At 35.9% G+C, this 115,343-nt stretch carries 98 protein-coding genes and 1 other RNA gene (1 of these 99 only partly in view); 39 read left to right on the top strand and 60 right to left on the bottom strand.

The genetic code is table 11. From position 1 onward, the window contains the following. Nucleotides 1-3,301, top strand: partial view of a chromosome segregation protein SMC gene (smc, locus tag LZQ00_RS05015; protein WP_234512468.1) — the 3' portion only. Its footprint begins 242 nt before the window's first position; 3,301 of the gene's 3,543 nt are visible here — the last part of the coding sequence; its start codon lies off the left edge, out of view; it ends in the stop codon at nucleotides 3,299-3,301. A 78-nt stretch (nucleotides 3,302-3,379) separates the two neighbouring features. On the opposite strand, the gene LZQ00_RS05010 is transcribed toward smc, so the two are convergent. The 7 genes from LZQ00_RS05010 to LZQ00_RS04980 all read right to left on the bottom strand — a co-directional run bounded on the left by LZQ00_RS05010 (nucleotide 3,380) and on the right by LZQ00_RS04980 (nucleotide 12,071). Next, nucleotides 3,380-4,015: a YceI family protein gene (locus LZQ00_RS05010; protein ID WP_234512466.1), complete on the bottom strand. Its 636-nt coding sequence runs from the start codon at nucleotides 4,013-4,015 to the stop codon at nucleotides 3,380-3,382. A gap of 115 nt (nucleotides 4,016-4,130) precedes the next feature. Then, a complete protein-coding gene (gene murA, locus LZQ00_RS05005; RefSeq protein ID WP_234512464.1) occupies nucleotides 4,131-5,456 on the bottom strand; it encodes a UDP-N-acetylglucosamine 1-carboxyvinyltransferase in 1,326 nt (441 codons plus the stop codon). A 110-nt stretch (nucleotides 5,457-5,566) separates the two neighbouring features. After that, a complete protein-coding gene (locus LZQ00_RS05000; RefSeq protein ID WP_234512463.1) occupies nucleotides 5,567-6,361 on the bottom strand; it encodes a DUF4290 domain-containing protein in 795 nt (264 codons plus the stop codon). A 52-nt stretch (nucleotides 6,362-6,413) separates the two neighbouring features. Then, a complete protein-coding gene (locus tag LZQ00_RS04995) occupies nucleotides 6,414-8,690 on the bottom strand; it encodes an ATP-dependent helicase (protein WP_234512461.1) in 2,277 nt (758 codons plus the stop codon). 409 nt (nucleotides 8,691-9,099) lie between these two features. Beyond that, nucleotides 9,100-9,837 (bottom strand): SDR family oxidoreductase, encoded by a 738-nt coding sequence (locus tag LZQ00_RS04990; protein WP_234512459.1) that lies wholly within the window; start codon nucleotides 9,835-9,837, stop codon nucleotides 9,100-9,102. A gap of 67 nt (nucleotides 9,838-9,904) precedes the next feature. Further along, nucleotides 9,905-10,786, bottom strand: a complete 882-nt coding sequence (locus LZQ00_RS04985) for an AraC family transcriptional regulator (RefSeq protein WP_234512457.1) — start codon at nucleotides 10,784-10,786, stop codon at nucleotides 9,905-9,907. A gap of 571 nt (nucleotides 10,787-11,357) precedes the next feature. Further along, entirely contained in the window at nucleotides 11,358-12,071 is a 714-nt protein-coding gene (locus LZQ00_RS04980) for a class I SAM-dependent methyltransferase (RefSeq protein WP_234512455.1), read from the bottom strand. Nucleotides 12,072-12,162: 91 nt separating this feature from the next. On the opposite strand from LZQ00_RS04980, the gene LZQ00_RS04975 reads away from it, so the two are divergent. Next, a complete protein-coding gene (locus LZQ00_RS04975; RefSeq protein ID WP_234512453.1) occupies nucleotides 12,163-13,044 on the top strand; it encodes a LysR family transcriptional regulator in 882 nt (293 codons plus the stop codon). Between the two features lie 50 nt (nucleotides 13,045-13,094). Here the strand turns inward: LZQ00_RS04975 and LZQ00_RS04970 are convergent, their stop codons facing one another. The 4 genes from LZQ00_RS04970 to proS form a co-directional block, all read right to left on the bottom strand. After that, nucleotides 13,095-13,871, bottom strand: coding sequence for a TIGR02757 family protein (locus tag LZQ00_RS04970; protein WP_234512452.1), 777 nt, complete (start codon nucleotides 13,869-13,871; stop codon nucleotides 13,095-13,097). Between the two features lie 74 nt (nucleotides 13,872-13,945). After that, nucleotides 13,946-15,091 carry a cystathionine gamma-synthase gene (locus LZQ00_RS04965; RefSeq protein WP_234512450.1) on the bottom strand — a complete coding sequence of 382 codons (1,146 nt, stop codon included), beginning with the start codon at nucleotides 15,089-15,091 and terminating at the stop codon, nucleotides 13,946-13,948. A gap of 39 nt (nucleotides 15,092-15,130) precedes the next feature. Further along, nucleotides 15,131-15,916 (bottom strand): GDP-L-fucose synthase, encoded by a 786-nt coding sequence (locus tag LZQ00_RS04960; RefSeq protein ID WP_234512448.1) that lies wholly within the window; start codon nucleotides 15,914-15,916, stop codon nucleotides 15,131-15,133. A 20-nt stretch (nucleotides 15,917-15,936) separates the two neighbouring features. Beyond that, a complete protein-coding gene (gene proS, locus LZQ00_RS04955; RefSeq protein WP_234512447.1) occupies nucleotides 15,937-17,409 on the bottom strand; it encodes a proline--tRNA ligase in 1,473 nt (490 codons plus the stop codon). 178 nt (nucleotides 17,410-17,587) lie between these two features. On the opposite strand from proS, the gene LZQ00_RS04950 reads away from it, so the two are divergent. Continuing rightward, nucleotides 17,588-18,658, top strand: coding sequence for a hypothetical protein (locus tag LZQ00_RS04950; protein WP_234512445.1), 1,071 nt, complete (start codon nucleotides 17,588-17,590; stop codon nucleotides 18,656-18,658). Nucleotides 18,659-18,733: 75 nt separating this feature from the next. Then, nucleotides 18,734-20,299, top strand: coding sequence for a hypothetical protein (locus LZQ00_RS04945; RefSeq protein WP_234512444.1), 1,566 nt, complete (start codon nucleotides 18,734-18,736; stop codon nucleotides 20,297-20,299). 70 nt (nucleotides 20,300-20,369) lie between these two features. Here LZQ00_RS04945 and LZQ00_RS04940 read toward each other — a convergent pair whose 3' ends face one another. Then, nucleotides 20,370-21,719 (bottom strand): NfeD family protein, encoded by a 1,350-nt coding sequence (locus LZQ00_RS04940; RefSeq protein ID WP_234512442.1) that lies wholly within the window; start codon nucleotides 21,717-21,719, stop codon nucleotides 20,370-20,372. A 42-nt stretch (nucleotides 21,720-21,761) separates the two neighbouring features. Here LZQ00_RS04940 and LZQ00_RS04935 point away from each other — a divergent pair, with 42 nt between their 5' ends. From LZQ00_RS04935 to LZQ00_RS04915, 5 genes are all read left to right on the top strand, one after another. Further along, on the top strand, nucleotides 21,762-22,514 hold the full coding sequence (locus LZQ00_RS04935) for a hypothetical protein (RefSeq protein WP_234512440.1): 753 nt from the start codon (nucleotides 21,762-21,764) through the stop codon (nucleotides 22,512-22,514). 11 nt (nucleotides 22,515-22,525) lie between these two features. Continuing rightward, entirely contained in the window at nucleotides 22,526-23,431 is a 906-nt protein-coding gene (locus tag LZQ00_RS04930; RefSeq protein ID WP_234512439.1) for a LysM peptidoglycan-binding domain-containing protein, read from the top strand. Between the two features lie 32 nt (nucleotides 23,432-23,463). Next, nucleotides 23,464-24,099 (top strand): uridine kinase, encoded by a 636-nt coding sequence (locus tag LZQ00_RS04925; protein WP_234512437.1) that lies wholly within the window; start codon nucleotides 23,464-23,466, stop codon nucleotides 24,097-24,099. A gap of 104 nt (nucleotides 24,100-24,203) precedes the next feature. Continuing rightward, on the top strand, nucleotides 24,204-25,730 hold the full coding sequence (gene purH / locus LZQ00_RS04920) for a bifunctional phosphoribosylaminoimidazolecarboxamide formyltransferase/IMP cyclohydrolase (protein ID WP_234512435.1): 1,527 nt from the start codon (nucleotides 24,204-24,206) through the stop codon (nucleotides 25,728-25,730). A 179-nt stretch (nucleotides 25,731-25,909) separates the two neighbouring features. After that, complete coding sequence (locus LZQ00_RS04915) at nucleotides 25,910-26,455, top strand: DUF1697 domain-containing protein (protein ID WP_234512433.1); 546 nt, start codon at nucleotides 25,910-25,912, stop codon at nucleotides 26,453-26,455. A 57-nt stretch (nucleotides 26,456-26,512) separates the two neighbouring features. On the opposite strand, the gene fabV is transcribed toward LZQ00_RS04915, so the two are convergent. Beyond that, a complete protein-coding gene (gene fabV, locus LZQ00_RS04910; protein WP_234512431.1) occupies nucleotides 26,513-27,709 on the bottom strand; it encodes an enoyl-ACP reductase FabV in 1,197 nt (398 codons plus the stop codon). 174 nt (nucleotides 27,710-27,883) lie between these two features. On the opposite strand from fabV, the gene LZQ00_RS04905 reads away from it, so the two are divergent. Continuing rightward, nucleotides 27,884-28,807, top strand: a complete 924-nt coding sequence (locus LZQ00_RS04905; RefSeq protein WP_234512429.1) for a multidrug resistance efflux transporter family protein — start codon at nucleotides 27,884-27,886, stop codon at nucleotides 28,805-28,807. Here LZQ00_RS04905 and LZQ00_RS04900 read toward each other — a convergent pair. The 3 genes from LZQ00_RS04900 to LZQ00_RS04890 form a co-directional block, all read right to left on the bottom strand. After that, on the bottom strand, nucleotides 28,804-30,585 hold the full coding sequence (locus LZQ00_RS04900; protein ID WP_234512427.1) for an ABC transporter ATP-binding protein: 1,782 nt from the start codon (nucleotides 30,583-30,585) through the stop codon (nucleotides 28,804-28,806). The two genes, LZQ00_RS04905 and LZQ00_RS04900, sit on opposite strands and share 4 nt — an antisense overlap. Before the next feature lie 137 nt (nucleotides 30,586-30,722). Next, a complete protein-coding gene (locus LZQ00_RS04895) occupies nucleotides 30,723-31,517 on the bottom strand; it encodes a S1/P1 nuclease (RefSeq protein WP_234512425.1) in 795 nt (264 codons plus the stop codon). A 68-nt stretch (nucleotides 31,518-31,585) separates the two neighbouring features. After that, the gene (locus tag LZQ00_RS04890; protein ID WP_234512423.1) at nucleotides 31,586-32,050 is read right to left on the bottom strand and encodes a DUF4268 domain-containing protein; all 465 of its coding nucleotides are present in this window, start codon (nucleotides 32,048-32,050) and stop codon (nucleotides 31,586-31,588) included. 110 nt (nucleotides 32,051-32,160) lie between these two features. On the opposite strand from LZQ00_RS04890, the gene LZQ00_RS04885 reads away from it, so the two are divergent. Further along, the gene (locus LZQ00_RS04885; RefSeq protein WP_234512422.1) at nucleotides 32,161-32,694 is read left to right on the top strand and encodes a lipocalin family protein; all 534 of its coding nucleotides are present in this window, start codon (nucleotides 32,161-32,163) and stop codon (nucleotides 32,692-32,694) included. On the opposite strand, the gene LZQ00_RS04880 is transcribed toward LZQ00_RS04885, so the two are convergent. From LZQ00_RS04880 to LZQ00_RS04855, 6 genes are all read right to left on the bottom strand, one after another. Beyond that, nucleotides 32,691-32,993: a hypothetical protein gene (locus LZQ00_RS04880; protein ID WP_234512420.1), complete on the bottom strand. Its 303-nt coding sequence runs from the start codon at nucleotides 32,991-32,993 to the stop codon at nucleotides 32,691-32,693. The two genes, LZQ00_RS04885 and LZQ00_RS04880, sit on opposite strands and share 4 nt — an antisense overlap. 96 nt (nucleotides 32,994-33,089) lie before the next feature. Continuing rightward, a complete protein-coding gene (locus LZQ00_RS04875) occupies nucleotides 33,090-34,484 on the bottom strand; it encodes an OmpA family protein (RefSeq protein ID WP_234512418.1) in 1,395 nt (464 codons plus the stop codon). Between the two features lie 325 nt (nucleotides 34,485-34,809). Beyond that, on the bottom strand, nucleotides 34,810-35,340 hold the full coding sequence (locus LZQ00_RS04870) for an adenine phosphoribosyltransferase (protein WP_234512416.1): 531 nt from the start codon (nucleotides 35,338-35,340) through the stop codon (nucleotides 34,810-34,812). A gap of 3 nt (nucleotides 35,341-35,343) precedes the next feature. Further along, nucleotides 35,344-36,273: a helix-hairpin-helix domain-containing protein gene (locus LZQ00_RS04865; protein WP_234512414.1), complete on the bottom strand. Its 930-nt coding sequence runs from the start codon at nucleotides 36,271-36,273 to the stop codon at nucleotides 35,344-35,346. A gap of 101 nt (nucleotides 36,274-36,374) precedes the next feature. Next, a complete protein-coding gene (locus LZQ00_RS04860; protein ID WP_234512412.1) occupies nucleotides 36,375-37,676 on the bottom strand; it encodes an efflux RND transporter periplasmic adaptor subunit in 1,302 nt (433 codons plus the stop codon). A gap of 19 nt (nucleotides 37,677-37,695) precedes the next feature. Then, nucleotides 37,696-39,063 carry a TolC family protein gene (locus LZQ00_RS04855; RefSeq protein WP_234512410.1) on the bottom strand — a complete coding sequence of 456 codons (1,368 nt, stop codon included), beginning with the start codon at nucleotides 39,061-39,063 and terminating at the stop codon, nucleotides 37,696-37,698. A gap of 43 nt (nucleotides 39,064-39,106) precedes the next feature. Between LZQ00_RS04855 and LZQ00_RS04850 the strand changes: the two genes are divergently transcribed. Continuing rightward, entirely contained in the window at nucleotides 39,107-39,715 is a 609-nt protein-coding gene (locus tag LZQ00_RS04850) for a polysaccharide deacetylase family protein (RefSeq protein WP_234512409.1), read from the top strand. A gap of 7 nt (nucleotides 39,716-39,722) precedes the next feature. On the opposite strand, the gene LZQ00_RS04845 is transcribed toward LZQ00_RS04850, so the two are convergent. The 4 genes from LZQ00_RS04845 to LZQ00_RS04830 form a co-directional block, all read right to left on the bottom strand. Continuing rightward, nucleotides 39,723-40,565 (bottom strand): DUF4249 domain-containing protein, encoded by an 843-nt coding sequence (locus tag LZQ00_RS04845; RefSeq protein WP_234512407.1) that lies wholly within the window; start codon nucleotides 40,563-40,565, stop codon nucleotides 39,723-39,725. Between the two features lie 39 nt (nucleotides 40,566-40,604). Continuing rightward, on the bottom strand, nucleotides 40,605-42,941 hold the full coding sequence (locus tag LZQ00_RS04840; protein WP_234512405.1) for a TonB-dependent receptor: 2,337 nt from the start codon (nucleotides 42,939-42,941) through the stop codon (nucleotides 40,605-40,607). A 152-nt stretch (nucleotides 42,942-43,093) separates the two neighbouring features. After that, nucleotides 43,094-43,921, bottom strand: coding sequence for an alpha/beta hydrolase (locus LZQ00_RS04835; protein WP_234512403.1), 828 nt, complete (start codon nucleotides 43,919-43,921; stop codon nucleotides 43,094-43,096). Nucleotides 43,922-43,929: 8 nt separating this feature from the next. Continuing rightward, nucleotides 43,930-44,814 carry a hypothetical protein gene (locus LZQ00_RS04830; protein WP_234512401.1) on the bottom strand — a complete coding sequence of 295 codons (885 nt, stop codon included), beginning with the start codon at nucleotides 44,812-44,814 and terminating at the stop codon, nucleotides 43,930-43,932. 59 nt (nucleotides 44,815-44,873) lie between these two features. On the opposite strand from LZQ00_RS04830, the gene LZQ00_RS04825 reads away from it, so the two are divergent. The 5 genes from LZQ00_RS04825 (at nucleotide 44,874) to LZQ00_RS04805 (ending at nucleotide 49,584) form a co-directional block, all read left to right on the top strand. Next, a complete protein-coding gene (locus LZQ00_RS04825) occupies nucleotides 44,874-45,791 on the top strand; it encodes a DUF4377 domain-containing protein (RefSeq protein ID WP_234512399.1) in 918 nt (305 codons plus the stop codon). 329 nt (nucleotides 45,792-46,120) lie between these two features. Then, nucleotides 46,121-46,579: a MaoC family dehydratase gene (locus LZQ00_RS04820; protein ID WP_234512397.1), complete on the top strand. Its 459-nt coding sequence runs from the start codon at nucleotides 46,121-46,123 to the stop codon at nucleotides 46,577-46,579. A 148-nt stretch (nucleotides 46,580-46,727) separates the two neighbouring features. After that, a complete protein-coding gene (locus LZQ00_RS04815; protein ID WP_234512395.1) occupies nucleotides 46,728-47,027 on the top strand; it encodes a hypothetical protein in 300 nt (99 codons plus the stop codon). Nucleotides 47,028-47,215: 188 nt separating this feature from the next. Then, nucleotides 47,216-47,785, top strand: a complete 570-nt coding sequence (locus LZQ00_RS04810) for a TPM domain-containing protein (RefSeq protein WP_234512393.1) — start codon at nucleotides 47,216-47,218, stop codon at nucleotides 47,783-47,785. Between the two features lie 173 nt (nucleotides 47,786-47,958). Then, entirely contained in the window at nucleotides 47,959-49,584 is a 1,626-nt protein-coding gene (locus LZQ00_RS04805) for an ABC-F family ATP-binding cassette domain-containing protein (RefSeq protein ID WP_234512391.1), read from the top strand. Between the two features lie 74 nt (nucleotides 49,585-49,658). Here LZQ00_RS04805 and LZQ00_RS04800 read toward each other — a convergent pair whose 3' ends face one another. Beyond that, nucleotides 49,659-51,254, bottom strand: coding sequence for a discoidin domain-containing protein (locus LZQ00_RS04800; protein WP_234512389.1), 1,596 nt, complete (start codon nucleotides 51,252-51,254; stop codon nucleotides 49,659-49,661). 651 nt (nucleotides 51,255-51,905) lie between these two features. Between LZQ00_RS04800 and LZQ00_RS04795 the strand changes: the two genes are divergently transcribed. Further along, nucleotides 51,906-54,794 (top strand): TonB-dependent receptor, encoded by a 2,889-nt coding sequence (locus LZQ00_RS04795; protein WP_234512388.1) that lies wholly within the window; start codon nucleotides 51,906-51,908, stop codon nucleotides 54,792-54,794. A gap of 75 nt (nucleotides 54,795-54,869) precedes the next feature. On the opposite strand, the gene LZQ00_RS04790 is transcribed toward LZQ00_RS04795, so the two are convergent. The 6 genes from LZQ00_RS04790 to holA all read right to left on the bottom strand — a co-directional run bounded on the left by LZQ00_RS04790 (nucleotide 54,870) and on the right by holA (nucleotide 61,406). Further along, a complete protein-coding gene (locus tag LZQ00_RS04790) occupies nucleotides 54,870-55,328 on the bottom strand; it encodes a hypothetical protein (RefSeq protein WP_234512386.1) in 459 nt (152 codons plus the stop codon). Nucleotides 55,329-55,565: 237 nt separating this feature from the next. Next, nucleotides 55,566-57,149: a DHA2 family efflux MFS transporter permease subunit gene (locus LZQ00_RS04785; RefSeq protein ID WP_234512384.1), complete on the bottom strand. Its 1,584-nt coding sequence runs from the start codon at nucleotides 57,147-57,149 to the stop codon at nucleotides 55,566-55,568. Between the two features lie 4 nt (nucleotides 57,150-57,153). Further along, entirely contained in the window at nucleotides 57,154-58,245 is a 1,092-nt protein-coding gene (locus LZQ00_RS04780) for an HlyD family secretion protein (RefSeq protein ID WP_234512382.1), read from the bottom strand. Nucleotides 58,246-58,257: 12 nt separating this feature from the next. Beyond that, complete coding sequence (locus LZQ00_RS04775) at nucleotides 58,258-59,565, bottom strand: TolC family protein (protein WP_234512381.1); 1,308 nt, start codon at nucleotides 59,563-59,565, stop codon at nucleotides 58,258-58,260. Then, nucleotides 59,555-60,172, bottom strand: coding sequence for a TetR/AcrR family transcriptional regulator (locus LZQ00_RS04770; RefSeq protein ID WP_234512379.1), 618 nt, complete (start codon nucleotides 60,170-60,172; stop codon nucleotides 59,555-59,557). Before LZQ00_RS04770 ends, LZQ00_RS04775 begins: the two co-directional genes overlap by 11 nt. A gap of 232 nt (nucleotides 60,173-60,404) precedes the next feature. Continuing rightward, nucleotides 60,405-61,406 carry a DNA polymerase III subunit delta gene (gene holA, locus LZQ00_RS04765; protein ID WP_234512377.1) on the bottom strand — a complete coding sequence of 334 codons (1,002 nt, stop codon included), beginning with the start codon at nucleotides 61,404-61,406 and terminating at the stop codon, nucleotides 60,405-60,407. Nucleotides 61,407-62,050: 644 nt separating this feature from the next. On the opposite strand from holA, the gene LZQ00_RS04760 reads away from it, so the two are divergent. The 5 genes from LZQ00_RS04760 (at nucleotide 62,051) to LZQ00_RS04740 (ending at nucleotide 66,892) form a co-directional block, all read left to right on the top strand. Then, nucleotides 62,051-62,509 carry a type I restriction enzyme HsdR N-terminal domain-containing protein gene (locus tag LZQ00_RS04760; RefSeq protein WP_234512376.1) on the top strand — a complete coding sequence of 153 codons (459 nt, stop codon included), beginning with the start codon at nucleotides 62,051-62,053 and terminating at the stop codon, nucleotides 62,507-62,509. Between the two features lie 97 nt (nucleotides 62,510-62,606). Next, nucleotides 62,607-63,308 carry an ATP-dependent Clp endopeptidase proteolytic subunit ClpP gene (gene clpP, locus LZQ00_RS04755; protein WP_234512374.1) on the top strand — a complete coding sequence of 234 codons (702 nt, stop codon included), beginning with the start codon at nucleotides 62,607-62,609 and terminating at the stop codon, nucleotides 63,306-63,308. Nucleotides 63,309-63,310: 2 nt separating this feature from the next. Further along, on the top strand, nucleotides 63,311-64,561 hold the full coding sequence (clpX, locus tag LZQ00_RS04750; protein WP_234512372.1) for an ATP-dependent Clp protease ATP-binding subunit ClpX: 1,251 nt from the start codon (nucleotides 63,311-63,313) through the stop codon (nucleotides 64,559-64,561). 99 nt (nucleotides 64,562-64,660) lie between these two features. Beyond that, complete coding sequence (locus tag LZQ00_RS04745) at nucleotides 64,661-65,479, top strand: AMP nucleosidase (protein WP_234512370.1); 819 nt, start codon at nucleotides 64,661-64,663, stop codon at nucleotides 65,477-65,479. Between the two features lie 48 nt (nucleotides 65,480-65,527). Continuing rightward, on the top strand, nucleotides 65,528-66,892 hold the full coding sequence (locus LZQ00_RS04740) for a pyridoxal-phosphate dependent enzyme (RefSeq protein ID WP_234512368.1): 1,365 nt from the start codon (nucleotides 65,528-65,530) through the stop codon (nucleotides 66,890-66,892). 71 nt (nucleotides 66,893-66,963) lie between these two features. Here LZQ00_RS04740 and LZQ00_RS04735 read toward each other — a convergent pair whose 3' ends face one another. The 5 genes from LZQ00_RS04735 to LZQ00_RS04715 all read right to left on the bottom strand — a co-directional run bounded on the left by LZQ00_RS04735 (nucleotide 66,964) and on the right by LZQ00_RS04715 (nucleotide 71,881). Further along, nucleotides 66,964-67,407, bottom strand: coding sequence for a KTSC domain-containing protein (locus LZQ00_RS04735; RefSeq protein WP_234512366.1), 444 nt, complete (start codon nucleotides 67,405-67,407; stop codon nucleotides 66,964-66,966). A 228-nt stretch (nucleotides 67,408-67,635) separates the two neighbouring features. Continuing rightward, a complete protein-coding gene (locus tag LZQ00_RS04730) occupies nucleotides 67,636-68,874 on the bottom strand; it encodes an amidohydrolase (protein WP_234512364.1) in 1,239 nt (412 codons plus the stop codon). A gap of 78 nt (nucleotides 68,875-68,952) precedes the next feature. After that, nucleotides 68,953-69,804: a helix-turn-helix domain-containing protein gene (locus LZQ00_RS04725; RefSeq protein ID WP_234512363.1), complete on the bottom strand. Its 852-nt coding sequence runs from the start codon at nucleotides 69,802-69,804 to the stop codon at nucleotides 68,953-68,955. A 114-nt stretch (nucleotides 69,805-69,918) separates the two neighbouring features. Continuing rightward, entirely contained in the window at nucleotides 69,919-71,286 is a 1,368-nt protein-coding gene (locus tag LZQ00_RS04720) for an amidohydrolase (RefSeq protein WP_234512362.1), read from the bottom strand. Between the two features lie 55 nt (nucleotides 71,287-71,341). Then, nucleotides 71,342-71,881, bottom strand: a complete 540-nt coding sequence (locus LZQ00_RS04715) for a DUF1543 domain-containing protein (protein WP_234512360.1) — start codon at nucleotides 71,879-71,881, stop codon at nucleotides 71,342-71,344. Nucleotides 71,882-71,949: 68 nt separating this feature from the next. On the opposite strand from LZQ00_RS04715, the gene LZQ00_RS04710 reads away from it, so the two are divergent. Both LZQ00_RS04710 and LZQ00_RS04705 read left to right on the top strand, forming a co-directional pair. Further along, complete coding sequence (locus LZQ00_RS04710; RefSeq protein WP_234512358.1) at nucleotides 71,950-72,840, top strand: serine hydrolase; 891 nt, start codon at nucleotides 71,950-71,952, stop codon at nucleotides 72,838-72,840. 113 nt (nucleotides 72,841-72,953) lie between these two features. Continuing rightward, nucleotides 72,954-74,984: a M3 family metallopeptidase gene (locus tag LZQ00_RS04705; protein ID WP_234512356.1), complete on the top strand. Its 2,031-nt coding sequence runs from the start codon at nucleotides 72,954-72,956 to the stop codon at nucleotides 74,982-74,984. 166 nt (nucleotides 74,985-75,150) lie between these two features. On the opposite strand, the gene LZQ00_RS04700 is transcribed toward LZQ00_RS04705, so the two are convergent. Together LZQ00_RS04700 and LZQ00_RS04695 are read right to left on the bottom strand one after the other, a co-directional pair. Continuing rightward, nucleotides 75,151-75,765 carry a hypothetical protein gene (locus tag LZQ00_RS04700; RefSeq protein ID WP_234512355.1) on the bottom strand — a complete coding sequence of 205 codons (615 nt, stop codon included), beginning with the start codon at nucleotides 75,763-75,765 and terminating at the stop codon, nucleotides 75,151-75,153. A gap of 354 nt (nucleotides 75,766-76,119) precedes the next feature. Beyond that, complete coding sequence (locus LZQ00_RS04695) at nucleotides 76,120-76,998, bottom strand: hypothetical protein (protein ID WP_234512353.1); 879 nt, start codon at nucleotides 76,996-76,998, stop codon at nucleotides 76,120-76,122. A 163-nt stretch (nucleotides 76,999-77,161) separates the two neighbouring features. On the opposite strand from LZQ00_RS04695, the gene ssrA reads away from it, so the two are divergent. From ssrA to LZQ00_RS04680, 3 genes are all read left to right on the top strand, one after another. After that, nucleotides 77,162-77,529, top strand: a transfer-messenger RNA (tmRNA) gene (gene ssrA / locus LZQ00_RS04690). A gap of 267 nt (nucleotides 77,530-77,796) precedes the next feature. After that, nucleotides 77,797-78,390, top strand: coding sequence for a hypothetical protein (locus tag LZQ00_RS04685; protein ID WP_234512351.1), 594 nt, complete (start codon nucleotides 77,797-77,799; stop codon nucleotides 78,388-78,390). Nucleotides 78,391-78,546: 156 nt separating this feature from the next. Then, nucleotides 78,547-79,200 (top strand): DKNYY domain-containing protein, encoded by a 654-nt coding sequence (locus LZQ00_RS04680; protein WP_234512349.1) that lies wholly within the window; start codon nucleotides 78,547-78,549, stop codon nucleotides 79,198-79,200. A gap of 441 nt (nucleotides 79,201-79,641) precedes the next feature. Here LZQ00_RS04680 and LZQ00_RS04675 read toward each other — a convergent pair whose 3' ends face one another. From LZQ00_RS04675 to LZQ00_RS04665, 3 genes are all read right to left on the bottom strand, one after another. Beyond that, complete coding sequence (locus tag LZQ00_RS04675) at nucleotides 79,642-80,142, bottom strand: hypothetical protein (RefSeq protein ID WP_234512348.1); 501 nt, start codon at nucleotides 80,140-80,142, stop codon at nucleotides 79,642-79,644. Continuing rightward, the gene (locus LZQ00_RS04670) at nucleotides 80,123-84,736 is read right to left on the bottom strand and encodes a DUF6443 domain-containing protein (protein WP_234512346.1); all 4,614 of its coding nucleotides are present in this window, start codon (nucleotides 84,734-84,736) and stop codon (nucleotides 80,123-80,125) included. Before LZQ00_RS04670 ends, LZQ00_RS04675 begins: the two co-directional genes overlap by 20 nt. Before the next feature lie 198 nt (nucleotides 84,737-84,934). Next, nucleotides 84,935-88,234, bottom strand: coding sequence for a hypothetical protein (locus tag LZQ00_RS04665; RefSeq protein ID WP_234512345.1), 3,300 nt, complete (start codon nucleotides 88,232-88,234; stop codon nucleotides 84,935-84,937). Nucleotides 88,235-88,792: 558 nt separating this feature from the next. On the opposite strand from LZQ00_RS04665, the gene LZQ00_RS18445 reads away from it, so the two are divergent. Next, nucleotides 88,793-88,921, top strand: coding sequence for a hypothetical protein (locus tag LZQ00_RS18445; protein WP_262910922.1), 129 nt, complete (start codon nucleotides 88,793-88,795; stop codon nucleotides 88,919-88,921). Nucleotides 88,922-89,510: 589 nt separating this feature from the next. Here the strand turns inward: LZQ00_RS18445 and LZQ00_RS04660 are convergent. Further along, nucleotides 89,511-90,335, bottom strand: a complete 825-nt coding sequence (locus LZQ00_RS04660; protein ID WP_234512343.1) for a HEPN domain-containing protein — start codon at nucleotides 90,333-90,335, stop codon at nucleotides 89,511-89,513. 199 nt (nucleotides 90,336-90,534) lie between these two features. Between LZQ00_RS04660 and LZQ00_RS04655 the strand changes: the two genes are divergently transcribed. The 7 genes from LZQ00_RS04655 to LZQ00_RS04625 all read left to right on the top strand — a co-directional run bounded on the left by LZQ00_RS04655 (nucleotide 90,535) and on the right by LZQ00_RS04625 (nucleotide 96,054). Beyond that, complete coding sequence (locus LZQ00_RS04655) at nucleotides 90,535-90,942, top strand: helix-turn-helix domain-containing protein (protein WP_234512341.1); 408 nt, start codon at nucleotides 90,535-90,537, stop codon at nucleotides 90,940-90,942. A gap of 241 nt (nucleotides 90,943-91,183) precedes the next feature. Next, nucleotides 91,184-91,786, top strand: coding sequence for a hypothetical protein (locus tag LZQ00_RS04650; protein ID WP_234512339.1), 603 nt, complete (start codon nucleotides 91,184-91,186; stop codon nucleotides 91,784-91,786). Nucleotides 91,787-92,022: 236 nt separating this feature from the next. Next, the gene (locus LZQ00_RS04645; protein WP_234512337.1) at nucleotides 92,023-92,991 is read left to right on the top strand and encodes an AAA family ATPase; all 969 of its coding nucleotides are present in this window, start codon (nucleotides 92,023-92,025) and stop codon (nucleotides 92,989-92,991) included. Next, entirely contained in the window at nucleotides 92,978-93,865 is an 888-nt protein-coding gene (locus tag LZQ00_RS04640; RefSeq protein WP_234512335.1) for a hypothetical protein, read from the top strand. The genes LZQ00_RS04645 and LZQ00_RS04640 overlap by 14 nt, the downstream gene beginning before the upstream one ends. After that, a complete protein-coding gene (locus tag LZQ00_RS04635) occupies nucleotides 93,855-94,379 on the top strand; it encodes a hypothetical protein (RefSeq protein WP_234512334.1) in 525 nt (174 codons plus the stop codon). Before LZQ00_RS04640 ends, LZQ00_RS04635 begins: the two co-directional genes overlap by 11 nt. A 78-nt stretch (nucleotides 94,380-94,457) precedes the next feature. After that, nucleotides 94,458-95,213 (top strand): hypothetical protein, encoded by a 756-nt coding sequence (locus tag LZQ00_RS04630; RefSeq protein ID WP_234512332.1) that lies wholly within the window; start codon nucleotides 94,458-94,460, stop codon nucleotides 95,211-95,213. Between the two features lie 148 nt (nucleotides 95,214-95,361). After that, nucleotides 95,362-96,054 (top strand): CPBP family intramembrane glutamic endopeptidase, encoded by a 693-nt coding sequence (locus LZQ00_RS04625; protein WP_234512331.1) that lies wholly within the window; start codon nucleotides 95,362-95,364, stop codon nucleotides 96,052-96,054. Between the two features lie 320 nt (nucleotides 96,055-96,374). Here the strand turns inward: LZQ00_RS04625 and LZQ00_RS04620 are convergent, their stop codons facing one another. Beyond that, nucleotides 96,375-96,923: a GNAT family N-acetyltransferase gene (locus tag LZQ00_RS04620; protein WP_234512329.1), complete on the bottom strand. Its 549-nt coding sequence runs from the start codon at nucleotides 96,921-96,923 to the stop codon at nucleotides 96,375-96,377. A 344-nt stretch (nucleotides 96,924-97,267) separates the two neighbouring features. Between LZQ00_RS04620 and LZQ00_RS04615 the strand changes: the two genes are divergently transcribed. Further along, on the top strand, nucleotides 97,268-97,717 hold the full coding sequence (locus LZQ00_RS04615) for a hypothetical protein (protein WP_234512327.1): 450 nt from the start codon (nucleotides 97,268-97,270) through the stop codon (nucleotides 97,715-97,717). Nucleotides 97,718-97,802: 85 nt separating this feature from the next. Here the strand turns inward: LZQ00_RS04615 and LZQ00_RS04610 are convergent, their stop codons facing one another. The 3 genes from LZQ00_RS04610 to LZQ00_RS04600 form a co-directional block, all read right to left on the bottom strand. Then, nucleotides 97,803-98,183 (bottom strand): DoxX family membrane protein, encoded by a 381-nt coding sequence (locus LZQ00_RS04610; protein ID WP_234512325.1) that lies wholly within the window; start codon nucleotides 98,181-98,183, stop codon nucleotides 97,803-97,805. Between the two features lie 136 nt (nucleotides 98,184-98,319). Further along, complete coding sequence (locus LZQ00_RS04605; protein ID WP_234512323.1) at nucleotides 98,320-98,766, bottom strand: hypothetical protein; 447 nt, start codon at nucleotides 98,764-98,766, stop codon at nucleotides 98,320-98,322. A 307-nt stretch (nucleotides 98,767-99,073) separates the two neighbouring features. Further along, a complete protein-coding gene (locus tag LZQ00_RS04600) occupies nucleotides 99,074-99,946 on the bottom strand; it encodes a DUF808 domain-containing protein (protein ID WP_234514788.1) in 873 nt (290 codons plus the stop codon). 425 nt (nucleotides 99,947-100,371) lie between these two features. Between LZQ00_RS04600 and LZQ00_RS04595 the strand changes: the two genes are divergently transcribed. Beyond that, the gene (locus LZQ00_RS04595) at nucleotides 100,372-101,118 is read left to right on the top strand and encodes a metallophosphoesterase family protein (protein ID WP_234512321.1); all 747 of its coding nucleotides are present in this window, start codon (nucleotides 100,372-100,374) and stop codon (nucleotides 101,116-101,118) included. 79 nt (nucleotides 101,119-101,197) lie between these two features. Here LZQ00_RS04595 and LZQ00_RS04590 read toward each other — a convergent pair whose 3' ends face one another. The 12 genes from LZQ00_RS04590 to LZQ00_RS04535 form a co-directional block, all read right to left on the bottom strand. After that, complete coding sequence (locus tag LZQ00_RS04590) at nucleotides 101,198-102,322, bottom strand: serine hydrolase domain-containing protein (protein WP_234512320.1); 1,125 nt, start codon at nucleotides 102,320-102,322, stop codon at nucleotides 101,198-101,200. After that, nucleotides 102,312-102,962: a peptidylprolyl isomerase gene (locus LZQ00_RS04585; RefSeq protein WP_234512318.1), complete on the bottom strand. Its 651-nt coding sequence runs from the start codon at nucleotides 102,960-102,962 to the stop codon at nucleotides 102,312-102,314. Before LZQ00_RS04585 ends, LZQ00_RS04590 begins: the two co-directional genes overlap by 11 nt. 241 nt (nucleotides 102,963-103,203) lie before the next feature. After that, a complete protein-coding gene (locus LZQ00_RS04580; protein WP_234512316.1) occupies nucleotides 103,204-104,961 on the bottom strand; it encodes an ATP-binding protein in 1,758 nt (585 codons plus the stop codon). Further along, nucleotides 104,961-106,082, bottom strand: coding sequence for a sensor protein KdpD (locus LZQ00_RS04575; RefSeq protein ID WP_234512314.1), 1,122 nt, complete (start codon nucleotides 106,080-106,082; stop codon nucleotides 104,961-104,963). The genes LZQ00_RS04580 and LZQ00_RS04575 overlap by 1 nt, the downstream gene beginning before the upstream one ends. A gap of 73 nt (nucleotides 106,083-106,155) precedes the next feature. Beyond that, nucleotides 106,156-107,244 carry a porin gene (locus LZQ00_RS04570; RefSeq protein ID WP_234512313.1) on the bottom strand — a complete coding sequence of 363 codons (1,089 nt, stop codon included), beginning with the start codon at nucleotides 107,242-107,244 and terminating at the stop codon, nucleotides 106,156-106,158. An 11-nt stretch (nucleotides 107,245-107,255) separates the two neighbouring features. Then, entirely contained in the window at nucleotides 107,256-107,822 is a 567-nt protein-coding gene (locus LZQ00_RS04565; RefSeq protein WP_234512311.1) for a K(+)-transporting ATPase subunit C, read from the bottom strand. A 10-nt stretch (nucleotides 107,823-107,832) separates the two neighbouring features. Then, the gene (kdpB, locus tag LZQ00_RS04560) at nucleotides 107,833-109,842 is read right to left on the bottom strand and encodes a potassium-transporting ATPase subunit KdpB (RefSeq protein WP_234512309.1); all 2,010 of its coding nucleotides are present in this window, start codon (nucleotides 109,840-109,842) and stop codon (nucleotides 107,833-107,835) included. Nucleotides 109,843-109,925: 83 nt separating this feature from the next. Beyond that, nucleotides 109,926-111,614, bottom strand: a complete 1,689-nt coding sequence (gene kdpA / locus LZQ00_RS04555; protein WP_234512307.1) for a potassium-transporting ATPase subunit KdpA — start codon at nucleotides 111,612-111,614, stop codon at nucleotides 109,926-109,928. A gap of 38 nt (nucleotides 111,615-111,652) precedes the next feature. Continuing rightward, nucleotides 111,653-111,730: a potassium-transporting ATPase subunit F gene (locus LZQ00_RS04550; protein WP_234514787.1), complete on the bottom strand. Its 78-nt coding sequence runs from the start codon at nucleotides 111,728-111,730 to the stop codon at nucleotides 111,653-111,655. Between the two features lie 11 nt (nucleotides 111,731-111,741). Beyond that, nucleotides 111,742-112,101, bottom strand: a complete 360-nt coding sequence (locus LZQ00_RS04545; protein ID WP_234512305.1) for a hypothetical protein — start codon at nucleotides 112,099-112,101, stop codon at nucleotides 111,742-111,744. A gap of 94 nt (nucleotides 112,102-112,195) precedes the next feature. Next, on the bottom strand, nucleotides 112,196-112,345 hold the full coding sequence (locus tag LZQ00_RS04540) for a hypothetical protein (protein WP_234512303.1): 150 nt from the start codon (nucleotides 112,343-112,345) through the stop codon (nucleotides 112,196-112,198). A gap of 156 nt (nucleotides 112,346-112,501) precedes the next feature. Continuing rightward, a complete protein-coding gene (locus tag LZQ00_RS04535; protein WP_234512301.1) occupies nucleotides 112,502-113,839 on the bottom strand; it encodes a sigma-54-dependent transcriptional regulator in 1,338 nt (445 codons plus the stop codon). A 964-nt stretch (nucleotides 113,840-114,803) separates the two neighbouring features. Here LZQ00_RS04535 and LZQ00_RS04530 point away from each other — a divergent pair. Beyond that, nucleotides 114,804-115,217 carry a DUF1801 domain-containing protein gene (locus tag LZQ00_RS04530; RefSeq protein WP_234512299.1) on the top strand — a complete coding sequence of 138 codons (414 nt, stop codon included), beginning with the start codon at nucleotides 114,804-114,806 and terminating at the stop codon, nucleotides 115,215-115,217. Nucleotides 115,218-115,343 lie beyond the last annotated feature (126 nt).

Genomic DNA, 115,343 nt, shown 5'->3' with positions numbered 1-115,343 from the left:
CCTGACTTTTGATAACAATAAAAATGTACTTCCGACAGCATTTACGACCGTTACTGTAACCCGTAAATTATTTAGGAATGGCGATAGCGAATACCGTTTGAATGATGTAAAATGTCGTCTCAAAGATATCACTGATCTTTTTTTAGATACAGGTGTAGGTGCCGATTCTTATTCCATTATTGAACTGAGAATGATTGATGAGATCATCAACAATAAAGAGAATTCACGTCGAAATTTGTTTGAGGAAGCATCAGGGATTTCTAAATATAAAGTTCGTAAGAAACAAACTCTAAATAAACTTAGAGATACAGAAGCAGACTTAAGTCGCGTGGATGATTTGTTATTTGAGATTACAAAAAACCTTAAATCATTAGAAAGCCAAGCTAAAAAAGCAGAAAAGTATACGCAATTGAAAGACGAATACCGTCAAAGCAGCGTCAACCTAGCGTATTATCGTATCGGCGATTTCAGTACTGAACTGGAAGCTCTACAAACGCAAGAATCTACCTTACAAAAACAAACGACAGCGGCTCAAGCCAGTATTAATCAAGCTGAAATTGAATTAAAGCAAATTCGAGAAGATAATCTGGAGCAAGAGAAAAACGTATCTATACAGCAAAAGGCGACGCAAGAGTTTGTCAATAAAATCCGAAATTACGAGTCTGAAAAAAAAGTCAAGAACGAGCAGCTTAAAAATCTTCAGGATAAGGAAACCCGATTAAGTTTTGAAATCAACAATGATAATCAACAGCTGAATCATGTGCTGTATACGATCAAAAGGTTACACGAAGAGCTGTATCATGAGCAACAACAACTGGATAATCTTCAGGCTAACTTAGAAAAAGATAAAGCAGAAGTTGAAGAATTAAGAGGTCAACAACAATCGGCAAAAGGTAAGCTGGATACTTTTAGTAAAAAAAGCACCGAGTTGCAAGATAAAATACACAAACTGGAAAAAGAAATTGCTGTATTGCATATCCAAAAAGAGGCATTGCAACAAGAGGCTGTTCGAGCAGATACAGATACCGAATCAAAGGAAATAGAATTGAATCAATTCAATATCTCGGTTGCAGAATTAGAAGGTCGTGTTGAAACACAGCAACAACAGTATGAGACTGCTCTGCAAATGGAAGATGAATTGCAACTACAAATTCAAACTTCTGCAACAAATATCACTACCTATAAAGATGAATTAAGTAAAGAGTCTCGCTTAGTGGATGCTAAGCAAAATGAATATAACTTAACAAAATCTTTAATTGATAATTTGGAAGGCTTTCCAGAATCTATACGATTCTTAAAGAAAAATGCAGGATGGAAAAAACAACCACCCCTATTTTCTGATGTGCTATTCTGTCAAGAAGACTATCGGGTAGCGATTGAGAATTACTTGGAGTCGATCATGAATCACTATGTTGTCGATACACAGCAAGATGCTGTTCAGGCAATCAACTTATTAAGCGATGCGGCGCGTGGTCGTGCCAACTTCTTTATATTAGATGCGATCCAACTGATCGCGCAACTTCCCTCTCCTGCTGATGAATTTTTGATGCCTGCCTTAGATGTCATTACTGTCGATGAAAAATTCAAAGTACTGTGTCAGCTTTTGTTGCAAAACGTCTATATATTAAAGAAGGAACGTGAACAGGAGCTTCATTTAGCTTTACCTCAGGGAGATTTAATTATCCTGCAAAAAAATGGTAAGTTTTCAAAAAGTAAACTCGGTCTTTCTGGGGGTTCTGTAGGTTTGTTTGAAGGTAAAAGAATTGGTCGTGCAAAAAACATAGAAGTGTTGGCAAAAGAGATCAAGGCACTTAATCAAGACATCAGCAAGTTACAAGATAAAATAACAACAGAATCTGGGCGTCTACAAGCATTGCAATCCAATTCTCAAAAGCAGATGATCGATGAACTTCGGTTTCAACTAAACCGACTGAATAATGAATTGATCTCTGTTAAAACAAAACAAGAGCAATATCAAACGTTTATCCTCAATACGCAAAATCGTAAAAGAGATATTCAAGATAAAATAATAACGATTGAAAATGACTTGTTAACTTTCGAACCTCAAATTCAAGATTTCAAAAATGAACGTAGGCAATACATCGATGATTTACAACAGCAACAAGATCGCTTTAATGAAATTTCTGAAATTTTAACCGATAAATCTGCAACGTATAATCAAGAGAATATCAGTTACCACCAGCAACAAAATAAGGTTTCTAATATTCATAAAGATCTAGAATTCAGAGAAACGCAAAAAGAGGATTTTGAAGCTCGTGTAGAACGAAATACCAAAGATCTCGAAGAGGTTCAACTTTCATTAAAAAATACCGCGCAATTCGTTGATGTAGAAGATGAAGACTTGGTGGAGATGTATACACAAAAGGATGCCTTGGAGAAGGGTTTAGAAGACTTAGAAAAGAACTACTATGGTGTCCGTAAACAAATCAATGAGTTAGAGGAACAAATCACCCAGCATCGTCGCTCGAAAGAACAAGATGACGTGTTGATTTCAGCAATAAAAGATAAAAAGACAGCACTTCAACTCGATCTTAATTCTTTAAAAGAACGTTTATCTGTTGAATTTAATATTGAACTGAAGGACTTATTGGAACAAGAAGAAATCCCTGTTATAGCGGAAGATCAAGATACGCTAACGGCGAAATGCAATAGACTTAAGAAACAGTTAAATGAATATGGATCCATCAATTTAATGGCTAAAGAAGCATTTGACGAAATGAATGAGCGCTATAATTTCATTACCAGTGAAAAAGCAGATCTATTGGAAGCAAAAGGCTCCTTGTTGGCTACCATCAAGGAAATAGATGATACTGCAGAGGTGCAGTTTATGTTTACATTCAATAGTGTACGTGATAACTTCATCAAAGTATTCCGTTCCCTATTTAACGAAGAAGATAGCTGTGATTTAATTTTGACAGATCCTTCAAAACCATTGGATTCTGATATTGATATTGTTGCACGTCCAAAAGGAAAGCGTCCATTATCTATCAATCAGTTATCTGGTGGTGAAAAAACCTTAACTTCTACTGCTTTATTATTCTCTCTGTACCTATCAAAACCAGCTCCGTTCTGTATTTTTGATGAGGTAGATGCACCTTTGGATGATACGAATATTGATAAGTTCAATAATATCATTCGCGATTTTTCTAAAAACTCACAATTTATAGTTGTGTCCCACAATAAGAAAACCATTGCTAGTACCGATATTATCTACGGAGTAACCATGGTCGAACAAGGTGTATCACGTGTAGTTGCCGTTGATTTAAGAGATGTTGCGTAGGCTAAGCACGGAGATCTTATAACAAAAAAAGAGCGATAAATTAATTATCGCTCTTTTTTATGAATAGCTAGTTGGTCCTTATTTTGTAGCAACTAAAGAAACTTTAAAGTTAATTTCAGCTGAAATTAAATCATCTTGTTTACCAGCATAACTTACACCCCAATCAGCACGAGCGATATTGAAATCTGCATTCGTTTTGATTGTTGTCGAAGTAGATTCTGTAACTTTAGCATCGAAAGAAATATTTTTTGTGATCCCTTTAATGGTTAAGTTACCTGCTATTTTCAAATCTTGTGCTGTTGCACCAGGTTCTACTTTCGTAATGACAAAAGTTGCTTCAGGAAACTTTGCTACATCAAAGAAATCAGCTGCTTTTAAGTGACTGTTCAATTTCTCTTTGTACTCTCCTTCTAAATCAGTAGAAGTGATGGTGTTAAGATCCAACGCAAATGTACCACCCGTCAAAACTCCCTTATCAGCAGTTAATGATCCTGATTTAATGGCAATAGTACCTGTATGTTTGCCTGTTACTTTTGTACCCGTCCACACCACTTTTGATTGCGCTGCATCTACTTGAAACGCATCTCCTACAGGGGTAGTAACTTGTTCTGTTGAAACTGAATCTTGTGTTGTCGCTTTTTTACCTTCTGGATTTCCAGCACATGAAGACATGATAACAGCTGCAATAGCAGGCAATAAAAATAATTTTTTCATAATCTAACCTTATTTATTTTATATGTTTAAACATTTGTTTTTCAAAGATATTATAATTAAGAATAAAATCTACCAGTACTATATACAAAATTGGAATTATGACAATCTCATGTTTTTAATGTCCTTTAGGACTTGCATCAATACGACGGATATCTGCACCCAGTTTTTTCAAACGAGCTTCGATATTTTGGTATCCTCTTTCAATTTGTTCAATATTATGGATAACAGAGGTTCCTTTTGCTGATAAAGCTGCAATTAACAACGATACTCCTGCACGGATATCTGGTGATGTCATCTCGATACCACGTAACGGATACATTTTGTTCAACCCAATTACAGTAGCACGGTGAGGATCACAAAGAATGATTTGAGCCCCCATATCGATCAATTTGTCCACAAAGAAAAGACGACTTTCAAACATCTTCTGATGGATCAAGACATTACCTTTAGCTTGTGTAGCAATAACGAGTACAATACTTAATAAATCGGGCGTAAATCCAGGCCAAGGGGCATCAGATATGGTTAAAATAGATCCATCAATAAAGGTATCAATTTCATAAGAATCTTGAGCAGGAATAAAGATATCATCTCCTCTTAATTCAAGCTTAATTCCTAATCGTTGGAATACTGTTGGAATAATTCCTAACTCTTTATAGCAAACATCTTTAATCGTAATTTCGGAACCTGTCATGGCTGCTAACCCGATGAATGAGCCAATCTCAATCATATCTGGCAACATACGATGCGATGTCCCTCCAAGACGCTTACCCCCTTCTATCGTCAATAAGTTTGAACCGATTCCAGAGATATTAGCTCCCATACGATTCAACATTTTACATAGTTGTTGCAGATAAGGTTCGCATGCAGCATTATATATCTCTGTTTTGCCTTCAGCTAAAACTGCCGCCATAACGATATTTGCAGTACCCGTTACGGAAGCTTCATCCAATAAGATATAAGTACCTTTTAATTGTGAAGCATCTACATTGAAGAAGTGATTTTCAGGATCGTAAATAAATTTTGCTCCTAATTTTTCAAATCCTAAAAAGTGTGTATCCAAACGACGACGACCAATTTTATCTCCTCCTGGTTTCGGTATAGCTGCCTTTCCGAATCTAGCCAACAAAGGCCCAACAATCATAATGGAACCTCTTAATCCTCCACCCTTTTCTTTGAATTCTTCCGATTGAAAATAATCGATATCGATATCTTTAGCTTCGAAAACATACGTATCTTCATCTACACGATTGACACTTACTCCCATCGCTTTTAAAAGATCTATTAATTTATTGACGTCCTTTATGTCAGGTACATTACTGATGGTCATCGGCTCCTCCGTCAACAATACTGCCGACAAGATCTGTAATGCTTCGTTTTTTGCTCCTTGAGGAATAATCTCTCCTTTTAATGGCTTCCCGCCGTTAATTTCAAATGCATTCATTTGTACACTTATGTCTTTTATTTATCCTTTGCCCTATTATAAGAAAAAAGCAATTGAAAAGAAATATAAATCGCTTCACAATTGCCTTATATTGTATTAGAAGAGAATAACTAGCCTCTTTTGTAACTACTGCTGTTCGTATTATTTTGATAAGGACGTCTATTGTTATTATTACTACTTCCGCCGCTTGTATTGCTACGTTTTTGAAACGTATTTGTTCCAGCTGGTCTTCTATTATTTGAATTATTGTTATTGTTCGTTCGACTATGGTTATTATTAGAATGACCTGAATTCGTATTGCTATTCGATTGCGTTGGTGCATTTCCTTTCACTCTATTTCCTGGAGGCGCGCTCTTAAAATCTAGTTTTGTTAAAACTGTACCTTCTGGTAATTGCAAAACTTGACTTGACAATTCCGCTAGATCTTGAATGATAAACTCATCTGCTACCGCATCTTTATTCCAAGTCGTATAAGCCATCTTCATAAAATTGGCAATAGAAAGAGCCATTTTTTGACGTGCTGCTTCATCAGGAATAGAGATGGCCTTATTAATCATCTTTTCCACCGTAAAACCGTAATGCTTGTACTTGATATTATGCTGTGGATAGCTTAACAATTCTGGCTCGTGTTTAACCAGTTCTGGAGTCGCTGTGGGATAAGGAGAATCTACATCGATTTGGAAATCAGAAATAATTTGTAAGTGATCCCATAATTTATGCTTAAAATCAGCCACGTCACGTAAGTGAGGGTTCAACACACCCATCATATCTATGACAACTTGAGCATACTTATTTCTTTCTTCTTTTGTAGGTAAATCACAAATATAGTTTACCATATTTTGCACATTTCTACCGTATTCGGCTAGGATTAGCTTAGGTCTTGTGCTGTTGTAGTCAAAGTTCATATAGTGAATTTCAGTACTTATACAACGTTGTATTTTGTACTTTGGTATTAAATTATAGAATAATTCTCAGTTTTGCAAATTTAAGCAATAATTGTTTCTGCCCCAAGTCTTTAAAGAAAATAGTTGCTTTTAATTCTCCTTTTGATCCTTCTAGGTTAACAACCTTTCCAAATCCAAATCTTTCATGTTCTACTTCCATTCCAACTTGTAAATTATTGGTGTCAGATGGAGCGAATCCTGCAGAAGGTGTATGTGCTTTGGGTAATATTGACGTGGTTTTAAAAGGCTTCGGTTTAGGTTTTGAAAAACTATCCGATTCTTTTTGCTGCCAAGCAATACGCTCACCTTGAAACCCGCCAGATGCTGCAGAAGAACTTTGTCTTGGTTTGAAATCCAAATCCAAACAGGAAGGATTCAATTCATCCAAGAATCTGCTTGGTTCACAATTATTCAATGTTCCCCAACGATATCTAGAAGTTGCGTACGAAAGTAATAATTTTTTCTCAGCTCTGGTAACGGCAACATAAAATAATCTACGTTCTTCTTCAAGTTCTGACCTCGAATTCAAGGCTAATTGTGACGGAAATAAATTTTCTTCTAAGCCAACGATGAATACAACTGGAAATTCAAGTCCTTTGGAAGAGTGTATCGTCATCATAGAGACGGTATCTGCATTGGGATCCTTATCGTTATCATCATTGGTCAACAAAGCGATATCTTGCATATAGACATCCAACCCTCGATCTTCAATATCTTCACGTTCTGAAAATTCTTTGATACCGTTCAACAATTCCTGAATATGCTCATAACGAGTCAATCCTTCTACAGACTTATCTTCGTATAATTCTTTTAGTATACTTGAATGTTGTGCAATATGCATAGCCATATCAAAGGCATTATGAGTTTTTGACATCGCCTGAAAACTCAATATCATCTGTCCAAAACCACCTACAGAAGCAGCACTACGTCCGTCCATAAACATTTGCGCATTCACCACGACATCCCAAAGACGGTATTGATGTTGATCTGCAGCGATGACAATTTTTTCGATCGTCGTATCACCAATCCCACGACGTGGGTAATTAATCACCCGCTTTAAAGCCTCTTCATCATTTGGATTGAAGGTCAATCGAAAATAAGCGATTAAATCTTTAATTTCCTTCCGTTGATAGAATGAAGTACCTCCGTATATTTTATAAGGGATATTAATTTTTCGCAATGCTTCCTCCATGGCTCTGGATTGTGCATTGGTTCGATATAAAATAGCAAAATCTTTATAATTTAATGATTTGAGCGATTTTTCTTGTACAATTAAATCCGCGACGATCTTACCTTCTTCGTTATCTGAAAATGCACGGGAAACTTTGATCTTCTCTCCTTCTTCATTATCTGAGAATACATTTTTTTCCAATTGATTTTGATTATTCGCAATAACCGAATTGGCAGCATTCACAATCATCTGTGTCGAGCGATAGTTTTGCTCTAACTTGAAAACTTTGACTGTAGGATAATCTTTTTGGAAGTTTAGAATATTCTGAATATTGGCGCCACGAAAAGCATAAATACTTTGCGCATCATCCCCCACAATACATATATTTTCATTGACGGCAGCAAGGCGTTTAACGATCAAATATTGGGAGAAGTTCGTATCCTGATACTCATCGACCATTAAATATTTAAATTGATGTTGATATTTATGTAAAACTTCGGGGTGTTTATTGAGTAATACATTTGTTTTGAAGAGCAAGTCATCAAAATCCATCGCCCCTGCACGATAACAACGTTGCGCATAGGTCATATAGATTTCTCCTAACTGTCCTCTGCCATTGGAAATATCTTCTGCCTTTAATCCCTCATTCTTATTATACTCTTGTGGGGAGATCAAATTATTCTTAGCCTGAGAAATACGTCCGTAAACATGATTGACATTGTATAATTTGTCATCCAAATTCATCTCTTTCAAGATCGAACGTAATAAACTTTTTGTATCGTCGGTATCGTAAATGGTAAAATTACGGGGGTAGCCAATCAGTTCTGCTTCGACACGCAATATCTTGGCAAACACCGAGTGAAAGGTACCCATCCAAATATTCTTAGCCTCTGCTCCGACAACAGACATAATACGATTCCGCATTTCTTTTGCCGCCTTATTGGTAAAGGTCAATACCAGTATATTAAAAGGGTCTACTCCTTTTTGTATTAAATGTGCTACGCGATAAGTAATGACGCGTGTCTTACCTGATCCTGCACCAGCAACAATCATTACTGGTCCATCCATTTGTTCTACAGCTCCTCTTTGGGAAGGGTTCAATCCTGCTAAAAAATCCAAAGCTTTCTCCTAATATTATATGTTATTTAAAATAGCTCGTAAAAGTACGAAAATCATTTGGCGGATAGGCAGTCATCGCTACAATTATTAATTTTTCTTCCATAAAAGTGACAATAATCATCAATAATACCTGAGTTTTCAAGTTCCAGGATTTTGATCTTCCATTTCACTCGTTAGACTGCCACCATCCCAAACAGAATATCCTGTTCAATAGTTTTAGGTATCCATATAAATTGCTTTATAAAAGATTTGAGATTAATCAGTTCTTTTGAATAGCCAAAAGTATTTAGCATTTCGACATCCATTAAGAAATAACATGATATCGTTAATTGAAATACCTTTTGTGTTTCGGTTTCTTTGTGTAACGTGACCAATTTCAATGTAGTAAAGATTTCTGTTTTATCAGTTTTTACCAAGGTATTTCACCTGTTTCAGGATTATTTTCTTCACTAAAGAATTTACCTGTGGCTCCGTCTTTGTCAATCAAAGCATATTTTACAATTCGTTTTCCGGCATCTTCGATGCTACCTGGTCCACGATGACCATTGAAATCTGTTTTGGTAAATCCGGGGCAAACAGCATTTATTTTGAAAGCGGTATCTTTTAGTTCATAAGCCAAAACAACGGTAAACATATTCATGGCTGATTTTGAAGAAAGATATACAACGCCTTTGTAGTCGTAGTATTTATATGCTGGGTCGCTGTGCAGGGTAATTGAACCTTGGCTTGAACTTACATTTACAATACGAGGTTCTGACGACTTTTTCAGTAAATCAATAAATGCCTGTGTCACTCTTACTACGCCATAAACATTTGCATCATAAGTTGCTTTAAACTGGTCAATAGTTGCGTCGAGTGCAGTTTGTGTGTAACCACCATAAATGCCCGCATTATTAATAAGTATGTCCAGTACTTTTGTTTTTCTGCCTATTTCTAAACGGGCATTTTTTACTGACTCGTCATCCGTAATGTCAAGCTGAATAGCTTCTACATTATTTAGTCCCTCTGCTTTCAGTTTATCAACAGCTTCCATACCGTTTTCTAAGTTACGACTGCCGAGGTAAACATAAATTCCTTTTTGAGCAAGTTGCTTGACAACTTCAAAGCCAATGCTTTTGTTAGCTCCTGTTACTAATGCTGATTTCATTTCTTTTTTTTAAAATTAATGAAGCAAATGTATAGTGCTAAAAAAGAAGGGGGATGGACGAATCACTTTATTTACCCGACAAATCTTGATTCTTTCCTAAAAACTCCGTTACGCTTTTCCCTGTACATTTTTTGAAAAGCTTAGAAAAATAATCAGCATCATTAAATCCTAATTCGTAAGCCAATTCTTTTACAGAAAGATTTGAATAATGCAGTTTTCGTTGGGCTTCTACCATCAAACGGCTGGTAAAGAAATTCTTGGGTGAAACGCCTGAATATTCTTTTACAATGCGGTATAAACTGTTGGTAGACAGGGCTAATTTTTCAGCAATCGTATGGATAGAAGGTTGCTCAATGAGATGTGTTTCTACGACTAATTTAAACGCAATAAATTTTGACAAATTGGTATTTAAAACATTTACGGGCTCTTTATTTTTGAAATAGGCGCTATTTAATTCTGCCAATAATGCGTTCAAATAAACTAATATTATTTCTGTGTCTGGTTGGTTTTTATCTGTTTGAAGTAACTGATTTAAAATTTCAAAAACTTTTTGTACGCGTTGCCTCGTGGTATCGCTAAGAATTATTTTTTGCGTATTTAAAGGATTAACTAAAAAAGAAAATTGTTGTGGAAGCAATGCCAAAGTGTTTTCATCAAACAGTACCTTAAAATATTTAAGATTATCGGCCTTATTTGCTGGCATAAAAATCTGCTGATTAGGCATTGCAAAAAGCAATTGTCCATCTGTGAGGGTAATGTCCTGCAAATCCAATGTATAGTTGATAGAGCCACTTTCAATGAGTACAATAAAATAGGAAGACAACTTACGAGGTTGAAGCAATTTTTGTTGAATATCAGCAGACAGATAAGGGTTTTCAGTTGAGTTGAATTTTATGCCCAACTTATCGTGTCGTTGTACGCTGTCATGTATTTCGTTTATTTTTTGCATATACTACTTGTGTTTGTTGGATGGAAGAATGGTCAAGTAATTTTACTTACTCAATCTGCATCCTGTTGCTCAAGGCATTGGTAGCAATCTAAAGTACTAAATATTTTTATTTTCTCGATTTCCTTTTTGGTCAGAGTTGCAATTTTTCCGTTCACAAAAAGATAATAAACAATGTCCGAAATTTAAAAAATGTCTTACGATTTTCAGTTGTCCGTGCAATGGCAGACAATTGTCAACCCCAATAACGGTACATCGATTTTTGTCATATTAGCTACTAAGGGGTGGATTTTCAAAGGTAGCTGAATACTAAAAAGGATATAGATTCTTAATTAAGATAGGTATCAGATAGATTTAAGTAGGTTTTAATAGGGTATTAGTAGGGATATATCCCTATTAAACCCCTACTAACCCCCTATAAAACCCCTATTATTACCCTATTAATTGTTGTTTTGGTTTCAAGTTAATAGCAAACAATTTCAAACTTAAATTGCAACAAACTAGGGTTCAATTAATAAGTTGAGCTTGTAATCGCCACATCTTATTTATTATTTATCGCTAGATGAATAAAACATTATTTAAACGCTACAAAAGAAGCAAAGTTTAATTTTTTATGCAAAACATCGACAGATTTAAATCCTACTTTTTTCAACAAATCCAACTGATAGGTCAAGCTACGTGGCGTATCTTCTTTTTCGATATAAGCGAATACATGATCACGATATTGTTCATCTTTTAAGCTTGTTAGATAATCACCATAGCGGTTGTGATAAATCAAATTTTGAATGGCATGATCTTCTTGCGTGACCAAATCGAAAATCCATATGCTTCCTCCATCTTTCAGCAAATCAAATAATTTTCTAAAAGCGGTTTCCCAATCTGCTGTGTCGCGAAGGTGATGCAATACCGCTGTGGCAATAATCACATCATAATTATTGTTTGGTAAAGCTGCAGTTCTAAAGTCACCTTTTAAAATCTCAACTTGACCATTGGTGACAGCGGATACACGCTTTTTTGCTTGGTCTAACATCGGTTGGCTTAGATCAACCAATGTGCAATCAAAGTTTGAAACCTTAGTACCTAATTTTACCGGATAATTACCCGCACCACAACCAATATCCAATACAGCACCTAAATTGGGGTATACGGCTGCTATCCCATCCGTCATTAGCTCCATATTATACAGTGCATCCAAAGTCGTTTGCTGTCCCGTATCCAGATTAGAAAATCGCTCGACATCCTGATCGAACCGTTCTTCAATTTCTTTTAAGGTTGATTTTTGTTCCATGTGTTCGTTTTTTAAGATTTTCAAATCTAAAGCATAGATTAATACTTTAAAAATACTATTTTTAGCAATTATTAATACCTTGCAAGTATCGATGGAATTAAGACATTTACATTATTTCAAAGCAGTGGCGGAGGAGTTGCATTTCGGACGTGCAGCAGACAGGCTTCATATATCACAACCACCCCTCACCCGTCAAATCAAAGATCTGGAAAAAGAGTTGGGGATCATTCTGTTTTACCGAAATAACAAACGGGTAGAATTAACAAATGCGGGTCGTTATTTCTTAAAGGAATGTGATCAATTGATGCAACAGCTGGAGAAAGCAAAATTGATGGCTAAACAATTGCATCATGCTATTTCGGGAGATTTTAGATTAGGTTATATCAGCTCTACACCAAAGAAAATGTTAGCCGATATTTTGAAACAGATTAAAAATGAGTTTCCTTATTTACATGTCTACTTATTTGAAACGTCTTCTCAAAAACAAAAACATGCATTAGAAAATGGCAAATTAGATTTGGGCATACTCCGCGCTCCTATCTTCACGACAGATCTGAAAGTGGATTCTCTGTTTAAAGATTCTTTTTGTCTTGCTACTCCAAAAGGTTGGAAGGGAAATATGGATGCTGTAACATTGATGCAGGAAGATTTTATTTCGTACAATTCAAATTATGCAACAGATTACCATCATCAAATCATCGCTTGTGCAAACCGCATCGGTTTTCATCCGCAGATTGTGCACGAATGTAATACCATGCATTCGATATTGGAATTGGTCGCCAATGGATTAGGTATTGCTTTTGTTCCTGCTTCTGTCGCGCAACAAGAAACAGATTTATTATTGGATTTTCATGAATTAAAAGAGAATGAGATTCAAACGGAAATCATCATGGCTTATGATCATAAAAGTCAGCATCCTGTTTTGCATACCTTCATCACGTTGATAAAGGAGTATTACGCTGTTAATTATTAAAAAAAGGATCACATACAACAGATCAGGTTTATGAAAAAAATCTGATCTGCTTACAATTCTCTTTCCACTCCTAGCCCAAACAAAGCAAAATCATATTTTACAGGATCAAGTGGATCTAACAATCGTAGATTTTCAGTTAGTTCTATTGCTGTTTTCCAATTCACTTTGTCTAAAGTAATCAAGCCAAATTTTCGAGCTACCCTTTCGACGTGAACGTCACAAGGGCAGATCAAATCTTTTTGATTTAGTCGTTTCCAAATACCAAAATCAACTCCTTTATCATCATCACGCACCATCCAACGCAAGAACATATTGATGCGTTTGACAGTAGATTTTTGAACAGGTGAACTGATATGTTTTCGTGTTCTTAGCGGATAATCCGGAAGCGAGAAAAAATAATTTTTAAATGCATCTAATGCTTGCTCCAATAGGATTGTATCCGCATCTTCCTGACCAATGAGAAAAGCGTCTTCTAAAGATGAAAAATGGTTATAATGGTATCGGAAAAATTGAACAAAATATAACAAATCTGTATCATTAAATGTCCGGTGTTTAAATCCCAATAATTGTTTCAGATCAGTTTCCTGATGATTCATAATAAAATCATACGGACTACCATCCATCCGCTCAATCAGTTCGGTACATTTATTAATGATCGTTTTCCGTTGTCCCCAAGCTAGAATAGCTGCTATAAATCCCATGATTTCAACATCCTCTTTCTTCTGAAAACGATGTGGGATACAGATAGGATCATTCGGAATAAAATTAGGTTGATTGTATTCCGCTACTTTTTGGTCAAGAAAATCCTTGATGTTAAAATCTGCCATTGCTATCAAATAAAAACCATCATCACGATCTTAACATAAAAGATAGTGATGATGGTTAAATTTTATTTCTTTATTTATACTAAAGCTTGTTCTAGATCTGCGATCAAGTCATCCGCATCTTCTATCCCCACCGAGATACGGATCAGATTATCGACTACACCCACTTTTTCACGTGTTTCTTTTGGGATTGATCCATGCGTCATCGTCGCTGGATGATTGATTAATGATTCTACCCCTCCTAAAGATTCCGCCAATGTAAATACTTTAAATTGGGAAGCGATACGAAAGGTTTCTTTCAAATCAGCATCTTTCAGGACAATAGAAATCATACCTCCAAAATCACGCATTTGCTTTTTAGCAATTTCATGTCCTGGGTGATCTTCAAATCCTGGCCAGTATATTGTTTCAACTTTAGGATGATTTTTTAGATAGGTAGCAACTTTACGTCCATTCGCACAATGTGCTTCCATCCGTAGGTGTAGGGTCTTGATACCGCGAAGTGCCAAAAAAGCATCTTGAGGGCCTGGCGTACCTCCTACTGCATTATAAAAAAAGAATAATTGTTTATATAATTCTTCTGAATTCATAATTAAAGCACCCATCACCACATCGGAGTGACCGTTGATATATTTAGTCGCGGAATGCATGACAATATCTGCTCCTAAATCCAATGGATTTTGTAAATAAGGGGATGCAAAAGTATTATCTACTGCATACAGCACTTTCTTCTCTTTGGCAACCTCTCCAATAGCAGCAATGTCTGCTAATTTTAAGGTTGGATTAGTCGGTGTTTCGATCCAGATTAGTTTTGTTTTATCCGTTATTGCAGCACGCACAGCCGCTACATCTGAAGTATTGACAAATTTGAATACAATGCCGTAGGGTTCGTAAACTTTAGTGAAGATCCGATATGATCCCCCATATAAATCATCTCCTGTCACGACTTCATCTCCTGGTTTCAGTAAACGAAGCACACAATCAGTTGCTGCCATGCCACTTGAAAAAGCTAGGCCATGTTGACCATTTTCTAAGGCGGCCAAACAGTCTTCCAATGCTTTACGTGTCGGGTTTGTTCCTCTAGAATATTCATATCCTTTGTGGTCGCCTGGAGACGCCTGTTGGTATGTCGATGTCTGATATATAGGAGTCATCACCGCACCCGTGGTCGGATCGGATTGCTGACCAGCATGAATCGCTTTCGTTGCAAACTTGTATGCCATGTTTTTAAATATTTATGTTAATTCGAAAAGGTAAATTTATTAAAAATCTAACGGAGATTTATAGTTAAAAGTATAATTCAAGTCATTTTGCAAACGTTCTCCTGTAACAACTTTTTGAAAAGAATCCTGATCGTCGAATGAACTGGGAAGCTCAAATCCATACTTGAGTGCAGATGCTAAAATCACCTCTTTCTTTAAAGGATGTTCAGGTGCTACGACATTGTATATCTCTTGTGTTAACTGTCCATCAAAACCTTGGGTTATTAAATTAGCGACATCTTCGATATGAATAAAATTTGCCAGTTGTCCCCCTGTAGTACATACTTTATTTTGAAAATATTTGGCAAATATGCGGCTTTGCCCAAACAGTCCTCCCAAGCGATAAATATGTCTGTTCGGAAACTGACTCATTACTTTTTCTGCCAGTAAAAGTTTTTCTTGCAGTTCCTCTTCCGGAAATGTATACTCATCAATTTCTTTAGAAACATCAGGATAGATGCCTATAGAACTTAAAAATATTACTTTCCGATACGTTAACCCCTGCAAAAACAGACTCACATGAAGAAATCGATGTCGCAGTTCTTCTAATGTAAATTTATGGGTTGCGGGTATGCTGACCAAGATAAAATCAAAAGCTTTTGGCAAATCGGTAGGAATAGTAGCTTGTCTGTCAAAATTCTGTTCAAATACAAAAATACCATCGGCAACTAACCGATGGTATTTTTCTTTTGTTGTTGTTGAAGCCCAGACTTCATGTCCTTCTTTCAACCATAACTTTGCCACGTACTCTCCTACCCATCCACATCCTAATATAAGATAACGCATGAGCTAGCGATTAGTATGATTTAATAAGCTTTCGCAAATAAAACACGCTTTGTTGATGCTTTACCTGTGAAAATACAAATACCTTCTTCTTCCTTCGCATCTAAAGGAATACAACGGATGGTCGCTTTTGTTTCTTCTTTGATACGTTTCTCTGTTTCGACAGTTCCATCCCAATGACAAGAAATGAAACCTGCTTTTGTTTCTAACACTTCTTTGAACTCTTCATAAGAGTTAACTTCTGTAATATGTGAATCTCTATAGTTTAACGCTTTTTGGAAAATGTTTTCCTGGATCTCCGTCAATAATCCTTCGATTCTATTTCCAAGACCAACTTGTTCAACTGTTTCTTTCGTTTGTGTATCACGTCTGGCCAATTCCACTGTTCCATTTTGCATATCACGTGCACCAATTGCGACACGTAAAGGCACCCCTTTCAATTCCCATTCTGCAAATTTGTATCCAGGTCTTTGCGTGTCACGATCATCATATTTCACTGAAATATTTTTACCTTTTAATTCGGTAGATAATGCATCAATAAACGTATCAATTGCTTGCTTCTCTTCCTCCGTTTTGAAAATAGGAACAATGACAACTTGAATCGGAGCCAACATTGGAGGCAATACCAATCCTTGATCATCGGAATGCGCCATCACTAAAGCGCCCATCAAACGGGTAGAAACACCCCAAGAGGTTGCCCATACGTGCTCCAGCTTACCTTCTCTAGAGGTAAATTTAACATCAAAAGCTTTTGCAAAGTTCTGCCCTAGAAAATGTGAAGTTCCCGCTTGTAATGCTTTTCCGTCCTGCATCAAAGCTTCAATACAATAGGTATCAATGGCTCCGGCAAAACGTTCATTTTCTGTCTTACGACCACGGATAACAGGCACTCCTAGATAATTCTCTACGAAGTCACCATATACGTGTAGCATTTTTTCTGTTTCTTCGATGGCTTCTTCCTGCGTAGCATGAGCCGTATGACCTTCTTGCCACAAGAATTCTGTAGTACGTAAAAACAAGCGTGTACGCATTTCCCAACGTACAACATTCGCCCATTGGTTAACTAAAATAGGAAGATCGCGGTAGGATTCAATCCATCCCCGGTAGGTATTCCAAATAATCGTTTCAGAGGTTGGACGAACGATGAGTTCTTCCTCTAACTTCGCATCTTCATCGACAATAATATTTCCATGACCATCATTTTTCAGACGATAATGGGTTACCACTGCACATTCCGTTGCAAAACCCTCTACGTGAGAAGCTTCCTTAGAGAAAAAAGATTTGGGGATGAACAAAGGAAAATAGGCATTACTGTGACCAGTATCTTTAAATTTCTTATCTAACACGGCTTGCATACGCTCCCAAATAGCATATCCATATGGTTTAATTACCATACACCCTCTTACTGCAGCATATTCTGCCAAGTCAGCCTTGATTACCAGATCATTATACCATTGTGAATAGTCTTCTGCACGACTTGTTATACCTTTACCCATATTATTATTTCAAAAATTTATTGTAACATTATGATTAAGAATTCCGTCTTATTAAGGAATATAAAATTCTAAAAAGAAATATTTATTATTTTTGAGAACAGGATTAAACCCTTATTCGGAATTTGGGTCTAAGATAGTAAATTAGACTGTATTGTCGAACATAACGACTTAGGATATTATGAAAAAAAATAGTTTTTTACTCGGCGCTATTGCAATATCAGGAGCTTTAACGCTAGGCTCTTGTACCACTAGCAGGCAAGTCACTTATGGTGATGATGTCTACAATAATAATGCGCAAGCAAGGCAAGCTTACCAAAATCCAGATTATTATTATACGGATGAAAGTGAGGTGGATCAAACTCAGGGACAAGATAATGGCTATTATAGCGATGATTATTCTGATGAAGAATATCAAGATGGAGGATATGAAGATTTAGAATATGCCAATCGTATCAATAGATTTTATTATTCATCTCCAGGGATGACATACTTTGATCCATTCTTTGACCCATGGTATGGTTATGGTATGGGTTACGGAGGCTGGTATGGCTCATCATTTGGTTTTGGCTTTGGTTATGGTGGCTGGAGACCAGGATGGTCTATCGGTTTCGGCTTTGGTTATAACCCATGGTATTCAGGCTGGGGATATGGCGGATACTATGGTGGCTGGGGTGGCAATTACTGGGGCGGTGGCTATGGCAACTATTGGGGAAATTATAGATCTCGTCAGTTAGCGAGTCGTTCGGTTTACCGTGATCGTTACAATAGTCGTCCTCGATCAGGAAATTCAAGATATTCAGGAAACTCAAGATCAAATACAACGGTTTCAAGAGATGCGAATGGTAGAATCAACGGTGTTGGTAGAACACGTTCTGCTTCTAGCAACAATCCAAGTAATCGAGTGGGTAGAACCAGAATTGGATCGAACAACAACGGTATAAATTATGAGAATGGTGTTGGTAGAACAAGAAATACCTCATCAGATTCCTATAACCGTGGTGTAGGTAGAACTCGCCCATCAAGCTCAGAAAGAGTTCAACAATCGCCAAATAGAAGTATTGGAAGAGGTGAAAGTTCACGAACACGTAGTAGTGAACCTATTCGTTCAACACAACCAAGAATGGACTCACCTAGTCGATCACAATCGAGTGGTAGTTACAATGGTGGTGGCGGTTCAAGTCGTTCATCTGGTGGTGGATTCGGTGGTGGTGGATCATCACGCGGTGGCGGTGGTGGCCGTACAAGATAATACAAGTAATAATATATTAAGGAATGATTGCATATAACAATCATTCCTTTTCTCATATCCTATTAACTAAACTCAATGACTATAAAAAAAATATTTTTTGGAAGTGTACTTGCTCTAGGTATGGTAGGTACTGCAAAAGCACAATATACAGCAGATGTACTTTTATTCTCTCAAGGAGATAATGGAGGAACAGCTCGTTTTAAAGGCTTAGGTGGTGCTTCTACAGCTTTAGGTGGCGATATTAGTTCAATAACAGGTAACCCTGCTGGTTTGGGATTTTATAACCAATCTGATATATCTGGAACGCTACGTTATCAATATAATAAAAATAAGTCCAACTATTTTGGCACAAAGAAGGATAATAACACGGATAATTTCAACTTGGATAATGGTGGGGTTGTCTTTCATTTACCAACAACCAAATATGGTGGAGATTTAACAAAAGGATGGTTAAACTTTAATGTGGGTATTGCCTATAATAGAACGAATTTATTTGATAATAAATTAGATTATCAAGGTGTTAACACGGACAATTCCATCACACATGCTTATGCAGATCGCATGATCGATACCGATGGTTCTGCCTGGTCTGATGATTTTTTCAGCTCTTACATGTTTGAAGAAGCCTTTGATAAGGCTGGTAAATTTTATTTCCCTTTGGCTGAAGATAAAGGAAGCGAACAGTTCAATTCCGTTTGGAGTAAAGGAGGAAAATCTGAAACAGCTTTATCTTTCGGTTCAAATTATAGTAATAGGTTTTACATTGGAGCAACCTTTAGTCTCACTGATTTTCAATATGAAAAATCTGCTGTATTTACAGAATATGGCATGACTAAAACTGCTGCTGGTATCCGAGCATTAAACCCGAGTTCTCCTTATTTAGATCCTACAAAACCTGAAGCCGCTTACGTCGATGTTGACTATGAATTATTTGACCATTATGGACAGGTAACACAAGGATCAGGCTTTGACTTTAAGTTAGGTATGATTTATAAAGTAACGCCTGCTTTTAGTTTAGGATTTACAGCGAAGACGCCTACCTTCATGTCTATCACAGATGAATCTACAGCTTATACCGATATCAATTATTTCAAACCAGGTCAGGACAATTCATTTTCAAACTTTGAATCAAAATACTACGATAGTTCGTATGATTATAATCTACAAACACCTTATAAATTATCTTTAGGTGCTACACAATATTTCTCTGCCGGTTTATTAACGGCAGAAGTAGAATTTGTAGATTATGCAAGTATGCGTTTTAGAGATGCTAGTAATGCCAATAAATTGACCGAACAACAAATGAATGATAACATTAAAGCGACTTACCAATCTGCATTAAATGTACGTGTTGGTGGTGAAGTATTATTAGACAAAACATTCAGTGGTAGAGCTGGTTTCAATTATAATGGCAATCCATATAAAGATGCAGACTATCAGACTTATGGCATCTCTGCAGGTCTTGGAGCTAAATTAGGTGGTGGTTTCTATGCCGATTTAACTGGAATGTACAGTGCAAACAATTATAAGGAAAGTCCTTATTCCATCACTTATGAAGGTGATTGGAATACCACTAGTCCACGTGCCGATATTAAAAACAGTAGAACAAATGTTGTTTTAACAATAGGAACAAAGTTCTAACGACATAGTTACTACATCACAAAAAAGCCTCTATTTCTTTTGAAATAGAGGCTTTTTTGTGATGTAAATTTTATCCTTTTTCTGATTTCCGTCTTACAAACAGGTTATAGTTCTCATGTTTATCAACATACACCTCTTCTCCCTCTTCAATGAAACCATCTAACGCAACGGCATCATACCACACACCCTCTATTTCAATTTTTCCCGATGGTCGCAGAACCGTCCTTGCCACTCCTTCTTTATTCAATAGATTAGACTTCAAAATAGAAGAAGTATACCCTTCTTCAGATTTTTGTTCATCTTGTAAAACAAGTCGTCTAAAAACTGGAGTTTTTAATAAGCTCTTTCCAAATATCACCATTAATATTACGGATAGTATCATGGCTCCCATAACTAACAAAAACGAATTAAATAACATACCTGGATAAGCGAGTTTAAAATCTAAAAAATCATTTGCGACCAGACTAAACGTCAATCCGCAAATAACGAAAATTATTCCTAAAATACCGACAATTCCAAAACCCGGGATGACAAAGACTTCTAAGATGATCAGGATCAATCCGACTACAAAAATGGCTATCTCCCAATTTGCCGCCAGACCTTGAATATAAAGTGGTGCAAAAAATAATAGAGCTGCTATTATAGCGACTGCAATTGCAAAACCTAATCCTGGAGCCTGCATCTCAGCATAAATACCTCCAATGATCAATAAAATTAGAATTCCGCTAACCGCTGGATTAATGAGAAAACTGATGATATGATCAATTGCTCCTTTACGATAGATGGTCTCTTGAACATTCACTAGGTTTAAATCTTTATAGATCGCTTCCCGATTAGCGACTTCAGCTTTTGCTAAACCAAATTTGACAGCCTCTCCACTTGTTAAAGTAACCAATTGACCGTCTTTTTTTATGGAAGGTATGGAAATATTGGGATCAACAAATGCTTCTGCCAGTTGCGGATCTCGTTTTCGAGCTTCAGCTGTGGTTCGCATTAATCCTCTCATATAGGATTGATATTTTTCAGGAAGGACCTCTCCTTCGGCATTGACGACACTCGCTGCTCCTATACTACTTCCTGGATGAACATAAATGTAATCACTTGCCAAAGAAATCAACGCACCTGCGGAAGCCGCATTGTTATTGATATAAACGATCGACTTTATGTTGGAGTCCAATAGCTTCGTTCGTATCGAATCAGCAAAATTTAACGCCCCTCCATACGTATTCAACTCCATTAAAATATAATCTGATTTATTATTTTGAGCACTATCGAAAGCCTGTTTAACTGTTTTCCAAGCACTTGGACCTATTTCTTCTTTCAATTCAAACACATATACCTTTTGCGCTAAACTAGAAAAGAATAATCCGAAGCTAAAAAAGAGTGTTATTAAAAATGATTTACTAATTTTGCCTTCCATAATTTACTATATAAAGAAACGAGCGATTAATTTCATTAGCTAATGTCTAAATATACTATTTCTAAAGCATTTTCTCAAACCTTCAGATTTCCAATCTGGAGAATAGAAGTAGATGGACAAAGTAAATTAATCGCCTTGGAGTGTCGAGATCCAGAAACAACAGTCGCTTATATTACTGTTATCCGTTTTAATGGATCGATTCTTTTAAACCACTTTGAGCTTCCTCAAAAAGAATGGACTTTAGCAGCAATTCAGAAAAAGTACGTGATTTTGAGAAAGATTTCGGAGAATAGTCCGGTTAGTCCAGGTGTCTGGATCTTAAATTATGAAGAACCAAATGAAACATATCTGTTTCATCAATACCAATATTTAACAGTATTAAAAGATTATATACAAATCAGACCTCAACATATTACTGCTGGTTTTCAACAATATTTCTCTCTCCTTACATATGATATTTTAACAACTGTACCATCGGAAATTAAACCTTTTGAAAATGACATAGTCTTTCCCCTGGAGTTTAAGGGACAAAAACCAATTTTTTTAGAACATTATAAGAACAATGAAGACCTATGGATTAGTAAATGCCAAGATCATTTTTTATGGTGTTTTCATGAAAAACATGGGGAGAATTACGATATTAGACTGCTTATTTCAGATAAAAATGAGATTTGGGATGAAGCAATAATTATTAAACATTTGGGACTAAAACTGGTACAGATCTATTTTCAAATTGGCTGTCAGATTTTTCTTTTGACACACAATAAACGAGAATTTGTATCGTATTTAGTATAATTGTAAACATCATGAAAATTTTATTAAAATCGAATACATATAAAACGCTTGCATTCTTATCATTAACAATGTTAGCCATCAATCATAACAAAGTTTCTGCACATATCTTTTCACCTACAGCTCCTCCAGATTCCATTGGCATGGAGGTCGTTAATGGGCAACAATATGTTCTTTTTAAAATTGGAAAAGGAGATAATTATTATCAACTAAGCAAAAGGTATAAAACTAGTGTTGGGAAACTAACGGAAATAAATGGTAATACCACCTTAGCTCTTGGTCAAGTTGTCAAAATTCCAACTGGAAGAATGTATCATTCAGATACAAATAACACCAAAAAAGGTGCAAATAAAGGCTCTCAGCAAGAATTAACTGATTATAAGGTTGGTAATCAGGAAACATTATATGCGATTTCACGAAAATTCAATGTCACTGTTGAAGAAATTAAAAGAGCTAATAATCTCGTTTCCAATAGTATTAGTGGAGGTCAGATTTTAAAAATTCCATCCCAAAGTGGAATTAGTGGCATAAATACCAATGTATTTGATGGCCCACTGAAACCTGATACGATATTAATCTCTCCAGATACCTCTGCTGTAGAAGAACCTCATATTACCGCAAATAAATACGGAATTCGTGAAAAAACAGAACGTGGAATTGGCGTTTGGATAGAGGGGTTGAATTCTAGCGAAACAAGTAATTTAGCTTTGCATAAAACTGCTGCAATCGGTACTATATTAAAGATTACAAACCCTATGACACGAAGTGTAACCTATGCAAAGGTCGTTGGAAAATTCAATGAAAATGCGGATACTCATAATGCTATAGTTGTTTTATCTAAATCTGCAGCTGCCTATATTGGTGCTCTAGATAAACGTTTTCAAATCGAAATCACTTATGGAGTCCCATTAGAGGAGTAGTATCCATCGATTTATCGAATATAATATATTAAATGAATAAAAAGCCATATGTCATTGGAATCGCAGGTAGTAGCGGCTCTGGTAAAACATTTTTTCTAAATTGTTTTTTAAAGCACTTTAGTCCTGAAGAAGTTACACTCATTTCACAAGATGATTATTACATTCCTGCCAATACAAAGACACAAGAGGAAAACAGATTGTATAATTTTGACCTCCCAACATCCATAGACAGGGATGCCTTTTATAAAGATATCAATAATCTTTTTGAAGGAAATACAATTTATAAAGAAGAGTATACTTTTAATAACCCTGCAATAAAACCAAAAATGTTGGAAATCAAGCCAGCACCAATTTTAATTATTGAAGGTTTATTTATTTATCATTACACTGAAGTCAACCATTTAATCGATCATCGTATCTTTTTAGACGCAGAAGAGCAGATAGCTCTGGAAAGAAGATTACGTCGTGATTTGATTGAACGTGGATATTTCGAAGATGATGTTATGTATAAATGGGTCAATCATGTTGTCCCTTCTTACAATGAATATCTATTACCATTTAAAGATACTTGCGATCAGGTGATCATTAATAATACGGACGATCCTGAACCTATTTGGACAATAACGGATCAGATCTGCAAAGATTTAAAGGAAAAAATTTATAATTAATCAAAAGACTGCTTCCTGCAGTCTTTTTTATATCCAATACAGGCTAAAGGGTTGCTGTATAGTTATTATTTACCTATCTTTGCCGCAGCAAACAAATTATACTAATGAGCCATTCTGTCAAGATTAAAAATGCTTTAGTGTCGGTATATTACAAAGACAACTTAGCACCATTAATTCAATTGTTAAATAAATACGGTGTTACCTTCTATTCTACAGGTGGCACAGAAACTTTCATCAAAGAATTAGGTATTGATGTTGTTCCTGTAGAAGATTTAACAAGCTATCCATCTATTTTAGGTGGTCGTGTAAAAACATTACACCCAAAAGTATTTGGTGGTATCTTAGCAAGAAGACCCTTAGATAGTGATCAACAACAATTAGCACAATATGAAATCCCTGAGATTGACTTGGTGATTGTTGATTTATATCCTTTTGAAGAAACGGTTGCATCTGGAGCTTCTGAGCAAGATATTATTGAAAAAATAGATATCGGTGGTATTTCTTTAATTCGCGCTGCAGCAAAAAACTTTAATGATGTGGTTATCTTATCTTCAAAAAATGACTACAAAGCATTAGAAGAAATGTTAGCTTCACAAGAAGGAACAACAACTTTGGAGCAACGTAAAGAATTTGCTAAGCTTGCTTTCAATACATCATCTCATTATGATACCGCTATTTTCAACTACTTCAATCAAGAAAATACGTTAGATGTATTCAAAGAATCTGTACAAAAAGCTCAAGTATTACGTTACGGAGAAAACCCACATCAAAAAGGGGTATTCTACGGTGATTTAGATGCGATGTTTACCAAGTTAAATGGTAAAGAATTATCGTATAATAATTTGGTTGATGTGGATGCAGCTGTATCCATTATCGATGAATTTAAAGAACCAACATTTGCTATTTTAAAACATACAAATGCTTGTGGTGTTGCTTCTCGCACAACTATAAAACAAGCTTGGGTTGATGCTTTAGCTTGTGATCCTGTTTCTGCGTTTGGTGGCGTGTTAATTACCAACGGTGAAGTAGATGTGGAAACGGCTACTGAAATCAACAATTTATTTTTCGAAGTTTTAATAGCCCCTTCTTATACTGAAGAAGCCATTGCAATCCTTACGGCAAAGAAAAATCGTATTATTCTTGTTCGTAAAGATGTTCAATTACCGAAGCAACAATTCAAAACCTTGTTAAATGGTGTCATTCAACAAGATAAAGACAATACGGTTGAAGGACCTGAGCAAATGACTGCAGTAACAAATGTTGTACCTACCGCAGCTCAGTTAGAAGATTTATTTTTCGCCAATAAAATTGTTAAACACACCAAATCAAATACCATTGTATTTGCTAAAAATGGTACATTGATTACTTCAGGTGTTGGTCAAACATCACGTGTTGACTCTTTGAAACAAGCGATTGAAAAAGCGAATGCATTTGGATTTGACTTAAAAGGATGTTCTATGGCTTCTGATGCTTTCTTCCCATTCCCTGATTGTGTAGAAATTGCAGCCGAAGCAGGTATAGCAGCAGTTTTACAACCAGGAGGTTCGATTAAAGATCAATTATCTATTGATATGTGTAACCAAAAAGGATTAGCGATGGTGACTACTGGAGTACGTCACTTCAAGCATTAATCTATTCTATATAGAATTGATAAAAAGGCTCATATGTAAATTATGAGCCTTTTTACTTTAATTCTATTTGTAAAGAACCTAATCTAAGGTGCGGATTACTCCTATCATCATCAAACCTGAATGCTTATATTCGTATTCATTTTGTTTTCATATTATTGAATCATTAATTACGAAGGACTATGTACATAGCGATATTGAGAGGCATCAATGTAAGTGGACATCATATCATCAAGATGGAAGCTTTGAGAAACTCTTTACAGGCATTAGATTTTCAGCATGTCAAGACCTATATCCAAAGTGGAAATATTATATTTCAATCTGACATAAGAGATGTGTTAGCATTGGAGCAAAAGATCAAGCATATGATCCTGCAAGATTTTGGCTATGAAATCCCCTGTCTTGTTATTCGTAGTAACGATTTGAAAACAATTTTAAATCAAAATCCTTTATTGACAGATAAGAATAAAGATCAATCTTACTTTCATGTAACGTTATTATCAAAAGTTCCAGAAATACAGGATCTGAGTCTTATCGTGGACAAAAAACAACCTGATGAAGAAATCTTCTTAATAGATCGAGCGGTCTATCTCTACTGTCCAAATGGATATGGAAAAACTAAATTGACCAATAACTTCATCGAATCAAAATTAAAGGTTTCTGCCACAACTAGAAATTGGAAAACACTCCATGAGCTGCTGAAAATAGCATCGGAGAATAAGGATTAAAATAATAAAGGCAACCTTATTGGGTTGCCTTTATTATTTTAATATGTGCGTTAACTCCTAGATACTAGGTACATTTACGACTTCATTGGTATCAGCTTCGTAATCGATACCGTAAAAATTAAAACCAAATAAGTTGAAGAAATCATCGCGGTAACCTTGAATATCTGAAATCTCAGACAAGTTCTCCGTAGTTGCTTTTTCCCAAAGCTGAGCAACTTCTTCTTGAACATCTGCTCTCATTTCCAAATCGTCTACACGAATACGACCTTTATCATCCAGTTTAACATGACCGTCAGCCGTATATAATCTTTCTGCAAATAAACGTTGCATTTGCTCGATTGTACCTTCGTGTATACCTTTTTCTTTCATCACTTTATATAACAATGAAATGTATAAAGGTACAACAGGAATCGCTGAGCTTGATTGTGTCACTAACGCTTTATTAACAGAAACATATGAGATACCGTTAAGATCTTTTAAGAGTGCATTAATTGCTGGTACTGTTCCTTCTAAATCATCTTTAGCACGACCAATTGTACCGTTACGGTAAATAGGATAAGTCAATTCTGGACCAATATAAGAATAAGCGACAGTCTTAACACCTTCTGCTAAAACTCCAGCTTCTTTTAAATCTTCTATCCAAAATTTCCAATCTTCCCCTCCCATTACTGCTACGGTGTTTGCAATTTCCTCGTCATTCTCAACAGGGTTAATCGTGATATCCGATACCACTCCTGTGTGAAAATCTACTGTTTTATTTGTAAAAGGAACCTCAATTGGTTTTAGCACCGAAGCGTAAGCCACACCTGTTTTAGGATGTGTACGTCTTGGAGAAGCTAAACTATAGACGATTAAATCAACTTGTCCTAAATCTTTTTTAATTAATGCTATTGTTTGTTTTTTGATATCATCAGAGAAAGCATCACCATTGATACTTTTTGCATAAAGACCAGCTTTTTGTGCTTCTTGCTCAAAAGCCGCAGTGTTATACCAACCTGCAGTTCCTGGTTTACCTTCTGCTGCTGGTTTTTCAAAAAACACACCAATTGTTGCTGCTCCAGAACCAAATGCTGCCGAAATACGAGATGCAATACCGAATCCCGTAGATGCACCAATGACCAATACTTTTTTAGGACCATTAGCAATTTCGCCTTTGGATTTTACGTATTCAATCTGGTTTTTGATGTTTTGCGCAGTTCCTTCTGGATGCGAGGTTAAACAAATAAAACCTCTAGTTCTTGGTTGTATAATCATATTGATTAATTTTCTATGCTCTTGTTTTATTAAGTATGCAAAATAAACAAATTTTAGTAACAATTGATGCATAAATTAGAATAACTTTTCAAAAATCATGACAATTATACCTATTGACATTATCGAAGACATTGATTACTTTGGCGTCATTTTAATGACAACAGTCCCTACAGCATGCCCATAACAGTTAAATCAAAAGCACTTTCCTTAGGTATATTCGCTTCCGTATTTTTTGCCACTACCTTTGTCCTCAACCGTATGATGGCTGTATCTGGAGGAGGTTGGCAATGGTCTGCTGCTTTACGATTTGTCTGGATGCTCCCCATCTTGTTACTCATTGTCCTGGCAAGAGGAAATCTCAAACAGTTATTGGTTGAAATGAGCAAAAATATAGGTCAATGGTTGCTTTGGAGTACGATAGGGTTCGGTTTATTTTATGCCCTATTGACATTCGGAGCCAGTTATGGGCCTTCCTGGTTAGTTGCAGGAACATTTGAGTTTACAATTATTGCAGGAATGTTTATTGGCCCGTTATTACAACGTAGAAAAGAACGTCAACCGATCTCAAAAGCTGTCTTGTTTTTTTCTAGTATTATTTTCTTAGGGATCATGGTCATGCAAATGGCGGAAGCTAAATCCACTTCTTGGTCAGTCTTATTGTTGGGTACTATCCCTGTTTTAATAGCAGCGATTGCCTATCCGCTTGGAAATCGTAAAATGATGATCTTAACACAAGGATCACTCGACACCTATCAACGAACATTAGGAATGACAATCGCCAGTATGCCCTTTTGGATAATCCTCATGCTATTTGGTTATCATGAATATGGCCTTCCAGGTCAAGATCAACTTTTACAGACGTTGCTTGTCGCGATTTTTGCAGGTGTTATCGCAACCCTTCTTTTCTTTAAAGGAACAGAACTTATACAACATGATCACAAAGCTTTAGCTGCAGTAGAAGCAACACAAGCGATGGAAGTCATCTTCACTTTAATAGGAGAAATTATCATTCTACATAGCCCCTTCCCTAGCTATCTGGCGCTAACTGGAATTTTTCTTGTGGTCATCGGGATGTATTTACATGGTAAAAACAATTAATGATGTAACGTTTTACTAATTTTATCCAAATTAAGACTGCTAGCCATCGCTGAAAATATTTTATAATAAGTTCCTCGATGATCATAGAGCTCCTCATGAATCCCTTTTTCTACCACCTGCCCTTTTTCCATCACGACGATTTCATTTGAATCGATAATCTGCGAAATACTGTGCGATATAATAATCACCGTACGATCCTTTTTAATGGCATCTAAGCTATTTTTAATCTGTTCCGTAGCAATGGCATCCAGATTTGCTGTGGGTTCATCCAAGAAGATAATCGGTGGATTCTTTAAAAATAGTCTAGCTATGGCAATACGCTGTTGTTGCCCACCTGATAATAGATGTGCTCCAGAATCATAGCCATGAGGAAGTTCCATAATCTGTTCATGTATATACGCTTCTTTAGCCGCTTTTATAACTTCTTCCTGACTACTTCCTATTTTTCCATATTCAATATTTTCAAAAATAGATCCTTTAAAAATATGATTTCGCTGTAAAACCATCCCAATATTTTTCCTTAAAAAGTTGGTATCATAATCTCTCAGATCGACACCATCTAACAGGATACGTCCAGAAGTAGGTTCATAAAATTTATCCAAAAGATTGATAACCGTGCTTTTACCAGCGCCACTTAAACCAACAAGTGCTGTAATTTGGTTCGGTTTAATGTCAAAAGAGACATTTTTAAGTGCTGTTGTACCATTCGGATAGTCGAAGTAAACCTGTTGGATACTGATGTGACCTTTGACTTTATCTGGTTTAAAATTGCCATTTCCTTCTACCAGATAATCCGATTCTAAAATATCGAAAAATGATTCGGAATAAATTAGCGCGTCGTTGACTTCATCATAGATCCGATGCAATTGCCGGATTGGCGCAGAAACGTTAGAAAACAACATAATATGAAACATGATAGCCCCTATCGTGATTTGATTATCCAATACTAAATAAGCTGTCAAGACAATAATGGCCACGACGGCTATTTGCTCTACAAAGTTTTTTAAGCTATCAAAGAAAAAACTCGTCTTTCGAGTTTGCATTTGATTTTCCGTCATTTCATACTGAATCTTTTCATGTCGAGCCGCCTCTTCAGGTTCTCGCACAAAAGATTTAATAACCAATATGGAATCGATCAAATTGATAATTCTATTATTTTTAGATTCTCGATAGTTCCTCATCTGGCGTCTGAAACCACTTAACTTACCTGCTTGCGATTGACTGATATAAAAATAAATAGGGATTACAGCTAGACCTACAAGCCCCACGTAGACGTTCGCCATAAACATACATACTAACGCAACAAGAGCATTCGCAAATAGCGGTAGAATATCGATAAAGAAATTCTGCACTAACCTGGTTAATGAACTGATGCCCGAATCGATACGCGTTTGAAGCTTGCCACTTTCATTTTCTTCAGAAGTATAAAAAGCCATTTTATAAGTCAATATCTTCTCCACAATACGTTGGGAGAAATCTCGGGCGATAAAAATTCGTAATTTTTCACCATAAAACTTCTGTCCAAATTGCACTAAGGAATAGATTATTTCTTTAATCAAAAGAATCGCGGAAATCATTCCGATTAAGTGCATACCTTTTGACAATGGTTCTTTTGCAACCATCAGGTTACTGATAGAATCAACCGTATACTTCAATATAAATGCATTGATCTGTGCAGCAAAAGACCCAACCAATGTTAAGATTAAGGTATAAAATATGAGATTTTTATAGGGTTTTGCAAAAGGGATTATTTTTTTAAATAATAAAGATATAGTCATATATAAGCTGCTGAAAAGGATATTATCGTGTGTTCAACTCTATCAACAACAATAATACCGAAAAACCAAAAGTGTTGACAATAAAAAAGGGAAATGAAGCTATTCATTTCCCTTTATACCAATAAATATATTAAAAATTATCCAAAAATATCATTTAAGACTTTTGCTAAACGTAAACCACCTTTCAACATGCAGTTTTCTACTGTATAGATATTATCATAAATGTAATTGTAGGAAAGATTAGCGTTATGTTCTACATCAGCATAAATTTTATCAGACAATTGGTTGGACTCAAATAACCAATTTGCTAAGTTTCCTGTTTGCAACTGTGTGATTTCAGATTTATTTAAAATATCCAAAACACCAGCATATTCTGTATAACTATACTTTTCATTATCGATTAAATCGGAGTCCCACACACGGTGAATATTAGATTTTTTACCAAACCAAGTCACTTCGATCTTATTTCCTCCCTGGTCTTCTGCCCGACTCACATGCATGGGTTGGTGTGCATCACCAATGAGATGAATAAGCATATATAAATTTTGTTTCTTTTTGTCAAGTGTTAAATTCTTATCAGAAAATGAGTTTTCAAGACGCAATATTGTTTTATATAAATTTTCTTCACTGGAGTTTTCCATTGCTACCTGAAAGTCAGCCCAAGGCAAATGTGGATTGGTATTGATAAAATGAGAATTTCCCATTTTTTTAAATTCTTCATGTGGATCAGATTTAATAAAATCACCCCAATTAGACCAATACGCCAGCTTTTGGTTTCCAATTATTTTTTTAATATTCTTTTTTGCTTTTCTTGTCAAATGATGTTCTGCTATTTCGGCCACCACACGATGTCCAATAGTTCCCCATGCAAATACAGATGATAGCTGCAATGTCAAGAGCAAAATGATTAGACCTTTAAATATATTTTTCATAAACAATAAAATTATGGAGCAAAGGTAAAAATTACATGTTCAAATAAAACCCTATCTGAGTAACAATTTTAGCTTTTAAAAATTTCAAAACCATACTGTGCATCGCACCAAAATTCATCCAAAGCGATTAATCTGGGCTTGAAAAATGAGATAAGGTCTGGCCAATCTTCTGGTTTGAAAATACTCTTACCTTCCAGGGTCATGTAAATCATACTCACTGATTTTCCGTACTCATCGAGCATCTCTAAATCCCAAATCCACTCTTCTCCGAGTATTTGTTCTAAAATCGTTCGATATTGTTCAAATTGTTCCCACATCAAGGAACGCATGGTTACATCTGGATGATTCCATTCTATGGCTATCAAAGCAACACGCTTATCAGCTTCCATTTTAAAACGAAGATTCTTAATACCTGTTCTATAGTTTACCCAATTAATTTTTTCACCATCAGCTGATGCATGCAGTGCCATATATTGGCCAAACCGAGTCCAAAAGGTCTCTTTTAGTTGCTTCACTTCTTCTCTTGAATACACGTTAATCTATTTAGAACGCACAAAAATACAGTTTTTATTTACATTGGGTCTAAAACATTTGTATTGACTTTGACGTTCTTATAGATGATCACAGATAACATTAAAATAAGATGGACAAGAAAAAATCATTATGGATACTTGCTGCTTCTGCAGCAGTTACGCTAGCTTACAATGCACTGAAACCCGTCAAATCGAACGTTAAAGTTGTCGAACCATTTGATGTAGACCGCTATCTGGGCAAATGGTATGAAATCGCTCGACTAGATTTTAAATGGGAAAAAGGACTTTCACTTGTTACCGCAGAGTACAATAAAAATATGGATGGCAGTATTGCCGTCAATAACCAAGGGTTTCACAAGGAGAAGGATAAATGGAAACAGTCCGTTGGTAAAGCAAAATTTATCGAATCACCCACTAAAGGAGCTCTAAAAGTTTCGTTTTTTGGACCGTTTTATAGCGGGTACAATGTTGTCAAAATTGACGCAAACTATCAACATGCGCTTATATTTGGAGAGAACTTGGATTATATGTGGTTATTATCCCGAGAGAAAAGTATACCTGAAGATGTAAAACTAGACTTTCTTGATTATGCTAAGGAATCAGGCTATACGATTGACAATTTAGTTTGGACCAAACAAGCTTAATCAAAAATAGGTTTAATAATACTGTAATCGAGAGTTGGATCATGCGCAAAAACTTGAGCCAACTCTTTCATATCATCATTTGACATTACTCCTCCAAGTCCGACATTATAGAGTTCGACGAGATATATAGCACCTTCAAGCTTATTGGAAAATGTTAAAATATTACTTCCAATATAAAAGTTTAACACAGATACCGCATATTCTCCGAAAACATCAAAACCAAATCTAGTTGATGTTAATGCAAAACGCATGTATTTTTCAAAATCAGATTTGATCATTTCTTTTAGCTTCTGTTCCATAGCTGCAAAAATGCAATATTATTATGAAATAAAACCTTATTAAACAAAAAAAGCGGATTGAATGTAAGTTCAATCCGCTTTTTAAAATTTATAAATTTATCTTACACTTACAGCAACTTTACGATCTAATACACGTGCTGATTCTGGAGCATCGGCTGCAGCTTGAGCGAACTCAGAACCATATCCTTCGGCATCTATTACTTGACCACTCAATCCATTTTCTGATAAATATGATTTGACTACAGTAGCGCGTTCCATGGATAATTTCTTATTATAGCTCTCATCTCCTGTTTTGTCTGTATAACCACCGATCTTGATTTTAGCCGCTGGAAACGCTTTCAAAATCGCAGCTAAATTTTCTAATTGAACTTGACTTTCTGGCAACACTTTAGCTGTATTTGTTTCGAAATTCAAATTATCAAAATTAAACCATTTATCTTTCAATGCATCTTCACCCAGTGCTTTATAATCTGTTTTTAAGAACTGAACCAGTTGATCTTCGATTCCTCCTTTAAAAGCATTTAATTTTACACCATTAGGCAATTCAACTTCTAAACTTTCTCTTACTGATGGCGTACTTGATACCACTTGTGAAGTTGTATCTGTAACATTATTTGACACCGTATCCATTGGAGCAACTTTATCCTTATCACCTTTACATCCTTTTCCAAACAAGAACCATAAAACAGCAATAATTACAATAGGAATTAAAATTTTCCAAATTCCTCCACCTCCAGATTTCGGCTCTTCAGTCGGTAATGGTTCTAAACGTGCAGGAGGGATAATAGGTTCCACTCTTTTCACTGGCTCTGCAGGAGGAGGTATAACTGGAGGTACAACTGCAGCAACGGGTTCTTCTTCTTTCGAAAGTGGTACTGGAACTAAAACAGCTTCAATAGGTTTAGTCGCCTCTGTCGTTGAAGAAACGATATTATCTACATTTGCAAATGAAGTACCAAAAGCTGCTAACCCTAAACCCGATGGTAAGGCCGCTGCAAAATTACTCTTATTATCATCTAATAATTTCGTGATGGAACTTGCATTCCAATTGGTTCCATTTTGTGTTAAACTCGAAAATACAGCAGGTAAAGAAAGGCCTAATAATTTTTGGATGGTACCGCCACCGCTACCCAAAAATCCACCTAAAGTTGTAACAATCGTACTGAGGTTATTACCAAAGATAGTATGCAACAAATCTTTATGTTGAGGTTCATTGTGATCAGTATCAACCAATTCATTAATCTCCCCTGTTTCAGCATTTGGTTTTAAAAAATTTGTAAAATTAAAGTCGCCAAAATATTGTTTAGCTTGTTCTAAAATAGCACTTAGCCCTGTTCCTGATTCTTTCTGTAAGCCTAAGAAAATTGCAGGTATAATAGCTGCTAATCCTGATTTTACTTTTTCTTTATCTTCTCCGACTGTATTGCCCAATTTGGATAAGACATCATCGTTAAAGAATTCTTTAGCAGAATTTAAAAGATTAATTTCCATAATGTTCTAATTTTAGTTTATCTGTTATAATTAAGTTATATTGTAGTATAAAATGCTATAGTACAATTTTCCACTTTGTTGTAACAATTATCTTGCAAGAATTGTTTTTTATATTGAATAAAAATCCTTACTTCAAATATATAGACAATTAATTAGGACATAACGCTTCATCTGATCCCCATTTAAGCAATATCACGTTATATATCTGTTAATTTTGGAAACTTTAACATGGAGTAAATAGGAGATGATTATATTCGTCTATTAATTAGTACAATTATTTAATTCTACATCAATATTTACCAAACGTATACTTGTTAAAAGTAAATTATTGATAATGCGCTAATGAAAAAATAGCAGGGCTAAATCTGGTTAACCTCCCCTGGCTATGTAAAAAATCTAAACTGATGACAAAACAGTAACCAGCGACTTGCCCCCCTAATTTTTCGATCAATTTACTTGCCGCAACGACAGTACCACCTGTAGCCAATAAATCATCGTGAATCAAAATTTTGCTGCCTTTTATAAAGGCATCTTCATGCATTTCTATCGTGGCTTGTCCGTATTCCAAAGCATAGGATTCTGAAATGGTATGAAAAGGCAGTTTTCCTTGCTTACGGATTGGAATAAAAGGTATCTGTAAGCGATTGGCCAACATCATTCCAAATAAGAAACCTCTGCTTTCAATTCCTGCTATTGCGTCCAAGTCCCAATCTTTTACGGCTTCTACGAATGCATCGACCATTTCCGTACAAAGCGTTGCATCTTGTAATAAGGGGGTAATATCTTTAAAGACAATTCCAGGTTTTGGAAAATCGTGTACATCACGAATAACACGTTTTAATTTTTCTTCGAGCATCTTTTAAAATGTTAAATATGCAGCAAGTTTGCGCAATAGGTCATCATCCACCAAGGCAACTTTACTTAAATCGTCTAAATTACGATAATTTCCGTGTTGAAGACGATAATTTACGATAGCTATCGCTTGTTTATCACTAATATATGGATGTTTAGCTAAGGATTTACTATCTATTTCATTGATCTGGAGCTTAGAAATTGGAGGATTAGCACTGATTTTTAAATATGGAAGGATACTTTCAAATGTTTCCGGAGGCAGTCCATAAATTTCCTTTATTTGTTCTACACGTATGTAACCTCCTAAAGATTCCCGATACTTAACGATTCGTCTTGCATAAGAAGAACCTATACCTTTTAACTTGATAAAGGCTGTTGTATCGCCGGTATTAATATCAACAATCGTTTGTACAAATTTATTGTTTTGAAATTTCGTGTTTTGATTCGGCAAACCACCCTCCTGCTTGTTATCTGATGGATCACTACTTTCAATCTCAATAAAGCTTTCTAAACGTTTATATTGTATTGTCGAAATCGAATAAATTTTGGATAGATCTTCCTTTTTATAAAACCGTCCACCTTTGTTTCTATAATTATTGATTACCTTAATTTGCTTTTCCGTAAATCCTAAACCTAGCCATCCTGCATCATCTAAGGTATTGGGATCAAATCGAAATGTAGGACTTATTGGCTCCAGATGATGAGCAGGTGCTTGACTTCGATCTGAAGTAAACCCTTGTTTTTTAGTTTTTTCAAAAGTGATTGTATCGCTGTCTTTTTGTTCAAAAGCTTGAATTTTGTATGCATCGAAATCAGTAGGATTAAATATATTTAAAATATAAGGAAAACTGAATAGCAACAAAATCAGAATAAACAACACAAAGAGGCCATTCTGTTCAGCTCTAGAAAAATTAAAATATTTAAAAAATTCGCGCATCACAATAATTTTTTTGTATTTAAATGACTAAAATTTTTGTTTATAACACAAAAGGCTTTGAAAATCAAAGCCTTTTGTGTTATAAACATCCAATACTTTATCTATAAAGTATTCTTATCGACTTTTTCTACTTTACTATTATCTTTCAGTGTTTTAGAGATAGCATCAAATGGTCTAGAAACAACCTCATCTCCTTTTTTCAGTCCTGATGAAATGATGATATTTTTATCATCCTGAATACCCGTTTTCACAACTGTTTGTTTCACAACGCCATCTTTAAGTACAAAGACATATTCTTTCAAGCTATCTGTACTTAAACTATCTGCTCCTGTACCATTTCTTATCGTTACCGATTGTATTGGAATGGCTAACCCTTTCTGATGTTGAGTAAATATTTGAACTGTCGCAGACAAACCTGGTTTAAAAGGAGAAACACGATTCTCTTTTAATAAGTCTGCATAGGAATCAATTTGAATACGCACTTTCACATTAAAGTTGGTTACCTGTTCTGTCGAAGAAGTACCTGTGGTCGTTGCTATATTTTTGGATGAAGAAGCAATTTCAGTTACAATTCCTTTAAATTTACGATCCTGATAAGCATCAACTTCAATTTCAGCTTCATTACCTACACGCACACGATTAATATCATTTTCATTCACATCGACATTCACTTCCATAGCATCCAAATTAGCGATGCGCATAATTTCAGTTCCGGCCATCTGAGCCGTTCCTACTACACGTTCTCCTAATTCAATAGAAAGTAAAGAAACAACACCATCACTTGGTGAATAAATCGTAGTACGATCGAGATTATCTTTTGCTTCTTTTACGGTCGCTTGCGACTGGTCAATACCAAATTTAGTAGAAAGGACATTCTGTTTTTGTGCTTCAATAGCAGCTAAAGCAGAATTATATTCAGATGAACTCTTATCCATCTCAGCAGCTGAGATCACTCTTTTGTTAAACAGTTCTAGATTTCTCTTATATGTCGCTTGAACATTACTAAAATTCGCTTGTTGTTGTTTCAACTGTTGTTGCGCAGCTGCCAAATTTGCTTTTTGAGAATTGAGTGTAGCAATTGAACGTTCGTATCCAGATTGCAAAATATCTGGTTTAATACGACATAAAACTTGGCCTTTTTTAACAATATCTCCCTCTTTAATATTTAATTCAACAACCTCTCCTGATACCTCGGAACTTAATTTCACTTCAAACTCGGGTTGAATCTTTCCACTCGCAGAAACCAGTTCATTGATATTCATTTCTTTCACAGGATCCACCGCAACTTTTACAACATCCCCTTTTCCGAACCATCCCAATTTACTGCCCACTAAAACCAATACTAAAATAACAACTGCAACTATTAATATGATTTTTGGTAATTTACTTTTCTTTTTAGCCATTTCAGATTTTCATTAAAGGTTAATTGACATCAAATTTAATAGGATTTCCAATATAATAGTCAATAATTTTATCTTTAAAGATCATATTATATTTTGCTTGAATCAAATCAAATTCTGCTTTATTTCTATTTGTTTGTGCTGTGAATAATTCAATACCATTCGCCATACCGATGTCATAACGTTCTTTGATAACTTGAAAAGCATCTGTAGAACTCTTAAAAGCGGATATACTCGATTGGTAACGCTGTGTTGCAGCAGAAAGGTCTAGTACCGCCTGATTAACGGTTTTATTTAAATTTGTCGCTAAGAACTGCTCATTGGTTTCAGCCAATTGTAAGTTAATTTTAGCTTTCGACACATTTATTTTATTGCGGTTATTATTCAGAATAGGTACAGACAAGGTAATGTTAGACCCAAACGATTTATTCTGATTCAATTGATCTCCAAAGGGCATATATGCTCCCGTCAAATAATCCTTTCCTTCAGAAGAATAATTCGTTCCATAACTTACACCAACCGAGACCGTAGGATAATACCCTCCTTTGGCTATATCTATTTGTTTTAACGCGACTTCTTTATCCACCTGCGCCTTCTTCACTTCGGGATTGAAACTCTTTGCTTTTTCAAAAACTTCCGTAGCAGCATAGTTATGTAAAGCATTATCGACAGATTCAATCTGAGGTTTAACCAACTGCAAATCTGATTGAGGAGATAACTCCATCAATTGCTTCAACGCTAATAATGACGATTCATAAGCATTCCGAGCATTCACCAAATTTAATTCATCTGTTGCCACTTGATTTTTGGACTGGGACAAATCAGCTAGTGTTTTATTGCCCACCTCAAACTGTATAGAATCGGTTTTGACCTGTTCTTTGGATAGCAAAATTTGCTGCTGACTAGCGATCATTAATTCGTTGTTCGTGATTGCTTCTAAATAATTCACCAATACCGACAAGGTCAAATCATATTTTATTTTCTCAATTTGGGTCGCAGATGATTCCAATAATAATTTATTTGCCTTAATCTGATTAATCTTTTGGAATCCTTGAAAAATAGTTACGTTGGAAGCTAAACTAGCTCCTGATGCCGTTGTCCATTTATTTCCTGTGATCAACGTCCCAGAAACCTGGTCAAACGCAAGTCCATTATTAAATCTTTGACTGGCATTAAGATGTAAATCTGGATACAGATTTGATTTTGCTTGATACACATCTTGTGCGGCAAGATCCTTATTTAGTACTGCCTGCTTAACTTGTAAATTTTTCTCTAAGGTGATCCGAATTGCATCCTCAACTGTTACCTGCTGTCCAAAGCTAACATACCCCATCACCGAGAACACAATGGTCATAAAAGCCATTTTTTTATAATTTTTTCTATCGTCCATAGTAAGAACTGTATAGTTTTAATATTTTTGCTAAAAATAAAGTATGTATTTTGTTAAAGCGCCCTTCTTTCTTAAAATGTTTTATTCTAAATCTATTTGGAATAAAACAAGAAAAGAAAATAAAATATACCTAACATTTGACGATGGGCCTATTCCAGAATTAACTTCTTTTATTTTAGACACCTTACAACATTTTAATATCAAGGCTACTTTCTTTTGCGTAGGTGAAAATATTAAAAAAAATCCACATTTATTCGAAAGAATTTTACTTGAAGGACATCAAGTAGGAAATCATACCTACAGCCATTTGAAAGGATGGGAAACAAACGATGATGTTTATTTAGAAAATGTGCAAAGATGTCAAGAATTAACAAAAAGCAATCTTTTCAGACCTCCATACGGAAGAGCTAAAAAATCACAGTTAAAAAAATTGTATTCCCGCTATCAAATTATTATGTGGGACGTCCTAACAGGTGATTTTGATCTTCAGCTAACACCAGAAAAATGCTTAGAAAATGCAATTAAAAATACCGAAAATGGTTCCATTATTGTTTTTCACGATAATATAAAAGCCGTTCCCCGCGTTCAATATGCATTGCCTAAAACCATTCAATATCTTTTAGATAAAAACTATCGCTTTGAAGTTTTATAGTAACCGATTATTTCTCAATAAGCTCTAAATCATAATAACGTGCACTACTCACGCTAAAATAGCCTAATGCGCCATTTGAAATATTCGAAATTGGGTTTGCAGGAGCTGCCGAACCTGGATTTTGTTCTTTAATATTTGACCAATATGTATAGACCTCTTTAGCAATACATTGTCTTAGCACTTTTATTGTATCTCCAATTTTTAAATCATTATCCTCATTTGTGATTTCATGCTCTACTTCTAGTCCATTGTTAAATTTATCGCTAAACACATCACTAAACTTAAAATCGCCATCGTTCACTTTTAATTTATATTTGTAGTAGTTCTCCTTATTTACAGGATCTAAAAAACCCATGGAAACATATAAATACTCGTCGTTGAATATTTTTTTCCGAACTAATCCAATCGAATCAACAGTGACATAATGGGGCATTGTACAATTGGCCTCAAAGGTATTTCCATCCTTCGTTTGAACAAATAAGGAATAAGATTCTCCTTCATTTAACGTCATTCTAGCAATATTATAATCCCCATTTCCAGCATCCACAAACTTATATTCTCTTCCTGTTGTTTGGTTTTTCACCAACACATCAGCTCCTAACACGGGATTGTTTGTCGAATTCGCTGAAAAATCAACAGCACGATGAATACGGATTGTTTGTGCATTATCTGCGTTATGTAGATCCCCTACGATCACATATTTTCCTTCCACAGAATCCAAATTAAGGTCAATTTTATCTTCACATGAAAATAATAACAACACATTTAGCAGCACAATATAGTTAAGAATAGCTTTCATTTTCATCAACATATTATTTTTAAAGGTGATGAAACGATCAAGAGTATTCATTTCTGTTTATGAACGGTAATACACATGATCGTTTCATTATTAAAATTTAAAGTTCCAAGTTACAGAAGGGATGATTCCAAACAAAGCCACTCGATAAGCTTCGGTGATATTGGGGTTATCCTCATTTTCTCTAAAGTCAATTAAATAAGCATTTTTTCGGTTATAGGCATTATACAATCCAAATGACCAAGACGAAGAGTATTTCTTATTTTCCTTAACTCCAGGATCGTAAGTTGCAGATAGGTCCAATCGATGATAATTCGGCATACGGTAACTGTTACGATCGGTATAATAGAATAATGTCTTGCCATCAACTTGATATTTTCCCGAAGGAAAGGTAACAGCATCTCCTGTATAATAAACAAATGTAGACCCTAATGTCCATTTCTCCGTCAATTTATACATCGCAACCAAGGCAACATTATGCGTCTTATCCTGTCTGGCGTTAAACCAAGCTCCAGCATTGATCTGATCAAACTGACGTTCACTTTTAGATAAGGTATAACTCAACCATCCTGTCAACTTTCCTCTATTTTTCTTGAAAAACCATTCTATTCCATATGCTCGACCTTTTCCAAATAAAAGTTCCCCATCCAATAGCTCATTGGCTTGCAGATCAGCACCATTTTTAAAATCAATTTGATTTTGTAGATTTTTATAATAGGCCTCTACTGAAGCTTCGTATTTGGCATTTTCAAAATTTTGAAAATATCCCAAGGACACTTGATTGGCCAGCTGTGGTTTTATATTATTTGAACTCAAAACAAATTGATCAGTTGGTAGGCTTGAAGTTGTATTCGTCAGTTGATGCAGGTTCTGCGAGTTCCGATTGAAGGAAGCTTTTATACTTTGATTTTCATTGAACATATAATTTAATGAAATACGGGGCTCTAGTGTCAGATAGTTTTGAATAAGTTCGTTTTTCTCATATATATTTTTTTCTAACACATTTCCTTCCTTGTCAAAACTGTAGATTGTTCCAGGACCTAACATACTATAATTGTTGAGTCGTATCCCATATAAGGCTTTGAACTTATCCGAAATTGTCCACTCATCAGATGCATAAATCGCCGTTTCTAATCCTTTTCTCGGTTCAATTTCAATGGTATTGACTTGAGCCCCCTCTCCTCCATAAAGACTTGCAGGGCGGATTGTCTGAACAGATGTCTGAAGTCCAAAACGGATTTGGTGATCATTATTCGGATAATATTGAAAATCTTGTTTCAGATTGAAATTCTTAATTTTAGAAATTATCTTAAAATTTGAATCATCTTCCACATTCACATTGTAATTAAAATCACTAAAGATGAATGTTGTATTACTAAATAATTTGTTATTCCAAACATGATTCCAACGAATGGTACCTGTTGTATTTCCCCAATTAAAATCAAAAAGGTCAGCATACGCCATAGCATCTTTACCAAAATAACCAGATAAGAATAAAGAATTTTTATCGTCAAATCGGTAATTAAGCTTCGCATTCAAATCATAGAAGAACAATTTGCTTTTATTGACATCATCATCTTTTGATAATTTTAAAAATAAGTCTGCATACGTGCGGCGTCCACTAATCATAAACGATCCTTTATCTTTCACGATAGGTCCTTCAACTTTTAGCCTAGAAGCTATTAAACCAATTCCACCTTCTACACCAAACTTTTTATTATTACCATCAATCATACTGATATCCATAACCGAAGACACTTTTCCTCCAAAATAAGCAGGCATACCTCCCTTATAAAAATTCACGTCTTTAATGGCATCAGAATTAAATGTTGAGAAAAAACCAAAAAGATGCGAGGCATTATAGACCGCAGCTTCGTCCAGTAAGATTAAGTTCTGATCACCTCCTCCTCCACGAACATAAAAAGAACTACTTCCTTCTCCTCCACTAGTAACTCCAGGTAATAATTGAATTGTTTTTAGCACATCCTGCTCTCCAAAAACAACCGGTATATTTTTGATATCTTTTACTTCTAACTTCACTAACCCAGTCTGCACACCAGAAACATTTCCAATCTTTCTTCTTCCAGAAACGACAACTTCTTCCAACTTTTTACCTTCAGGATTCATATCGATATTCAATACGCTATCCCGCTGTATGACCAGCTCGAAAGTACGATCTTCAAAACCCACATAGGATATAGTAATCGATTGATTTCCTGCAGGTAATTGAATGGAATAAAAACCGTAATTATTGGTTCTTGTAATTTGAGTTGCATCTGCCCCACGGATAACTGCTCCAATTAACGTCTCCCCATTGGCAGCGTTCTTCACATATCCAGAATATTGAAATTTACTTTGCGCAGTACTTTGATAGGAAATAAAAAGAAAACAAAATAGTATGGGTAAAATTGACTTCAATGAGTGTAGCATTTTTTAAATTTAGTGATTTTCTCAAAGATAAAAAAAGCCTTGTGGTTAGCAAGGCTTTGTATAGTTAAGTTTATAATAAATTAATAAAGATTTCGATCGTACAAAGTTATATCATTTATTCAAAACAGCCAATTATTTATTCTATTTTTTCTCTACTGTTTTTTGTTAAAAAAATCATGAAAAAAAGCCATTTGGTAAACAATTGATTTAGACCAGTATTCCCAATTATGTGCTCCTGCACGGGTAATAAAAGTATGTGGGATGTTAGCATAGTCCAATTTATCATGAAATGCCATATTCACTTTATAAAAGAAATCTTCTCTTCCACAATCAATAATCAATGCCAGTTTATTCGGTTCCAGTAAATTAATCATATTGATTACTGATTTACTTTCCCATTCTTGCGGATGAGCCGCATACGAACCAATTCTATTTTTGATATTCCAATTCATTGGAAAAGGTCGAATATCAAGCCCTCCTGAAGTACTGCCAGCAGCCCCATATACATCTTGATGTTTGAAAGCCAGTGATAGCGCTCCATGTCCCCCCATACTTAGTCCCGATATGGCACGTGCAGACCGATCATTTTTTGTCGCATAATGTGCATCTATATACGTTGGTAATTCTTCACTCACAAAGGTTTCATATTGATAATTTTGGTCTCCTTTTACATCCCAGTACCAACTATCAAAACCCCCATCTGGACAAACAACGATGTAATGATAAAAATCTACCAATTTCTTTATCTCATCAACATTATTCACCCAATTATCATATCTTCCACTATAACCATGTAATAAATACAAAACGGGATACTGCTGTTCCTTATCATATTTTTCAGGAAGGATAATCACATTCTTAATGCCTTTGTTCATCGTTTTACTGTTGATCGTTAAGGTATCAACTGTTGCCGCATAACTACTTGTCAATAAGAAGATATAAGCAAAACTCATTAACCAATATTTGAAGTTACTTTTCATACTTATTATTACTGTTTTTCAAAAAAATAAAGATAAGATTTTAGTCCAAACGGGGATTCACTTATGGTATAAAAACCTGTTCCATCTCGATCAAAAGTAATTGCCTCTCCCTGAGGTTCAGGATCATAAGGAATTACAGTTGTTTTTTTTGCTAATGTTTGGAGCACCGATTCATTCGGATTTCTTTCCCAATAGAAAATCGCTGTCAAGTTTTTAATGATGATGGCATTTCCTGAAGGACTAATGTCTGCAGCAGTCGCAAAAGTAAAGGGTAACTTTTGGGTTGGTACAAGTGTAACGTAATTGTTTTTCAACGGGTTGAAATCAGAAGTCTTATAGACGATGGATTGAAAATCTCTTTTTGAAATGATATACAATTGCTGGTCTATAGGATCGACAAACAAAGCTTCTGCGTCCCTAGAGCCATCCTTATATTTTAAAGTGATTGTCCTAATCTGTTCTTGTGCAATATGAATGGTGGAAGCATCTCCCTCTTTATATTCTGGTTCAGGGAAAATATAAAGCTTAACATTTCTTCGAACAGCTAGATTATCGCCTATATCTGCCAAAATCAAAAAAGATTTTTTATCGATCTCTATCCTAGCGATATCTTCACAATCAACGACTTTAACAGCATCCAATTCATACGTACAGCGTAATCTACATTTCTTATCAATCAAAAAAATGCGCGCACGATCTCCACTATCGTTATGAACCCAAAAATAGGATGCTTGCTTGGCATTAAGGATTCCTGAGAGCTCATCCAATTCTTTATTTTCAATTGCTCCCAATGCCTTTTGTGATTTAAAGATAGGCTTATTATCTTGTGCGTATCCAACATGGAATAGTGCGAATAAAAAAGAAAAAACAATAATTCTATTCAAAAAATTCATACGTTAAAAATACAATATTTTTTAATGGCACAACGTTTTACTTAATAATATAAAAGTATATGATCAAATTTTCAACCCTATTCTTACTTTCTTTATCAACAATAAGTTTCAGCTCCTCCGCACAAACAAATACTTTTACAATTGAAGTGAAAAGTGGGGTTCCACAACAGAAAGCATTACAGGTAAAATATTCTAACAGTGCACATTGGGAACCATTTTATGCTGCAATCGATCATTTCAATTATGATCCCAATTTCAATTATGAATTGCGTGTTAAGAGAACAAAATTAGAAAATTCAGCATCTCACAAACCTAATTATCGTTATCAACTGGTGAAAACAATACAAAAATCAATCGGTAAAGAAGATCAAATGGTCCTAGAAATCAATGATAAGTTGGTCGATTGTACTGGGGTTGGCAACATGAAATGTTTGCAAGTAAAATACAATTCAAAAGGTAATTGGGAATATTTTCATGATGGAATTAAAGATTTTGATTATCAAGAAGGCTATACCTACAAAATAATTGTGAATCGCAAAAAGGTAGAAAATCCTCCGCAAGATGCTTCTGCTTACGTATTTGAACTTGTAAAAATAGTAGAGAAAAAAGCTTCCAAAAAAAGCGACTCTTTACCTACTGTTGCCACATTTTTATCCAAATTTAAATGGAAGCTAATCAGCCTTAACGGAAAAGAAGTTGGAAAATACAATGCCTACATTTTATTTGATGCCGATAAAGGACGCGTATCTGGAAATTCCAGTTGCAACAACTTTTTCGGTCCATTTATCATAACCAATAATAAAATCACATTTCCAAATATAGGCAGTACCATGAGAGCCTGTATGGGAGAAAATATTGAAACGGATCTCTATCAGGTACTTGAAAACAAAGACCTTAGTTATGATATCGCAGAACAAACCTTTAATTTATACATTAAAAATAAGCATGTTGCTATTTTTGGTCTATCAGAAAAATAGGAATATATAGAAGAAAAAAACGTATGCTACACAAATGTTTAAGCGTATTTAATCGTTGAAACCACTTAACTAGGTATAAATTCTTATACAATTCATATTTCCTGAATGAAGAAACAATAAGTAAATCTGTGTATCTCAAAAATAACTTGCTTATTTATATCCTATTAGCTTAAAAGGTCAATTAAATTGATTTGACTTCAATACTATCTAAAGTTAAATTTCGTTAAAGTTTTCAAACGATTTTCACATATAATCGTTATATTGATGCAACAAATTGTTGTATCAATATAATAACAAACGATTTTTTTAACCAAACACATGAAATAAGTATGATTATAATCAATAGTTATGAAGCATATAAAGCTTTTGAGGGAAAGCTTTTGGGCGTATCCGATTGGCATAAAATAGATCAAAAGCAAATCAATAGTTTTGCAGATGCAACATTAGATCATCAATGGATTCATGTCGATGAAGAAAAAGCGGTATCAGAAGGCCCATTCAAATCAACAATTGCCCACGGCTACTTGACACTTTCACTGATACCCTACCTTTGGAAACAGATTGCAGATGTTCAAAATGTGAAAATGGAAATCAATTATGGAATCGAAAATCTAAAGTTTGGTCAGGCAGTTTTAGTGAATAGTGAAGTTCAATTGCAAGCAAAAGTTAAATCGGTTACAAATTTAAGAGGTGTCATTAAAGTAATCATTGAGGCTACTTTATTTATTAAAGATGCTGCCAAACCTGCATATGTTGGGGATGTCATATTTCTTTACCATTTTAAATAAGAGGAATTACGTTGAAAATTGACGTTTTTACTTTGATATAAAAAATAAGATGCATTTCTAGCCCTGCTGATCCTTACTCACAAAAACCAATAGGATCAGCGGGGCTATTGTATGAACAAATTTAAATTTTACATTAATCATTGCAAAAATGAAACTCATTGACTTTGTTATTGGTGCATTATTAATCAATGCAATGCCTCATTTTATCTTCGGAATTACCAAAACACATTTCTTAGGACTTTTTGGTTTTAGCTCAAAAGGAAATATTTATTACGCCCTCGTTCAGTTCATATTAGGTATCGGTTTATTCTGCAATCAATATGGTTTTTCTAAATTTTTCGAAAATGGATTTATAATAGGAGGATTAACGGTTATGTTCCTCTATTTCATATTCGGAAAATTTCTTTTAAATAAATTTCAATTAAAAAATCCAGCTCATAATAAATGATATTATCATGTATGCTTTAAACATGCATGATAACATAAAAATTTTTAAGTCACTGTACAGAAGATCTGTGCAACTTGTTAAAAAGCTAAAGGAACACCGTCATTCAAGCTTAGTCCAAGGATAAAGCCTATAAGCCACAGATTGTAATACCCGGGATCGCGAATTATATAAGAAAAAAATAGTCAAGCATGAAAACATCAACACGTATATTACTTCTATTTTTAAGTTGCCTGCAACTTTCCATACTGTGTGCGCAACCAACTCCCAAAACAATAAGTATTCCACGTCCCAAAGATGATATTTTGATGCGTGTAGTTACATTTCCAGATACCGTATGGAGGTCAACGATTGATTTTGAAGCACTATTCACCGAGCGTGAAAAGCACCAACTTGACAGCTTGATGCAGGACTTTGAGAAACGCAGTCACATTCATATAGCCGTGACAACATTAGGTAGTTTTAGCACGGATGCTAAAGATTTCGAGGACTATACATTCAGACTTGCTAATGTCTGGGGTATGGAGCAAAAAAACAATAACTCCGCTATTTTTATTGCCATAAGCAAAGAATTCCGCCAAATGCGGATACACAACAGTTTGGGAATACAAAATATACTAAGCGATGAGGAGACAAGTAAAATTATACAAGGCTATTTTATTCCTGAATTTAAAAAAGGCAATTACTTTGAAGGTACACGAAATGGTTTGCTGGAATTACTTAGTTTTTTGAATAATAAACTCAATCGCTCCGGTTTCTAATGGGCATGTAAATGAAATAAATCCCAGACCAGATACGCCTGCTCTGTAGAACTTATTACGAACTATAGATAATTAAAGGTCAAAAATTAGCAAAGCCAATACATTGCCTATAAACAGGTATTACCTTTCAAAATCCACTAAAAAATATTAGAAATAAAGCGTATCTTTGCCGCATGATTAATGTGTCAAATCTTTCCCTTCGTTATGGTAAACGAGTACTATTCGAAGATGTCAATCTAAAATTCACACCTGGAAACTGTTACGGTATTATTGGTGCTAATGGAGCTGGAAAATCAACTTTCTTGAAAATTGTTTCAGGCGACATTGATCCTTCTACAGGTTCCGTTGCTTTTACCCCTGGAGATCGCATGTCCGTCTTGAGTCAAGATCACTATGCTTTTGATGAATTTACCGTATTGGAAACCGTCATGATGGGTAATAAAGAACTGTACAAAATCATGAAAGAGAAAGATGCCATCTATATGAAAGAGGATTTCTCTGATGCAGATGGTGAACGTGCAGGTGAATTAGAAAGCTTATTCGCGGAAATGGACGGTTGGAACGCGGAGTCCAATGCCGCTACCCTATTGAGTAGTTTAGGTATCAAGGAAGAGTTCCATTATAAATTAGTATCCGAAATCGATGGTAACCAAAAGGTACGTGTCTTATTGGCACAAGCATTATTTGGTAAACCTGATATTTTAATTCTTGATGAGCCTACCAATGATTTGGATATCAATACCATTGCATGGTTAGAAGATTTCTTAGCTTCTTATGAAGCAATTGTATTGGTTGTATCCCATGACCGTCACTTCTTAGATGCTGTATGTACACATACTGTAGATATTGATTTTGGTAAGATGACCATTTATACGGGTAACTATTCTTTCTGGTACGAATCTTCACAATTGGCATTAAAACAACGTACGGATCAAAACAAGAAAACAGAAGATAAAGTAAAAGAATTACAAGAATTTATCCGTCGATTCTCCGCTAATGCTTCAAAATCTAAACAAGCGACTTCTCGTAAGAAAGCTTTAGATAAAATCAACATCGATGAGATCAAACCTTCTAACCGTAAATATCCAGCGATCATGTTCAACACGATGAACAGAGAGCCAGGAGATCAAACGTTGCAAGTAGAAGGATTGGGTAAAACCGTGAACGGAGAGGTGTTCTTTAAAGACATTACATTCATGATTAATAAAGGTGATAAAATTGCTGTATTAGGACCAAATTCATTGGTTACTTCTGCATTTTACGATATCATCTCTGGTCGTGATAAAGATTACAAAGGTGATATTAAATGGGGCATTACCATCACCCCTGCTGATATGCCAATGGATAACTCACCTTTCTTTGAAGGTAGAACAGAAAACTTAGTTGATTGGTTAAGAGATTACACCACAAACCCTGAGGCTGATGAGCAATTCATCCGTGGATTCTTAGGAAAAATGTTGTTCTCTGGCGAAGAAGTATTGAAAAAATGTTCTGTGCTATCTGGAGGTGAAAAGATGCGTTGTATGTTCTCCAGAATGATGCTTCAAGGAGCAAATTTCTTAATCTTTGATGAACCAACCAACCACTTGGATTTAGAGTCTATCACGGCATTAAACAACGGTATGGTAGATTTCAAAGGTTCTATGTTGTTCACATCTCGTGACCACGAGTTAACAGAAACTGTAGCCAATCGTATTATTGAATTGACTCCTAGAGGAATCATTGATAAATTAATGACTTACGATGAATATATCAATAGTGAAGTTGTACAAGCACAACGTGCTGAAATGTACAAATAATCATTATTTTCCATTATAAAAGAATAGGCCTTGATCGTCAATGATCAAGGCCTATTCTTTTTAGTTATTTTTCACTAGTTCGAGTAGACACCGAAGTCGGCCAAATTTGAATAGAAGAAATCTCCCCAAGAGGTCGTTGACTCTATTTTTAGATAGCGTGTATTCAATGTCGAAGTGAGATCAACATTAATCCAGCTTCCCGATACTTTTATTAACTGAGCTGTTTTTACTAACGTCCAAGTCGTCCCGTTTGTACTTGAATAAATATTAATATCTTTCATCGCACCATTCAGATTATCCCTATTTCGGAAAGCTAGACCTTTTACAGCGCGAATTGCTCCCATATTAACAGAGAAATAATGTGGTTGAGGCGTTTGAACCGCAGACCACTGTGTATGCCAAATTGTACTCCTATTTTTATCCAATACATTACTTGCTGGAGCAGCACTTTCCTGGCTATCAGTTCCTATGATGGACCAACCTGTTGTCGGTAATAGATCATGAACCACTACTTTAGATAAATCGGGTACACTATTGACGAAATTATACAGATAACTGTATGTCGAACGACTTCCGTTCTCATGAAGAAAACCAATCCGAAGTTGATACTCGCTGGTCAAATCGTAAAAATCAGCCAATGGACATTCAAATCGAAAACTATCCTGTCCAATAACTTTGGTCGCCCATTGCACAGCGTCGTAATCCTGATTACCACCATAAGGGGTTCTATCATGCCAGATAACAACATCTTGTACTGGTTTAGTGGTGGTAAACTTTCCAGAAACAATGATTTTATTACTGGAGAAAGAAGAGGATAGTGAAGTAATTTCCACAGATGCAGCACTGTACCAATCACTACGAGTAACGGTACTGAATACCTGACTATTATTAAATGTTGCAGCCGTAGTCTTTGTCAGTGAAGTAGTAGAAAGTCCATAAGTAGAATTACCACTTCCCATCAAAGCGGTTCCTAAAGTAGGTTCCAACGTTTTATTCATATGATTATGACTGGCATTTAAACCATGTCCTAATTCATGGATCATACCCCCTATCCATACAGTAGCTTTCCAACCGATATCCCCACCTATTCCTAAATTTTTAGCATCTAAATTGACATAATCCAATGCATAACAAGAAGTACCTGTACCGTAAAAAGGAGGACCTCCTGGATTGGCCGGATCTGTATTATAAGTGGGGATGACAATCAAATTATGTTCGCTTTTTTTGGCTGAAGGATTTAAAGCATAATAGGCATCTACTTCCGATTTGACGGCTCCAGAACCTCCTTCATAAGGATAAGTAGCTTTACCGAAGTTTCCTGCAAGGTAAATGATGTTAATCAGTGAGTCATTGACAAGATCCAAACCAAATGATTTTCTTCCAAATCCCTCCCGATCCATATTATTTGCAAACATCGACTGTGCATCTAATAATATTCTACTGAGTCGTTTTCTGAAATTTGGAATGGAATCTACATCGTTGGGAACGAAATAAATAACGTTCAATTTATAAGGATTGTTTCGCCACTCATTGCTAAGTGTGACGGATTGATTTTGTGCAACACTGGATGTAGATCCTTCGAGATTGCTTAAATCTTGAGTAATGTCTTTACATGAAAAAATAGTCAGTAAAGCAAACCCACAGAGTAGGTAAAAACGGTTGTTTTTCATATTTGATATATAATTTGGTATTAAACCTAATTTAGAAAAGCAAAACCGTTATTAAAAAATAAATTTACAATATCAAATATTTTATTTAACGCAAACGATTGTCTAACGACTGCTATTTATTGCTTTGTAACAAAATAGTAAAAAAATGATGACAGGATTAGCATGTTAGTTAATTCGAAAAGACAATAAGAAATTAAGAATCAGCAGTTTCTCCTTATTCCGTTCAATCGTAAAAACAAATTAACCAAAACTCATAATGCTTTAATTTATTCACCAAAAGACAGAAAATAAATTTAGTCAAATGACAATTCTTATTTGTAAGAATTGCTCAGTACAATTGATTCAAATGATTAAAGATTAGAAGATCTGAGTTAGTTGCTTATCCTCTATTTTATTTCAAAAAAATAAACCACTAATCTTTACACTATTCAAATATTTCTCTTTATTAAATTAGTCAATTACATGGTTGATTAGGTATAAAGCATTTCCATATTTTCGAGTACCTATCAATTTATCAACTATCCTTATAAAAAAAACACACTGATAAACAGATAGTTAAACAAATAAATGAATCTTAATTAAAAATAAATTCTCGATTATAAAAACTAAGAAATATATTTGTCTACTAAATCGATAGATTTTATATTAAATATGAGAAAAACTTTACTAACGCTAATCGTTATAGCGATTATTGGACTGGCAAAAACCAATCAAACTTTTGCTCAGGGTTCAAACATTATTGAACTCACAGGTCATATTATTGATCAGAATACCAAAGAATCTTTACCTGGAATTACCATTACCATTCAAGGAACTGTAAATGGAACTTCCACGAATAACAACGGAGATTTTAAACTTAATACGAAAGCAAAATATCCCTTTACACTACAAGTATCAGGTGTAGGCTTTGAAACAAAAACCTACCAAGTAACTGGTCCTCAGTCTAATTTAAATCTTGCTTTATTGACACAGACTATACTTGGAAAAGAAGTTGTGGTCACGGCATCGCGAACACAAGAAAGTATCTTAAAATCACCTGTTGCTATTCAAAAATTAGATATTAGAGCCATACGAGAATCTCCTGCCCCTAGTTTCTATGATGCACTTGAGAATGTAAAAGGTGTTCAGATGACAACAGCGAGTATCACGTTCAAAATTCCCAATACAAGAGGTTTCAATATCCCCAATAACTTTAGGTTTGTTCAATTGGCAGATGGTGTTGATATGCAAGCAGCTACTCTAGGAGTCCCACTAGGTAATGCAATCGGCCCTACGGAGTTAGATATTGCCAGTATGGAGATCACTCCAGGAGCTTCCTCTGCCCTATATGGTATGAACGCGATTAATGGTATGGCAAATCTATTGACGAAAAATCCTTTTCTGTATGAAGGATTAAGCGTTTACAGCAAGAATGGACTCAATCACACGGGAGGTACGGGTCGAGCCTTAAGTAATCTAACCGAAAATGCGGTTCGATTTGCAAAATCATTTAATAATAAATTTGCATTTAAAGTCAACCTGAGTTACTTAAGGGGAACCGATTGGTTGTCCAATTCCTATCAGGATCAAAACCCAAACAATTTAAACACGGCAAATCCGAATTATCCAGAACTTTCGGGCAGTAATAATCCTGCCTATGATGGCTGGAATAATTATGGTGACGAAAATAATAATGCCGTTACGATCAATGGATTGACTTTTAATGGTAAATCAAACCAATCTATTATTGTTCGTCGAACTGGATACAAGGAGGAAGATCTCTCAAAACCCACCGTAGAGAATTTAAAATTTGATGCTGCATTCCATTACCGTTTTAATGAAAATGCAGAATTATCCTATAGCTATCGATTCGGTCAGATGGATGGCGTATTTCAACGAGGAAATAAAATTCAATTAGACAATGTTCGGGTTCAGAATCACAAATTAGAGTTGAAAGGAAATGACTATTCGATTAAAACCTATATTTCAACAGAAAATACAGGCGATTCTTATAATATCAAACCACTGGCCGATAACTTGGATCTGACACATCTATCCAATAATGCATGGAGAGATTTGTTCAAAAACACCTTACAAACACAATTAAATGAGGGAACCTCATTAACAGAAGCCCTACAAAATGCAAGAAGGTTCGCCGACAATGGTCGTGTAGAACCTGGAACAAAGGAGTTTGAAGCGTTGAAAAATACCATTACGCAAATCAACAACTGGGATCACCTAAATGCAGGTGTAGCGACAGGAACAGCAACAGGTGGTGCGCAACTCAAGCAGATGAGTCGGACGTATCATGCCAATGCACAATGGGATTTAAGCCGACACATTACTATGTTTAATCTACTTTTAGGAGCTGATGCTACCGTATATGAAGTCGTTCCTGATGGTAATAATTTTGTTGATTTTAAAAGACCTGTTGCTGAGCGCAACCAACCTTTAGCGAATGGTTCTTTTGGTGACAATGTATATTACAAGAAAGTTGGAGGTTTTGGTCAAATAACAAAATCACTATTGGATGAAAAATTAAAGCTTTTCGGATCATTACGTATCGACTACAATCCTGAATTTTCAGCGAAACTCAATCCAAGAATCGCGGCGGTGTACACATTAAACGAAAAACACAACTTACGTGCATCTTTTCAAAATGGCTATCGTTTCCCAGCTCTTTTTGAAGCCTTATCTTTTGTGAACAATGGAAATGTACGTCGTGTAGGTGGTCTCTCTTATATCAACGAAGGACTTGGTTACTTAGACAATTCGTATACCTTACAGTCGGTCAATGCTTTTAATGCTGCAGTAAATAAAGATGTCGCAGATGGATTGACGGCAAATGATGCTGCACTCAAAAACCGCGCACTTTTAGCAGCGACGGACTTAAAAGCAACAGAACCGGAAAGCATTAAATCATTTGAAATAGGTTATAAGTCTGTACTCTTTCACAATAAATTGGCCATTGACTGGGATCTGTATAGCAATGTTTATAATGGATTCTTAGGGCAAGTAGAAGTAGCGGTGCCTGCTACAGATAAAATATCTACAGATGCTTCTGTATTGGATATGTTAGCCAGCAACAGGTCAAAACAAACACGTTATCGGGTGTATACCAATGCAAAAAACAGTTATAACAATTACGGAAGTTCATTAGGTATTACCTATAATTTCAGTGGTACTTATACCGTAGCTGGTAATATTAACTACAGCAACATTACAAAAAACAAGGAGTCGGATATTTTCGTTACGGGTTTTAACACCCCAAAATGGGCTTCCAATCTGTCATTTGGAAATAGAGAAATCCTGCCAAACTTTGGCTTTAATGTGGTTTGGAAATGGCAAGATGCTTTTAACTGGGAAAGTCCACTCGTCAATGCACGTGTATCAGCCTATAATAATATTGATGCGCAAGTGAGTTACAGATTGACAAAAGCAACCATAAAAGTTGGTGGAAGTAATGTACTCAACAATCATTACATCCAATATGCTGGTGGTCCTACACTTGGTGCTTTGTATTATGCAGCCATTACGTTCGATAATATCTTAACAAAATAGCATTCCCTTTCTCTTCTATTATAAATTGGTTAATCCTCCTCATCGCCCGATGACGGAGGATTTTTAGTTTTCCAATTATTTTAAATAAAGCCCAAAATACCAAGTCCATGCAATCAAAATGAGTTGCATCGGAAGTCTTTGCGCATACAGGTAATTCATACCTGGTCCTGTATAATCAGCTTTGAAAATATTAATCATCTTTTTCGAAGAATTGACATTAGCGATAAAAACCAGCACGAAAAAAACAATCAGCAGAATAGCTGTCGTTGCACGTAAGGATGGGATCATTAGGCCAATTCCTGCAGCAATTTCCAATACCCCTGTCAAGTAGACAAAAAACAGTTTTGCAGGAATAAAATCTGGCATCATCATCACCATTCCCTTTTGGAATCTAAAGTGTGACAATCCTGTAAAAATGATAAAAACAGTCATACCTAGATTTCCTGCAAACAAAAAATCCCAATAACCATATACCAATTTTGTCCCTACTAAAGCGAGAAAAAAAGTTGTAAAAAGAAGGAGTAATAATTTCATAAGTTTTTAATTCGTTTGTCTTGATACGTCATCCGTTTCTAAATTCAAATCCCGTTCACAATCATTAACAAACAAATAGATTATTTGTTAGCAGAAAAATCTTTGTTCCTTGCATTTTTTAATACACGATCACTTTCATTTATTTATGAGCAATTAAATTTTAAAAAAACGTTCTACATAAAAAAACAGCAGTAAAACTGGTTTACTGCTGTTCTTGAAAATGAGTTCATCAATCTTTTAATGCAAACTAGAGGTATCTACTTTATTCTTACCCTGTTTGATCATCAATACAAAAGGTACACAAGCGATAAACAGTAATCCAATGAATAAAAACACATCCATATACGATAACACAGTTGCTTGTTTCATGACTGAACCTTCCAATATCTGGTAAGCCTTCGCTAAAGCTTCATTTGGTGTAAATCCTTTTGCTACAAAACCAGCTTGCAGCTGATTGATTCTTTGTTGGACTTCAAAACGAGTTGGATCTAAGTTAGCTAACAAATTTACACGGTGAGCTTGCGTAAAACGAGAAATAAAAGTGGTAATCAATGCGATACCAAATGATCCCCCTAATTGACGCATCATACCTGTAAAAGCGGCACCTTCACCAATACTTTTACCCGACAAGGTCGATAGTGATAACGTCATGACTGGCACAAACAATAACCCCAATCCAACCCCTCTAAATATCAAGGGCCAAAACATATGTTCTGCACCTGTATCATTGGTCAAGCGGCTATACATCACAAATGAAAAACCGAAGAAAACACACAAGCCTAAAGCCACCATATATTTTTGAGGAACACCATTTTGGATCATTTTACCAATAAAAGGCATCATCACCCCTGTCATCAATGAACTAGGAATCAGCAATAGACCCGCATCTGTAGCCGTCCATCCGAGGATCGATTGTGTATAGATAGGGATGACAAACGTAGAACCGAATAGTCCAAATCCTAAGATGAAACTCATGACAACACCTACCTGCAAATTTTTATCTTTCAGTACCCGAAGATTTACAATAGGCCGGTCATACACCATCTCTCGCCAAATGAAAAGCAATAATCCTAAAACGGAAGTAACGGATAAAATAACGATCGCTCTATCTGCGAACCAATCATCCTGTTGTCCATGTTCCAGCACATACTGAAGCGAACCAATGAACATAATCAGAAAAATCATTCCCCACCAATCCACATCTTTAGCAGCCTGTTTTTCTCCATATTTTGGACTTTTAACAAACGAAAGTGTCAGTAGCACTGCAATAATACCTAAAGGTACATTGATATAAAAAATATAAGGCCATGAGAAATGATCCACAATATAACCACCCAAAGGAGGTCCTAATGTCGGCCCTACAATAACCCCCATCCCATAGATGGCTTGTGCCATACTTCTTTTCGCTGGAGGGTAACTTTCCGTAATGATGGTTTGAGCGGTAACCAATAACGCTCCCCCTCCCATTCCTTGCAAAAATCTAAAAAATACAAGTTCCCATATATTGGTCGAATTACCACATAAAAAGGAAGCTACCGTAAAAATAACAATAGAAGCAGCAAAGTAATTTCTTCGACCAAATTGTTGCGATAGCCAACTTGTCATTGGGATAACGATTACATTGGCGATCGCATATGCTGTGATCACCCAAGCAATATCCGTCAATGTCGCCCCTAATGTTCCTTTCATATCGTTGAGGGCAACATTGACAATGGTGGTATCGACAATCTCCAATAAAGCACAGAGAACCGCAATAATGGTAATGATTACACGTCGATACCCGTACTCAATGAGACTATCTTGATCAAGCGTAGCTGTCATAATTTTATTTTAAATGAACGTCAATATCTGCATTCATACCAGGACGCAATAAAGCAATTTGATCCGTTTTGTTCGCTTTCGTTAATAGTATCTTTACAGGTAAACGTTGTACTGTTTTTACGAAGTTACCTGTCGCATTATCTGGCGGTAATAAAGAAAATTTAGAACCTGTTGCTGGAGAGAAAGAATTCACCTCCCCTTCAAATTCGATATCCGGATAAGCGTCTACCGTCACCGCTACTTTTTGTCCTATTCTAATTTCATTCATTTGGGTTTCTTTGAAATTCGCTACTACCCACGTTTCGTGATTATCGACAATATAGAATAAAGCAGCACCAGGGTTGACCATCTGTCCAGGTCTAATTTTCACATTCGAAACTTGACCATCTGCAGAAGCAATAACAGCTGTATAAGAAAGATTCAATTTTGCAGCATCAACAGCAGCTTTAGCACGCTCAATATTTGCTTGTGCCACAGCAGTTTGTTTGGTTGCAACAGTTGTTTTACTTAAGACAGCAGAACGTTGTGAGTTTGAAGCATTTCGTTGTTGTTGTAAAATCTCCACTTGTTTCTCCGCTTCTAATTTCGTTGTTAACGCTTGCTCATATTGTTGTTTTGTAATCGAATGATTGTTATACAAATTAGCATAACGATCATAATCATTTCGAGCTTGTTCTGCACGGATTTTTGCGGCATCGATACTACCACTATTCGAACGGACAGTTGCATCAGAAATAGCCACATTCGCTGAGGTTGCATTTACATCTGCTTTCGACACTTCAAATGAACCCTCAGCACTTAACAATGCCGCTTCAGCCTCTTTTACTTTAATCAAATAATCTTGCGTATCAATGGTAAATAACGTATCACCTTTCTTTACGATATCATTATCTTTTACATAGACCTGAGCAATATACCCCCCTACTTTAGGGATAATCGGGTTCATATTTTTATCGATCTGCGCATCATCTGTCGTTTCATGCGTTTGTCCGTGTATGTATTTATAACCACCATACCCTACTATAACTAAGACAAAAGCAATCAGAATGAAGGCAAATTTCTTATTTGATGGTTTCTTTTCTTCTTGATTTTCCATTGATATTTATAATTATTTTGTTGTTAGTTGACCATTTGCTAAAAGCAAATCATAATATTTCTCTATTGTATTAGCCTTAGAAATTGCTAAATTGATTTTTGATTGCAACTGTTGTACATCTGCTTCCAATAAATCATCGGTATCCGCTACGCCATTATCATATTTATCTTTTACGATCCGATAATTCTCATTCGCCTGATTCACCGCTTCCGTATATAACTGATTTTGAGAAACCGTTAGATGATAGTTTTCATTTGCCTGTTGTACTTGAACTTTGATTTTATCGTTCATCATTACGACATTCTCATCCACCTGACTCACTTGGTTACGAGCGATATTGACATTTTTCTTATTTTTATAAAGTGATCCTATATCATAAGATACCCCTACACCAACATTAATCGCATTTTTCACAGTTACCAAATTGTGTACGTCCAATGCTGCATAACCACCTGTTAATGCGATCTTTGGTAAAGCATTTGATTTCTCAATATTCACCTTGTTCAATGCAATATCGTGTTGTGCCTGCAATGCTTTCAATTCATTTCTATTGGCTAAGGCTGCATTCGCATCCGAAAAATCGATCGCCGTTGGTGCTTCATCTAAATCAATAGATGAGATAACAGTCGCTTCATCCAATTTCAAAAAATTAACCAATTGATAATTCAAAACGGTTGAATTCTTTTGTGCTTCTTGTAGTGCAACCTTATAATTAGACAACTGTAATTCTGCTTTTAAAAGGTCATTTCGTGGAATAATACCATTCGCTTCCATGGCTTTAAAATCGACAACACGTTGTTCTGACCTTTTAATGTTTTCTTCCATCAAAAGTGCTGTTTGCTGCGCTTTATATAAATTGATGTATAAATTGATACCGCGTTCTGCCAATTGATCTTTCAAGGCTAAAGCAGAGAATTCTTCCACTTTAATCGCATTACTAGCAGCAGCAATACTATTTTTGATTTTCCCTCCAGTATATACTGGCATACTGATAGACGCTTGTCCAAGTAACAATTGATTTGCTTTAATCGCCATCGGATCTTCTGATGAAGAGGACAATGGTATTTGCAAATTCACATCTGGTGAGGTCATGGCCAAATACTGACCACTCACTTTAGCATCTGGAAGCAAGCTGTTTCTCGATGCTTCGTATTCTAATTTTCTACCTGTAATTTTTGTATCTGAAGCTTTGGCTTCTAAACTTTGTGTCTGAGCAAGTCGGATAACCTCTTGTAAATTAAGAGGCTTATTTTGCTGTGCAAATGCCGAACCTTGTAGCAAGAAAAGTAAGAGCCCCAACTTTCCTATTTTAGTATTCATATGTTAATAAAGCTTTAATCGTTCTTTGTAAATGTGTTATTAATGTAGACTCCATATATTGCGTATATACGTCGTCCGAAGTAATTTTTAATTCAGATTTTAGAAACGTTTTATTCATCTGAAAATTCATAAAAGTTCCCATCATCGTCGCATGAATCAATACCGGATCATTTCCTTCCCGAAATTCACCTCCTGCAATTCCTTTTTGAATAATTTCAGAAATGACGCGCAGATTATGTTCCTTTAAGCTTTTGTAGGAATCAGACAACAATAAACGCTTCTTCACTCCCGCTTCGATCGCAATAATCTGATAAATAGCCAGGCTGGAATTCATGCATGTGATATAAGAATTTACCATTTCATCCAGCATCTCCATAACGGATATCGGTAACTTCAGAATACGATCATCCATTTTAAATTTTTCAATGCGATAAGCAAACAAATCATCCAGCAATTTATCCTTAGATCCAAAATAATAATTGATCATGGCTACATTAACCTGAGCTTGATTCGCAATATCTCGTACAGAGGTTCCATCAAAGCCGTTCTGTGAAAAAAGCTCTTCGGCGACATGTAATATTTCCAATTGTTTCTCGTTAAACTCCATTGTTTGACGTGCATGTTAAAATCGAATGCAAATTTAAACAAGCGTTTAATTTAAACAAGCGTTTAACTCAAAAATTACAATAAAATAACATTGAATTACAATGAGCTACAAATCAAACAATTAGACTAAACAACATCTACGGTTTCATAAAAAAACCTTGTCCAAATGCATGGAAAAGGTTTTTTTATAATTAATAACCGACTTGCTAATACTTAATTAAAGAAGGGTGGCGTCAATTTAAAATACTAAATATTAATTCTGTCAGAATATCCTTTGTATTGGTGTTACTTCCGACATGCATTCCCTTAGATTTCAGATCGGCATCTTTTAAAGCTTCAATAATAGCAAAGGTTTTCCTTCTATTGTAATTCCGAGCGGCAAGTTCATATTCTTTGAGAAAGAAAGGATGAACCCCGAGTTCTTTAGCTGCTGTACTTTTATCAATGATATAATGGTATTTTAAAATTTTTGTAAAATAACCAGCCATATTTCCAAGCACTAAAACCAACGGATTACTTTTCGGGTTTGCGGCAAAATAATCAACAATTTGGTACGCCTTGAATGCGTTGCGCCTAGCTAAAGCCGTATTCAGTTCAAAAACATTGAAATCTTTGGAGATACCAATATTTTGTTCAATATCTGTTACGGAGATTTCTCTTTCTTTAGGCACATTCAGCATCAATTTATTCAGCTCGTTGACGATCTTCGACAACTCTGTTCCTAAATATTCTGCCATCAATGCCGCAGCCTGTGGATGCATATTCCAGCCCTGCTCCTTGATGTAAGAACCTATCCAGGCAGCCACTTTATCATCGTATAGTTTATTTGATTCAACAACTAGCCCTTTTTTCTCAATCGCCTTATATAGTTTTTTTCGTTTATCAAATTTACTATACTTATAATCCAGCACTAAAACAGTTGTTGGTGTTAGCTGTTCCATATATTTGAGCAGCAAATCATCGTCCTTCCATTTCAAATCCTGTGCTTCTTTGATGATGATCAATTGGTAATCACTCATCATCGGATACCGCTTAGCGGCATTGACAATGGTAGAAAAGTCGGTATCTTTTCCATACAAAATTGTTTGGTCAAACCCTTTTTGAGCATCATTCAGTACCGAATTTTCTAAGGCATCACTGATGACATCTATAAAATAGCTCTCCTCCCCATGTAGTAAGTAGATGGGTACGTATTTTCTCTTTTTTATGTCTGCTAGAATGGGACTGATATTCATGATGCCACTAAATTACAACTAAATTGATGAACGATAAAATTTGTATAAGCGAATACGGAAATAACAGCCACATGGGAGAACAATTTTTCTTCCTGTCTAGCAACCATACGCTATCCATCCAGTGCCTAAGCAGGGATACTACAGGGTATAAGCATAGATAAAGCGTTATTCAAGAGCGCATGATATTTGGAACTGGTAAGAGCGTACTAAGTGCGTTGATAGTGCATTATAGGTATACTTTTAATACTGTATGTACGCTTAGTCTACGCTTATACCCTGCTTAGTCCCTACTTAGGCACTGCTTTAGCCCTACCTATGAACAGAATAGTGTCTTATACTGAAATAGCCATACATCATTTGATTGATTATCCTAGGTTAGCTATACACCTTGTGTATAGAATCATATAATATATACAGTAAGAACAGCTAAAGAGTACAGGAAAACTTTCTTTAGCTCAAATGATCTCCCATCCGTTATCTATCCCTCAACGATACATAAAATATCCTATTTACAGCTTTTTATTGTTAACTATTTAAAATTTAAATAGTTATACACAAGTATTTATTATAGGATACAATTTTTAATGACATTAATTATGGCATCTTAGGTTATTGAGTCTCCCAAAAATTAGTATCTTTGTCCTATGTTTAGCCCAATTCCGTTAAATTTACCGCCATTCCCAGCGAAATTGACAAAAGAAAATGAAACCATTTTTATCTTTGACGATTTACGTAAGAAAAAGCTTGTATTGACACCTGAAGAATGGGTTCGACAACATTGGGTGCATTATCTTCATCTGAATAAGAAATATCCAAAATCGCTGATGAAAATAGAAGGTGGTCTTCGGTTAAATGATCTTCAAAAAAGAAGTGACCTCCTGATTTACAATAATCAAGGACAAAAAATAGTCTTAGCAGAATTTAAAGCGCCACATATAAAAATTACACAAGCTACATTTGAACAGATCGCCAACTACAATTCTATTCATAAAATTCCGTTATTACTTGTAAGTAATGGTTTGGAACATTATTATTGTCAGATCGATTTTGAAAATAAATCCTTCGCATTTATAAAAGAATTACCAAACTATGACCAACTGTAGTATAATTGTAAATCTGGTGTAAAACAAATGGTCTGTAGTATTTATTATTTAAAATATAGTTTTATATTAGTCCTATAAATTTGAATCATTAAAGAATATGAATATAGATAAAAACGAGTTCAGAAAATATGCAATTAAGCATCATAGAATTGGAAGTCAACATGTTGATGGTTTTATAGCGCGTGCTCAAGTGAATACGCCAACAAACTTGACACCTTATATCGTTGAAGAGCGTCAATTAAATGTTGCTCAGATGGATGTGTTTTCACGTTTAATGATGGATCGTATTATTTTCTTAGGTGATGGTATTAACGATCAGGTAGCAAATATCATTCAGGCACAATTGTTGTTTTTACAATCAACAGATGCTCAGCGTGATATCCAGATTTACATCAACTCACCAGGTGGTAGTGTATATGCTGGTTTAGGTATTTATGATACCATGCAATATATTTCACCTGATGTTGCGACGATCTGTACAGGTATCGCAGCTTCTATGGGTGCTGTTTTATTGGTTGCTGGTGCAAAAGGTAAGCGCGCAGCATTAAGACACTCACGTGTGATGATTCACCAACCTTCAGGTGGTGCTCAAGGAGTGGCTTCAGACATGGAGATTAATCTGCGTGAAATGATGAAATTGAAAGAAGAGCTTTACACCATTATTGCTGACCACTCAGGTCAGACGTATGAATGGGTTGAAAAATCTTCTGATCGTGATTATTGGATGAAAGCTTCTGAAGCAAAAGACTTTGGAATGATTGATGAGATTTTACTTCCTAAAAAGGAGATTATTAAATAATAATGGCTAAAAATAATACAAGTGGTGTCCATTGCTCTTTCTGCGGAACGAGTAAAAATGATGCCCAAATGCTTATCGCTGGAGATGGTGCTCACATCTGTGATCGCTGTATCAATCAAGCTGGCGAAATTCTAGCAGAGGAATTAAAACAACGCAAAAGTAAAACATTACAAACGGCGTTAAAATTAATTCGTCCTTTAGAAATAAAAGAGCATTTAGATCAATATGTTATCGGACAAGATGATGCAAAAAAAGTCATCTCTGTTGCGGTATACAATCACTACAAACGTCTGAATCAAAAAGTTGATCATGACGAAATCGAGATTGAGAAATCAAACTTAATTGTTGTGGGTGAAACAGGCACAGGTAAAACTTTACTGGCGAAAACTGTTGCAAAGATTTTAAATGTACCCTTTAGTATCGTCGATGCTACAGTATTAACAGAGGCTGGATATGTTGGAGAAGATGTGGAGAGTATCTTAACACGTTTACTACAAGCTGCAGACTATGATGTTGCTGCTGCTGAACGTGGTATTATCTACATTGATGAAATTGATAAAATAGCGCGTAAAAGTGATAACCCATCCATTACAAGAGACGTATCTGGTGAAGGCGTGCAACAAGCGTTACTGAAAATCTTAGAAGGAACAGTTGTCAATGTACCACCTCAAGGTGGGCGTAAACATCCTGATCAAAAAATGATTGCTGTCAATACCAGCAACATTTTATTTATCTGTGGTGGTGCGTTTGACGGTATTCAAAAGAAAATCGCCAATCGTTTACGTACCCAAACAGTAGGTTACCGCATGAATGAGGATGAAGCAGAAATTGATTTAAAAAATCTATACAAGTATATCACCCCTCAGGATCTGAAAAGTTTTGGATTAATTCCAGAGTTGATTGGACGATTACCTGTATTAACGTATTTGAATCCGTTGGACAAAGGTACCCTATTGAGTATTTTGACCATACCAAAAAATGCGTTAATCAAACAGTATCGCAAATTATTCGAATACGAAGGCATTGACTTAAAATTTGATGCAGAAGTTTACAGTTTTATTGTAGACAAAGCAGATGAATTTAAACTTGGCGCTCGTGGTTTGAGAAGTATATGTGAGGCAATTATGCTTGACGCAATGTTTGAGATTCCAACAACAAAGGAAAAGACACATCAAAAGGAATTGCATATCACGTTAGATTATGCGATGAAAAAATTTGAAAAGTCAGACATCAAAAAATTGCAAGTCGCTTAATAAAAAATCCCTCGCTTACCGCGAGGGATTTTTTTTAAACAGCTGTTATTCAGCAAGCAGGTTGCACTCGCAACCTGTTAATTATTAAATGGAAGAATTATGACAAAAAAGAAAAAAATCGTTGATACCCCGATCACTCCAGGTTTAAAATCAAAAGAAGAAATCGTACACAACTGGTTACCTCGTTATACAGGAAGACCATTAGAAGAATTTGGAGAATACATCTTATTAACCAACTTCTCAAAATACATCACGATGTTTTCCGAGATGCATGACAATGCACCAATCTATGGAGAAGATAAACCGATGCAAAGTGTTACCGCAGGAGGCATTACCATTATCAATTTTGGTATGGGAAGTCCCATGGCGGCAACCGTTATGGATTTATTATCAGCCATTACCCCAAAAGCAGTATTATTCTTAGGCAAGACTGGTGGATTGAAAAAGAAGATTGGTGTCGGTGAATTAATATTACCGATTGCAGCTATTCGTGGAGAAGGTACATCCAATGATTACTTCCCTGCAGAAGTACCATCCCTCCCTTCCTTTGCCTTACAAAAAGCCATTTCAACAACCATCCGTGACCATTCCCGAGATTACTGGACAGGAACCGTCTACACAACCAACAGACGCGTGTGGGAGCATGATAAAGATTTTAAAAAATACTTAAAATCCATCCGTGCCATGGCTGTGGATATGGAAACCGCAACTATCTTTAGTGTAGGATTTGCAAACAAGATTCCGACAGGAGCTTTATTATTAGTTTCGGATCAACCGATGATTCCTGAAGGTGTAAAAACAGCCAATAGCGATGTTTCTGTAACCGCGAAATATGTAGATGCACACATCAGCATTGGTATTGATGCTCTTAAACAACTTAAAAATAACGGGTTGACAGTGAAACATTTGAAATTCTAAAAATCAGCTATTTTTTGGCTATTTTTACAGAAACAAACAGTAGATTTTATGTGGTATACGAATATTTTAGAAACAATAGGAAACACCCCTCTTGTTAAACTAAACAGAATAACCAAAGACCTAAAAGGAACCATACTCGCGAAGATAGAGACCACGAACCCTGGTAACTCTATCAAAGATAGAATGGCACTGAAAATGATTGAAGAGGCAGAGAAAGCGGGTTTGTTGAAACCAGGAGGAACGATTATTGAAGGAACATCTGGCAATACGGGTATGGGATTAGCCATCGCTGCTGTCGTCAAAGGTTATAAATGTATTTTTACCACAACAGATAAACAATCAAAAGAAAAAGTCGATGCCTTACGCGCTTTTGGTGCAGAAGTAATCGTTTGTCCGACAAACGTAGATCCAGAGGATCCACGCTCCTATTATTCGGTTTCCAGTCGTTTGGAACGAGAAGTTCCGAATAGTTGGAAAGCAAACCAGTACGATAACCCAGCAAATTCCCTGGCACATTATGAACAGACAGGACCTGAGATCTGGGAACAGACAGCAGGAAAAATAACCCATCTGGTCGTTGGTGTAGGTACTGGAGGTACTATCTCGGGTACAGCCCGTTATTTAAGAGAGCAAAACCCGAACATTAAAGTTTGGGGTATCGATACCTATGGATCTGTTTTCAAAAAATATAAGGAAACAGGTATTTTCGATAAAAATGAAATCTATCCCTATATAACAGAAGGTATCGGAGAAGATTTTCTTCCTGAAAATGTTGATTTTAGTTTAATCGATCTGTTTGAAAAAGTGACCGATAAAGATGCTGCTTTAATGACCCGTGAACTGGCTCGTAAAGAAGGCATATTTGCAGGAAACTCTTCAGGTTCGGCTTTAGCTGGACTTATTCAATTAAAAGATCGTTTAAAAGAAGATGATGTTGTCGTTGTTATTTTCCATGACCATGGTTCCCGTTATATGGGTAAAATGTATAACGAAGACTGGTTGAGAGAAAGAGGTTTCTTAGAAGATGAGAAACTAAATGCAAAAAGTATCTTAAAACGAAGAGGTGAGCAAGCGATTGTAACGGCAGATGTGGAACAAAGTGTATTTGAAGCGTTCAATTTTATGAAAACGCTTAATATTTCACAGATCCCTGTCACGCAACAAGGTATGGTCGTGGGTAAAATAACAGAATCTGATATTTTAAATGCGCTATTGGATAATCCTTCCCTCCGATCTTCATCGGTTCAGGAAGTGATGACAAAGCCTTTCCCTTTTGTTGACCTCAATACCTCCATTGATAAAATATCTGCTTTGATCAATAGAGAAACACAAGCTGTCTTAGTTGAAGATGACTTCGGTAAAATTAATATCATCACACAGTACGATATTATTAATGCCATATCAGAAGCTTAATGTAAAACTTAACGATATAAAAAAGCCTTATTGTAAAAAACAATAAGGCTTTTTTATGGATAGATTAACCCTTATACTTCCATTCCTTTGGTACTCTTACGGAAAGTGTAAGAATTAAAAATTTGTCTTCTACCAAATCTAGAACGAGAATCAGCGTTAATAAACTTCATGTACACATTTTTTGGAACACCAAAATACTCATATGTACTTTTATCCTGGAAGGTTACTTTTAACGTTTGACCTTTAAATTCAAAATCTTCAATAAAGAAATTGGCAATTGTATTGGTATACTCTTCGCTATTCGATTCGTGTGTTTCCGGAGATATGCTCACTAAAAAGTGATAGGCTTCAATAATTTCCGTACTTTTCAATTCTGCTTCCGCTTTCTTCTCATCATCTTGAAACTTATCCGGATGCCAAGCTTTGATCAAGTCACGATATATCTTTTTTAACGTTGCTAAATCTTCATTCTTTGTGATACCAAAAATCTTTTTGGATTCAGTTATTCTTTTCATAATGCGTATTTCTCCTTATTCCAACCAATCCATATTGATTTTAGGATTTGCAAAATTACGTCAATTATATTTTAGAAAGAACAAATGCATGTTAAATATTTTTTAATTTATCATCTGTCCATTCCGTAAATAAAATATTCGTGCATTTATCTGCTTCTATGGGCTAGAAAAGAACTTTTCCTTGAAATCAATTATTCTTCAACAAATGCGCTATCGTTCTATGAAAATTTAATTTTTTTCATATAAATTCCCATTATGTACCAAAGCAGTTACTTTCGACATCCTAGAAACAGCTTCTGCAGAACAACTTGCATCGACAAAAACAACATGTGCATCATCTGCTACGCGAGGCCATTGTTGTTCTCCTGCATCATTCAATGGCACGGTATCTTGTGTTGCAAACTGCAGTGTTCTCGATAATTGAAATTCTGTGACATAGCCATACAATTCTGCGATGAGATTTGCTTTCTGCAACATATTTCCCGTACCAAAGGTACTCCAGTAGTCCTGCACATTATCATTTCCGATCAATACCTTGACACCACGCTTTTTTAGTGCTGGAATAGGCATTGCCTTTCCTTTGAAAGGAACAGCAGAAGCTATACTCACTTTTGCGAAAGCCAATTTTTCGGCAATATCTTCCATTTCTTTTTCGTGTAGATAAGCCAGTGCAAATGCATGGCTAATACATGTTTTCCCTTGTAATTGTGGATTTTCAAGAACCTTGTCAACGAGATACTGAATGGTTTCCATACCTGTTGTTCCTATTTCGTGGAGATGAATATCAATTCCTTTGTTGTGATCCAACGCGAGCTGAACGGTAAAATCGATGGTTTTTTCGATATGGCCATCAACGCTAAAGGGATCTAAGCCACCTATAAAATTCACTTGATCAAATTTTGCAATCTCTTGCATCAACGGAATCGTGTCGGTATAAAATAAACCATGCTGTGGAAAAGCCACCAATTCTGCCTGGAAAGCGTCTTTCTTATTTTCAAGGGCTTTTATCAGATTCTCAAAAGACTTCAATCCAGAACTGGGATCTATATTAAAATGCGTTCTGGCAGATGTTGTTCCGTACCCTTGTACTAATTCGATCAGTTGTTCTGCACGCGAAGTGGAAGTCTTCAGAAGTTTGGGTATGATTTCTTGCTCATAGGCAATCATATCTGTAACCGTTCTGCGCTTGGTCGACAATGCTTTCCAAGGTAAGCCATACAACGTTTTGTCGAGATGAATATGCATATCCTTAAAGGCAGGTAACATGAGCTTTCCCTTCATATCGATAGCCTTTTCCTTTGGATTGTTGGCTTTAATCGCTTTTATTTTTCCATGCGCTATTTCAATACAAAATAAGGCTGTCTGCGTGGCAATAACTTCTTCATTTTTATATTCAAAGCCTGTTTCTAAACGAACATTCTTTAGGGTATACTGCTCTCGGGCGAGTAATTGATCAGATGATGTCATATGGCAATTGTTAATGCAACAAATTTAAAAATCAGTGCATGAACAGATTTGTACAGATTATTCGAACTGTTGTTAAAATTATCCTTGATCCCTAAATTGCGAAGGTGTCATCCCAGTGTGGGCTTTAAAAAACTTAGAGAAGCTGGCATTATCATAGAACCCCAAATCGTAAACAATATTTTTTATACTCATTTCTGAAATCTTGAGTAAGCGTTTCGATTCCAATAAAATACGATCATGAATCAACGTGGAAGCAGCTGTATTCATTCCTTTTTTACAGACAATATTCAGATAGTTTGCCGAGATGTGTAGCTTTTCAGCATAAAAAGAAACCGAGCGATTGGATTTAAAATGAAGATCTATTAGTTGTACAAATTTTGAAATAATCGGATTTTCATGATATTTTTCAAAATCTGTCCATGTATCCTCAAAATATTGACGTAACAGTAAGCCAATTAATCTACAGCGCGTTTGCATCAGTTCCCAAAAAACATGCTGTTCTTTCAATTCCTCTTGGATCGCTTGAAATTCATAAAATAAAGCATTAAATAATACTCCCGAAACTTCAAAAACAGGGTGTTGCTGGTAATATAAAGCAGAGAAACGAAGGTCTGGAAAAAAACTTTCATACCATTCCCGACCAAACATCAATTGATAGCCGACTGTATGTTCTTGAAGTTTCCATTGATGTACCTGCCCAGGAAAAAGAATATGCACCTGATGGGTTGATATGCTGTATTTTTTAAAATCAATGGTATGTGTGCCTTCCCCTCCATCAAATAACATAATAATGAGGAAATCATGCTTATGGGGTTCAGCAAAATAACTCCCTCCAAGTAGTTTGTTAAATAACAAACCGCTAGTCCCAGATGGCTCTTTAATAAACTCCTGAATATTTATAACGGGAAAGTAATCACGTGCGTCATACATTTCTCCTAAAATTTAATAATTAAATTTACGAAAAAAGAAGGGAACTTTTCACAGTTAATTATTTTTTTAAAAAACAAAAAAATCAGATCATAAGGGGAAGACACGATCGAAAAATTAAAAAACCAACTCACCTGCATGGATTAAAGATTCAACACTAGAAATTCTTGAAACTGCTTCGGCGGAACAACTTGCTTGAACAAATACAAGATCCGCTTGATCTCCAATGTTTGGCCATTGTTGTTTTCCTTTATCATCCAAAGGAAGGATACCCCCTGTTGCCAGTTTTAAACTTCTCGAAAGTAAAAGTTCAGACGTGTAACCATACAATTGTGCCATTAAATTAGCCTTTTGTAACACACTCCCTGTTCCAAATGTATTCCAAGGATCCACAATGCTATCGTTACCCGTTAGTACTGTTACGTTATGTTTATACAACATAGGGATGGGCATAATTAAGCCTCCAAATGGAATGGTGGAGACAACTCCAATCTGTGCAGCTCCTAGCCTTTCCGCGACCTCCTCCTGTTTAGTCTGATCCAATTTCCCCAATACAAAACAATGGCTTAAATAAGTTTTACCTTTCAAAATCGGATTTTCATTCACCTTTTCAATTAGATATTCTACGGTTTTTAGGCCCGACTCTCCAGACTCGTGCAAGTGAATATCAATCCCCTTTGCATGATCTAATGCCAGTTGAACAGTAAAATCCATTGTTTTTTCGATCTGTCCATCAATAGTATAAGGATCGAGCCCTCCAATAAAATCAATATCCATTTGAGCAGCCTCTTTCAAATAAGGAGCACTGTCTGTGTAGTAAACGCCATGCTGTGGAAAGGCAACTAATTCCGCGCTGAAGCTTTTATGTTTATTTTCAAGTGCTTGCTGCAGATTTTTTAAGGAATCCAATTTAGAAGTCGGTTCAATATTAACATGACTACGGGCAAATCCAGTACCTTTTGACTGTAATAATTCAATCAGTTTCTCCGCCTTAAAGATAGAGTTCTTCAGTAAATCCGGTAGTATTTGTTGTTCTAAAGCGATCATTCCCTTCACTCCTCCTTTTCCTCTACGAACAGCCTGCCATTTATCGCCATAAAAAGTTTTATCCAAATGGATGTGCATATCTTTAAAAGAAGGCAATAGCAATAAACCTTTCTTGTCTATAGCATCTGCATTCGGTTGATTAGCTGTGATCTTACTGATTTTCCCATTTTCAATTTCCATATAGAACAAGTCTGTCTTTGTTGCGATGACTTCCGACTCATCATATACAAAACCTGTTTCCAAACGCACATTCTTAAACTTCAGCTGATGGCTTACAACATCCGTTGATTTGGCATATGATGGGCCTGCCGTTACTGTGCCTATCGGTAAAGATAGGCCAGCAACCGTGATAACAGTGTTCTTAATAAATTCTTTACGGGACAAATTACTCAAATTATTCACGTCTCTTCTTTTGCTGTCAAAGGTATAGCTAAACATAACAAAAAAAGGGTATATTTTATAACAACACTTGTGCGATTTATTCCAATTTTTGTTATAAAATTTCTAATGGATAATAGCCATTTGTGATCGGATCCGCTAACGATGCATCTCCAACTCGCTTTTCGATCTGAATATAAAATTGCTTGTTGAACTCTTCCGGTAAAAGTTCTTCGATTTCATAAATATCGTCTACATCGATACCATACTTATCGTCAATATGCGGCGACAAATGATTTTTAAAGAAAACGGTTTCTTTCGCCAATAGCTTCGCTTCCTCCAATTCCCGTGCAACCACCAACTCCTTATAATGATACTCTTCCAAGTCATTGGGTTTATAACCACCCAGATTGACAAAATACAACTTGAGTTGCTGGTTATCTACTTTTTCTTTGGAAACAGCAATTTGATAATCCCCTACTTGCGTAACCGGTCGAAAGGCATCCACATGGATTTTCCCAGCAGCCTCTTTCCAGTAGTTTTGAATGGAAGGAACTAAGCCCTTCAAGTTTTCCGCGATTCCAAAATAAATATCATGTTGTTCGATATGCCTACCTAAGGGCTTACAACCCAACATCAACATAAAAAGATTCATAGTCTTCTCCTTTTAATTTTCGTTAAATGTTAAATATGTTTACTTTTATAAGATACAATTTATATCTAATGAGAACAAAATTTTTATTTCTATTGTTAGGGATTCTCCTATTTTCCAGTCCGATATACGCGCAAAAAGTTGATAAAAAATTAGAGAACAAATTAAAAACCCTGATTCAGAACTTTCATGGCGATATAGGCATTTATGTCAAAAATCTAAAAACACAAAAAGAAGTCCTTATTCACGCTGACTCTGTTTTTCCTACGGCAAGTATCATCAAAGTACCCATTCTTGCTGCTGTTTTTGATAAAATAGAAAAAGGAGCCTTACAATTGGATCAAAAATTTATCTACCGATCCTCGCAACAATATGGAGGTTCGGGGCTGATGCAATTTTTTAAAGACAGCACGGAAACAGACTTAGCCACGATGATCGGATTAATGATCAGCTATAGTGACAATGTGACGTCTATTTGGAATCAGCAACTCGCTGGAGGAGGCGTCGTGATTAACGAACTGATGGATCAACTGGGATTAGTCAATACGAAAGTTAATTCCCGTACAGAAGGTCGCAAAGAGATTTGGGAAAAGTATGGTTGGGGACAAACGACACCGAAAGAAATGGCGACTTTAGTAGCATTGATTTATAAAGGCAAGGTCGTGAGTCCGAAAGCATCCGAGAAAATGTACCGCTATTTGGGCAATATGTTTTACAATGAACGCTCCCTTTCGCAAATACCAGCTACAATTAAAACAGCATCCAAAACAGGTTCTGTTGATGATGCTCGCGGAGAAGTGGTCCTTGTCAATGCGCCAAGCGCTGATTATGTTTTCTGTGTATTGACCAATCATATTCAAGATCAAAGTTGGACAAAAACCAATGAAGCGGAAGAACTCACCCGAAAAATATCTCATTTATTATGGAACTACTTTGAACCTAAACATCAATATAATCCTTAATCCACGATTCTTTCATCCCACTATTATTTATCATCCGATCTATTGAATATCATTTTGCTGTCGTAATTTTCATTTTTCTATAGTGATTCAGATTATTCTATTAAATTTACTTCATGAGTATTTTAACACAACATTTTGAGACGGTTCACAATACCGCACCATTTTCTAAGATAAAAAACGAAGATTATATCCCTGCATTTGACGAAGCTATCGCCCGTACACGAGCAGAAATTGATGCCATTGCCACGAATACCGAAGCCGCGACTTTCGAGAATACCATTGCTGCGCTTTCTTTTTCGGGCATGACATTGGATCGTCTTTCGACGATCTTTTTCAATTTACATTCTGCGGAAACGAACGATGAATTGGAAAAAATAGCACAAGATGTTGCACCAAAACTTTCCGCATTGGGGAATGATATTACCCTCAACTTTGATCTTTTCACACGGGTAAAGGATGTATATGATCAAAAAGATCAATTGGATCTTACGGTAGAGCAAACTACTTTATTAACAAAAAACTACAAAGATTTTGTTCGTAATGGCGCCTTATTAGCAGACGATAAGAAAGAGCAACTGCGTGCGATTGATGCAGAACTTTCACTCTTGAAGTTGAAATATGGCGAACATGTATTAGCCGATACCAACGCATACGAACTTCATCTAACCAACGAAGCAGACCTGTCTGGTTTACCTGATGGGGTCATCGAAGCAGCGGCAGGATTAGCAGCATCTCAAGATAAAACAGGTTGGATCTTCACCTTAGATTATCCAAGTTATATCCCATTTGTCACTTATGCAGATAATCGTGAATTACGTAAAACAATCACCATTGCAGCAGGCAAAAAAGGATATCAAGATAATGAAAATAACAATGAAGCCATTGTATTAAAAATTACGAAACTCCGTTTCGAGCGCGCACAACTTTTAGGTTATGAAACGCATGCACATTTTGTGTTGGAAGAGCGTATGGCTCAGAATCCAACTCAAGTAAGTGAGTTTTTAACTGACCTGTTGATCAAAGCAAAACCTGCTGCACAAGATGAGTTTCAGGAATTGACTGCATTTGCGCAAGAAACAGATGGTATTACGACATTAGAAAAATGGGATGGTGCTTATTATTCGGAGAAACTGAAACAAAAGAAATTTCAACTGGATGACGAACAACTGAAACCTTATTTCAAATTAGAACATGTATTAAACGGCGCCTTTGAAGTCGCAGGTCGATTATTTGGTCTTCATTTCAAAGAGGTACAAGATATCGACAAGTACCATCCCGATGTACAAACATTTGAAGTGACCGATGAAGCAGGGAAACTTGTTGCCGTATTTTATGCTGATTTTTTCCCTAGAAAAGGTAAACGCAATGGCGCCTGGATGACCTCATTCAAATCACAATACCAAAAAGATGGACAAGATGAACGCCCGCATGTTTCGATCGTGTGCAACTTCACTCCTGCTACCGCGACCAAACCATCGCTTTTGACCTTCAATGAAGTGACTACCTTATTTCATGAATTTGGTCACGCCTTACACGGTATGCTTGCGGATACGGTTTATCCTACCCTTTCTGGAACTTCGGTCTTTTGGGATTTTGTTGAATTACCAAGTCAGGTCATGGAGAACTGGTGCTACGAACAAGAAGCATTGGCTTTATTCGCCAAACATTATGAAACTGGCGAATCGATACCGATGGAATTGGTGGAGAAAATACGTGAAAGTGCTTCCTTCCTGGAAGGAATGGCTACTCTACGTCAGGTAAGTTTTGGTTTATTGGATATGGGCTGGCATGGTCAAGATCCGACAGGCATCCAAAAGTTAAAACAATTTGAAAATGAACAATTTGCATCGACGCAACTCTATCCAGATATTGCGGAAAATGCGATGAGTCCATCTTTCTCTCATATTTTCAATGGTGGCTATTCATCGGGTTACTACAGCTATAAATGGGCAGAAGTGCTGGATGCAGATGCTTTTGATTATTTTAAACAAAATGGAATCTTCAATAAAGAGATAGCCACCAAATTTAAAGATACCGTACTCTCCAAAGGAGGTACAGAACATCCAATGACGCTATACAAAAGATTCAGAGGTCAAGAACCAAAACCAGAAGCGTTATTAAAACGAGCGGGTCTATTGAAATAAGTCTCTTCTATAAAAAAAACCTACTTTACGATGGTAAAGCAGGTTTTTTTTACGTCTTTATTTTTAAACTCTTCTATTGTTCGTTGGTATCTTTTTTAACAGGAGGAACAGGTTGCTATTTTTTCTTTACAAATTTCTCTTCCTGTTTACAACAGAATATTATAGACTATTTTAAGAGATTCTTAAAGGATATTTTAGATTTATATAACTTTATATCTAAAAATTCTCCGTCATTTTTTATTTCCACAATTTTAGTTTCTCTGCTCGCAGCATCGAAATTGTAACTAAATCTTTCATAATAAGGAGCCGAAGCTATTGCGGTTCCATAACCATTATAAGTGGTCGTAGTTCCGGTTTGTTCCGAATAATGCCCAACCCCTATATAAGGAACAATACTTTCAATATAATATTTTCCGGGCTTCAATTTTTCAAATTTAAATCTCCCATAACTGTCTGTTTTGACTTCTATTCTATATTTGAAGGCTTCTTCTGAAAGATATACTTTGTTTGTTTTACTTTCTTTTTGTGTTCTTAGTTTTAAAAATTCTTCAAAATAAGGTGTTAAAGGATACAAGGTTACCAACGTTCCTTCAGGTGCATTTTGTTTTTTGCTGTCGGTATATTGCCTGGTGTAAGCAACTCCTTCAATTGTCGATGTTCCGATAGCAAGCATATCCTGAGCCTGTTGTTTGTCAAAAAAAACTTGAGGCATGTAGGTGTTGTTTTGAGCATAAGCAGACGCTCCTAGTAAGAGGAAAATGAAAAGAAACAGATTTTTCATATTTATTAATTTGTGATTTTAATAATACAATTTGAAATGATTATGTAATATAAATGAAAAAAAATTACCCACCAAATATTCTTATATTTTTCAGCGAAAAAAAATCGGATAAAAGCAAATAGATAATTGTTTTTTTCTTTCTAATTTGGAGAATTGGAGACTAGGGGTTAATCATGAAAATATTGCTGGTATCATTACCATTTCCAGAACTTTGGTATTCTGAAATCTTGTTGCATGGCCAAGTGATAGAAAACAGGTGTTACAAACAGGTTTATTGAAATAAGCTTCTTCCATAAAAAATCCTGCTTTACTGTTGTAGAGCAGGATTTTTTTATGTTCTTAATTTAAACCTTTCTATTGCTCGTTTGTATCCTTTTTAACAGAAGGAACAGCCTTAGCAGTTGTTGTTTTTACTGCAGCAGGTTTTGGAGCAACAGCCTTAGCGGCTGTCTGATCTGTACTTTTTTTCGCTGCAGTGGTTGGTTTAGTAGTTACAGGTTTCTTTACTGTTGTTGAAGCCGAAGCAGGTTTTGCTCCCGTAGTTTTAGTACCTGTACTTAGATTACTCTCTTTAGCAACGGGTGGTTTTGAAACTGTTTTTTGAACTGCTACCGGTTTCTTTACCGTCACAGGTTTTGGAACTGCAGGAATTGACTCTTGCGGTTTTGCAGGTTCAGTTTTTTGTGCTACAGCAGGTTTCTTCACGGCAGTGGATGGGCTAATCTTCGGTTTTATCGCGATAGGTTTCTTCGTTGGAGTAGGTTTCGTAGATGCCGTCTTTTTTTCAGCCAATTCTTTAGTTAGATTAGCAGCTACAGCAGTTACTGACTGGCTAACAGCAGCTGCAATTCCTGATACAGCCTTTTTTACGGGTTCTTTAACAGCCACAATTTTTTCAACGGTAAGCTTTGCTGTATCAGCGATCTTCTTTTCGGCTTTATCATCCGCTTTGTTTTCATTCTCAGTAGTAAAAAGCGGTAATTTGTCCATTAATTTAGAAACCTGTTTAGTCAGTTTCTTATTCAATTTTTTATACGCCTTTAGTAGTTTAGATTCCTTTTTTGAAGATTCTTTTTTAGCGGCTTTTTTAAATTTACGAGGAGTTTTTGATTTTTCAGCAGTTGATGTATATACATTGCTTACTTGATCATTAGATTTCTTCTTCAAGACTGGCGTTGCCGTCTTTTTTGCACCTCGTTTTTTAGAATCTTTTGATTTTTTTTCTTTAGCCATGTAGTTATAATTTTGATTCAGTGAGTATTTATACGCTATAACAATTCTGAGTAACAATTGTTTGCCTATTGACAACAAGAAAGGTACTAAATTAATTTCAATCCTATGACGCATACACGGCTATTATTAGAATAATATTTGTATTTTTGCATATTATATAATTGGGGTCGACCGGAATTGACAGGATGGAGACGGTTATGTAAGCATGCAGTGCGTTGTTAGTAGAGCACTTTAATCGGAACTTTCAGAACAACAACAGGCGAAGAAAACTACGCCTTAGCTGCTTAAGTTAGACTTAACATAGCTATTTGTCCCGTTAGATCCTGTTCTTTGGTTTAACATTCGGGGCATCGAACAATAGAACTGGCAGGTGTGATTTTGCTAATTACCTGTAAGACTCAGCAAATACGGCGTACGGTATAGGTCAGCAACTCACCTTCCCTCGCTCGACAATCTGAGAGTAGCTAAGCATGTAGAAAGCGTATACAGTACCATGACTGGACGAGAGTTCGAATCTCTCCGGCTCCACAAAGATAAAGGGTAAATCATTAATTAAAATGATTTACCCTTTTCTGTTTTAATTGGGTCACGAATTGGGTTACGATTATTTTATATAAAAAATTATGTCCAGAAGTCGAAAAGAAGATTAAATTTGAATTATTGGTTTGGAAAACTTTCATTTATTGGAGTGTTAAAAATAATGTACCTTATATAATTCAATTAACTTTAATAGTCTTAATCACAGACAACAGTTTATAAAAAGCCTCTCGCCAAGAATCTTATATTAGTATAAATTTTATGAAATATGACGTTGAAATATTTGATGTAAAAGGAAATATTCCAAAATTTCCCTATTTAAATTTATTTTATAAAAAAGATAAATGGAAAGATTTTTGGCACTTAATTAATTTCACTAGAAAAAATTATCCCCAATATTTTGTAATTCAAAATATTCATGAATTACGGAATAAAAATAAAGGACTGGGAGACAAAATTGATGAATTGATTATTTTATACGATCACAAAATGAGGAAAAATCATTTTGTATTATATGATTTTCATGAAAAATTAAATACAGAGGAATTTTATTCCATATTTTTAGATAGCCCTCTTTCATTTGGACTCAGAGGCGATCCTGAATTATGGGCAGAACTAACCGAATATTTTAAAGGAAAACCTTTTCCAAAGGATGAAGATGAGTTAGTTGAATTAATAGAGATTGCATTTATTGAATTAACTGGAAAATCAATTCATCAAAGTGAAGATTATTTTGTTGAAAAATATTATCACGGAAGTGGAATGTCTGGAGGTATGATTAGCCAAAAATTTTGGATTCATACTGCAATTCCAATTTTAATTGGACGGTATGAAAGGATAAAAAACTTCTGCTAATATTGTCCGACCAGACTGTTTCATAGATTTCATCTATTTCTAGTTACATATGTAGCTAATCATTGATCTATATATAATTTTAACATGAACGCAATTGATAAATTCATTATCTTCATGTAAGATGAAACAAAGCATAAGTAACCACTAGCTAAATTTATGAAACACAAACGCTATTTTTCATCGAAACTACTGTTTCGCTCCATAGGAATTGTTTTTATTCTTTTTATATGCTGTTGGGAAATGGGTTTTTCACAACAGCGTTCTCATCAAAAAAAGCCTGCAGTAAAATGGCGACCGATTAAAGGAGGACTCTACTTGAATAACAAACGAGAGGTTGGTTATAAAACATCAGTCGGAGTTGGTCAAGAAGCTAAAGATGGGAACATAGATATTTATATCACTAAATTAGACGATGGTGAAAGTACGCGTTTAAATAAAATAATCGATACATCAACTTTTAAGAACATTAACAATGCTTTTTATAAAGACAAAAATCATGTGTATCGCTATTATGGAATGGTATATGGAGGAACTTTCAATATCTATGAAGAAGGGGATCCGAAGAGCTTCAAATCACTGGGCAGATGCTATGCTCGAGATAAAAATCATGTTTATGAAAACCGTGCTGGAATTATTAAAGGTGCTGATTTAAAAACTTTCAAAAGTGTTAACAATTTGGATGAATGTGTAGCGAAAGATAAATTCGGGTACTTTCAATGGCATATGCGAATAACCAAAGAAGAACTGAAAAATCCGCAGATATTAACTAAAATTAAAGCTTTTGAACATGAGCTCAAACGAAAAAAATAATCAGCTATGTTGTAAGCAATTTAACAGATGAACAGATTTCAAGATAAAAATATAGGAATCTATCCTTTCGAAAATGAAATATTTGTCGAATGTCCTAAATGTGAAAAGAGAGCAGTTGTGTCAAAAGATAATCACAATTCTCGTTCTTCATCAAGAACATTAAGTTGTCCTAATTGCCCCATTTGGTTTAAGTGTTCCAACGGGTCACTTAAATCCTTTTTAACGACCAGGTCTCCAGACCAAAATACAGCACTTACATAAATGTTATAAGAACATACCCCTTCCTATCCATATCTACAAATCTATATGTTGTTGCCATCGTATAGATTTTAATTTCATCGGTTTAGATCTATTTCCAGACAAAACCTTAGTTTTATATTGGATTTAAGTGACCGCAGAAATAGCGAACACTTAAACCAGAGGGAGCCATCAAAGCTTTCATCATAATTTTATAAAATTCAGGATCGAAATAAGTTCTTTATCTTTTGTGAATATTTTTAAACTCACACTAGATCCAATTTTATACAAATTACGATAAGAATTGCTATCGCCAATTGAATAAATCTCACCATTTCCATATTGTATCATTAATCTTTCTTCATTTAACGAATTGACATTTAAACAAACAAAACCTGCTCGATTGATTTTATGTTTAAAAAGGTTAAATATACCATAACTCTTAAAGTAAAAACTATCACAAGTATAAATTTGTAATTTATCATTGACCTTCTTAAACCAGATGGAATCAACGATCTCTATTCTATCTGGTGAAATAACTTTGATGAAATTATTATTGTTTTTTGAGTTTTCAATAGAAAATTGTGATGGAAAATAATAATTTACAAATCTTCCATTTCCCATCAACAACACCGATAAAATATAATATAGAACAGGCAAAAGTACCACTACTAATATTGTCAATCTAGTTCGTTTTTTTTTCATGACCTTTAAATTTAAGTTTTTCATCTATACGGGTACCTTTATTATTCTTTTGAATATCTTCAAATTTGGCTTTCGGATAATAAGAAGAAGAATTACTTGTTTTTAAATCCCCTGTTTTTAAAGCGCTTTCAACATTATGCGTGCAATTATTAAAAAGAGTACTATATTCTTCAGCTGTTTTTATCATAGCAGCCTCTTTCATTTTTTTATCCGTTGTCGGATCAGTAGTTATCTGATAACCCTTCTCAAATCTTTGCATGATGTTTCCCTTTGAATCACGCTCAGAATTATCAAATGCATTTTTTGGACCTCCCTTTTCTCGAACATCATCATAATCTGCTTTATGAGTATTATATTCACTATCGGCAAAGTCTTCTACAGTTTTAAAACCACCAACAATTGAATACTGATCATTTTCAACCCAGCTTCCATTTTTATCTATATATGTATTATCGGCATCCTTATCCTGGGAATAAAAAGTCCATCCCTCCTTATCATTTCCTATAAGTAATGCTAGATGGCCATATGTATGACCTGGTTTAGGATTTCCATATGATAAAATTACAATATCCTTACCATTGGGATCTATAATATCAATCGGATTATTAAGAGCATAATTATATGGTGAGTGATTAAAATATTTCTCCGCCATTGGATCCACTACATTCCATCGACCGATCTCTGCATCATAGAATCGAGCTCCATAATCCAGCTGTCCTTCAAATATGTAGGAACTTCCCAAGGTATGTGTACCCACACCAAGGTCATCTTGCATCTCTTTGCCATTATAAAGATACTTATTATTTATACTGGTTGCAATAGATTTACTCTTTCCAAATGGATAGTAATCCTGCTTCTGTACAACCGCTGCAGCTGGTACAGTAGGAGTTCCTGCCTGCTTGATCACCGAGCGTACATTACCCAAATGGTCAGTTAGATAATAGTAGTAACTATAGGTTCCTGTATTGTTCAAGAGAAAACCATCTTCTGTAGCGATCCGTTCAATTACACTGGCAGCTGCTCCCAGCTTACTGTATTCGATCCCGTCCACATAATCCTGCTCTGTTGTGACAGCAGCAACTGTTGCTGTCTTTTTCAGTTTGGTTCCCATGGCATCATACAGATAAGTGACCGTTCTTCCTGTTATTGTTGCCGACTTGGGGAGGTTCAGCTGGTTGTAGCTAAAAGCCATACCTGTACGGTCTTTGGTTGCATTACCATTGCCATCATAAGTAAAGGTACCTGTTAATCCACTGGTCAGACTCAACAACCGATTACTTTTGTTTGCATTATTATAAGCATAAGTAGTCGTGCTGGTTGTAGGTGTGTTGCCAATATTACGGGTCAACGTCCTGATATTGCCCATATCATCATAGACTAACGCTTCGCTCATGATCGTTCCTGTACTCGTGCCATTGGTCAACCGATTAAGGGCATCATAGGTATAAGTGAAAGTACTGTTGGTTGTGGCTGCATGGCCCCATAACTGCTGGGCAATATTACCATTGTACTGTGCATTGGTGAGTACCGCTCCTGCACCGGTCTGGTTATAGTTCAGCTCATAGGTAAACTCCGGAGCAGATGTTTTGGTAGCCCAGCCACGTTCGTTGTAAGCATAGGTTATATTCGTAAGAAAGTTCGTGCCATTGTTTTCACTATGGATACCTTTGCTCTTGAGCTGTCCGATTTCGTTGTAAGCTAGCTTGCTCTGGATGATCTCAGCCTGGGCATTCACTTTCTTCTTGGTCTGCAGCAGTCTGCCTACATGGTCGTAGTTATTGGTGGTCAGAATTGTCGTTGCTGTACCAGTGGCCGGCTTATGCTCGCGCTTACAGGTCAGCAGTTCTCCCGAAAAGCTGTAGGTGTTGGTTATCAGATCAATGCCCAGCAGATGGTTCTGTGAAGCGCTCTGGATGACCCGGCCATAGTCATCGTAATAACTGATACTCCAGAGCGGCAAGGTTCCATTGTCTTTGTAGACTTTGCTACCTGTTGGCAGTCCCTTAAGCTTGGTACTTTTTGTGATCCCTACTGCAGCCAGCTTGGTTGTATCTCCTCCTTCAAACAAATAATCATCGTAATAATTGACCGTCAATGGCGTCATACTAGTCTTTACCTTTGGAAAGGCATTCTCCGTATACTTGGTGTATTTAACAGTACCGACCAACTTCGTCTGTACGCTCCGCTCTTCCCAATAGACAGTGACCGAATCCGCGGACTTTTGTGCAGCAGCTTGGTTCGCATAATTTCTCTTATATATACCTGTACTCACAATCTGGCCGAAGGCATCATATTTTGTATAATTCCATTCTTTAATCGGTTTTACACGCTGCACAGAATCCTGGGTCATAATAACCTTATTATTAGCATTGTACACTAACCATTCCCAACCCTTTCCAGGAGTTTTCTTTTCGATCAGTCTTCGTTTGCCATCATATTTGAAGGCATAGATCAGCTCATTAAAATCCGCATCATTCTGCTCTGTAATAGTTTTCTTTGTATATCCTGGAGGAACAACATACCGTAGATCACCAAAATCGTCGTAAACATAATAGGTATTGAGTACCTTGGTTTCAGATTCCCAGACACGTTTCAGTACCACCCTACCTTCAAAGTCCTTGTATTCATCAACAGAACCTTTCCGAAGAGTAAAACTTGTGCTGTTCTCGTCCCTTAAGGTTGTCCGATATAACTTACCAGCCAAATAGTTACCTGTACCTGACGCTCCTGTAGCGGTTATTTTCCACAAACGAACAGTATCTGCACCACTGGCGGTGTTGGTTTCATAACTGGTTTTTACCGTATGACCAGCTCCAGCAGTTCCAACAGGTTGCCAGGCATCTCCGGGTGCCCCTTGCTCCTGAACCCGGTTTAGCGGACTGTTTTCAAAAACTGTTACCGAAAAGGGTTTACCCGTTTTCTTAACATGGGCATCCCAGGTATTGGAGGTTGCGTAATAGGCCAATTGATCTGCTGTTGGGGTTGGTTTAAAACTTCCATTCTTGACCAAGTTCTTCACATAGGGAAGGTATTTCTTGCTTTCCCTGCCAAAGGCATCATATTCGGGATACTGTACAATGTCATTTTTAGAGGGACTTCCTTGCCACTGCACCGATTGAGAAGGTCTGCCAAGACCATCAAAGTACTGCACCGTCACATTCACGCTATCTACGGGTTTTCCTTCCAGTGCCGCGATCGTTTTATAGTTCGGGTTTCTAACCGTACGCTCCAGGACATAGTTCTGATCATAACTTGCTGTAAGCACATCATTAGATACAGAAAATGTCACCGTTGCTGTCGATGTCCCGATTCCATTAGCTGCTGTCACGGTATAACTCTTCGCAGCTGTAACAGAGGCGATTTTGCCACTGATATTCCCTGTAGAAGCATCGAAAACAAGTCCAGCAGGCAATGCCGGACTGATGCTATAGGCCGCCTGAACAGCCACTTTCTTCACTTGGTTAGCCAGGTTCTCGGTGATGTAATATTTTCCGTCCAGAGTCCTGGAGATCCCGAATGGATTGCTCAGCATCCCACTGGTTGAAATTGTACTTACGACACCTGTAGGGGAAACATAACGGAGGGCATTGTTGTTCATATCCACCAGATAGATGTTCCCATCTTTTACCACCAGGTTGTTCAGTGCATAGAAACGCGCTGCGCTTCCCTGTCCTTCAACATAGCCGGAAGTCCCGTTACCAGCGACCGTACTGACCATTCCACCTGCGATCTTCCGCACGGCATGGTTCTGTCTGTCGGCAACGTACAGATCGCCGTTAGTGTCAAAGGCCAGTCCCATCGGACTGTTGAACTGTGCGGTCAACAGTGCTCCGTCCTGAAGTCCCAGGGTTCCACTTCCTGCGTAGGTACTTACTACACCTGCAGTTGTGATCTTACGGATCAGGTGGTTCGAGCCGTCGGCAACATAGAGGTTGCCCGAAGCATCAAATGCCAGTCCCATCGGATTATTGAAGGAAGCAGCTGTTCCCGTTCCATTTGTCGCTCCAGCAGTTCCGCTTCCTGCAAAGGTACTGACTACTCCTGCTGGGGTAATCTTGCGGATACGATGGTTCTGCTGATCGGTCACAAATAGATTGCCTGAAGCATCGATCACCGCCGAACTGGGATGACGGAATCTCGCAGTAGTCCCTGCTCCGTCCACATACCCCCAAGCCGTGGAGTTTCCTCCGGCAAAAACGGTTTCTGCACCTGCAGAAGTCCGCTTCATGATCGAATGATAACCTGCATTGGCAATATATAAGGATCCATCGGATCCCATGACCGTATTCAATGGATTGTAATATCCGGTTATGGTCTGCTCCACGGTTACCACAAATTCAGCTGCTCCACCACTGTTGGTGGGAGACCAGCTGATCTGTTGGTTGATACCAAATGTACGTGCACTGCCGTAGCTGATCGTAGGCTTAACGGTAGCTGATAATGCCTGCATGGAGGAGCTTGCCGCAATTGCCTGCATGCCCATTGGTATCTGCTGTATTTTTTTATCTGCTTCCAGCGTATCCACCTGGGCATCTACATGACTGACATGAACCAGTAGTGAGACTAGGAATACTATTTTTGTTAATCTTTTCATCATTTTAGCTTCGGTTAATTGCTAGGTTATTTCATAGTTATATTCTCGAATGGATCAAACATCATTTTCAGATGCTACATCATCCTATCAAACCAGAATATATGTATATACTGCGAATCCTAATTCTGTTTTTGACAAGTATCAACAGAGGTTCTATTTAAATTAAGTGTTTTTTTCATCACGATTATTGATATATGATTATAATTCAATCCAGGCCGTATTACAATCAATGATTTCTGCGACAACACCATTAGCGGCCACACGAGCGATACCTGATCCCCTGGTATAATAACCAGAGGGTACATAGGAACCATCCATTTGATAAAGAACCGTTCCAACAATAATTGGTGGGTCTACGATATTGCCGGGATTCAACAGGTAATAGGGAGCTCTATTGGTGGAGGAGCACATGGTCTGTCCCGATGATAGGACACTGGGGAAATAAGCCAGATTAACAATAGATGCTCCTGCTGGCAAATTACTATTACCAAAACAGTCGTATAATTGACCTTTATAATTATAACAGAATGTCTTGATCACATCTCCCTTCTGGTCTTTTATGGCAACTAAACGCTGCATCCCATCGTACTCGTAGTATTCCGTTACCCCACGAGGGTCGGTCTTGCTCTTCATACCGACCAAAGGTATGTATGTATAGCTGGTAATCATTGCTTTAGGGAGCCCACTCCTTAAGGTTGTCATCGCTGTATTGATAGCGGTTTCCGAAACTGTTAATAAGTTCAGATTATCAATGGTCGCTTGCCCCAGAACTGCCAATGCTTCTGCATAGGTCACATTCTTGATTTCTGCTATTGGATATTGGCCAGCATAACCCCACAAATAAGTAGTTGTTGGCTCTTCTTGGTTTTTTATTTCTAGTGGGTTTCCATATGTATCGTATACAGAAATTTCCAAATCTTTATTCAAGTTTGATGTTAAATTCTTCGTGTATTTTTTATTAAATTTTGATTTCCCAGAGAATAATTTAAATATATTCCGCTCAATTTTGCTTAATACTCCATTTTTATACATTTCTACTTGTATCGGTGAATTGATTTCATGTTGACTTCCTTTTTTGAGTGACTGAATAGCTGTAAATTCATCATTTAAAAGATTACCGCCAGATAAATTTATAGAAGTAATGTCATCTGGATAATAAGATTTCGTCTTTAATTCGACACCATCACTATTTGTTGTGATAACGGTTGAAGGCTCCATTGAATAAGTACTTTCATATAAATATTGGGTACTTTTTTCAATTTTCAAAGAGGAAGTACTGTCCATTTCAACTTTTGAATCCAAATTTACCGTGGCTGAAATAAGGTTATAATCAATGGTACGAATTGTACTCCATGGTAATGCCCAATCTGGATCACTAGTAGATGAAGGTTTCTCTACTTCAATACGTTGTTCATCTACATTAAATGGATTTGTATAGCTACTGGACAATACACTATGCCTACGATAATAAGCCATTTGAGGAATGATTACTTCTTTGTATTTTTTATACGCGTAACTGATCCTATTTTTTAATTTATATGTATTATTAATTTTTTCAAATATGGATTTATTTGTTAATAACGCTGTAGAATATAAATGGGGAATGAAGGAATCATAATACGTATTCTCTCGTGTATGGTTATCTGAAAATGTTTCACTTTTTTTATCAAAGACAGGTAATGAATAGTCATAGATAGTTTTCCCCAATGTCATGCCAGAGGCATCTTTTAGATATTCGGTAACTTCAGAATAATAAACAGGTTGTCTATAAGCTGCTTTAATAAAGCCTATTGGTTCAGAAAAGAATTCGCGATATCGATATCTGGAAGCTTTTTGAATATGAACAGACTGATAGGAATCTACAAGGGTTCCATTTAATGGAATACTTGTAATTAAAGTTGATGTTTGAAAATCATTAATCTGAGGTTGCCATGAAAGTTCTCCTACACCATTACTTCCATATTCGTATTCTTTGAAATATTCATGAGCGCCATCAAAATTCTTGACAGTCTTTATTCTAATCCCTGGTCCACTTTTTATCTGCCCCAGATAGTTGTATCGATTATCTTCATAAATAAATTCGGTACTTCCAAAGGTTGGATATGTTACTTTTCGCAACGTGCCAATTAATTTTTGAGTATAACTGGAATTTCGGCTAGTTATCGTACCAATAGTTACTGGATTCGCTAAATTATAGGGATACTGATAATTATTTATTTTATCAATTGGGATTAAATTAGAATTTGAATTCTCATTGGCATAACCCCAATAATCTTTTCCATAGCAATAGTCTATTAAGCTAGTACCATGCGCACTACCTTGATAATATTCAAATGAATACTTCTGATTGGATCCATTTGTTTCTGATCCATTGAATACCACATCTTTTATTGCTATTCCTTGATTATTTGGTATTGAAAATGATTTACCCAATAAATCCTGATAGAGAAAATCGATTTTTGAAATTAATGTATTGCTTACGGATTTATGTATGATTTTATTTAACGTATAATTATTTGTATTGTACTCGAATTCGACATTTCCAATACTGGACTCAATCAAAAGCAAATATTGAAGGGTATAATTTTCATTAGAAATGGTATTTGTAGTTTTCAAAACCAAAGAGGATGTTGGTGCACCATCAGTCGTTCCCTCAGGATAATTATAAAAATAATCTCCCAAGGTTGCTTTTGATCCATAAGAAAGGTTGCCACTTAAGTTTGGTTGAGAACTGGAAACAGCACCATATTTAAATCGGATAAATTCTTTCTCGGGTGTGGTAATTTTAGCAAGTAACCATGACATGGTGCCATCCGTACCACCGAAAGTATTCGTTCCTCCATAATTAACACTTGATTCAGTAATTGAGCCAAATACATATTCTACTCCATCGCTGTCAGTAACATAGAAAACACCATTTTGGAAACTTACTTTATAGGGGAAGTATTTTAGGAATAAGATTTCTCCTGAATTCCTTATGATAAAAGAAGAGGAAATACCTCTAAAACTTATGTTATATATATCATATTCTGTATCGTAATCCGAATTTGAGGGATGATCCATTGCTAATTGCAATCTGCGTTCATATTTTATTTGTTTCGCATTTCGATCGTCAGAAGATAAACTATTAAAATAGGTTGCATCTTTTTCCATTCCAGCAACATCTCGATAGCTTCTTAAGTCAGATATTCCTTTTATTTCCCTACTTATCATCCCATAAGCTTCTAATTTCCAGTTCAATCCTAATTCAGAAAAATTCATATCGACTTTTCTTCCAGAGGCATGGTATTTCGCTTCAATGGGTAATTGATAAGTTTTAAGTTTTAAAGATAATAATGGAATGGAAATATCGACTAAACCCGTACTAAGATCAACAGGATACTCGCCAAATTTCATAAAATTGAACGCTTGGGGAGAAGGAGGAATATAATCAGATCGTTGACCTAACACGTTGATACTAAAAATGACAACAAACAAACTTAATAGAAGATATTTCATAATTGACAACAGGTAATGAATAAAAATAAATTCGTTAAAAAAATATTTAAAATTTTCGGCGTAACTAGGTTAGTTTTTACGACTATCTCAGGTTGAAAGTATCTGATAACTATATGAGATACATCACAATTTTCTATATTTAGCGTTCTTGAGACAGAAAGGAAAAACAAAGTAAAATCTTTAAAAAATACTATGTTCTTTTTCTCTGTAAGACAAAAAGGCTTACAAATATGACAAAATATAAAAAAATAGCAGAGCTAGTGTAAAGGTTAATTGTATATGTTTTAATTCTTTAATTAAGAAAACATACAATAGTATAAAGTTAATAGTTTTTACATAATTTCAAAATTATTTTTTCGTTTAAGCATATTTAATAATATAAAAGCAATCTGAATTAATCTTTTTGTTGATTCACACTAGTAAATGACACAAATACGGGCATATAATTATTTTTCTGTTCTGTTGTAAATTTGTTTCTAATTTGATTCCCTGTTCTTTATAAAATTATTCTACTTCCGTAATAGATTGAATTTTTAAATTCAAGCATTTGATTTATATTTGAATAGCACAATACCTTCACGTTTGTTGAGTTCTAGTAAAAGATTGACCAAAAGAAAAGTTGCTTGGTATGGCGAAAAACCTTTTGAATACACGTATTCCAATACCGCCAAACAGGCATTGCCTTAGTCGCCAGCGTCACTGGAGCTGAAAAATCTAGTTGAAAAAGAAACGGGTGAAACATTTAACTCTTGCTTACTCAACTTATATCATACTGGTGATGAAGGAATGGCATGGCATAGTGATGGAGAAAAGGATCTAAAGAAAAAGGCTCTATAGGCTCATTGAGTTTTGGAGCAGAGCGTAAATTTGCTTTTAAACATAAACAAAGGAAAAATTAGAGCTGACTTTAGCAGATGGAAGTCTATTAATAATGAAAGATACGACACAGACCTATTGGCTGCACCGACTTCCTCCAACAAAAAAAGTCAATTCTCCAAGAATAAATTTAACCTTCCCCTCTGGTTTAAGTGTTCCAACGGGTCACTTAAATCTTTTATAGCAACCAGGTCTCCATACCGAAATACAGCACTACATAAATGTTATAGGGACATCCCCTTCCTTTCCATATTAATAAATCGATATCTTGTTGCTTTCGTGCAGTTTTTAATTTCATCGGTTTTGTTCTATTTCCAGACAAAGTCTTCGTTTTATATTGAATTTAAGTAACCTCAAAAATAGCGAACACTTAAACTCATGGGGATGTGATATATTTACTCTAAACAGCAGCATCTACTTTAAAAATATGCTGTTGTTCAAATGAAAGAACTGTTTGGTTAAATATTTCTGTTGCATTTGCTAACAGATCTTCCATTTTTCTTTCCAATTGAAGTAGTGTTTCAAAACCCACTTGAAAGTTATCCTCATAACGAGTTGCACGATAAATATTTCCGAGCAATTGAAGCAAATAAGTATCCTCCTCTTTTTCTTCGTCAAAAATGGTCGTGTACAAAGAGCTTAATTCTTTTGTCCAGCGATGATGACAACGGATAGAATGGGTAATTCTTTCCTTTGCTGTAAGCAGTAATTCTATGTACCTATACGTCAATTCAATAGTTTGGTGAAGCAGAAATGCAGCCATTGGATACTTATTCCGTTCTTTAAAATGATAATACCCATCCCGAAACTCTCCAATCTTTTGATGCTCCCTAGCACTCAATTCTATGGCAAGTTTCAATAACTTTACAGCATCAAAATCTAAGGGTATGGGCATAAAACCAGAACCTTCTTTCGGGTATATTCGCTTGTTTGGTTGACAAGACGTAAACAAGAACAGATTCCCTTCTCTTATTCTGTCTTTCGCCTGAAAAGCTATATAACACATTACACGATATTGTTCAAATTCCCTTATCGTATTGACAATTTTAGGTACCAGTTCACCCAAGGTCTTCAAGTACTTATTGGACACAAGAATGGTGAGTTCATAAGGAGTTGTATTGTGATCGTAAGTATTAAGGTAGATACACTCGATATTATATTTTGCTGTTAAAGCAAGAATAATCTCCTCGATATTATTCTGTTCATCTTGATTTAGTAGGATCATCATTTAAATTATTAGGTTCATATTGGCAGTATAACCTTGATTTTTGGTTTAAACAAATTAACCTAATCTAATTCATGTACCGTACTAAAACACTTTGTATCACACTAGTTTCAATAGTAAAATACAACAACAAGCTTGTATATTACTAAACCATACGATTGCTCTATAGGAAATACCATATTATTACTAACTTTGAGTTATGAGTAAGGAAAACAAGATCGGACCAAAAATTAGCCGCCTACGCGAACTACGTGGCATGAAGCAAGAAGCTTTAGCGGTAGCACTTGGAGTAAGTCAGCAGACCGTTTCCAATATTGAGCGAAGTGTGGAAATAGAAGAAGACTTGCTATCCCAAGTGGCGGAAATACTAGGCGTTACTCCTGAAGCAATTAAGAATTTTGACGAAGAAGCTGTGTTTAATATTATTAATAACTCATTTACCAGCAATGATTCTTCAACATTGAATGCCATTAACATACAACCTACATTCAATACTGTTGACAAACTGATCGAAGTATACGAGGAAAACAAAAAACTCTACGAGCGCCTACTCGAAGCCGAAAAATCAAAGGTTGAGTATCTGGAAAGATTGTTGAAAGAAAAGTAAAATACTTTTAGTTTGTTTCGTTTTTAATAAACAAAGAACCTGTAATTTCCCTTTGGAGATACTTTCATAATGTAAATGTTGTTTATTTTAGAAATAAACAACAGCCGTTCTCGAACCCATCTCCAAGAAACCTTTATCAAGAATTCAATATAATTAATTCTCTCAAGATGCAGAAAAATTTGGAAAGAGATTTAAATCTTTGTAAGAAACTGATAAAGCTAAAATAACTTTTATATATGCTATGGAGCTAATTTACCTATATATCGAGAATGACGGAAAGAATATAAAAGATTGTGAATTTAATTTTTCTTCGGAATTCCGCATTTCTTACGATCGAAAGAAGTACTTTATTACTGTTGATAAAAATGAAAAATTTGTTCCCAACTTCTGGGAGAAAAATAACATCTCTAATGTTACAGCGATCATTGGCAAAAATGGAGTAGGTAAATCTAACCTTATTAAGTTCATAATGAATCCTAATTCATCGAACGATGTAATACTTATCTACAAAAACATGAGTAAGATTAAAATTTATTCTAACATACAAGGTCTTCGAGAAAATAAACAGGGACATTCTGAATTTTTAACATTAAATAGAGATTTCGATCAATCAACTATACCTACAATTTATTATAGTCCAAACATACACCAATCTACTAATAGCATTTACTTAAAGAAAAATATCGATATCTCAATTCGTGGTTTAATCAATATAGATTTACAAAATCACTCAATCAATGGGACAGATTCTGGAGGATCCATGATTTCTATGGGAAAAATGATACCAACGACAGGTACTCTTATCATGATTATGGAAATTTTCTTAGACAGATTGATTTTTTGAACTTATATCCATCATTTGATATATCTAACATAATCCTTCCTTATAATTGCACTATAGAGACATATAGCTTAGGATTTAACCATAAAATACGCAAAAATGCAAAATGGGAAGCACTTATAAAGAGATATAAAACAAAGTTCTCCGATTCGTATAATATCGAGAAGCATAAGTCTGACAATTATAAGGCATTTTGGTATCTTTCACTTTTAATGGAGTTATTTAGCTTTTGTTTAGATATGGGACTAGAGCAAGAGATAATAGCATTCTCCGAATCAAATAAATCATTACATTACAGATCGTGTACGATACTTTTTTTTGAAAAAATATCAAAATCTAACCTTAAAAATGGAATAGAAATAAATAAGTTATTTTTATCTTTAGATGCCATTTTTCAATCAATCGAAGGAAAACCAAAATCTAATGCTTTAAATTCCATAATTTCTTTAACAGACGCTAAAGAAATAGTAACGGTCTATTCTCAACTTTTATTCCTGTATAATAATGATTTGCTTGAGAGATATTCGAGAAACGAGGTGGCGAGAAGAGATCTATTCTTTGAGCAATGCTTCAAAGTAAAATGGGGATATCCTCTTTCTTCTGGGGAAGAAGCATATTTGATTTTTTTAGCTAATCTCAATTATGCAAGATCACAAATCAAACACCAAGACACACATCAAATATTGATTTTAGACGAACCCGAATTATCGTTCCACCCTGAATGGCAACAAAAATTTCTTAACTTATTGCTCAATGCTGTAGAACAACTCTATCCTGAATTCAAATTTCAAATAATAATAGCATCTCACTCTCCAATTCTTGTGTCGGACTTTCCGAAAGATAATATCATTTTTCTAGATAAAAATAAAAACGGTACTTGCAAAGTTGTAAAGTCAATCAGTAGAGATAATACATTTGGAGCTAATATTCATACCTTATACAGAAATAGTTTTTTTATTGACGGGCTTCCAATTGGCAATTTTGCTAAGAAAAAAATAAACCAGTTATTTAATGACCTTGAAAATAATAAACTATTCCGTCAGTCTATTTTAAAAGAAATTCAAATGGTGGGAGAACCCATTATCCGTGATCAACTAATGAAATTGTACAAGCAACGAGAAGGATTACCAGATGATATAAGCATCAGGATATTTGAACTTGAAAAAGAAATAAGCATTCTAAAAAGAAAACTAGATGATCAAAATTGAACGTAATCTAGAAGAAATTGCTCTTCTATATTTGACTAAATTAAAAGAGTGCAAACGTAAAAAACAATATCCCATTAATAGTTGGTTTATCGACAAAATAGATGAACTAATATTAGCTAAGCCTGATGAATTCAATCAAATCAACGAAGAGTTTGAAGCATTATATTACTCTAACAATGAAAATGTTCAAAGATTCAGAAGATACATGGATAATCAATATAAGACGATGTGCGACAAGCATGGCTATTGGTTAGCAAAAGAGCTCAATGTCAATACTTGTCCGTACTGCAATAGACAATATACTTTCACTACAGATAAAAAGAAGAAAATTAGACCCCAGTTTGATCATTTCTTCTCTAAATCGAAATATCCTCACCTAGCGTTGTCATTTTATAACCTTATACCATGTTGTCCTACATGCAATCATGTCAAATCAGATCATGTGAGTGAGTTACTCCATCCATATTTTGAAGGCTATGATGTGAACTGCCGATTTTCGGTAAACCATAGGGAATTCATGCTTGAAAAAGATTCGGATATTAAGGTATCAATTGACACTTTGATTGAATGTGATGATGAAAACTTCAAAATAAAGTGCAAAAACAATATACGCACATTTGCTCTAAAAGAATTATATCAAGAGCATACTGATTACATTGAAGAAATAATTTTAAAAACTTACTCATATAATCAGGAGTATTACAATGGTTTAATAGAAGATTTTTCTAGAATGGGGAAATCTACAGGTGAAATACATCGTTTGATTTTTGGAAATTACATAGACAGAGCAAGTAATGAGCAACGACCTCTTTCTAAGTTAACAAGTGATATTTTGGAACAAATTGGCTTACAAAAATACAGTTATGAGACGTAAAGAAAAAATGATAGAAATAGCTAATGAGGTAGTAGATTCACGTTATTCTTCAGCTAAAGAGCAGCTCCATGACGCGCAATTACTTATAGAACTAAGAAAACAGCACCTGTCAAAGTTATCACAGGTCGATATTTTTAGAGCAAAACTGATGCAATTAAAACTTCAGATGGAAGAATTCTTGAAATCATCTGAATACGATAATGAACCTCATTTCACGACTTTTCTTGAAACATACATAGACGCATTATACAATAAAAAAAGTGAATTTGCTAAGGATATAGAAGTGACGCCAGTATCCCTTAGCCAAGTGCTCAACAGTCACCGTGAGCCAAAGGCAGAGTTCATGTTAAAGCTCATGATCCACTCGGAGCGTGCTTTTAAACTTATTGGCAGTTTTCCTGAAAAGATATGGTATCAAGTTTATTTTCAGGAGAAGATGAATAAAACGATGATCAATCAAGAAAAATTACGTCCAGAGGTTGAAAAGAAGATTAAATTTGAATCATTGGTTTAGAAGATTCTCATTATTTGGTTGCTATCCTATGGAACCTTTGTCAACAATCTTTGAACGATCCTTATAAAAATCCAAGAGATGAAATTCAAACTATTCTTATTCCTATTATTTTTTTCTAAAATTGGTTATTCTCAAAGTGAGAAACTTGACGAATATAAAGTAGCCAATATCAAGAATGTGATCGCGTTATTCAAACAGAAAGATAGTAGCAAAATTTCAAATATAATTAGCTTCCCTTTACGCAGGGAATATCCAATACCTAATATTAAGGACAAAAATGAGTTTAAACAACGGTTCAGCGAAGTCTTTGACAGCATCCTTATTGAGAAGATTGCTCATTCAAAAATTGAGCAGTGGTCAGAAGTGGGTTGGAGAGGAATTATGTTAGATGATGGTGTTATCTGGATAACAAGTGATAAAGGAAAAATAACTGCCGTGAACTATCAAAGCGACTTTGAAAAAAAGCTAAGAAAAGACTTAGTCGCTAAAGAAAATTTACATCCTTCTTTAAAAACTTTTAAAAATCCGATTTACAGCATAAAGACTAAAAAATTTCTAATTAGAATTGATGAACTGGCGAATCATACATACAGATATGCTTCTTGGAAAATAGATGAAAAAGAATCTTCAAAACCCGATATGATCTTAAATAATGGTGAGTTCATATTCCAAGGAAGTGGTGGTAATCATGTGATTACTTTCTCAAATAAAAATTATAAATATAAGGTTTACAGAAACATGATTGGAGAGGATCATGCAGCAGACATTACTCTTGTTGTCGAAAAAGATGGTCAAGTAATTTTAACAGAAAACGGAACATTAATTACTAAATAGACAACAAATCATTGAATTAAAAGTTGATACAAAAACATCTGACTAATTGCACAAAATGACTCCGTCAAAAATACACTGGAAGTACACCGTTGCAAGAGTAATTTTATTCTGCCTTTGCTGTGCATTGATGTTAATCGTATGTGCTCCGATGACCAAAAATTTACCCAAGCCTTGGTCTGACATACTACTGGGCAGTATTGCCTCCATTGCGGTATTTATATTAACCGTAGTATTTTCTCGTTGGGAAAATCTTCAATTATCTGAAATTGGCGTAGTTCCGAGAAAACAAACTTTACCCCTATTTGGATGTGGTTTTGGAATCGGTTTATTATTAGCTATTGCGCAAGGATTATTGGTTATAACATTCAGTGATGTAAAATTAATGTATGCTCCCCAAACATCTACAATAACAATTTTTCTGACACTTATTCTGTATTTAATTTTGGCCTTTAGAGAAGAGTTAGCATTTCATGGGTATGCTTTACGAAGCCTTACTTATGCAATTGGCTCTTGGAAAGCGCAATTAATGATTGCCATTATATTTTCCTTAGAACACTTCGCTGGTGGCTATACCGTTACGCAAGCTTTTTTAGGAGCTGGAATCGGGTCAATTCTATTTGGTATTGCTGCATTAAAATCAGGAGGTATTGCTTTACCAGTTGGACTTCATGCCGCATGGAATTTTGGACAGTGGTCTATCGGATTTAAGAACGAACCAGGAATTTGGCAAACTATAATTGCAAAAGGATACGAATCAAAATACGAAATTGTAAATTTTACTTTTTACCTCCTTGTTATGCTTATAGCAATCGCCAGTTTCTATTTCTACAAAAGGAAATAAGCATGCCCCCCCTCTGGTTTAAGTGTGTTCCAACGGGTCACTTAAATCCTTTATAGCCACTAGGTCTCCAGACCAAAATACAGCACCACATAAATGTTATCGGGACATACCCCTCCTTTCCATATCTACAAATCTATGTCTTGTTGCTATCGTAAAGTTTTTAATTCCATCGGTGCTGATCTATTTCCAGACAAAGTCTTCGTTTTATATTGAATTTATTGACCGCAGAAATAGCGAACATTTAAATCAGGCGGAAAATCGAAAATAGCCCTATAAGTGACATAGCTATTTTCGATTCTTGTCTTTTTGAACTATTTTTTCTATCCTTTTAATTTTGAATAAATGACAGTATCAATAAATTGCCCATTATAGAACTCACTTTCCTTAAAATATCCCTCTTTAATAAAATTGCATTTCTCCAATACGCTGGCTGAGGCCAAATTTGCTGGATCAATCAATGCTTCGATTGAATGAAACTTCATTTCATTAAAGCCATAATTAACGACTTCATTAATTGCCTCAGTAATATAGCCTTTTCCTTGAAATTCCGGAAGTAGCATATAGCCAATTTCAGCTCTGTAATGCTCAGGTTTTATATGGTAATAACCAATGGTACCAATCATTTTAGGATCATCCTTTAAAGTAATCACCCAATTAATCATTTCATTGGCACTAATTTTTTCATCGGTTAATTTCAGGAATTCTGATATTTCCTCAAGAGTTGTCGCTACTGGTCGAGGAATATATTTCATTATTTCTATATCAGAGCGCAGTGCAAATAGTCCATTGATATCATTTAAATCAGCACGTCTAAACTTTAGTCTTTCTGTCTCCAACTCAGGAAAAGTTGAGAAATTTACAATCAGCATATTAGTTTATTATTTCCATAAAGTTATGAATATTTCTAAATAATTTGATTGTTATAAGAGGATGGAACATTAAGGAGTTTGTTTAGGTTATACTTCTAAAAACCATGTAGTCCTTTTGTAGTTACACAACTCGTACCTGTAGTACAAGTGTGGTCGTGAAAAAAATAGATTTATGTAAAAAATTCAGCATTTTTGTTTAAGCCAATTAATTCTATCGGATGTGATCTGTTTTACATTTTTCATATAAAGATTATCGGAAGAAGAGAAAAAACTAATCAGGAACGATATTTGAAAGATAAAAATATGAGCACGCGATACCAAATTGTAGTAATAATGATAAACCCATGGAACAATTAAAACATTTCACGCAAGAAGGTCATGTATATAAACTGAAACCGCAATACGTCTTCAATAGCATCTTCATAACCCTTCTCCTCTTAGTGGCTGCATTAGGAGCTTATATGCAGGAGCCTATGATGATGTGGATACCTTTGATCGTTGCCATACTTGCTGGTATTAGCATGTTCAATAAGAGCCTGATCATCGATATGAACAATAAGGAAATAAGAGTTAGAAAAGGATTGATCCCTATTGCTGCAACCATCCCGATTACCGATATTCAGAATTTTGAACTTTTTGCTATGAAGCAGCTTTTGATTACGACCAATACCATGCTGAATGTGTATTACCTGAAGAATGAAAAAAGAAAGTCAGCCAATCTTGCACAAGGTTTTACGAAAAAAGCGATGCAGAATATCCTAAATGAAATACAAGAAATTATAGATTATGCGTAATCTGAAAGTTTGTCAATCTACAAAACAAAAATAACACCATTGAAAGAAACAATGGTGTTATTTTTTTAGACTTATTACGTTGCAACTATTTTCCTATTAAAGGCAAGTACTTTTTCTTGTTGTCTATGATCACCCAAACAATAACAGCGAGTAATACTAGTGCAATCGGTAATCCTGATGGAGCCGTACAGATATTAGCGAGTAATATACCTATTAAGACAGGCAAGAGAACAATAGCGCCAAGAGGTCTGGTTTTTGGGAAAACTAATAGCAACCCTCCCAGAATTTCTATAGCGCCTACCAACGGTAGCAACCAGCCTATTTCCATAAAAGCTTTTCCTGCTTTTACCATTTCTTCAGGCATGTCCTTGGGCATCGGCATGTAGTGAAAAAACTTGTCTAAACCCGCATTGATAAACATTAAACCCGTTAACAGGCATAAAATCAATAAAATTTTGTTTTTCATAAGTATTTAAATTTAAAGATCAATAAGTTACTAACAAATATGCAACTATTTGGTTTAAATACGTTTACAAAAAACTAAGAAAATTAAAATTCTGATTTAAAACTATCCAAATGTCCGTTTTTAAATGGTCGGCATGTTATTTTATCAAATAAATAGTTGTTTTGCTCTGAAATGCCTGTTCGAGCGTTACAGTAACTTGAATGAGGTCTTCTTCATTATTCTCCAGATGCCACGATACATCTTCAGCAGGAACTTTTAAGGTATGAAAAACAGCATCCTGATCTCTGAAATCAATATCTGATTTTAATAGATTAGCGCCTGTCTGTTCGAACAATTTGCTAACCTCATTTTTATCAACTTGCGCGACCCGACCAACTTGATTATCAAAATCTGCTAACTCTTTAGGTCGCTCCATAGGGTATTTACTTCCTAGATAGGAAGCGTATAAATCTCTATTTCCAGTACGTAAGGCTTCATTTTTATATATTATCCGTTCGGGTGATAGATTGAAGTCAAAATCTTCTGGATTTTCCAAAAAACCAAATGATTTGTTGTAATGATTAATTCTTTCTTCTAATGTCATACACATATCTCCTATTAAATTTTGATCCTTGTTAACTAAATATAGTAAAAAAAATTATAGGCTTTCCAAGTGTACCTGTCTGTTTTTGAAGACTTAACCTATTTTAACAATCTGTACACATAGAAATAGGTTGCTAGCAATAATTGGAAAAGGGATACGATGATATGGGGTTATTAACGGAAAAACAGTTTCGTATCCAGTTCGTATGGAAACACAAAGACCAACAATCGCATTTGAATCATTGATGCTATTAAACGAGAAGAGCACCCGGTTGGATGCTCTTCTTGTTTAATAAAGACCTTATATGTTAAACCGTTACTTTTTTCTTAACAAATACTTTTTTAAAGCCTGTTATGAGTATGACAAGTAACAAACCTGCCACTATACCATAACCAATTTGTTTAAGCCTTGACGGAACGCCAGGTAAAAAATGATGTAAATAATCGATATTATGTTCGAAGATCCCACCAGAAACCAAGATCAAGGCAATTGTACCCACAACTGCCAGGATTTTAATGATGATGGGTAAAGATTTTACCAATAGATGTCCAAACTTGGCAACAGGGCCTGTATCATTTGATCGTTTGATCAATTTGTATCCAGCGTCATCCATCCGTACGATCAAGGCAACGATACCATAGACACCAATAGTGGCTAATAAGGCAACCACAGAGACTGTCAATATCCGAATGGCTAAACTTTCTTCTAACACCGTGCCTAATGCGATAATAACAATCTCCACAGAAAGGATGAAGTCTGTTGTAATGGCGGATTTCACTTTTGCTTTCTCGGCAACACTGCTGTCCTCTTCAATTTCTTCCACCACTTCATGTCCTGTTTTTTGTCGATGAAATAAATATTCTATAATTTTCTCGACACCCTCATAAGCTAAGTAGAAACCACCTAATACCAGAATAAGCTTGATCGCAACGGGAGAAAAAACATTCAATAATAATGCAATAGGAACAATAATGAGCTTATTGATCAACGAACCTTTTGTAATAGCCCACAAGACAGGGATTTCACGGGAAGAAAGAAAACCTGTTGCTTTTTCAGCATTTACAGCCAAATCATCTCCAAGAATTCCTGCCGTTTTACTCGCTGCAACTTTACTCGTAACCGCAACATCATCCATCAATGCAGCGATATCATCCAATATCGCAAATATACCTGAAGCCATATTTTGTTTTAATTTTTTTTGTATCGCAAAATATAAAATGATTTCCATAATCAGAAAACTAAGGATACCTTTTCCTAACCTTCTTCGGACTTTCTCCTAACCAACTTCTAAGTTTCACTACCTCTAGCTTGCTGTTTCTAAACTGTTGTCTCGCCTTTTCCCCGATGCAGGTGTGGTAAAACAGTGGTGCACGTGTGGTGCAAAGGCGGTGGACGATAGAATAAAGTCCGAAGAAGGTTAGAAGTTGGTCTAAAGAAAACCTAATAAAAGTACTTATAAGACAGTTTATTAGCTTAAATGAAGGACTATAAAACAGAAAATAACAGCAAATTACCGTGGTATCATCGATAATAGAACCACAAAACCGCTGAATAACACCACAAAAACCGCAATAAAAGGAACTAACTTGCGACCCAAATAAAACGATGATACAAATTGCCATTTTCAGTGATGTACACGGAAATCTACCTGCTTTAGAAGCCGTATTAGCAGATATTGCTGCTAGAGGTATTCAACAAACCTATTGTTTAGGTGATCTGGTTGATTTTGCACCTTGGGGTAACGAGGTTATTGAACGTATCCAAGAAGAACAGATTCCTTGTTTATTGGGTAATCATGACGAACGCATCGCTTACGATCTGCCTATTATTCCTTTGCCAAAACATACTGCTGAAGAAACAGCCTGTCGTATCCTCGCCATTCAGCACTCCAAAAACAATATCTTAGAAAAGAACAAAGCTTTCCTTGCCCAATTGCCCTATTTGATGCAATTGGATATTCAGGTGAATCAGAAACATTGGTGCATTCAACTCGCACATGGTAGTACAGAAAGCAACGAACATTATCTGTACGAAACCGAACCTGATGCTACCTTTACATCTTTATTAGCTGAAGCAAAAGCCGATATATTGCTGATGGGACATACCCATCTTTCTTTTATTAAATCATTTGGCAACAAATGGGCGATAAACGTCGGATCTGTAGGTCGATCAAAAGAGCAAAACAAGGATGCTACTTATCTTTTATTACAGCTGGATGAAGATCATATCCAGGCGGAGATTATCCGAATCCCTTATGCTATGGAGGAAGTTATAGACAAAATAAAAGCGAGTGACATTCCTGATTTTTACGCAAATTTCTTAGCATCCTCGCAAGCCTATTCTACGACCTGATCACAGATGCGGCAAGATAGCCGTTGTCCTTCGTCGTGTCATACGAAAGGGGGATTGATCGACCTAGTATAGGGCTTCCTTATTCATTTGCATACACCTGGTTTAACCAGTCGAACAAAGGCCGATCTTTCGTGTCCGAAATTGGATTTTTTTCTCCAGTCGCTTTTAAAACAGCTTCAAAGGCTTTTGCTATCGCCGTATCATCCCGATTGCCGAAGAAAGAAATGATCAAGTCTTTTTCAATATTCACATAGACGATGTTGTGAAATCCTGTGGATTCTCCCGAGTGGAAAAGAATAGGTTGATTATTCGCTATTGTATAAAACCAGCCCATACTGTAGGCAATATTATCTTTTACGGGGTGGTTATTCGCTTGAATAAATTCCATGATGTCAGCATTATGGAACTTTGTGGTTAAACGATTATTCATCCACGTATGGTAATTGATTGGGGAGAAGTAAACTCCTCCATCCCCTTGCGTAGCACTGGTCAGACTTTGATCGGCATAGACATAGAAATTCTGCACCGGATGATACCCATAAGCACGCTGTTGAATTTGAGAATAGGGGAAATAAACCAAACCATCTGTAACATCTGCTGGAAGAAATAACTCTTGTTGCACAAAGGATGAGAATGGTTTTCCACTTACTTTTTCTACCACAAGGGCTAAAAGGCAGTATCCTGTATTGCTGTATCGAAAAGCGCTACCTGCAGGAAAATAAACTGTATTCTTCTGTTTGATATACTGTAATACATCCAAGTCAGTCAACTGTTTATGCAGTTGTTCCGGTAGTAAAGATTCATAATCCAAGATCCCAGAAGAATGGTTTAGAAGTTGCTGAACGGTTATGGTTTTTAATTTATCTGGTAGTTCATCGAAGTAAGTATCCAATGGATCACTTATTTTCATCTTGCCTGTTTCAATTAACCGATAGATGGCAGATGCTGTTATCTGTTTACTCACAGAGGCCATTCTGAAATGAGTGTTATCATCAATTTTTCGATGCTCCTCCAAATGGGCTAAGCCTTGATGGAAACTGTATTTCAATTTTCCATGTTGTGAAATTCGAACGGCAATACCAGGCGCTTGTTCGTCAGGATAATAGCCGTGTAATTGCTTGTCTAATGCTTGTTGATCAATTTCTTGAGCCATAACCACTTGAACCAGAAACATGGCGACAAGTAGACTGACTTTATTGCGCATGTGAGGTTTTAATTTCAGATAATTCAAAATGAACAGGTTGAATCGGGTAATCTTGTTTATCTGTTTTCACTTGGCTGATTTTCAAGATCACATCCAATCCTTCATATATTTCACCAAAGACAGTAAAATCATGATCCAAACGAGGTTGTCCGCCTATTTTCAAATAGGTTTCGCGTTGTTCTTTGCTGTATTTGATACCCTTTTTCAATTCCAGTTGGTCAAGATCTTTATTTGTTTGCTTTTTACCTACAACAAAATAAATCTGATTCAGGAAAGAAGCTTTTTCTGGATTACCATCCCGACCAGCACCTAATGCGCCTAATTTATGGTAGGCTCTGTCATCAAACTCTGCTGCCAAACGAGGTTTATGATGTGATGGATCCGCTGCTTCTCGCTTTTCAATATCGATATCATGTTCCCCCCCTTGCACAACAAAATCTGAAATGATGCGATTGAATAATGCGTCTCGATATACTTGGTCTTGTATCGCATGCAGTATAAGATCCCGATGTTTGGGTGTATAATCATATAAAACAACTTTAAAGTCGCCATAATCCGTGTGGAATAACAAACGATGTGTTTGACTTTTTGCAACGAGTACATATACTAAACAGCACAAGGAAAGGAAGAACTTTTTCATAGACTTAAATTTAAAATTGAAGATAGCGCAAATTATTTTAAATAAAAACGAAATGTCTATTTTTTGAATCTGCTCATCACCTACTATCTTCAGAACAATCGATAAAAAAGGGCATCCGAAGATGCCCTTATCTAACTAACTCGATAAATTTTAATTCCCTTTCAAATCCACCTACGATAGCTAAAGTTGTATATTTCATGAAATCAAACTTATTTCTGATGTTAAAAATAAGGCAATAGGTTTATGTCAATGTTGAAGTTAGTATTGAATCGTCATCTACAGCATTCAAGGTAAATGAAAAGATGCTTCCTGAGCCATATTCGCTTTGAACAGTAATCTCCCCTCCTTGTGCTTCGATAAATTCCTTGCTGATACTCAATCCTAAACCTGTACCTTCTTTTTTAGTACCTGGTATACGGAAATAACGTTCAAATATCTTATCCACATATTGTTGCTCGATCCCAGGTCCAGTATCCTGAATGGAGAACTTAACTTTATTGTTCACCGGTTCGACACGAATAAAAATAGTGGAACGTTCATAAGAGTAACGTACGGCATTGGACAATAGATTGGTGAGCACCCAAGCTGTTTTTTCACTATCCGCCAATATTTCAGGCACATGATCATGCATCACTAACTGGAGTTGGATATGCTTTTGTTCTGCCATGGCTTTTGTCGCATTCATCGCATATTCGACGAGTTCGCTCGCCTGAGTCCTTGCTACGTTGAGCTGAATGGTTCCACTTTCCACCTGCGTCATATTGAGTAATTCACCCGTTATTTTCAATAATCGTCCTGTGTCATCCCGAATACTTTGCACCAGATTAACCTGATCTTCATTCAGCACACCAATCTGTTTATTCTCTAACAGTTGTAAACCCATTTTTATAGAAGCGATCGGTGTTTTCAGTTCATGTGATATCGTGGCAATGAAATTTGTTTTTGCAAAATCCATTTCCTTAAATTGGGTGATATTTCGAAGCATAATGACCTGACCAATAAACTGTGAGGTGGTTTCTCCTGTAGGAACGATATTGATATCGACCACCTCTTTTTCAAAATAACTTTCTTTCCCATCCGCATAGATTTTCAAGAGTTTGATCTCCCCTTTTTGCTTATCTGGAAAAATGTCTTTGATAAAATCTCGAATCAGATCATTATGGACAGCGACATCCTGTATTTGTTTCCCAATCAATTGCTCCGCTTGCAATCCTGTTATTTTCAACGCCTCTTCATTGGCAAAAAGCACCTGTTTGTGTTCGTCAATACCAATGACAGGATCATGCATGTTATTGATGAGTGTCTCAATCCTTTTTTTACCTTTCAGTATTTTATCCAATTTACTCTCGGCATACTCTTCGAGTTTCTCAGCCATGGTATTAAAAGAATTTGCAAGATCTCCAAATTCATTACGTCCTTCATAATGAATCCGTTTCTGATAGTTTTCATTCGCAATTTGTTTAATACTTTCGGTCAATTCTTTTATCGGATTGGCAATATTGGAAGGAAGATTAACGATCAGTACAAAGGCAATCAAAAAACAAAGAGAACCTGTGATAGAGATAACAGCAATAGCCTTTTCGGCAGTCACATCAGCAATATTACTTTTACGTTCAATGGCTTCCATATTGAGCCGCATCAATTCTGTAATATCTTTTCTAATCCTAGAGACCAGACTCACATCCCCTTGATTTCGGATAAATTGATAAAAATGCTTTTCTACCAATAAAGTTGCTTGTGCCTCTCCGATTTCAGTCACATTATTTTTTTGCTTTTCTAAATTCTCTTTAAAATCATGCAAGGCAGTAGCATCGGAAGCTCCTTCTTCTAAGGCCAATAACATATTTCGACCATATAGCAAGGTATTGTAATTGGCCACAAGGATATTATTGGTGTCCCTTTTTAATTGATTGATATACCAACCACTTACGATGACCAATAATACGATCATGAGAAAAAGTAAACCTACACCAAAGGTTAATTTTGTTTTTATGCGCATTATGAAAGAATTATAAGGTCAATTTTTTCTTTTGAAAGCTTGTTTAACAGCGTATTAAAAGTATTTGTCGCCAAGATGATCTTCATTAAACCAAGATGAGGTTTTCCGATACATACGGTGGTTATCTTCCGTTCTTCACATTGCTCAATAATGGCTTTTGTGATTTGCGTATGATTTACTTTGATGATTTCGGCTCCCAATTCTGTCGCTAATTTAAAATTATTAATCAAATGTCGTTGTTTATCTAACGCTATTTTCGTCACACTTTCTTTTGGTGTCTGTACGTACAGTACAAACCATTTACTGTTGTAATAGTTTGCTAATCGTGCTGTCTTGCGGATCACAATGATCGCTGTTTTATCGTTTGAGCTGATACAAGCTAAAAACTGTTCCTTCTTGACGCCCTTATGCTGCACAACTTCCTTTTCTACTTTTCGCTGTACTTGTGCAGCCACTTCTTTCAACGCCAATTCTCGCAATTGCAGGATATGATCGGCATTAAAAAAATTGGATAATGCGGTTTCAATTTTAGCTGCAGCATAAATTTTACCTTCCTTCAATCTATTGATCAACTCTTCTGCTGTCAAATCGATGTTAACGACTTCATCTGCCAATGCAAGTACGCTGTCTGGAATCCGTTCCTTGACATCAACTCCAGTAATATCTTTGATCTCATCATGTAAACTTTCGATATGTTGAATATTGACGGCACTAATAACACTGATCCCAGCATCTAATATATCCAGCACATCCTGCCAACGTTTTGCATTCTGACTTCCTTCAATATTGCTATGGGCCAGTTCATCAACGATTACGACTTCAGGATGAAGATTAATAACGGCCTGTACATCCAGTTCCTCCAATTCTTTCCCTTTATAGAACAATTGGCGTCTGGGTATCAACGGCAGTCCTTCCAACAGGGCATGTGTTTCCTTTCGATAATGGGTTTCGATATACCCTATTTTGATATCGATACCATTATGCAAAAGGGTATGCGCTTCCTGCAACATGCGGTATGTTTTACCGACACCTGCACTCATACCAATGTACAGTTTAAATTTTCCCCTCTTTGATTTTTTAATCAAGTTGAGGAAGTGTTCCGCATCTTTTCTTTCGTCCATACAATAACAGATCAGTTTATAAATTTTCAAACCTATAGTGCAATCACCCCAATAGGTTTGAAATAAGAATAACTTAAAAACGGATCGATAGCGATGTAATTCCGATCACATTATCTTTACGCAACACATCCTCTCGATCTACAAAAATAGGGTCTTTGCTCTGTAGTTTTTTCAATTCTGTCCGCCAGATCAAATTTGAAAGAATCTGATAATCCAATGTAAAAGAATACCCAAATGTTTGAAACCCATCTGCTGTCCCTGTAGCGATCATCACACCATTTTTATCCTGATAATATTCTCCTCGGAGTGCACATCCCCAACGATCAAAAGGTTTGTAGCTTGCAATCAATACAGGTGTAAACCAGGTATAATAAGCTGTGCTCCCTTTTTCTTTCTGCTGTGCTCCAATATCTAATCCTGTAATTAAAACAAATTGATCATGGAGTTGAAACTGTCCATAAAAATGATGAAAATAACGCATTTTCCGCACACTATCCGCCTGATCACTACCGACAAAAGAACTGCTATTCAACGTTATCTTCTCATTTGGTTTATACGTCAACTGATGCCCAAATGCGGGAGTGCTATTGCCATCAACCCGTTGGATCCGTTGCCAACCATTTAAAAGTAAACCACTGAGCATCCATTTCCCATCAGCAGTTGTATACGATAGCTTAGCACCCGTTTCAAAATAGGGTGAATTATCAGCTCCTATACTACGTGTCAAGGTATAACAATCTTTACTAATTGCACTTTCAAAACCAATATGGGAGGGTAACACCCCGACATCTATCCATAGATTATGTTTTTCAGAAAGCTTCACCCCTACATTGGCTTCGTATATATTTTTCAATGCTGCTGGTTCTGCAGCATAATTTGCCTGCACATAGGTCCCTACGCCCAATGCCAGATTTGTCCTGATTCTTTCTGTTTCATAATTCACTTTAATAAGACCCAGATTCACATTCACCTCATTATTGCGATGGTGACTATATACAAATCCAGGACGATTGTTCTGTTTGGGATTAGCAAAATCATATTGATCATAAATCTCAACATATCCGCTGATCGTGATCGGATTTTCCTTCTCCAACTTTTCCTGTGCTTGCAGGTTGTAGATCGTACTTCCTAATAAGACAGAAAAGATCATTTGTCTTTTCATGTTGGTCGTCCCTATTTTTTAGCCAATTGATCCAATGCAATATTCAGTTTCAACACATTAATTTTCTCTGGACCAAAAATTCCAAAAAGTGGTTTTTCTGTCTTATTTTTTATCAGTTCCAGCAAAGTTGATTCTGGTATATTTCTAATTTTAGCGATTCGTTTTACTTGCACTTGAGCGGCTTGTACAGAAAAATGAGGGTCTAAACCACTCCCACTTGCAGTAATCAAATCGACAGGGATTTCACTTTTTTTAATCTGTGGATTGTGCACTAAAAAAGTATCAACACGATTTTGTACTGCTGCGAGATAGTCCGCATTAGAAGGTGCTTTATTGCTTGCTCCTGAACCTGCGGCATTATAATTTACGGCTGAAGGCCGTGACCAAAAATACTCATCCTTGGTAAAGGATTGTCCAATGTTACTGTAATAAGTCTTCCCATTGAAGGTAACAATTTCTCCCTTTCCTCCATTGGGAGATGTTTTTGCAATCATCCAGACTGCAAATGGGTAGATCACAGCAAAACAGACGATCAAAACAAGGGTCAATTTGATTGCTGCTAAAATATCTTTTTTCATGGTATTGATTTTATATAAATAAGGAAACAAACAGGTCAATGGCTTTAATCCCCACGAAAGGAACCAATATACCTCCTAAACCAAAAATTAGTAAGTTTCTGCGTAACAAGGCACTGGCACCGATCGGTTTATAAGCCACCCCTTTCAAAGCCAATGGAATCAAAAATGGAATGATGATCGCATTGAAGATAACAGCGGATAAAATAGCACTTTCAGGGCTATGTAAATGCATGATGTTCAAGCCCTGTAATGCGGGGATAGCCGTGATAAACAATGCGGGGATGATCGCAAAATATTTGGCTACGTCATTTGCTATACTAAACGTTGTGAGTGTACCTCTGGTCATCAATAGCTGTTTTCCAATTTCCACCACTTCAATTAATTTCGTAGGGTCATTATCCAAATCCACCATATTACCAGCTTCCTTGGCCGCTTGTGTACCACTATTCATCGCAACACCCACATCTGCTTGTGCCAATGCAGGTGCATCGTTGGTACCGTCACCCATCATCGCAACCAAACGTCCATCTGCTTGCTCTTTCTTGATGTAGTTCATCTTATCTTCTGGTTTCGCTTCAGCGATAAAATCATCTACTCCAGCTTTTTCAGCAATATATTTCGCTGTCAACGGGTTATCACCGGTCACCATCACGGTTTTGATACCCATTCTGCGTAAACGTTCAAATCGCTCTTGAATACCTGGTTTGATCACGTCTTGCAACTCGATCACACCTAAGGCTATTTCATTTTCGGAAACAACCAATGGTGTACCACCATTTTGTGAAATTGTCTTCACCTGTTCTTCAATCTCCACAGGAAATAGATGCCCAGCTTTTGTTACGATATCCCGAATGGCATCGGTCGCTCCTTTTCGGATACGGGTATTGTCATAATCAACACCTGAACTTCTGGTTTCTGCTGTAAACTTGATGAAAATGGGAGATTGAACCGCATACAATGATGGGTTAATCGCTGCCAGTTCAATAATGGATTTACCTTCGGGTGTTTCATCACTCATGGAACTTAATACGGCAGCTTTGATCAACTGCTTTTCATCAATGCCATTCGCTGGATAAAAATGCGTTGCTTTTCGATTACCAATGGTAATTGTTCCTGTTTTATCCAACAGCAATACATCGATATCTCCTGCTGTTTCTACTGCTTTACCACTTTTGGTAATGACATTTGCCCGCAATGCGCGATCCATTCCTGCAATACCAATCGCAGATAACAAACCTCCTATCGTCGTTGGAATCAAACAAATAAATAACGATATAAAGGCTGCAATGGTAATTGGAGCATGTGCATAGTCTGCAAAAGGTTTTAACGTGACCGTTACAATGATGAATACCAATGTAAAACCAGCCAATAGGATTGTTAAGGCAATCTCGTTTGGTGTTTTTTGACGGCTAGCTCCTTCTACCAAAGCAATCATTTTATCTAAAAAACTTTCTCCAGGTTGGGTGGTTACCTGTACCAAAATTTTATCAGACAAAACTTTGGTTCCCCCTGTTACGCTACTCTTGTCACCACCTGCTTCACGAATGACGGGTGCTGACTCTCCTGTTATCGCGCTCTCATCGATCGTGGCTAAACCTGATATGATTTCTCCATCGGAAGGAATTGTATCTCCTGCCTCACAGATAAAAATATCTCCTTTAACCAATTGAGCAGAAGATATTGTTTTTCCATTTTCTAATCGTGCAGGAGTTTCTTCTCTTGTTTTCCGTAAACTATCCGCTTGCGCTTTTCCTCTTGCTTCGGCGATTGCTTCGGCAAAATTGGCAAATAACAGGGTGAGCAATAGCACTAGGAATAAGATAAAGTTATAGCCAAAATTTCCTTGTGATGTTCCTCCTGTTAATGTCCAAAGACTCACGAGCAACATCACAAACGTTCCGATTTCTACCGTAAACATGACGGGATTGCGAAACATAAGTTTGGGATTCAATTTCACGAAAGATTGTTTACAAGCTTCTTGTAACACATCTTTCTGAAATAAGGATTGATTATTATTCATTTTATTTTTTTATTTAATCGGTAGTAATTTGGTTTGTCAAAACCAGATTCATAATACTTGATTCTGTTTCTTCTCCTTTTACATTAGCGCATCGAAAAATACTCCGCAATCGGTCCCAACGTCAATGATGGGAAGAAAGAGAGTGCTGCAACAATCGCAATCACCGTAAATACCATCAGACCAAAAGTTGCCGTATCGGTTTGTAAAGTACCTTCTCCCTCTGGGATGTATTTTTTCTCCGCCAATAAACCTGCTATAGCTACAGGGCCAATAATCGGCAAGAATCGAGATAAGATCAACACAATTCCTGTACTCATATTCCACCAAACGGTATTGTCTCCCAGTCCTTCAAATCCACTTCCATTATTGGCGGCAGAGGAAGTATACTCGTATAAAATTTCACTAAATCCATGAAAACTAGGGTTGTTTAATGTCGATGCTCCATATGCTGGGAATGCGGTTGCTAAACCTGCTCCTACTAAGATCAAAAAGGGATGGATCAAGGCCATGATCATCGCGATCTTCATTTCTCTGGCTTCGATTTTTTTACCTAAAAACTCAGGAGTACGTCCCACCATCAATCCACTGATAAATACAGCCAGGATAATGAAAATAAAAAAGTTTAAAATGCCGACTCCTGCTCCTCCGTAAAAACTATTGACCATCATAGCAAGCAGTTCATTCATCCCCGATAGTGGCATGGAACTATCGTGCATGGAATTCACCGATCCTGTTGAAATCACTGTGGTGACAATGCTCCAAAATCCAGAATTTGCAGCACCTATACGGCTTTCTTTTCCTTCCATAGCGCCTAAGGATGAATCGACCCCCATCTGCGTAATCGCAGGGTTACCGCTCATTTCCATGTGGATATTGGGGATTGCTAAGAGTAAGAACCCAATGGTCATCACCGAAAACATCATCCAGGATAGTTTTTTTCGCCTGATAAAATAACCGAATGCAAAAATCATTGCAAAAGGAATAATCATTTGCGCACTCATCTCCACCATATTGCTGAGATAAGTTGGATTTTCAAAAGGATGTGCCGAGTTTGTTCCAAAGAATCCGCCACCATTAGTACCAATATGTTTGATGGCAACAAAAGCTGCGACAGGACCACGCGAAACGTGTACGGTATCACCTTGTAACGTAACCATCGTGTCTTTTCCTTCGAATGTCATGGGTGTACCTTCAAAACAAAGGATAATGGCTACAATAAACGATAAGGGTAAAAGAATACGGGTACATGATTTCAGAAAGTAATTGTAAAAATTACCTAAATCTGTTGCTGTTTTATTTCTAAATGCACTAAATAAAGTGACCGCTGCAGCCATACCCGTACCAGCACTGACAAACTGCAAAAACATCAACCAGTATTGCCCCAAATAACTGAGCCCTGTTTCTCCAGAATAATGCTGTAGGTTACAGTTCACCACAAAAGATATAACCGTATTGAAGGCTAGGTCTGCAGACATACTTGGATTGTGATCTGGATTCAACGGCAACTGTCCTTGTGTCATCAAAATCCCCATTCCCAATAGAAACCAGATCATATTGATCGTCAATAAGGCTGCTAGCTGCTGTTTCCAGTTCATCTCTGTTGTTGGATTGATACCAGAGATCTTATACAGCAACCTTTCTATGGGATTGAAGACTGGGTCAAGAAAGGTTCTTTCACCAGCAAAAACTTTTGCTATGTATTTTCCAAAGGGAATAGCTAACACGATCGTCCCTAAAAAAACGACGATAATCGCGATTATTTCTGTGTTCATATGTAAATTTTAAATCTATTTAATCAGCAGTGTTCGTATTAAAATTTCTCTGGTTTCAGGAGCACATATACGATGTACGCAAATACCGCTAATGCGACTATAAATAAGGCTATCATGTTATCTGATCTTAATTTTCTAATATTGTTTTGAGGTATTCCTCTCTCAATTCCTTGGGTAGCATATCCATATGCTTTTTTAAACTTCCCGGACGTTCATCGCGTAATAGATTTGTCAGAAACTCATTTTCGATCGCATTACGGGTATACTGATTGCCCGTTTGATAGAGGAGATTCACCACTTTGGCGATTTCCTGAGCATTCGTGAGGCCTTCTATATTTCCGATGTGCATTTTTAGCAAATACAGTTGTGCCAGTTCTTGTAACATGCGATAATGTATTAAACTGGTATCGAGCTGTTCTTCATCCGAAAACCAATTCGCCGTTTCGGGTATCCATTCCTGAATGGTACGTATCATTTTTGTTTTCATATTAGATTTTATCAAAAAAGTCAATTGATTTGAAAAACAGTCCAAAGCTGATCAATCCTATTATTATTCCTATTATTGCCATCATATCTATTTGTTAGTTGAATTCAGAATGGAGTTGACGGTTGTCTATTATGCTTACCGCGATCTCTTTAGCGACAATCGCTTGTGATAAGTGTTGAGAAATTCTTGTCCATTTTAAAAATGAAATCAGGTCTTGTTGTTTTTTTTCGATTGAATTTGACATTATATACATTTTGGAATGCGTTATGCCAAATCTATTCCGAAACGACGCACATAGATTTAGTGCATTCGATATCAACACATTGCATCAAAAACAGCAGCAAAGGCCAATAAAAAAGCCTATCATTTTGATAGGCTCATTCTCATAATAGAAGGATCTTTATGCTAATTTATACTCTTCAATTTTTCGATAGAGTGTTGCAATTCCGATTTCCAATAGTCGAGCTGTCTCGGCTTTATTTCCATGGGTATGCTGCAATACTTTTTGAATATGGAATTTTTCTACACTTGCCATAGAGAAGGCAGATAGTATTTTGTGACCGACTTCAGTCGTGTTTCTTCCAAATGGAAGCATGGCTACGTCCAACACATCGGTATCGGATAAAATAACACTTCGTTCTATACAATTTTTAAGTTCTCGTATATTTCCTTTCCAGTCATGGTTTTCCAGCGCAGCAATGTAGGCATCGGAAAGTTGTAATTCCTTCCTATTCGCCTTTAACGAAAATACCTGTGTGAAATAGCTTGCTAGTAAGCGGATATCTTGTTTGCGTTCTCGTAAAGCAGGTAAGTAGATATGAAATACAGAGAGCCGATAGAATAAATCGCTGCGGAAATGATCGCTAGCCACCTCTTCTTCTAAATCCCGATTTGTTGCAGCAATAACACGTACCTGAACACGTGTTGGTTTGGTTTCGCCGATTTTCAAAAACTCTCCTGTTTCCAGTACTCTTAAGATTTTAGCCTGCAATTCGATTGGCATTTCTCCAATCTCATCTAAAAAAATAGTACCGTTATTCGCTTCTTCGAAAAGTCCTTTTTGATCTTTTATCGCGCCTGTGAATGCTCCTGCTTTATGTCCAAACAGCTCACTTTCCAATAAATCTTTACTAAAAGCCGCACAATTAAGCGCTACAAAATTGAACTTATGACGGTTACTTGCCTGGTGAATCGCTTGCGCAAATACTTCCTTTCCAGTTCCGGTTTCTCCTGTTAATAAAACAGTCGTATCGGTCACGGCTACACGTTGTGCTAAATGAATAGCATTGCAGATCGCTTTTGACTTGCCTATTATTTTATCAAAGGAATAGCGATTGCCAAGTTGTTTCTCCAGTTGTTGTACTCTTTTAGCCAACGCAACTTTTTCAGTCGCATTGTTCACCAATGGAATAATCTTATTATTATCATCCCCTTTTGTGATGTAATCAAAAGCTCCATTTTTGATCGCTTGTACACCATCGGGAATATTACCATAAGCTGTCAGCAGGATGATTTCAATCAAAGGGTATTTTTCTTTAATTGTTTTTGTCATCTCCACACCACTTCCATCGGGGAGTTTGACATCACAAATAACAACATCAATGTCCTGCTCTTCCAATCGTTTCAGACCTTTCTTAAGATCAGATGCCTGAAATACGTCAAAACCTTCTAAGCTAATAATTCTAGCCAAGAGGGTACGAATCTTTTCTTCGTCGTCAATGATAAGGATCGTGCTCAATAGTTGATCATTTAAGTTTCAAATCTATAAATAAATCGTATTATTTTTCTTTATTTTTTCTTCAAATCTATTCCTTTTCCTCAATTTTATCCACTCGAAGCCATCATATTTTGGGGCTACCTGACCATCTAAATGAAAAAATAACTTACATTAATTATTTACATAACAAATCATAACATATTGACGAATAAATTGATTATATAAATAATTACGAATTTGATAATGAGAAAACAAGCGCTGTCTATTCGAAATGGACCAGATACGTTTCGCTTCAAATAGTAAAAATATCCTCGTAACCGCTTTGCTAACCTTATTAGCCAATATCAATCGACGTAATGGCCTTTTATTTAGAAAAAAAGAACACAAAATTTGATTTTTAGGGCAATTAGTCATCAAAATAGTATCCTTTCAAAGTTTTTTCGCTATCTACCGATATATTTTCTAGCGGATGGGGGGAAATAGAGTTTAAGCCATTATTTGTTAATGGAAAAATACTTCTGAATGATGATTCAGCTCCATTTTTTTGATTGCCAAAGATAGCCATTTACTCATATTGTATCGTAGGAATTACCGAGATTTGAAAATATTTAAAGTCATATAATATTATGATTACACATTAATAATGATATAGATACAATATTTATATAATCTATTAGATTAATATAAAAAATTAATCTTAGACCACATGAAATTCCATAAGTCTACCTGAGTACATCGATTCAAGATCGCTCTATTCGGCTCATGTTATGGATTTAATTTTTAAGCATGGAGCTTCTCCATTTTTGTGCTACTCAGGATTTATCACACTACCTGAAATATAAAGTAGCTGTTATCGAATAAACATCTGAAGGAGAATCATCGGTCAATTATTTAAAATAGTTGATCTTCTTTTGTACCTTAGAAAAACGTAGTGGAAAGCGGTCAGTATGTGTTGCTAACAAAAGAATGATAACCAAAGTGTCGCATGGGCAAATTAGTCGAAATTAAAACCAAACCAACCTCCAGTAGTGTGGAAGAATTTATAGAGGCATTATCGGATGAGCAAAAACGGAAAGATAGTTTCATCATCTTGGATTTAATGAAAAAAGCAACAAAAGAGCAACCAGAAATGTGGGGAGCTTCGATGATTGGTTTTGGTCATGTCCGATATAAAAGCGAGGCTACAGGTCGAGAAGTGGATTGGTTTAGAATAGGGTTCTCCCCTCGTAAAGCCAATCTATCTTTACATCTTGGAGGACAAATAAAGCCACATGCGGAGGCACTTTTAAAATTGGGCAAACATAAAACAGGAGCTGGTTGTATTTATATCAACAAATTGGCCGATATTGATCTGGAAGTGCTGACTGGAATTATCAATGCATCTGCAACTATAAAATAAGCTGGCAATGCCAATCCCATCAGTGACAGAATAAAGCCTGATGAATGAAGGAAAGAAGGAAACTACTTTTTGATGTGTCAATCATTAGTCACCTACCCTTTTCGATTACTTAAACGATAGAAACTG

Source organism: Sphingobacterium sp. SRCM116780, from assembly GCF_021442025.1.
GTDB lineage: Bacteria > Bacteroidota > Bacteroidia > Sphingobacteriales > Sphingobacteriaceae > Sphingobacterium.
This window is presented reverse-complemented; position numbering and strand designations above follow the sequence as displayed.

Excerpts from the sequence above, each read along its gene's own strand:
- kdpB (WP_234512309.1), bottom strand. The coding sequence starts at position 109,842 with ATGAATAATAATCAATCCTTATTTCAGAAAGATGTGTTACAAGAAGCT.
- LZQ00_RS04680 (WP_234512349.1), top strand. The coding sequence starts at position 78,547 with ATGAAACACAAACGCTATTTTTCATCGAAACTACTGTTTCGCTCCATA.
- LZQ00_RS04830 (WP_234512401.1), bottom strand. The coding sequence starts at position 44,814 with ATGAATTTTTTGAATAGAATTATTGTTTTTTCTTTTTTATTCGCACTA.
- LZQ00_RS04960 (WP_234512448.1), bottom strand. The coding sequence starts at position 15,916 with ATGCGTTATCTTATATTAGGATGTGGATGGGTAGGAGAGTACGTGGCA.
- murA (WP_234512464.1), bottom strand. The coding sequence starts at position 5,456 with ATGAATGCATTTGAAATTAACGGCGGGAAGCCATTAAAAGGAGAGATT.
- LZQ00_RS04620 (WP_234512329.1), bottom strand. The coding sequence starts at position 96,923 with ATGCTGATTGTAAATTTCTCAACTTTTCCTGAGTTGGAGACAGAAAGA.
- LZQ00_RS04705 (WP_234512356.1), top strand. The coding sequence starts at position 72,954 with ATGAGTATTTTAACACAACATTTTGAGACGGTTCACAATACCGCACCA.
- LZQ00_RS04745 (WP_234512370.1), top strand. The coding sequence starts at position 64,661 with ATGACAAAAAAGAAAAAAATCGTTGATACCCCGATCACTCCAGGTTTA.
- LZQ00_RS04850 (WP_234512409.1), top strand. The coding sequence starts at position 39,107 with ATGTATTTTGTTAAAGCGCCCTTCTTTCTTAAAATGTTTTATTCTAAA.
- LZQ00_RS04740 (WP_234512368.1), top strand. The coding sequence starts at position 65,528 with ATGTGGTATACGAATATTTTAGAAACAATAGGAAACACCCCTCTTGTT.
- LZQ00_RS04815 (WP_234512395.1), top strand. The coding sequence starts at position 46,728 with ATGAAACTCATTGACTTTGTTATTGGTGCATTATTAATCAATGCAATG.
- LZQ00_RS04925 (WP_234512437.1), top strand. The coding sequence starts at position 23,464 with ATGAATAAAAAGCCATATGTCATTGGAATCGCAGGTAGTAGCGGCTCT.
- LZQ00_RS04615 (WP_234512327.1), top strand. The coding sequence starts at position 97,268 with ATGGAACAATTAAAACATTTCACGCAAGAAGGTCATGTATATAAACTG.
- LZQ00_RS04845 (WP_234512407.1), bottom strand. The coding sequence starts at position 40,565 with ATGAATACTCTTGATCGTTTCATCACCTTTAAAAATAATATGTTGATG.
- LZQ00_RS04950 (WP_234512445.1), top strand. The coding sequence starts at position 17,588 with ATGAAAAAAAATAGTTTTTTACTCGGCGCTATTGCAATATCAGGAGCT.
- LZQ00_RS04780 (WP_234512382.1), bottom strand. The coding sequence starts at position 58,245 with ATGGAAAATCAAGAAGAAAAGAAACCATCAAATAAGAAATTTGCCTTC.
- LZQ00_RS04540 (WP_234512303.1), bottom strand. The coding sequence starts at position 112,345 with ATGTCAAATTCAATCGAAAAAAAACAACAAGACCTGATTTCATTTTTA.
- LZQ00_RS04990 (WP_234512459.1), bottom strand. The coding sequence starts at position 9,837 with ATGAAATCAGCATTAGTAACAGGAGCTAACAAAAGCATTGGCTTTGAA.
- LZQ00_RS04545 (WP_234512305.1), bottom strand. The coding sequence starts at position 112,101 with ATGAAAACAAAAATGATACGTACCATTCAGGAATGGATACCCGAAACG.
- LZQ00_RS04730 (WP_234512364.1), bottom strand. The coding sequence starts at position 68,874 with ATGACATCATCTGATCAATTACTCGCCCGAGAGCAGTATACCCTAAAG.
- LZQ00_RS04930 (WP_234512439.1), top strand. The coding sequence starts at position 22,526 with ATGAAAATTTTATTAAAATCGAATACATATAAAACGCTTGCATTCTTA.
- LZQ00_RS04610 (WP_234512325.1), bottom strand. The coding sequence starts at position 98,183 with ATGAAAAACAAAATTTTATTGATTTTATGCCTGTTAACGGGTTTAATG.
- LZQ00_RS04570 (WP_234512313.1), bottom strand. The coding sequence starts at position 107,244 with ATGAAAAGACAAATGATCTTTTCTGTCTTATTAGGAAGTACGATCTAC.
- fabV (WP_234512431.1), bottom strand. The coding sequence starts at position 27,709 with ATGATTATACAACCAAGAACTAGAGGTTTTATTTGTTTAACCTCGCAT.
- LZQ00_RS04795 (WP_234512388.1), top strand. The coding sequence starts at position 51,906 with ATGAGAAAAACTTTACTAACGCTAATCGTTATAGCGATTATTGGACTG.
- holA (WP_234512377.1), bottom strand. The coding sequence starts at position 61,406 with ATGAATATCAGTCCCATTCTAGCAGACATAAAAAAGAGAAAATACGTA.
- LZQ00_RS04835 (WP_234512403.1), bottom strand. The coding sequence starts at position 43,921 with ATGAAAAGTAACTTCAAATATTGGTTAATGAGTTTTGCTTATATCTTC.
- LZQ00_RS04855 (WP_234512410.1), bottom strand. The coding sequence starts at position 39,063 with ATGGACGATAGAAAAAATTATAAAAAAATGGCTTTTATGACCATTGTG.
- LZQ00_RS04965 (WP_234512450.1), bottom strand. The coding sequence starts at position 15,091 with ATGGCATACAAGTTTGCAACGAAAGCGATTCATGCTGGTCAGCAATCC.
- LZQ00_RS04630 (WP_234512332.1), top strand. The coding sequence starts at position 94,458 with ATGAAATTCAAACTATTCTTATTCCTATTATTTTTTTCTAAAATTGGT.
- LZQ00_RS04565 (WP_234512311.1), bottom strand. The coding sequence starts at position 107,822 with ATGAAAAAAGATATTTTAGCAGCAATCAAATTGACCCTTGTTTTGATC.
- LZQ00_RS04640 (WP_234512335.1), top strand. The coding sequence starts at position 92,978 with ATGATCAAAATTGAACGTAATCTAGAAGAAATTGCTCTTCTATATTTG.
- LZQ00_RS04580 (WP_234512316.1), bottom strand. The coding sequence starts at position 104,961 with ATGCGCATAAAAACAAAATTAACCTTTGGTGTAGGTTTACTTTTTCTC.
- LZQ00_RS04685 (WP_234512351.1), top strand. The coding sequence starts at position 77,797 with ATGAAATATGACGTTGAAATATTTGATGTAAAAGGAAATATTCCAAAA.
- LZQ00_RS04790 (WP_234512386.1), bottom strand. The coding sequence starts at position 55,328 with ATGAAATTATTACTCCTTCTTTTTACAACTTTTTTTCTCGCTTTAGTA.
- LZQ00_RS04870 (WP_234512416.1), bottom strand. The coding sequence starts at position 35,340 with ATGCTCGAAGAAAAATTAAAACGTGTTATTCGTGATGTACACGATTTT.
- LZQ00_RS04660 (WP_234512343.1), bottom strand. The coding sequence starts at position 90,335 with ATGATCCTACTAAATCAAGATGAACAGAATAATATCGAGGAGATTATT.
- clpP (WP_234512374.1), top strand. The coding sequence starts at position 62,607 with ATGAATATAGATAAAAACGAGTTCAGAAAATATGCAATTAAGCATCAT.
- LZQ00_RS04695 (WP_234512353.1), bottom strand. The coding sequence starts at position 76,998 with ATGGCTAAAGAAAAAAAATCAAAAGATTCTAAAAAACGAGGTGCAAAA.
- LZQ00_RS04900 (WP_234512427.1), bottom strand. The coding sequence starts at position 30,585 with ATGACTATATCTTTATTATTTAAAAAAATAATCCCTTTTGCAAAACCC.
- LZQ00_RS04915 (WP_234512433.1), top strand. The coding sequence starts at position 25,910 with ATGTACATAGCGATATTGAGAGGCATCAATGTAAGTGGACATCATATC.
- LZQ00_RS04550 (WP_234514787.1), bottom strand. The coding sequence starts at position 111,730 with ATGATAGCCTTATTTATAGTCGCATTAGCGGTATTTGCGTACATCGTA.
- LZQ00_RS04935 (WP_234512440.1), top strand. The coding sequence starts at position 21,762 with ATGTCTAAATATACTATTTCTAAAGCATTTTCTCAAACCTTCAGATTT.
- LZQ00_RS04760 (WP_234512376.1), top strand. The coding sequence starts at position 62,051 with ATGTTTAGCCCAATTCCGTTAAATTTACCGCCATTCCCAGCGAAATTG.
- LZQ00_RS04710 (WP_234512358.1), top strand. The coding sequence starts at position 71,950 with ATGAGAACAAAATTTTTATTTCTATTGTTAGGGATTCTCCTATTTTCC.
- LZQ00_RS04800 (WP_234512389.1), bottom strand. The coding sequence starts at position 51,254 with ATGAAAAACAACCGTTTTTACCTACTCTGTGGGTTTGCTTTACTGACT.
- LZQ00_RS04940 (WP_234512442.1), bottom strand. The coding sequence starts at position 21,719 with ATGGAAGGCAAAATTAGTAAATCATTTTTAATAACACTCTTTTTTAGC.
- LZQ00_RS04810 (WP_234512393.1), top strand. The coding sequence starts at position 47,216 with ATGAAAACATCAACACGTATATTACTTCTATTTTTAAGTTGCCTGCAA.
- LZQ00_RS04905 (WP_234512429.1), top strand. The coding sequence starts at position 27,884 with ATGCCCATAACAGTTAAATCAAAAGCACTTTCCTTAGGTATATTCGCT.
- LZQ00_RS04595 (WP_234512321.1), top strand. The coding sequence starts at position 100,372 with ATGATACAAATTGCCATTTTCAGTGATGTACACGGAAATCTACCTGCT.
- LZQ00_RS04735 (WP_234512366.1), bottom strand. The coding sequence starts at position 67,407 with ATGAAAAGAATAACTGAATCCAAAAAGATTTTTGGTATCACAAAGAAT.
- LZQ00_RS04840 (WP_234512405.1), bottom strand. The coding sequence starts at position 42,941 with ATGCTACACTCATTGAAGTCAATTTTACCCATACTATTTTGTTTTCTT.
- LZQ00_RS04720 (WP_234512362.1), bottom strand. The coding sequence starts at position 71,286 with ATGTTTAGCTATACCTTTGACAGCAAAAGAAGAGACGTGAATAATTTG.
- LZQ00_RS04625 (WP_234512331.1), top strand. The coding sequence starts at position 95,362 with ATGACCAAAAATTTACCCAAGCCTTGGTCTGACATACTACTGGGCAGT.
- LZQ00_RS04975 (WP_234512453.1), top strand. The coding sequence starts at position 12,163 with ATGGAATTAAGACATTTACATTATTTCAAAGCAGTGGCGGAGGAGTTG.
- LZQ00_RS05010 (WP_234512466.1), bottom strand. The coding sequence starts at position 4,015 with ATGAAAAAATTATTTTTATTGCCTGCTATTGCAGCTGTTATCATGTCT.
- LZQ00_RS04700 (WP_234512355.1), bottom strand. The coding sequence starts at position 75,765 with ATGAAAAATCTGTTTCTTTTCATTTTCCTCTTACTAGGAGCGTCTGCT.
- LZQ00_RS04945 (WP_234512444.1), top strand. The coding sequence starts at position 18,734 with ATGACTATAAAAAAAATATTTTTTGGAAGTGTACTTGCTCTAGGTATG.
- LZQ00_RS04715 (WP_234512360.1), bottom strand. The coding sequence starts at position 71,881 with ATGAATCTTTTTATGTTGATGTTGGGTTGTAAGCCCTTAGGTAGGCAT.
- LZQ00_RS04805 (WP_234512391.1), top strand. The coding sequence starts at position 47,959 with ATGATTAATGTGTCAAATCTTTCCCTTCGTTATGGTAAACGAGTACTA.
- LZQ00_RS04655 (WP_234512341.1), top strand. The coding sequence starts at position 90,535 with ATGAGTAAGGAAAACAAGATCGGACCAAAAATTAGCCGCCTACGCGAA.
- LZQ00_RS04635 (WP_234512334.1), top strand. The coding sequence starts at position 93,855 with ATGAGACGTAAAGAAAAAATGATAGAAATAGCTAATGAGGTAGTAGAT.
- purH (WP_234512435.1), top strand. The coding sequence starts at position 24,204 with ATGAGCCATTCTGTCAAGATTAAAAATGCTTTAGTGTCGGTATATTAC.
- LZQ00_RS04885 (WP_234512422.1), top strand. The coding sequence starts at position 32,161 with ATGGACAAGAAAAAATCATTATGGATACTTGCTGCTTCTGCAGCAGTT.
- LZQ00_RS04785 (WP_234512384.1), bottom strand. The coding sequence starts at position 57,149 with ATGACAGCTACGCTTGATCAAGATAGTCTCATTGAGTACGGGTATCGA.
- LZQ00_RS04860 (WP_234512412.1), bottom strand. The coding sequence starts at position 37,676 with ATGGCTAAAAAGAAAAGTAAATTACCAAAAATCATATTAATAGTTGCA.
- LZQ00_RS04865 (WP_234512414.1), bottom strand. The coding sequence starts at position 36,273 with ATGCGCGAATTTTTTAAATATTTTAATTTTTCTAGAGCTGAACAGAAT.
- LZQ00_RS04600 (WP_234514788.1), bottom strand. The coding sequence starts at position 99,946 with ATGGCTTCAGGTATATTTGCGATATTGGATGATATCGCTGCATTGATG.
- LZQ00_RS04825 (WP_234512399.1), top strand. The coding sequence starts at position 44,874 with ATGATCAAATTTTCAACCCTATTCTTACTTTCTTTATCAACAATAAGT.
- LZQ00_RS04605 (WP_234512323.1), bottom strand. The coding sequence starts at position 98,766 with ATGACATTAGAAGAAAGAATTAATCATTACAACAAATCATTTGGTTTT.
- LZQ00_RS04585 (WP_234512318.1), bottom strand. The coding sequence starts at position 102,962 with ATGAAAAAGTTCTTCCTTTCCTTGTGCTGTTTAGTATATGTACTCGTT.
- LZQ00_RS04970 (WP_234512452.1), bottom strand. The coding sequence starts at position 13,871 with ATGGCAGATTTTAACATCAAGGATTTTCTTGACCAAAAAGTAGCGGAA.
- LZQ00_RS04770 (WP_234512379.1), bottom strand. The coding sequence starts at position 60,172 with ATGGAGTTTAACGAGAAACAATTGGAAATATTACATGTCGCCGAAGAG.
- LZQ00_RS04530 (WP_234512299.1), top strand. The coding sequence starts at position 114,804 with ATGGGCAAATTAGTCGAAATTAAAACCAAACCAACCTCCAGTAGTGTG.
- LZQ00_RS04650 (WP_234512339.1), top strand. The coding sequence starts at position 91,184 with ATGGAGCTAATTTACCTATATATCGAGAATGACGGAAAGAATATAAAA.
- LZQ00_RS04665 (WP_234512345.1), bottom strand. The coding sequence starts at position 88,234 with ATGAAATATCTTCTATTAAGTTTGTTTGTTGTCATTTTTAGTATCAAC.
- LZQ00_RS04675 (WP_234512348.1), bottom strand. The coding sequence starts at position 80,142 with ATGAAAAAAAAACGAACTAGATTGACAATATTAGTAGTGGTACTTTTG.
- LZQ00_RS04985 (WP_234512457.1), bottom strand. The coding sequence starts at position 10,786 with ATGCAAAAAATAAACGAAATACATGACAGCGTACAACGACACGATAAG.
- LZQ00_RS04590 (WP_234512320.1), bottom strand. The coding sequence starts at position 102,322 with ATGCGCAATAAAGTCAGTCTACTTGTCGCCATGTTTCTGGTTCAAGTG.
- LZQ00_RS05000 (WP_234512463.1), bottom strand. The coding sequence starts at position 6,361 with ATGAACTTTGACTACAACAGCACAAGACCTAAGCTAATCCTAGCCGAA.
- LZQ00_RS04725 (WP_234512363.1), bottom strand. The coding sequence starts at position 69,804 with ATGTATGACGCACGTGATTACTTTCCCGTTATAAATATTCAGGAGTTT.
- LZQ00_RS04775 (WP_234512381.1), bottom strand. The coding sequence starts at position 59,565 with ATGAATACTAAAATAGGAAAGTTGGGGCTCTTACTTTTCTTGCTACAA.
- kdpA (WP_234512307.1), bottom strand. The coding sequence starts at position 111,614 with ATGAACACAGAAATAATCGCGATTATCGTCGTTTTTTTAGGGACGATC.
- LZQ00_RS04670 (WP_234512346.1), bottom strand. The coding sequence starts at position 84,736 with ATGAAAAGATTAACAAAAATAGTATTCCTAGTCTCACTACTGGTTCAT.
- LZQ00_RS04575 (WP_234512314.1), bottom strand. The coding sequence starts at position 106,082 with ATGGACGAAAGAAAAGATGCGGAACACTTCCTCAACTTGATTAAAAAA.
- LZQ00_RS04875 (WP_234512418.1), bottom strand. The coding sequence starts at position 34,484 with ATGGAAATTAATCTTTTAAATTCTGCTAAAGAATTCTTTAACGATGAT.
- LZQ00_RS04645 (WP_234512337.1), top strand. The coding sequence starts at position 92,023 with ATGGGACTAGAGCAAGAGATAATAGCATTCTCCGAATCAAATAAATCA.
- clpX (WP_234512372.1), top strand. The coding sequence starts at position 63,311 with ATGGCTAAAAATAATACAAGTGGTGTCCATTGCTCTTTCTGCGGAACG.
- proS (WP_234512447.1), bottom strand. The coding sequence starts at position 17,409 with ATGGGTAAAGGTATAACAAGTCGTGCAGAAGACTATTCACAATGGTAT.
- LZQ00_RS04880 (WP_234512420.1), bottom strand. The coding sequence starts at position 32,993 with ATGGAACAGAAGCTAAAAGAAATGATCAAATCTGATTTTGAAAAATAC.
- LZQ00_RS04895 (WP_234512425.1), bottom strand. The coding sequence starts at position 31,517 with ATGAAAAATATATTTAAAGGTCTAATCATTTTGCTCTTGACATTGCAG.
- LZQ00_RS04980 (WP_234512455.1), bottom strand. The coding sequence starts at position 12,071 with ATGGAACAAAAATCAACCTTAAAAGAAATTGAAGAACGGTTCGATCAG.
- LZQ00_RS04820 (WP_234512397.1), top strand. The coding sequence starts at position 46,121 with ATGATTATAATCAATAGTTATGAAGCATATAAAGCTTTTGAGGGAAAG.